Below are 112,503 nucleotides of genomic sequence, written 5' to 3'. Positions count from 1 at the left end.
TAGCCATCGATCAGCGCAGCTTCCTCGTATTCGACCGGGATCTCGTCGATGAATCCCTTCAGCAGCCAGACAGACAACGACAGGTTCACCGCCGTGTAGAGCAGGATCATGCCCAGATGCGTGTCCGAAAGGCCGAGTTGGCGGAACATCAGGAAGATGGGAATTGCCACCGCGATCGGCGGCATCATGCGCGTCGACAGGATGAAGAACATCAGATCGTCCTTCAGCGGTACCTTGAAGCGCGAGAAGGCATAGGCCGCCAGGGTACCGAGGAACACCGACAGGAAGGTCGAACCGAACCCGATGATGACGGAATTCAGGAACCGTTCGCCGTAGCGGCTCGGGCCGGAGATCACCATGTCGTACTGGCGCACGATCTTGTCGTACCATGTTTCCGGCTGGCCGATTTCCTCCAGTGCGTCGGGAGACATGCGTGTCCGCGTGGTGAACAGGTTCACATAACCTTCGAGCGTTGGCTCGAAGACCACCTTGGGCGGATAGGCGATGGCGTCGTTGGGCGACTTGAAGCCCGTGGCGATGATCCATGCCAGCGGCATGATCGTCACCAGCGCGTAGATGACGACCAGCGCGCCTGCCACCGACTTCTGAAGCCGGGAGGGTTCGGTGACCGAAAAGCTCATCGTTCCTTCACCTTGTTCAGGGCCTTCACATAGATCGACGCCAGTCCGAAGACGGTGACGAAAAGGATCACCGCGTAGGCGCTGGCATAGCCGGTACGCCATTTCTCGAAGGCTTCGCGTTTCAGGTTGATCGAGGTCAGCTCGGTGATGCTGCCCGGGCCGCCACCGGTGAGCTGCACCACGAGATCGAACATCTTGAAATTCTCGATGCCGCGGAAGAGCACGGCCAGCATGAGAAAGGGGAGCGTCATGGGGACGGTGATCGTCCAGAATTGCCGCCATCTGCTGGCGCGGTCGCACTCGGCTGCCTCGTAGATCGAATCGGGGATCGAGCGCAGTCCGGCGAGACAGATAAGCATCACGAAAGGCGTCCACATCCAGGTGTCGACGATCACGATCGCCCAAGGGGCGAGATTGACGTCGCCGATCATCGAGAAGGACGACGGATCGACGCCCGACAGAAAGGCGACCACGTAATTGAACAGGCCGATTTGGGGCTGGTAGAGAAATGTCCAGAAGTTACCCACGACGGCGGGGCTCAGCATCATCGGCAGCACGATGATCGTCGTCCAGAGATCGTTACCCTTGAACTTTTTGTTGATCAGGTAGGCGAGGCCGAAGCCGATCAGGACCTGCAGGACAAGCGTCCAGATCAGGAAATGCGCTGTCGCCTGCATCGAGTTCCAGATATCCGGATCGGTGAGGATGCGCTCGTAATTGCGCAGCCCGACCCAGTCGACATCCGCGTTCGTGCGGTTGGCCCGGTAGTTCGTCAGGCTGAGACGGATCGTCCAGATCAGCGGAAAGATGTTGATCGCAAGCAGCAGGAAGATCGACGGGCCGATGAACAACCAGGCCACGGCCCGGTCAGAAAGCCCTCTGTATTTCCGCGCAAAGCCAGCCGGCGCCACCGCCGGAGAACGGCTGGTCGTTTCGTCTGTCATGTTGCCAATTCCGCTGAAGGGTGTTCGGTCGTAGCGGCGGGGCCGTGGCGGCCCCGCCGGGAGAGTGCGGCCAGGCTGCTAAAGCTTGCCGTCATCCTCGAATGTTTCGGTCCAGTCGCGAACAAGGCCGTCCAGCGCCTCTTGTGCGGTGCCGTTGCCGGCAACGACATAGTCGTGGAAGCGCTTCTGGGTATCCTGCAGCAGCGTCGCATAGCTCGGCTCGGCCCAGAAGTCCTTCACGATCGCCATGGAGTCGAGGAAGGTCTGCGCATAGGGCTGGCTCTGCGGGAAATCGGGCGCGAGCGTCACTGCCTTGAGGCAGGAGAACCCGCCCATTTCCCACCACTTGGCCTGTACGTCCGGTTGCGCGAACCACTTGATGTACTCCAGCGCCGCGTCCTGCTTGTCGGAATATGATACGACCGAAATGCCCTGGCCGCCAAGCTGCGCGAACTGTTCGCCGTCCGGTCCCGCCGGGTTGACGAAGTAGCCGGTCTTGCCGTTGCCGACATTGGCGTCGCTTTCAAAGCCCGGCCATGTGAAGGCGAAGTTCATCTGCAGCGCGACCTGACCCGACTTGAAGGCGTCGATGCCCTCCGACATGTAGCCGTTCGAGGAGCCGGGCGGCGTGCAGCACTCATACAGTTCCTTGTAGTATTCCAACCCGGCGACCGCGCCGGGGCCGTTGACAAAGCCTTCCATGTCATAGGCTTTCTCGGGGTTCTCATACTTGAAGCCGAAGGAGTAGAGCACGTCCATCGCACCCATCGTGATGCCCTCGGAACCGCGTTCCGTGTAGATCGAGGCGCCGTAGACCGTATTGCCGTCGATCTCGCGCTCCTGGAAGAACTCCGTGATGTCCTTCAGTTCGGCGAAGGTCGCCGGAACGCCGAGATCGCGACCGTATTTTTCCTTGAACTCGGCCTGCAGCTCGGGGCGTTCGAACCAGTCCTTGCGGTAGGTCCAGCCTACCACGTCACCGAAAGCGGGCAGGGCCCAGTAATTCGGCGTGTTCTTCGGCCACTCGGAATAGCCGGTCACGGTCGCATCGATGAAGTCGTCCATCTTGATGCCCTCGGCATCGAAGAAATCGTTGAGCTTCACGTAATGGCCGTTCTCCGCCGATCCGCCGATCCACTGGCTGTCGCCGATCATCAGGTCGCAGAGCTTGCCGCCCGAGTTCAGCTCGTTGAGCATGCGGTCGGCGAAATTCGGCCACGGCACGAACTCGAAGCTCATCGAGTGGCCGGATTCGGCTTCGAAATCCTTGGAGAGTTCGACAAGCGCGTTCGCCGGGTCCCAGGATGCCCAGCACAGGGTGAGGTCTTCTGCCTTGGCGGAGCCCGAAAAGGCGACGGCAAGGGATGCAGCGGCGACGGACGCCAATCCAATGGATTTCATCTTATTCCTCCCAAATCGATAGCGGGATCGTTCGATCCGGATGCGATCCTAAATGAGGTACGTACCTCATGTCAATCATGGCGGAGTTTGAAAACGGGATCCGTTGGAAATCCGGTCGTCAGTAGAGGTTTTCGCGAATGATGATTTCTATGCGGATGCGCTCCTGTGACGACAAGATGTCTATGCCGTCAGTCTTCGCGCGCAACACCCGCAACGCACTGCGCGCAATGTGGCCGGTATCCTGGTTGATCACCGCATCGAGTACGCCGTCCTCAAGCGCGCGCCGTGTGTTCCGGGTCAGTTCGTGTCCGATAACGACGAGATCCTGGTCGCGGCCCATTTCCTTGAGCAGATCGACCAGCACGCCATTTCCCGTTCCCACCGAGTAGATGCCGGCGATGTCTTTCCTGCTATCCAGAACGGCGGAAATGATCCTCCTGATTGTTTCCGGATCGTTATGCCCTTCAAGCGATGGCAGCACCTCGATCGCACCAAACTGCGTCGCCATCACCTGATCGAAACCGAGTCGCCGCTCCGCGTTGGCCCGCGCCTGCATGGAGCTTGCCAGCACAAGGACGGATCCCCTGATTTCTCGCATGAATCGGCCCATAAGGACCCCGGCCGTGCGGCCGGCAGCGATGTTGTCGATGCCAACAAAATGATCGCGGCCCGTGTTCGGCAGATCGGACACCAGCGCGACGACCGCGACGCCGCTCTCCTTCAAATGTGCGATCTCGTCGCGCACATGCGGGGTCTCCGGCGCGAAAATCGCGATACCGTCGATCTGCGAGGCGCCCAACCGCCGGAGGGTCTTCACGAGGAAATGGGGATCGTTGGGCGGCACCGTCGCAACGGTCAGATCCATCCTGTCGACGATCGGGCCCGCGGCAGCCTCGTTCACCGCAGAGCGCAGTAGCGTCACGAATTCGCCCGGCGCGTCCGGTAGCACGAATGCGAACTTGTAGCGACGTTGGCGGGCAAGATTGGCCGCCGTGACATCGCGCACGAATCCTATGCGTTCGATCGCCTCATTCACGCGCCTGATTGTCTGCTCGCGAACGCCCGGCCGAGAGTTGAGCACCCGATCGATTGTTGCAAGACTTACACCGGCCGCTTTCGCCAGGTCATTGACGGTCGGGCGTGACATACCTTCCTCCTGCCCTTAGATAGGGAAAGCTTCTGAGGTACGTCAATCAGTATTCGGAGAGTTCACCGTCAAACCGCATGAGGGCGTTTTGAGTTGAAACGCGCCATGCGTGCTCATCATGAATGCTCGCGGCACCGCCCATCGAGATGCGTGAAGGCTGATCGGCCATCGTTTCGCATCTCAGACCTGTTCATCGGAAAAATGTCCGCTTGGGTTTAAAAAGCGAACGTTTCGCGGCGCAGTGATTTGCCGCGTCACCTCTTTTTTAGTCACGTCCGGAATCGAAATCGAACACGGCGCTAAACCTTGAAAGATCTTCTTTGGAGGTACGCATGGGGTCATAGTCCGGCTCTGGCAGCGGCGCGACGACGTCCCAGTGCTCCGCCATTTGGCCGGCCGCGTTGAAGCGGACGAAATCGGCGATCGCGTGGCTGGAGATCAGTTTGTGCAGGATCACCATGTCACCGGAGGCAAAGATCTGAACCGCGCGCCATTGCGTGCGGTTCGGCCTCTTGCGCGCCACCTCCATGATGTAGCGCCGCAGGCCTTCGCGGCCCTGTGCGATACCGGGTGTGTGCTGGATGTAATCCTCGGCCACAAGCGTGTCGATCAGCGAAAGATCTTCGCCGTGCATGCAGTCGCGCATGAAGGTCAGCAAGGTCCGTTCATTTGCCGTCAGGTCGGTCCTTTGCCACGGATCATAGGGGTTCGGTTCGGTCAATCGATGTCTCCGCTCGTATCGACTGCGCCGGAATGTGTGACCGCGCCCCTGTTGGCGCCGCCGACGACAGCCGCATATTTCTCCAGGACGCCGCCCAGGCGCCGAAAATCTGGTTCAGGCAGTTCTGCACGTCGCCTTTCCAGCGTCTCTTCGTCCACTTCCAGCGTTATGGATGCGGCATCGGGAGACGCATCGATGGTGATCATGTCTCCGTCACGTACAAGCGCGATAGGCCCGCCGATGGCCGCCTCCGGACATGCATAACCGATGCACAGCCCGCGCGACGCACCTGAAAAGCGTCCGTCCGTCAGAAGCGCGACCTCTTCGCCCATGCCCTGGCCGTAGAGAAGCGCGGTGATGCCGAGCATCTCTTTCATGCCCGGAGACCCCTTCGGCCCCTCATTGCGTACGACGATAACGTCTCTGCGCTCGTAGTTCCGGTTCTCGATCGCGCTCTGGCAGGCATCCTCGCCGTCGAAAACGCGGGCCGGGCCGCGGTGGCGGAGTTTCTTCAGGCCCGCGACCTTGATCAGCGAACCCTCGGGGCAGAGATTGCCTTTCAGCACAATGACCCCGCCATTGGGTGCGATCGCATTGTCGGTGCCGCGCACGACCTCGCCATCCGGCGCAGCTGAGCCGGAAACTTCCTCCTCGAGCGTCCGGCCGGTCAGCGTCAAGGCGGACCCGTCGATATGGCCGCTTCGGATAAGCTCGGCGATGATCACACCGGTACCGCCGATCTCGTAGACGTCGCGCGCGAGATACCGGCCGCCTGGCGACAGGTTTCCGATCAGCGGGGTTCTCGCAAAGACCCTTGCCGCATCATCCAGTCCGAAATCTATTCCCGCTTCATGCGCGATGGCCGGAATGTGCAGCGCCGCATTTGTCGACCCGCCCGTCGCGGCAACCAGCGCGCAGGCGTTTTCGAGTGCGGTGCGGGTGACAATCTCCCGCGGGAGTGGCGTATCCCCCGCAATCGCCGACATCACCAGTTTGCCGATCTGGCGCAGCCGCCCCTGCCGGTCCGTATAGACGGCCGGCATCATGGACAGGCCAACAGGGGAAAGTCCCAATGCCTCGGCCACCATCGCCATGGTGTTTGCCGTGAATTGCCCTGCGCAGGAGCCGGCCGTCGGGATGCTGCGGCACTGAAAGTCTTCCAGTTCGTCCCTGGTCGCGTCCCCGGCAATCATCCGGCCCACGGTTTCGAATGCGTCGAGAACCGTAACGTCCTTGCCGCCGACGCGGCCGGGCATGGCGGCCCCGCCAAAAACGAATGCGCCCGGCGCATTGACGCGCAGCATTCCCATCATCAGGCCGGGCAGGTTCTTGTCGCAACCGCCAATGGCGATCACGCCGTCAAAGCAGTGCGCGCGCATCGTCGTCTCGAGACTGTCGGCGATGAGTTCGCGCGACACCAGCGAGAACCGCATGCCCGGATGCGCCATTGTCAAACCGTCGGAGACGGAGACGACGGGGGTCTCGTGCGGAAAACCGCCGGCGCCATAGATCCCCGTCTTGATGTGCTGAGCCTGGTCGCGCAGGTTCATGTTGCATGGGCTCATGTCCCCGCCCGTATGCACGACGGCGATATGCGGGCGCTCTATCTCCTCGTCCGTCAGCCCCATGCCTTTCAGGAAGGCCTTGGAGTTCTCCCGCATCAGGGTCGAATAGATCGTCGGAAATCGGCGGCGTTGGCGGCTCATGTCCTCCCTCATCGCATTGTTGTCGGCAGGTACAGAACGATCCAGGGAAACATGATCAACAGCACGAGCCGGATAAGGTCCGCACCGACGAATGGCAGCACACCGCGGAAAATCGTCGGCAGGCTGATATCGCGCGCGATCGAGTTGATGACGAAGACATTCATGCCCACCGGCGGCGTGATCAGTCCCAGTTCGACGGTCATGACGATGATGACGCCGAACCAGATCGGGTCGAAGCCAAGCTGCACGATCACCGGATATACGATCGGCACGAGCAGGATGATCATCGCCATGGCGTCCAGGATACATCCCATCAGCACGAAGAAGACGAGGATCAGCGCAAGCGTACCGTGCGCACCGAGATCGAGGCTGGTCAGAAGTTTGGTGATCTTCTGCGGTGTCTGCGTCACCGCAAGAAAATAGCCGAACAGGATCGCGCCGATCAGGATCGTGTAGATCGAGACGGATGTCCGCAGCGCCTCGACGAGGCTGTCCATGAGTTTCCGCGCGTTCAGCCGTCCGCGCAGGATGCCGATCAAGGCGGTCAGGAAAGACCCGACCGCCGCAGCCTCGGTCGCGGTGGCGACGCCAAAATAGATGCTGCCGATGATCGCGATAAACAGCAGCATGACGGCCCAGACGCCGCCCAGCGAACGAAGCGCTTCGCCAAGGTCGAACCGAGTGCCTTCCGGAAGGCTGCGCGCATAGGCGATGCGAAGGGCCAGCATGTACATGATGATGGCCAGCATGCCGGGCAATATGCCGGCAATGAAGAGCTTGCCGACATCCTGCTCTGTGATGAAGCCATAGACGGCGAGCACGACCGACGGCGGAATCAGGATGCCGAGCGTGCCTCCGGCAGCGATCACGCCGGTCGAGATGTCGTCGCGATAGCCGACCCGTTTCATTTCCGGCAACGCGATCTTGGTCATGGTGGCCGCGGTCGCGACCGAAGAGCCGCAGATCGCCGCGAAACCTGCGCAGGCACCGATGGTCGACAGGGCCATGCCGCCGCGGAACACCCCGAACCAGGACTGTCCCGTCCGGAACAGCTCTGCGGACATGCCGGAATTTGTTGCCAGCACGCCCATCAGAACGAAGAACGGGATCAGCGTCAGGTTGAAGTCTGTGACCGTGCGGATCGGCGACTGCGCCAGCAGGTTCAACGCCGGGCCCCAACCGGCAACGGCCGCGAAGCCGCCGATACCGACCAGGCCCATTGCAATGCCGATCGGCACGCGCAGAATCATCATGGCGAAGAGTGCGAGGAAACCCGCTACCGCGATAAGGTCGCCATCAATCATGACTGACTTTCCCTGTTTCGGCGGCGACGTTCTCTTCGGTATCGACGGCGTCGAAATGGTCAAGCGTGCCGCGCCCGGTGGCAACCAGGATCAGGCGTGCGAGAATCGTCAGGATGCTGACGGCGACGCCCGCCCAGATCAGCGCCATCAGCCACCAGGCCGGAATGCGCAAATCCATCGTCGCCTCGCCGCTACGGCTGGCGCTGAGCACGCGGTCGAGCAGCTTCCACGTCAGCAGGCATGTGAAGATAAGCAGGACCGTCCAGGCGAAGGTGTCGATCCATCGGCGCACACTCTTCGGCAGGAACTCCGCAATGATATCGACCTTGATGTGCGAGCCGCGGTAGCCGACGCTGGCAAAGCCCCACATGATGGCCGCGCCAAGCAGCAGCCGCGACAGGTCGAAAGCGTCGGGTATCGGAAATGAGAACATATAGCGGCTGACCGCCGAGACCACGACGACGACCGTGATCAGGGCCATCAGCACCCCCGCGACCTTCTCGATGGCCAGAGAAAACCACTCGAGGAAATTCTGTAAACTGGACAAGATGACGGAGCCGGGGCGGCTTGGCGCCGCCCCGGCCTTTCCTGTGTTAGTCGAAACGGGCGTTGTGACGGTCGAGCGCGTCCAGATAGCTCTGGTAGATCGCGTCTGGATCACCGCCGGCAGCCTTCACGTCTTCCTTCCACTGGTCGATCAGCGGTGCTGCGGCGTCGCGCCACATCTGCACCTGCTCCGCGGTCGGGACATTCACAGTGTGGTCGTCCGAGTCGAGCATCTTCTGCCGGCCGGACGCCTCGTTCTCGGCCCATCCGGCTGAAAACTTCTTCGACCATTCAGGCGTACAGTGGTCGTCGATCACCTGTTTCAGGTCGTCCGGCAAGCCCTCGTATTTCGCCTTGTTGATCAGCAGGAGCTGCGCCGACACGTAGAACGGCATGTCGAGATGCTGCTTCGTTTCCGAGTCGATGCCGAAGATGTAGATCGAGTTCCACGGGAAGGTGATGGCATCGGCTGTACCGTTGGCGATCGCCTCGCGTGCTTCCGGCGCCGGCACCTGGACGGGGCCGCCGCCGAGCATGCTGATGAAGCGCGACATCGTCGCGTGCGCCGGCCGCACATTCTTGCCCTTGACGTCGCTCGGGACCATGATCGGGTCCCTGGAGTGGATGGTGCCGGGGTCATGCGGATTGGCGATACAGAACTTGACGTCCGACATCTCCGTTTCGGCAATCGGCGCGTACCATTCATGCATGGCCTGCGCACCGGCGATTGAGTCGTTCATGTGGAACGGGATTTCGATCAGGCTGTACATCGGGAAACGGCCGGCCTGGTACCCGGGGTTCACGTAGCTGATATCCGCGATACCGTCGCGGGCCATGTCGTAATGGTCCGGTGCTGCGCCGAGCTGCTGAGCCGGAAATATCGTGATGTCGATGCGGCCGTTCGAGGCTTCCTTGATCGACTCGACCCACGGCTCGATACCGAGTGTCTGGATCGGATGCGTAGGCGGCACCCAGTGGGCGAGACGAAACGTGACCTCCTGGGCCTGCGCCATGCCCGCCGAAAGCGCAAATGCTGCCACACCGGTAATGAATTGACTGATTTTCATGTTTTCCTCCCTGTCAATCGAGAGAGGCAATCCTCCAGCCGGGGTGCCGTGCCTTGGCACGATCACTCCGTTGACTCTCTCTGTATGCAATTAGCCATGGTATGGGCATGTTTGTCTATGCCTTAGGCCTTCCATGCATACTTACGAACCCGGTTTGCACGAGATAGCGCGCCCTTTGGATGGACAAGATGCAGTGCAGCGGGCAAAATTCCGACGGCGAACGTTCCGGAGGTGCTCCAGGTCCCGCGCCCGGACAACTGGCGGTGAGGAAATCGCGCTGAACACGACTCAAACATTGACGCTCGTCTCGGCTATGTCCTGGCCGGCTTTCCTGCAGAGCGAGATACTTGCAGTTGTTACGCCTGATGTTGGATTGATAGACGCAAATAGAGCCAACCATCGACATGGAGCCGCTGTTTCATGAACAAACCCCCGGAACCGAAACTCGAGCACATATGCGATCTCACCGTTGAGCTCGATCCAATCTGCGAAATGGGCATGGGGCGCGCTGGCAGGCGCCGTATTATCCCGATCGTCGGCGGAACGGTCCAGGGGCCGCGTCTGAATGGTCGCATTCTTAACCTCGGCGCGGACTGGCAAACGATATTCGCCGACGGTCTCGCTGAGCTCGATACCCGCTACGCGATCGAAACCAACGACGGTGCGACGATAGAGATCGTCAATTACGGCTATCGCCATGGTCCGCCAGAAGTGATTTCTGCGCTCGCAAGAGGTGAGGCTGTCGCGACCGACGACTACTACATGCGAACGCATGCGCGGCTTGAAACCGGCGATTCCCGCTATGACTGGGTAAACCGCACACTGTTCGTGGGTTCAGGGGCCCGGTTTGCGGAGAAGGTCGTCGTCACCCTCTATGCAATTGGATAGCTGTCGCGAGCCGTTATGGTCGCTGGAGCACTGTGACGAAACGATCACCGGCGGCCGACAAACGCCTTAACCTGCCTTGGCTTGGTGACTGTTTCTTACGGCTTGTGCCGCTTTTTGGGCATCCTCGATCCTCCGTCTTTCTAAACATAATGCTGGCCCCATTTCGTCGTGTGGGTTCAGCGTCGCGTCGGCTTCCTGACGACCGGCCCGCTCAGCCTAACAATCCCCTCGATCTCTGACACCTCGTCGCGGACGTGCCGGCTCAACACCGTCAGCGCATTCGTCCAAGAATTTTCCTTCATGTCCTGCGTCGATCCGCGAACCGACACACGAGTCAATGCACCGTCTTGCATGTCGCTTCAATTCTGTTATGTGTTACATATAACAGAGATTGGGAGAAAAAGATGGAGGTCCAGGCGCGCGGCAAGCTTGTCGAGGGTCTCGCATCGAAGCTCGGTCCCGGCGCCGTTCTCGCCGGAGCAGACATTCCGGATCGCGCCCGGACCGACTGGAGCTTCCTTCCCGCAACCGCGCCCTTCGCGGTGTTCCGGCCGTCCTCAACCGAAGAAGTCGCTTTGATCCTGCGGTCCTGCAATGAGGCCGGCATTGCCGTGACCCCGCAGGGTGGCATGACCGGTCTGTGCGGCGGGGCGCGGCCGCTTGACGGCGGTGTCGGTCTTTCGATGGAAAGGATGGTCGGCATCGACAGTATCGATAGCGACGGCATGACGATGATCGTGCGCGCCGGCACGCCGCTCGAAACCATTCAGAAGGCCGCGGATGACGCCGGCCTCTTCTTCGCGCTAGATCTGGGCGCGCGCGGCTCCTGCGCGATCGGCGGCAATCTCTCCACCAACGCGGGTGGAAATCGCGTCATTCGCTACGGAATGGCCCGTGATCTCGTGCTCGGGCTGGAAGTTGTACTTCCCGACGGAACCGTCCTGCCAATGCTCAACCGGATGCTGAAGAACAACGCCGGTTACGACCTCAAGCAGCTATTCGTCGGAGCCGAAGGCACGCTCGGCGTCATTACGCGCGCGGTGCTGCGCTTGCATCCCAAACCTGGATGCGTATGCGCCGCGATGTGTGTGGTGACTGGCTATGACAAAGTGCTCGAATTGCTCGGCACCGCTCGCCGTAATCTCGGCCCCTTCCTTTCGGCCTTCGAGGTCATGTGGGCCGATTACTGGACCCAGGCGACCGAGCGGGTGCCCAACGCAAAGGCGCCTGTAAAGATTGGCGAGGGGACGCATGTCGTTCTCGTCGAGATGCAGGGTCTGGACGACGGGATCGACGGCGCGCGTTTCAGCGCATGGCTGGAGCAGATGTTCGAGAGTGGCGTGATCGGTGACGGCGCCATCGCGCAAAACCTCTCCGACATGGCCGATTTCTGGGGCACGCGCGACGCCGCGGCCGAGTTCGCCAATCCGGATGTGATCGGCCCGCACATATCCTTCGATATCGGGCTGCCGATCCGCAGGATCGAGGAATTCGTGAACCGGTCCAAGCTGGCGCTGATGGACGAGCTTGGATGCCATTCGGTGCATTACGGTCATGTCGGCGACGGCAACATCCACATCGTGGCGTGGGTTCCCGGCGCAAAGATCCAGCCTTTGGCGAACGCCAGCCGTATCGTTTACGAAATCGTCGGCGATCTCGGCGGCACGGTTTCAGCCGAACACGGAATAGGGCTCCTCAAGAAGCCCTATCTCGAACACACGCGCGATCAGGCCCAAATCGAGTTGATGCGGCGCATCAAGCGCTGCATCGACCCGTCCCTGACCCTCAACCCGACTAAGATTTTCGACTGACCCTGTCGTGACATGTGTCGCGAAGGGCTAACCCTGGGAGGAAAGCATGAGCTTCAACAGACGAAATATTCTGGCACTCGCGGCAACCGTGGTGCTTGGCGTGGCCGCTCCGGCCGTTGCGCAGGACTGGCCGAACGGTCCGGTCACACTGATCGTGCCGTGGAGCGCGGGCGGCGGCACCGATGCCACGGCGCGCATGATCGGCACGCTGCTCGAAAAAGAACTCGGAGTTCCTGTTCCGGTGGTCAATCGCACGGGCGGGTCCGGCGTTATCGGTCATTCGGCCATTGCGGATGCCGCTCCCGATGGCCAGACGATCGGCGTGGCCACCCTTGAGATCGGGTCGATGCACACGCTCGGTCTGACCGACCTCACCTACAAGGCCTACACACCCATCGGTCTTTATAATTCCGATCCCGCCGCGATTTTCGTGCGCGCCGATGCCCCTTATGACGATATGGCGGGCCTGCTGACAGCTCTGGAAGCGGCGCCGGATCGTGAATTCAAGGCCTCCGGTTCGGCGCAGGGCGGTGTGAACCATCTGGCGCTGGCTGGTATGCTTCTTGCGGCGGGTCTGCCCGTCGAGCGCGTCGCATGGGTTCCCTCGGAAGGTGCCGCTCCCGGCTTGCAGGACCTTGCTGCCGGAGGCGTCCAGATCGCAACGGCGTCGCTGCCCGAAGCCGCTGCTCTGATGTCGGCCGGGCTGATCAAGCCGCTCGCCGTCTTTGCGGATGCGCGCCTCGACGATGCAAAGGACCTGCCGACATTCAAGGAGGCGACGGGCAACGATTTCTCTCTCGGATCCTGGCGCGGGGTTGTTGCGCCCGCCGGCGTTTCCGATGAGGTTGCGGCCAAGCTGGTGGAGGCTGTCGACAAGGTGGTCCACGATCCCGAATATCTGGCCTTCATGAAGGATCGGGGTTACGCGACACAATGGACGCCGTCCGGTGAGTTCGAGTCGTTCATGGAGACGTCGGACAAGGCGCTGGCGCAGAGCCTCGCGGCCGTCGGACTGGCCAAGCAGTAAAGAAGGCGCGGGGGAGGTCTCACGTCCTCCCCTGCCGTCGTTCGTTGCTAGGGAGGGTTTGATAGCCATGAAGGTTCATGACAGCGTGATCGGTGCGCTTTTGTTCGCCTTCGGCCTTTGGGTGCTGGCGACGGCGTGGAGTTATCCGGAAATGCCCGGTCAGAGCATCGGGCCGGGAACCTTTCCCAGCGTGCTGGGTGCCCTGTTCATGGCCGGCGGTGTCCTGCTGGCAATCACGGGATTGCGCGAGCGCGGCATGGGACTTGTCATGATCGATCCTGGCTGGCGATTTCCGGCCCGGTTTGCCGCTGCGATTCTCGCGACCGCCGGCGTGGTTGCTTTCGCGATGGTGTTCGAAACAGTCGGTTTTCCCATCGGAGGTTTCGTCCTTCTGACCGCGCTGTTCATCTTGTCGGGGTACAGAAGCCCGACCTGGATCGCGGCCTCTGCTGTCTTCGTTCTTGCGGTGCACCTGACGATGACGCGTCTCCTCTACGTGCCTCTGCCGGCCGGGCTGTTGAAAGGCATCTTGTAATGATCTTCCAGCATCTCGGCGCTGCATTCGAACTCGTTCTGACATGGAACATGTTCCTCATCATGTTTTCCTGCGCCCTGTTTGGCCTGTTCGTTGGCTCAGTCCCGGGCCTTTCGGCAACCATGGCGACGGCGATGCTCGTACCGCTGACCTTCTTCATGGATCCCGTGCCGGCAATCGCTGCAATTGTGACTACCGCGGCGATGGCGATCTTCGCGTCGGATATTCCGGCGGCTCTGATCCGCATTCCCGGAACCGCCGCCTCTGCTGCCTATGTGAGCGACCTCAACGCGTTGACGCGCGCAGGCAAAGTCGGCCGGGCGCTCGGCATTTCGGTCACAGCCTCGGCCATCGGCGGTATTTTCGGCTCGCTCGTCCTGATCTTCGCCGCACCTGAACTGGCTCTCGTATCGCTGAATTTCACCTCGTTCGAGTATTTCTGGCTGGCCCTTCTGGGTCTAACGGCCGCCGTGATGTTGGGCTCGGCGTCGATTCTCAAGAGCCTGATCGCGCTCTGCATCGGCCTCATGATCGCCAGCGTCGGCATGGACACGACCTCCGGCCTGCCGCGTTTCACTTTCGGGCTGACCTCGCTCCTTGATGGCGTTGCCTTCGTTCCGGCGCTTATCGGCATGTTCGCCATTCCCGAATTGATCCGTACTTTCGTGCATCGGGATCTTCCGCCCCCCGCCGCGCCGATCGGCAATCCGTTCTCGCTGTTTCGAGGCCTCGGCGGTGTGCTGTGGCGGCACAAGACCAACCTCGCGCGCAGTTCCACCATTGGGACGATCATCGGAATCCTGCCAGGCGCGGGATCCGATATTGCGTCATGGATTTCTTATGCAGTCTCCAAGAAGTTCTCGAAAAAACCTGAGGTCTATGGCGACGGCAGCGAGGAAGGGCTTGTCGATGCCTGCGCCGCGAACAATTCGGCGCTGTCGGGCGCCTATGTGCCGGCCATGGTGTTCGGCATCCCGGGTGACAGCATTACCGCGATCGTCATCGGTGTTCTGTATATCAAGGGCCTCAATCCGGGACCCATGGTCTTCCTGACCAGCGCCGATACGATCGCCGCCATCTTTCTGGTGTTCCTGCTGGCGAATATACTCATCGTTCCCCTCGGCCTGCTGGCGATTGGATTTGCGGCGCAGATTCTGCGAGTTCCCAAACTCGTCCTTGCGCCGATGATCCTCGGCTTCTGCATTGTCGGCTCCTATTCGATCGACGCTAGCGCTTCCGGTGTCGTCATCATGGTCGTTCTCGGCGTTCTGGCTTACTTGATGGAGGAGAATGGCTTTCCCGTCGCTCCGACCATTCTCGGTATCGTCATGGGGCTCCTCGTCGAACGGAATCTGGTCACGTCGCTGATCAAGTCCGACGGATCGCCGCTCGGTTTTTTCGAACGCCCCATCGCGGCCGGCCTCGCCCTCACGGTCGCGATAATCTGGATCGTGCCGGTCGTGCTATGGGTCAGACGGCGGAAGAAAAGGTCAGGGGAGACGTTTGTATGAATGTGCGCAGGATCGCTCCACAAAAAACACTGGCGGAGATCGCCGCGAAAGAGATCCGCGACGCGATCCTGACCGGCGCTTTCAAGCTCGGAGAGAACATTTCGGAAGACCGTCTGGTGGCGCAGATGGGGATCTCCCGGACGCCGATACGAGACGCAATGGCGATTCTCTCGCGTGAAGGCCTGGTGAATGTGCGTCCCAAACGCGGATCGTTCGTTTTCGAGACCTCACTGGAGGATCTTGCCGCGATCTGCGACTACCGCCAGATGCTTGAGGCGCAGGGCGCGCGCGCCGCGATGCGGACGGATCGAACCGGTTTTCTCGAAACGCTCAGCGCAGTGGTCGAAAAAATGGCGGCCGCGCTGGCGAATGGCGAAATCGTCGAATACGGCCAGCTCGACAGCGCCTTCCATCAGGCCGCCTTCGATCATTGCGGCAATTCCTATTTGCGCGACTCTTATGCTCTCGTCGCCGGACGTATCGCCACCTTGAGGGCCAACATCACCGCGCCTTACGAGGCGCGGCGAGAGGAATCGATGAACGAGCACAGGAGCATGCTCGACATGCTCGCGCGCGAGGACTTCGCTGCCTTTGACGCCGCGCTTGCGGCGCATGTGCAACGCACGGCCGACGTCTATCAGAAGGCGCTGGCCGACGGCCATCTGGGGCCCGACCGAAAAGCATCCGAGAAGGTGGCCCGATGACCGCGAATGCACCGACGCTTATGGGCGGCGCGCGCCGCCTGAAAGACCTGCTGGCGCGGGGCGAGCTGGTGGCGGCACCGGGCGCGCCCGATTGCATGACCGCGCGAATGGTTCAACAGGCCGGTTTCGGAGCGGTTTATATGACTGGCCTGGGCGCGACGGCCATGCGGTTGGGCCAGCCGGACCTCGGGCTGATGACGCAGACCGAGATGGCGGACCACGCCCGCGCCATGGTGCGCGCCGTGCAAATTCCGGTGATCGCGGATGCGGATACCGGCTACGGCGGGCCGCTCAATGTGCGCCGGACAGTCGAGGAATACGCGCAGGCCGGTGTGGCGGCGCTGCATCTGGAAGATCAGGAAAGCCCGAAACGGTGCGGTCAACTGGCGGGCGTGCGCATAGTCCCCCGGCGCGATGCCGAACTGCGTATCGCCGCGGCCGTTGCCGCCCGTGCCGAAATCGGCGCCGACATGATCATCATCGGCCGCACCGACGCGCTCCAGTCCGAAGGTATCGAATCGGCGATCGATCGCGCTCGGCGTTACCGGGATCTTGGCGCGGACCTCGCTTTTGTCGATGGCGTGAAGACGCGCGGCGAGGTCGAGGGGATAGCGGCGGGGCTCGATGGCCCCAAGGTCGTATCGCTGGTCGATGGAACCGACGCGGCGCAATTGACCCGCGCCGAATTGGCCGAAATGGGGTTCTCGATCGTCCTTTACGCCGTCACCACCCTGTTCGCCGCCGGAGCGGCGATCCGCGAAGCGCTGGCGCATTTGTCCGACGCGGGGACGCCCCACGGTCTCGTCGGGCAAATGAGCTACGCGGAATTCTGCGATGTTGTCGATCTCGGCCGATTTCAGGCTTTTGCAAAAACCCATGAAACCGAAGATCAGCCGTGAAAACCGCCATCGCGACCGTTTCGATCTCCGGTGACCTGCGAGAAAAACTCGCGGCCATCGCCGCCGCCGGTTTCGACGGCATCGAGATCTTCGAGAACGATTTCCTCGCCTTCGACGGCGGTCCGCGCGAGGTTGGCCAGATGGTGCGCGATCACGGGTTGGAAATCGCATTGTTCCAGCCGTTCCGCGACTTCGAAGGCATGCCGGAGCCGCAACGCGCCCGCGCCTTCGATCGTGCCGAGCGCAAGTTCGACCTGATGGGAGAGTTGGGCACCGACCTCGTGCTGGTCTGCTCCAACGTCTCGCCGATCTCGCTTGGCGGCATCGACCGCGCGGCCGATGACTTCCGTGAGCTGGGCGAGCGGGCTGCGAAACGCGGCATTCGCGTCGGTTACGAGGCGCTCGCCTGGGGGAAGCATGTGTCCGATCACCGCGATGCGTGGGAGATCGTGCGCCGCGCCGACCATCCGAATGTCGGGCTGATTCTCGATTCCTTCCACACCCTGGCAAAGAAGATCGACCCCGAGACAATCCGCTCCATCCCCGGCGACCGCATCTTCTTCATCCAACTCGCCGACGCACCGAAGATCGACATGGACCTGCTCTACTGGAGCCGGCATTTCCGCAACATGCCGGGCGAAGGCGATCTCGACGTCGCCGGCTTCATGCGCGCCGTCGCCGCCACCGGCTATGACGGTGTGCTGTCGCTGGAGATTTTCAACGATCAGTTCCGCGGCGGTTCGCCCAAGGCGATCTCCGTCGATGGCCACCGCTCGCTGGTCTACCTGATGGATCAGGTGCGCCGCGCCGAGCCGGACATTCGAATCCCGGTGCCCGACATGCCGGACCGTATTCCCGTGCACGGCGTCGAGTTCGCCGAGTTTGCCGCTGACGAGACGGAGGGAGCGGAACTGGGCGGGCTGCTCCACACGCTCGGTTTTCGGCGTGCCGGCCGTCATATCGCCAAGGATGTCGAACTGTGGCGCCAGGGCGCGATCAACATCGTCATCAACACCGAGCGGGAGGGCTTCGCCCATTCGTCCTATGTCGTGCACGGCGCCAATGTCTGCGATATTGGACTGAAGGTGGAGGATGCGTCGGCGACGGTGGAGCGGGCGCGGGCGCTTGGCGCGAATTTCTTCGACCAGCCGGCGGGACCGGGCGAACTGAAGATACCGGCGATCCGCGGCGTTGGTGGCGGCATCGTGCATTTCATCGACGAAAAGAGCGATCTGGCGCGGGTGTGGGAGATCGAGTTCGAGCCGGCCACAGATGATGACAAGCCCGCCGATGCCGGCCTGACCCGGATCGATCATGTCGCGCAGACGATGAACTACGAAGAGATGCTGACCTGGGTGCTTTTCTACACCTCGATCTTCACAACCGAGAAGTCGCCGATGGTTGATGTGGTCGACCCGGCGGGGCTGGTGCGCAGCCAGGTGATCGAGAGCGAGGACGGCTCGCTCCGCATCACCCTGAACGGCGTGGAGAACAGGCGCACGCTGGCCGGGCATTTCCTGGCCGAAAGCTTCGGTTCTTCGGTGCAGCATCTGGCCCTTGCGACCGACGACATTTTCGCGACCGCGACCGCCTTGCGCGCCAAAGGTTTCCAGCCGCTCGTCATCTCGCCCAATTACTATGACGATCTCGACGCCCGTTTCGGCCTGGAGGAGGATTTCCTGAGCCGGCTGCGCGATAACAACATCCTGTACGACCGCGACGGCAACGGCGAATATTTCCAGCTCTACAGCCCGAATTACGGCGAGGGCTTCTTCTTCGAGATTGTCGAGCGCCGAAACGGCTATCGCGGCTACGGCGCGGCCAACGCCCAATTCCGGACCGCCGCCCAGAAACGTCAAATGCGCCCGAAGGGCATGCCGAGAGTGTAGGGTCCTTCAAGGCGGGACTACGGTTGTCGAACCTTGGTTGAGATCGCGCACTTGGACCGATCATGTTCCCTTCGACGGGAAACAGGCGATGGCCCCTCATCCCGATTGAACGAATGATTGCTCTCGGTATGGCGCTTGGATGACGGTTTGCTCCACATTCATGACGTCGTGAAACGATGCAAAATCGATAACAGGGAAATCCTGCTCGTCTTGGCTATCCTCTCAGCCCTTCGAGTGTGCCGGCATTAAGAGAACCCGCATTTTTATCCAATCTTTGATTCTGTAAGCCACAGATAACCTTTTCCGGAATCCTCCTCCGTTCGTCAGGACGAAACTGTCTCACTGGCGCTGAAGCCGGACAGATTACCGAGTCTGGATCACTCGAAAATCGAGACTCCAAACCTTGCCGGGAATGCGGCCCCGACAATTGGTTGCCCATGAAGCCTCATGATTTCGCGCCCCGAGACGCCGAAGCCCGTTCTTGACAGCGCGAGCGATTCCATATTCTATAGAATATAGAAATCGCATTTCATCGCGACCAACGAGGAGGAAATCGTGAAAAAGACGCAGATCGGAAAATTGACGAGTCGCCGGAGCATGCTGGCCGGTTTGGCCGGCTCTCTGGTGCTGGCGGCAGGGCCGGCGGCCTCTGTGCATGCGCAGGAAGGGCTTGGTACCGCGGACAATCCCGTGGAAGTCAGGATCATGGCCAACGAGGCCTTTGCCAACACCTGGCAGACGCTGCTCGTCCCGGAGTTCAACAAGGCCTATCCGAACGTGCGCGTTGTCTTCGACGGCGTGCCCTATACGGAGCTTCTGGCCAAGATGATGCTGGATGCCACTAGCCCGAATCCGGAATACGATGTGCTTCTGGTTGACGATCCGTGGGTTCCGCAGCTTGCCGAAATCGGCGCGCTCGTGGACCTGAAGGGCGAGAAGGTGGCCGCGCTGACCGGCGACGATTACGACTGGGACGATTTCAACGCCGCGCCTTTGGCGGCGGGCGAGTGGCAGGGCGTCCAGTACGCCGTCCCCGTGCGCTCGAACATGCTTCTGCGCTTCTATAACAGGACGCTCTACGAGGAAGCCGGATTGCCCGAGCCGACACCGGAGCAGACCTGGGACGAGTTCTTCGCCGATGCCGAAAAACTGGTGCGCGACGCTGATGGCGACGGCAAGGACGACCGCTGGGCAATCGACACCTATTTCGTTCGCGAGCCGCTGACGCCGACGATCTGGCAATCGATCCTCAACGCGAATGGCGGCAGCCTGCTTGATGAGTCCGGTTCACCGGCATTCGCCAACGAGACCGGCGTGAAGTCTCTGGAAACCCACAAGCGCCTGCTGGATTATGCGCCGCCCGGCGCGCTCGGCCATGGCTTTTCGGAATCGCTTCAGGCTTTCCGCCAGGGCTTGGTCGCCAACATGTTCAACTGGGGCAGTGTGTACAAGTCCACCGCTGTCGACCCGAAGTCCACGACGCTTACGGTGGATGAGGTCGGTATCCAGGTGCTCCCCGTTGGAGACGTCCAGGCCGGCGCGCACCGCGGTATCTGGATTGCCGGCGTCAGCTCGAAGACCGAAGAGCTTGAAGCGTCCTGGGCGTTCCTGGAATGGCTGACCTCCAAAGAGGGCGAGAGCATCAACGCTTCGCTGGTGGGGTCTTTCCCGGCACGCAAGTCGACGCTCAATGGCGAGCCGGCCGAACCTTGGCTCGGACCCGTCTATGAGACGCTGCAGCAGGCTTACGATGTGGCCGCCAAGGGTAAAATGTGGCGCATCCGCAGCCCGAAATCCGATGCCGCTCAGCAGATCCTGGCGGACGAGATCGCACGCGGTCTTGCCGGACAGGCCAGTGCCGAAGAGGCATTGGATACGGCCGCCGGAAAAATCGAAAAAGCGTTGAAATAACCGGCTGCTGCATAACTGGCATGGGCGTCCCGCGCGCCCATGCCCCATCCGGGCGAGGCGCCGGATGGCTCTTCAACCGACAGATTTACGGCCGCATCACGCAATGCGGCGCCAACCTGGCGATGCACCGCGCATCGCGCTTGCGGGACGGATTGCCCGTGCCCGATTTTGACTGGGGAACCCGATGCCGACGAAAGCGATTGTCAGCGAAGTCAAGACATTCTCTTGCAGCAACTCCTGGCGAAACTACCACTTCCTGAAGATCGTCACCGAGGATGGCATCGTCGGCTGGAGCGAATATGACGAGAACTTCGGGTCGCCCGGCGTTTCCGCCGTCATCGGTGAACTTGCGCATCGCCTGATCGGGCAGAGCGCGATGCATCACGAGCATGTCAGGGAAGACCTGCGCAACGTGACGCGGCCGGGATCGGGCGGCGTGGTCGGTCAGGCGCTGGGTGCGATCGAGAACGCCCTCCTCGACGTCAAGGCCAAGGCGCTGGATGTGCCGTGTCACGTCCTGCTCGGCGGCAAGGTGCGCGACAGGATCAGGGTCTACTGGTCGCATTGCGTATCCTACCGCACGCGGACGGAACATTTCCCGCCCGGTATCACAGACGAAAGCGGCGTCCGCCAGATCGCCCGCGAGGTCGGCGAAAAGGGTTTCACGGCGCTCAAGACGAACATCTTCCATTATGACGACGAAGGCCGGATCGAAGGCTGGTCGCCGGGCTTCAGCCGTCCGCACGAGCCGGGGCGCAATGTCGAGCGCAAGACGCGCAAGGATCTGCGCAAGCACCTCCAGATCATGCGGGAGGAAGCCGGTCCGGATATCGATATCCTTCTCGATCTGAATTTCAACGGCAAGACCGAGGGCTTCCTTTCGATGATCCGCGAGATCGAGGATCTCGACCTCTTCTGGATTGAGATCGACACGCTCGATCCCAGGGCGCTGGCCTATATCCGGTCCAAGAGCAGGCACCCGATCTCGTCATGCGAAACGCTGATTGGCCTGCAGCAGTTTCTGCCGTTCTTCCGCGAACAGGCAATCGATGTTGCGATTATCGACACACCCTGGAACGGCGTCTGGCAGTCGCTCAAGATTGCTGCGGCCGCGGAGGCGCATGAAATCAACGTGGCGAGCCACAATTTCTACGGTCACTTGTGCACGATGATGAACGCGCATTTCAGCGCCGTCGTACCCAACATGCGGATCATGGAAACCGATATCGATCGGATCGCATGGGACAGTGAGCTTTTCACCCACGTGCCTGAAATTAAGGACGGCTACATGGTCGTGCCCGACCGGCCTGGTTGGGGGACGGAGCCGATCGAGGCGGCGCTTGCGAAATACCCGCCCTTGCCGGATGTCGGTATGCCGAAACGTGTTTCGGTGCCGCGTCTGTCTGTGTGACGATGTCTGACGTATCTGGTCACCCCAAGCTTGCATGAGTGTCATGAACGAGCCTGTCGACGTTCTCATCATCGGAGCCGGAGCATCCGGCGCGGCGGTGGCCTGGAGCCTCGCAGAGACGCGCATGCGCATCGTCTGCCTGGAGCAGGGCGACTGGCCGAAGAGTAACGATTTCCCGAGCACGGGAACGGACTGGGAAGCCAGGGCCCTGGAAGACTACGCGATCAGTCCGAACCGGCGAGCGCTGGAAGCGGACTATCCGGTCAATGACGACGATTCGCCGATCAAGATCGCCAACTACAACGGCGTCGGCGGCGGGACCGTGTTCTACGCGGCGCATTTCCCGCGGCTGCATCCGTCTGACTTCCGCGTGAAAAGCCTGGACGGCGTCGCGGAAGACTGGCCGCTGGATTACGGCACGCTTGAACCTTTCTATGCGCTCAATGACCGTATGATGGGCGTCTCCGGGCTGGCCGGCGATCCGGCCTATCCGCAAAAGGAAGCGGTGATGCCACCCATCGCGATGGGCCGGACAGGCGAAGTGCTCGGAACCGCCATGAACCGCCTCGGCTGGCATTGGTGGCCGTCGGACGCCGCCATCGCCACCGAGGAGTATGAAGGCCGCGCGCCATGCATCAATCTCGGCCAATGCGGATCGGGTTGCGCCCAGGGCGCCAAGGCGAGCACCGACGTGACCTACTGGCCGGAGGCGATCCGCTCGCGGATCGAGGTGCGCACGAAATGCCGTGTCAGCCGCATCGAGACCAATGACGCGGACATGGCGACCGGGGTCCATTATTTCGACGCTGATGGCAAAGAGGTCTTCCAGCCGGCCGAGATCGTCATCATGGCGTGCAACGGGATCGGTACGCCGCGCATCCTGCTCAATTCCGCTTCCAGCCGCTTCCCGGACGGGCTCGCCAATTCCAGCGGGTTGGTGGGCAAGAACCTCATGCTGCACCCCTATGCCCAGATACGCGGCCATTTCGATGAACGGTTGGACGGTTATCGCGGCCCGCCGATTTGCGTCTGGAGCATGGAGTTCTACGAGACCGATCCGGCACGGGATTTCCTGCGCGGCTATTCATACCAGTTTTCCCGGGGTATCGGACCGGCGCGCACGGCGATCAACGGCTTTGCCGACGGAATGGTGCCGTGGGGTGAAGGCCATCATGCCGCGTTCCGGCGCCTCTTCGAGCGCAGCGCAGGAATGGTGTCGGTATGCGAGGACCTTCCCGAAGAGACGAACCGCGTCACGCTCGATCCCGACCTGAAGGATGGCAATGGAATCCCGGCACCGCGGATTACCTACCGGTTGTCCGACAACACGAGGAAAATGCTTGAGCATTCCGTCGCGCGGGGTGTGGAAATCCTCCAGGCAGCCGGCGCGCACGACATCACAACGAAAGCGCCGGTGCCATATGCGGGCTGGCATCTTCTGGGAACGGCGCGCATGGGACGGGATCCGGAACGGTCCGTCGTGAATGAATGGGGTCGGAGCCATGACGTGAAGAACCTCTTCATCGTCGACGGGAGTGTTTTCGTCACGTCCGGCGGCGTGAATCCCACATCCACGATCCAGGCGGTTGCGCTCTACGTCGCCGACCAGATCAAGTCGCGCATATACGAACTCTTCGATTGAGGCATCAATGACGACGATGAGCGACAAACAGCCTCCGGCGCCGCTGACCGACATCGAAAGGGTGACGCTGCTGTGCGTCGCGGGACACATGATCCCGGCGAGCGTGGAGTACGGCGTACCCGGGGCAGACGATCTGCGTATTTTTGCGGACATCACCCGCTCCATCGATCGTGACAGGGAGGCGTTGGGAAAGGCGCTGCAGGTCGTGAACGACCTTTCGGACGGGATGATCTTGGCGCTGTCGAGAGCCGAGCAGGCCAAACGGCTTGCCGAATTTCGCACCCGGCATGCGGATCTTGCGGGCGTGATCGAGTCAGTGGTCGCTCGTTGTTACTATCGCGACGATCGGGTCATGGCTTCCATCGGAATGGAAGCGCGCCCCGCATTTCCGAAGGGCTACAAGGTGGAGCAGGGCGACTTGTCGCTGCTCGACCCCGTTCGGGCGCGCGGCAGGATCTATCGCGATGCCGGATAGGCAGGGAGAAAGAGAGATGACATCCGAAAAAGCACAGGCCGGACCGAATGCCGCCCCGCGCCGTCGGAGACGGATCGGCGACCTTTTCGTGCGCTGGTCCTTCATGGCGCCGTCGATCGTACTCCTTATCGCCCTTCTGGCCTATCCGATCTTCTACACGATCGACATCAGCTTCTCGCGCTTTGACATCGCAACCTTCGGCGCTGGTGAATGGGTCGGCTGGGAAAATTACCGCGAGGTGATGAGCGATTATCGTTTCTGGGATTCCCTCGAGGTGACGCTGATCTATCTGGTGATCGCCCTTCCTCTACAGGTTGTCCTTGGCTTCGGCATCGCCTTTCTCATCAACGCCGAGTGGAAGGGAAGAGGCCTGGTCCGGGCGCTTTTCATCATCCCCATGGTCGTCGCGCCGGTGGTGGCGGGCGGCATGTGGCGGATGATCCTCGATCCGCTCTGGGGCATCATGAACTATTGGCTGGGCTTTATCGGGATCGGTCCGCTGGACTGGTTCGGCGATCCGACGCTGGCGATGGCGTCGATCATCATCATCGACACATGGCGGTGGACGCCCTTCATTGTCCTCATCGCCACCGCCGCCTTGCTGGCGCTTCCCAAGGATGTGTTCGAGGCGGCAAGGATCGATGGCGCGAACTGGTGGTCGACACTCTGGTCGGTCGCGGTGCCGCTGCTGGTGCCGGTCATCGCCGCGACATTCGTGATCCGCTGGCTCGGCGCGGTGAAGATGTTCGATATCGTTCTGGCGGCCACCTATGGCGGGCCGGGCAAGGCGACCAACGTGGTCAATTTGTTCATTTACGAGGAAGCTTTTCGCTCTCTGCGTTTCGCCGAATCGGCGGCAATGGCCGTGATTGTCCTGATTTTGACCATGGTGCTGACTGGCCTGTTCCTGCGCGGCAGCCGCAAGCTGGAGGAACTGTTTTGAGCGCGATCGTCACTCCGGCACCGAAGCGTCTGCGCCGCTCGCTTGGACACAATCTTCGCATTGCGGGCGGCGTGATCGTCAGCATCGTCTTCCTGTTTCCGATCTACTGGATGGTCCTGACCTCCTTCAAGGATCAGGTCGATATCTTCACCAGCCCGCCGACATTCTTCTTCAAGCCGACGCTCGACGCCTATATCGAGTACATGACGCGCGCCGACATCGTGCCGCGCCTGATCAACACGATCATCGTGGCGACAGGCTCCGGTCTGCTATCCATCGTCGTGGGAACGATGGCCGGCTACGCGCTTGCCCGCATCAGGCTGCGCGGCGCGGCCACCATCGGCGTTCTCATTCTCCTGTCGCGCGGCGTTCCGCCGATCGCGCTTGCCGTGCCGATGTTCCTCGTCGCCCGCAATCTCGGTCTGACCGACAAGCACATCACCCTCATCCTCGCCTACAGCACGTTTCTGGTTCCCTATGTGATGTGGCTGATGCGCAGCTTCTTCCTCTCGTTGCCGCGCGAATTGGAGGAATCGGCGATGATCGATGGCTGTTCGCGTTACGGAGCCTTTTTCAAGATCATCGTACCGATATCCATTCCCGGCCTGTTGTCGACACTGATCTTCTCGATGATTCTCGCATGGGAGGAACTGCTTTTCGCGCTGGTTCTCACCAACCGGCACGCCTCCACCATTCCGGTGGCCATCGCCGGGATCGCTGGCGATACGGTCAACGGCGCCAATTGGGCGGCGCTCACCGCGGTCGGCACGATCACCGTGGTGCCGGTCGTCATCTTTGCGCTTTTGGTCCAGAAGTGGCTGATTAAGGGTCTGGCCGATGGAGCGACCAAGGGATAGTCGCCGCATCGGCCTTTCTTACCGGAACTGGATCGAACCATGGAAAACCCGAAAACCTACATGACCAAGGCGGAAATGGCCCGGCGCCACATCCAGTCCATGATCCTGAGCGGAGCCGTCGGCCCGGGGGACAGGATCACCACGCGCGAGGTTTCGACGGCACTGGGAATAAGCGAAACCCCGATCCGCGAAGCGATCCGCGGGCTCGCTTCAGAGGGGTGGCTCGATATCCAGAGCCACATTGGCGCCGTCGTCCAGGGGTTGAGGGCCGATCAGATCCGGGAAATCAGCGCGTTGCGCGGTCGGGTCTGCGGCCTCGCGATCGAACTCGGAGCGCCGAATTTCGACGCCGAGCGCCTCGCGACGATCGACGAGAACATCGAGGCCTATGCGGAGGCTCTCGACCGGAAGGACTACGACCTCGTTGCACAGAAGAACTATGAGTTTCACGAGCTTCTTTGCGACAACCCGCAGTCGCCATGGTGCCACAAGCTGATCGAGAACATGCACGGCCAGATGTCGGCGCAACGGCACGGCATTCCGCCCCAGCATCACCGGCTCTGCGACGCGCTGACGGAGCATAAGAGCATTCGCGACATGCTGCGCGCCGGCGATTTCAAGGGCGCCGCCGAAATGGTCAAGCAACACGAAAAGAACACCGGCGATTTCCTGATCCGCATGATCAGCGAGATACCGGCAATCGACAAACGCAGGCAGGCCTGAACCTGCCGGCCGCCGCCTTGTATCGGCGGCCTTCGAAGGAGGAGATCCCAATGGGTACCGTAAACATTCGCGACGCACGCAAATCCTATGGTTCGGTGGAGGTGCTTCACGGCGTTTCCATCGATATCGAGGACGGGGAGTTCGTCGCGTTGGTCGGCCCGTCCGGATGCGGCAAGTCGACCCTTCTTCGTATGATCGCTGGCCTGGAAGACATCACCGGCGGCGAGATCCATATCGGGGACCGCGTGGTCAACGATGTCGCGCCGAAGGATCGCGATATCGCCATGGTGTTTCAGAACTACGCGCTTTATCCGCACAAGAATGTCCGCGAAAACATGGGCTTTGCGCTGCGGCAGCGCAGGGTGCCGCGCGCCGATATCGAACAACGCGTGACCGAAGCGGCGCGCATTCTCGGACTGGAACACCTGCTCGACCGCAAGCCGCGGCAACTTTCCGGCGGTCAGCGCCAGCGCGTCGCCATGGGTCGGGCGATCGTTCGCGACCCGAACGTCTTTCTGTTCGACGAGCCCTTGTCCAATCTCGACGCGAAGTTGCGCGTCCAGATGCGATCCGAAATCAAGGAACTTCACCAGCGCCTGAAGACGACGACGATTTACGTGACCCACGATCAGATCGAGGCGATGACGCTCGCCGATCGGGTCGTTGTCCTGAATGGCGGGGTAATCGAGCAGGAGGGCCCGCCGCTCGAACTGTACGACAATCCCGCGAGCCTCTTTGTCGCGGCTTTCATCGGCTCACCGCCCATGAATTTCCTGGAGGGTGATCTCGTCGACAACACCTGTCTCGTCCTCTCGGATGGAACACGGCTCGAGCTTCCTGCGGGCGATCCCAAGGGCAGGTCGCGCATCACCGTCGGCGTGCGCCCCGAGCATTTCGAATTGAGCGAAAACGGCTGGCCCGCAACCGTGTCTGTTGTCGAGCCAACCGGGTCAGAAACCCAGATAACCGCTCGCCTTGCCGGCAATGTCGTGCGCGTTCTGGTCCGTGGACGAACGGCGGTCAGGCCCGGAGAGACAATCCATCTGAGTGCCGCGCCGGACCTCATTCATATCTTCGACGCGGCACCTGTGCCGGAGGTGGCCGAAATGGAAGACGTCGCCTGAATTCGGGCAACTAAGCCGAGCGAACATCAAGGAGATCAGTAACGTGCGCGATCTGCGTGAATTCTATATCGGCGGCCGCTGGGTTGCCGCGAGTTCGAATGCCGAACATGTCATGGTCGATCCCTCGACCGAACAGACAACGGGATCGATTTCCCTTGCGAATGCGTCGGATGTCGATGCCGCTGTGGCTGCGGCGAACGCGGCCTTTCCTGCCTGGTCAGCGACTGCACCCGCAGAGCGCATCGCCGTCGTTGAGCGCATTCAAGAGGTTTACGCGCGGCGAAGCGAGGAGATGGCGCTGGCGATCAGCGAGGAAATGGGTGCGCCGATCGATCTGGCGCGGACGCGCCAGGCGCCTGCGGCTTTGCGGCACATGAAAAACTTCCTCGCCGCGATGACGGATTTCGAGTTCGTCCGCCAGCTTGGTCCGCATGCTCCCGACGACAGGATCCTGATGGAGCCGATTGGCGTGGTCGGCATGATCACGCCATGGAATTGGCCGATGAGCCAGGTCGCGCTCAAGGTCATTCCGGCCCTGCTTGCCGGCTGCACAATGGTGCTCAAGCCGTCGGAGTTCGCTCCGCTGTCTTCGGCGCTGCTCGCGGAGATCATCGACGAGGCAGGAGTACCTGCAGGCGTCTTCAATCTCATTCAGGGCGACGGCGCGACAGCGGGCGCCCGGCTCGTCGAGCATCCTGACGTCACGATGATATCCTTCACCGGTTCCACGGGTGCCGGCGCCAGCGTCCTGAAGGGAGCTGCCGACACGTTCAAGCGCGTCGCGCTGGAACTCGGCGGCAAGGGCGCCAACCTGATCTTCGCCGACGCGGACGACGAAGCGGTGGAGCGCGGTGTTCGGGCCTGCATGATGAACAGCGGCCAGAGCTGCAATGCGCCGACGCGGATGCTGGTGGAGCGCCCGTTCTATGAAGAGGCGGTCGAGAAGGCTCGCCGGGTCGCAGAAACCGTGACCGTCGGTCCGTCGCGGGAGGAGGGCGCGCATATCGGGCCGGTGGTCAACGGCCGGCAGTATGAACGCGTCCAGGCACTCATCGAAAAGGGCATGGACGAAGGCGCGAGGCTGGTGGCCGGCGGCCCCGGCCGGCCTGCTGGGTTCAACCGCGGTTTCTTCGTCCAGCCGACAGTATTCGCCGACGTCACCAACGACATGACGATCGCCCGCGAGGAGATTTTCGGCCCCGTGCTTTCCATCATCCCCTTCGAGGACGAGGAACACGCGCTGCAAATCGCCAACGATACGCCATACGGCCTGACGAATTACGTGCAGAGCGCGGATGGCGAACGGAGAAACCGGATGGCGATGGGCTTGCGATCCGGCATGGTGGAGATGAATGGCCAGCCGCGCGGCGCCGGCTCTCCCTTCGGAGGCGTTCGCCATTCGGGCGGAGGCCGAGAAGGCGGTACATGGGGGCTCGAGGAATACCTGGCCGTCAAATCGGTTTCGGGCTGGGGATGAGTGATTCTCATCCAAAGCGTGCTTTCAGAAGCGACGAGAAAAATATCGTGCTTCGCTCTGATGCGTAAGCTCGCTGCTTTGCAGGCTCTGGTCTCACGCAGGTTTTCCTCGCCCGTCGATAACAGTCGAACCGCGCAGCCGATGTATCTACACATTGCTTTCGTTGAGACCGGTATTGTCAGTCCCGGTGAGAAGCGAGAGCGTTACGCAGGTTTTCACTGAGTATCGTTACTTCGCCGGAGAAATCGGTAAGCGCGTAGTCGATCAAGGCGAGGTCAATCTCAGCGCTGTGCTGGCTGGTATATCCCTCGGCCTCGTCCGGTGCGCCCGGGTACTTGCCCTGTGGGTGGCGGTAGAGATCAATGCCGGCGATGACGATTCGTTTCGGTCGGAGGGCTACGGAAAGCGCGATCATGAGAGCGCCGTTGGTAGGGATCTGCGGTCCTGAAAGGTCTGCCAGGATCGGGCAGAAGCGGCTGAGGAATACATAGCCGGAATTCGGCAGATGGCCTCGTTCCGCGTGGTCTCGAAGAATTGGCTGGCCGATTTCGAGTGTCGGAAAGACGACGACCGGCTGTTTCGCGAGTGCAACAAGATCCGGATCGCCCGTCAGCACCAGATCGGGTTTGTTCAGCCAGTCGCGTTCGGACCAAATCCAGTTCACGCGGAACAGGATCGGGTCCTCGAAATTGGCAAGGCGCGGATCTTCCGATGATGGGCCGTTGCCGAGGCAAAGAATTGTGTCACGTTGAGGCAGTCTCTGTGCCAGGCCGTCGAGCGTCTCGATCCTCATGCCTTCAAAGAGCATGGCAGACCCGTCAAGGCATTGGCGCATGTTGCTTTTCCTGTTCCATATCGCCCTTTCGTCGCGCGCGAAAACAAAATCATCTGGGCGCCATGCATCCGCAGCCCCGGCTCATAAAGTAGCCCGTGAAAAGCTCAGCGACAATCTTTGAATGATTGCTGACAATCATTGTTAACATTAGGTATGTGTGCTTAGATACGGCTGATGCCCACTATGCATGCGGCGGGCAGACGTCGTCGTTTCCTCACCTTTTTCACTCAGCCGGAGACCGCCTTGAAAAGACTCCTACACATGCAGCATGACGACCAGGTCGCCATCGCCATAGACGCTCTCGATATTGGAGACCCGCTGGACGGATTCGGGCTCGTCGCCATCGAAGCGGCGCCGGCAGGGCACAAGATCGCCATCGCTCCGATCAAGGCGGGTGAGGAGGTTCGCCGGATGGGGCTGGTCATCGGGCGCGCGCGTATGGACATACTGCCGGGCAGCTGGGTGCACGAACACAATCTTGGTTACGAACCGTCCCATGCCGCGCTGGAAATCGGTGCACGCCTGCGCAACACCCGGTTTGTCGATGCCGACCGCGTGCCGGTCTTCCAGGGATATCGCCGCTCCAACGGGAAGGTCGGGACCCGCAATTACATCGGGGTCATCGCCTCGGTGAACTGCTCCAGCCTGGTCTCGAAGAAGATAGCGGAGCACTTCAGCATGCCGGGAGCGCTGGAACCTTATCCCGGCGTCGATGGCGTCGTGCCGCTCACCCACAAATCCGGCTGCAGTGTCTCCAACGGCTCGACCAGCATGGACATGCTGCGTCGTACGATTGGTGGCTATATGCGCCACCCGAACTTCGCCGGTATCCTGCTGGTGGGGCTTGGATGCGAAGACAATCAGATCAGCGCGTTGCTCAAGGATCAGCACTTCGTGCCGGGGCCCATGCTGCGCACGATTTCCATCCAGGATGCCGGCGGAACCCGCGCGGCGATCTCGGCGGGTGTCGCAGATGTCGAGGAAATGCTGGTCGAGGCGGCGAAGGCCGAACGCGAACCGATCCCGGCATCCGAGCTGGTCGTCGGCCTGCAATGTGGCGGGTCGGACGGCATGTCGGGCCTGACGGCCAATCCGGCTCTTGGCGCGGCCGTCGATCGCCTTGTCGCATGCGGGGGCACCGCGATCCTTGCCGAGACGCCCGAGATACACGGCGCCGAAAATCTGTTGCTCGAACGCGCCGTCAGCCATGAGGTTGGGGAGCGGCTGATCGCGCTGATCGACTGGTGGCAGGACTATACCAGGCGCGAGCCGCAGGGCTTCGACGGCAACGCATCGCCCGGCAACAGGGAAGGCGGATTGACGACGATCCTGGAAAAGTCGCTGGGAGCCGTGGCCAAGGGTGGAACAACCAATCTTGTGGATGTGATCCACTATGCGGAGCCGGCAGAAAAGAAGGGGCTCATCTTCATGGACTCGCCCGGTTTCGATCCCATTTCCGCGACCGGGCAGGTTGCGTCTGGCGCGAACCTCATCATGTTCACGACAGGCAGGGGATCATGCTTCGGCTGCCGCCCGACGCCGTCCGTCAAGCTCGCATCCAATACGCCGATGTTCGATCGGATGCGCGAGGACATGGATTTCAATTGCGGTACGCTTCTCGATGGCGAGGAAAGCCTCGAGGAGATGGGAGAGCGGATCTTCCAACTGATGCTCGAAAGCGCCTCCGGCAAAGCCACGCGCAGCGAAGACCTCGGATACGGCGACGACGAGTTCGCTCCCTGGCATATCAATGCATGGCTATAGGGCGGACCGCGAGGAATGCCTGTTTCGAATGCCGTCAAATCGATCGACAAAATACTGAATACGGAGACTGAAACATGCCGATGATACGTGTGGAACTTCTGTCCGGGCGCACCGTCGAGCAAAAGCGCGACTTCGCTCAAGCGATCACAAGGGCGGCTTCGGAGATTCTGGGCTGCGGCGCCGCTGCGGTCGCCGTGGTCTTCGACGACATTGCGCCCGAAAACTGGGCGAATGGCGGCCGGCTGGAATCGGACAAAGTGTCCGACGAGGCCTGATGCCGCCGCGCGTATTAGGGAATGCCGGCGGGGCGAGTTGCCCGCGCCGGTGGGTATACCCGTCGGAACCGCTTCGGAGTTACCGGTAGTTTGCCAGGTCCGCTACGGTCTTTTCGATGACGGCCGTGACGCGGGCGAGTTCCTCGCCCTCGATTTCCAGGCGCGGTGGGCGTACGCCGGCCGGAGCTCCGTAAACGATGTTCTCGGCCAGCTTGATGTATTGCACCAGCTTGACGTCGGTATCGAGGTGGAAGGCGGGAGTCATCAGTCTGTAGAGGGGACGTACGGCGTCGAACTTTCCGTCGCGGCCGCCGTTGAAGATTTCGACGCACTCCTTGGGCCAGGCATTCGTCATGCCCGATACCCAGCCGGTCACGCCAAGCGCCAGGCTTTCGAGAATGAGATCGTCGACCCCGCAAAAGACCGAAAAACGGTCCCCGAAGGCATTGTAGAGGTCCGTCACGCGACGGATATCGCCGGTTTCTTCCTTGATGCAGGTAATCGTATCGACCGCGCGCAGGCCTTCCAGCGTCGGAACGTCGACATCGACCTTGTAGGCGATCGGGTTGTTGTAAATCATGATCGGAAGGCTGCTTGCCGCTGCGATGGCCTCGTACCATGCGATGGTTTCGCGCCTGTCTGTCTTGTAAGCCAGGCTCGGGAAGACCATCAGCCCCTTGAGGCCGCGCCGTTCCGCGTTCTTCGCCATGGAGGTCGCATCGGCGGTGGAAATCGCGGCCAGTCCGGAGAGCAGCGGCACGCGCCCGGCGACGACGGAGACCGACAGGTCGAGCACTTCATCGCGCTCCTTCTGGCTCAGCGAAGCGTTCTCGCCGAGCATCGGCAACACGATCATGCCGGAGACGCCGTTCTCGATCAGCCGTTCTATGCTGTGCGCCATTGCGTCGGGATCGAAACTGCCATCGGCTTTCAGTTTCGTGGTCACTGCGGGGAATACGCCGGTCCAGGCCATGGTTGCTTCCTTTATGTGGGTGTGCTCTCGGCCTGCGGCCGCGCTACTAATTGCGGTAATCGGGCTCCAGTCGATCGAGCTGGCGCTGGATGCTGGCGAGGTGAAGGTCGGCGCCCGCCGCCGCTTCGCTCATGATCTGCTCGCCTGTCTTGCGGACCAGATCGTGGTCGATCGGAATCAGCTTCTTGCCGGTGGACATGGCCAGAACCTGCACTTCGCAGGCGCGCTCGAGATAGTAGAGATCGTCCCAGGCTTCCGCGATGCTGTTCGCCAGAACCATGACGCCGTGGTGGCGCATGAAGACGATATCGGCGTCGCCAACGGCGTTGGCGATCCGCGCGCCTTCGGTGTTGTCGAGTGCAAGGCCGTTGTAATCGTCGTCCACGACAACGCGGTTGTAGAAGCGCGCGGCGGTCTGGCCGGCATAGTTCAGCGGTTCCGCGTCGATCATGGCGAGCGCGGTCGCATATGGCATATGCGTATGGAACGCGACGCGCGCGCTTGGCTTCAGTTTGTGAAGTTGCGCGTGGATGTGGAAAGCCGTCGGTTCCGGAACGCCGTCGCCGGACACCACATTGCCCTCGAAATCGCAGATCAGAAGGTTCGACGCGGTGACTTCCGAAAAGGCGTAGCCATACGGGTTGACCAGAAAGAGCTCGTTATATCCGGGCACCACTGCCGAAAAATGGTTGCAGATGCCTTCATGCATTCCAAGGCGCGCAGCCATCCTGAAGCAGGCGGCCAGTTCACGGCGTGCGTTTTGGATCTCGGCCGTGTCGAGTTTCGGCGCATTGTCCGGCATTGCGTTATCCTCGCGTTCTGTGTGGGTCTCGAACGTGCCCGCTCAGGCGATCCTGATCGGCGTCACGTTGCTTGTTGAAGCCTCGTCGTCTGACGTTCGCACCAGCCCGGAGGCGGATTGCTGCCAGGCCCGGTAGGCGCTCAGCATTTGCGACCGCTGTACGGCGGGGGGTTGCGACATCGGCGGCATGACCCGCAGCCAGTTCGGGTCGTTCATCGTGTCGGCGATGATCGCTTTGGCCGAGGGTATGAAAGCGAAACGCGACAAGATCGCATCGGCGTTGCGAAGCGATTCGATCATCGGCCGCCCGTCATAGCTGTTTCGGGTATCGACGAGGGCGCGCATGAAGCCGGGCATGATATTGGCGAGGCCGCATATGGTGCCTGCGATGCCTATCGGGTTCAGTCCCGGCAGGTCGACTTCGTTGCCTGTATAGATCTCCATCTCGGCAAAGGAGAGGATGTACTGCCGGGTCAGGTCAGCGTCGCCGCCGCTATCCTTCAGGCCGGCCACGATACCGGGGTATTTTTCGGTCAGGCGGCGCACGACCCGCAGAGAAATGGTGACGCCGGAAATATCCGGGAAATTATAAAGCAGAAGGCGCAGGTCGTCGCGTCCCGTCCGCTCTATGAATTGGCGATAGAACTCGAACACACCGTCGTCGGAAATCCCGCCGCGAAACATGCAAGGCGTCATGAGCAGGCAGCCATGTACGCCGTGCCCGGTTGCGTGGCGGGCGAGCGTCAACGCATCCTCGAAGGCAAGCGCGCTGACCGAGACGGTGATGCGTTCGGGCGCTATGCCTGCCGAGACCAGGGCATCCAGCGTCGCCATCCGGTCACGAACCGAAAACTCCGGACCTTCTCCCGTCGTTCCGAATACGGTGATGCCGTCAACGCCCTCGCCCAGCAGGTGGCGCGCGAAGGCGATCAGGCGTTCCGAATCCGGACGCAGGGCCGGTGTGACCGGCGTCGCGATCGCAGTCGAGAGGTATCTGGATGACGGCAGAAATGACATCGCGCGGGTGTGTGCTCCAACAATGTTCGTGGTGCGGGCAAGTGACAGGATTAATCGATAATTGTCAACATTCTTCTTGACGGCAATCTGCGGTCGGGCGATTGTGTTGGCGAAGACAGGCGCGGACGGCCAGCGGCTATCGCCGGAGGGGACATGTCGCGCCATATCGGCGCCGGAGCTTTCCTGGAATGCCGCACTTCATCCGACGGTGGTATCTCGCCGGATCGGGCCGACCGGAATACAGGAGTTTACGTTTTGCAGGCTATGAAGGAACTGGTCAAAGGTTCTGACCGCTATCGTCATTTCATCGACGGCGAGTGGGTCGATTCCACCGTCAAGGAATGGATCGAGGTAGAGAACCCGGCCACCGAGGAGATCATCGCTTCCGTACCGCGGGGCAGCGCGGCCGATGCCGATCGCGCGCTGACGGCCGCGTGGAACGCGCAACCCGACTGGGAAGCCTTGCCGCCGATCGAGCGCGCGGAGCTGCTCAAGCGCCTTGCCCGCCTCATTCTCCAGAGCCGCGAAAGACTGGCGCAGATCGTCATCGCGGAGCAGGGAAAGCCGCTCGCGGAAGCACGCGGCGAGATCGAGGGTGCGGCTCTCTATTTGACATATGCCGCCGAGGAAGCGCGCCGCGTTACCGGCGACATCATCCCGTCGGACAATCCCAACGAGCAGATCTGGATCCAGAAGGTCGCCCACGGCGTGGTGGTCGCGCTGACCGCATGGAACTATCCGGCGGCGCTGATGTGTCGCAAGATCGGCCCGGCGCTTCTGGCCGGCAACACGGTTGTGGTCAAGTCGCATGAGGGCACGCCGATTTCGAGTTTCGAGATCGCGCAACTGGCGCTGGAGGCCGGCTTTCCCGCGGGCGTGATCAATGTTGTGTCCGGCTTCGGCGAAGAGATCGGCCAGTCGCTCGTGGCGCATCCCTATACGCGTCTCGTAACGCTGACGGGAAGCGTACGCGCGGGCAAGGCGATCTTCCGGGCCGCCGCTGACGATCTCAAGATCCTGCGGCTCGAGCTCGGCGGAAAGGCTCCATTCGTCGTCGCGGAGGATGCGGATATCGCGTCGGCGGTGAACGCCGCGGTGCTCTCGCGCTTCGAGAATTGCGGCCAGATCTGCATCTGCAACGAGCGTATGTATGTCCACGATAAGATAGCCGACGAATTCACCGAGCGGTTCATCAAGGCGGTGGAGGCGCTCAAGGTCGGCGATCCGCGCCAACTGGTCGATGTCGGCCCGAAGTTCAGCCGCGGCGAACTGGAAAAGGTCGAGGCGATGGTGGCCGCCGCCGCCGATGCGGGCGCGGAACTCCTGACCGGCGGCAAGCGGATGGACGGAAGCGAGTTCTCGAAGGGCCACTGGTTCCAGCCCACCGTCATGAGTGTCGACAACAACGCCATGGAAATCATGCAGAACGAAGTGTTCGGACCGGTGGTGCCGATCATGCGGGTCGCGGATTTCGACGAAGCGATGCGTTTGGCCAATGAAAGCCGTTACGGCCTTTCGGCCTATGTCTTCACGAAGGACATGCGCCGCATCATGCGGCTCACGCGCGAGCTGAGATTCGGGGAGATCTACGTCAACAAGCCCGGGGGCGATGTCGTGCAGGCGCACCATGCCGGCATGCGGGACAGCGGCCTGGGTGGCGAAGACGGCAAATACGGTCTCGAAGGGTATTTCCAGAAGAAGACGATGTATCTCAACTTCAACTAGTACAAATAAACCGGCCGGGAGCTTCCGGCCGGTTGTTCTTGCATCGGTTTTCGGGTTTCAGCCCGGCTGCGACGCGTAAGACGTATACGCCGAATAGGCGAGCCAGCCGCAATCGACAGGCAGTACCACGCCTGTGATGGCCGACGCGGCGTCCGAGCACAGAAAGAACACGGCCTCGGCGACATCCGAGGGTTCGACGAGCCGCTTGATGGCCGATTTGTCGAGGATGGCCTGCGGATCGCGCGCGCCTTCGTCGATGCGTGCCTTCATCGCCGGCGTCAGCGTATAGCCTGGCGCGACCGCGTTGACGCGGACGCCGGAAGGCCCGAAGTCCGCGGCCATTGTCTCCGTCATGGATTTCAAGGCGACTTTTGCCGGCGCATAGGCGGGCTGCGGCGACGGTCGATAGGTCGTCAGCGAGCACATGTTGATGATGCTGCCGGAACCGGCCACAGTCATCCGTCTGCCGAAAGCCTGGTTGATCAGAAGCGTGCCGCGGACATTGATCCGCCAGACGGCGTCGAATTCGTCCACCGGCATATCGTTGAAACGGATGCCGTTCTGGAGAATGCCGCCTGAATTGACCACCGCATCCACGGATCCGCATTCGTCATCTGTGCGTTCGGCGAATGCCGCCACGCTCGTTTCGTCGGCCAGGTCGAGCGGAATGACGTGGACAGCAGCCGCGCCGGCTTCACGGGCGGCCTCCGCGACAATCCCGGCGCGCTCGACGTTGATGTCTCCGATCACCACGGTCCATCCGGCGGCAGCGAACCGCATGACGGTCGCTTCGCCGATCCCGCTCGCACCACCGGTGACGACGGCGGTCTTGTTTCCGCTCATTGAACGCTCTCCTTTTTCATGTCGCGTGCATCGCGTATTTTCGCCCGGTTCTCGTGCGTTTCCGGCTCGTCTATCGAACCGTCGGCGGCAAAACAGACGCCATGAAAGCGCGCGGCGTAGTCGCGGGTGATCTTTTCTTCCCTTATGTCGAAGGCGATCGCGTCCGGCGAGCGGTCAAACGGGTCGCCATTGCCGCCGCCGCCGGCCTGTTCATGCCGGATGACGGTGTCCCTGTCGACGATGCGCGTCAGCTTGCCGGGCAAGTCGGCGTTCTCGCGGTCCGGATTCAATATGTTGCGCGACAGGCTGCCGGGCAGCCCGCCGGCGATACCATAGGGCGGGGTGGCGATGCGGTCGGCGCGAACCTGCAGCATCGTGTCATCGACGAGGATACGGTAGGTCCGGGTCAGGCCGAGCCCGCCGCGGAAGCGCCCCGCGCCGCATGAATCCGGACGCAGGGAATATTCCTCCATGCGCAACGGATAACGCTTCTCAAGGGTCTCGATGGGCAGGTTGGACATGTTCTGCGCCGGATTGGTGATCGCTTCTACCCCGTCCTTGTCGGCCCGGCCGCCCCATGCGCCGTTGATCATGTCCACGAGAACGAAGGGTTCGCCTGTCTCCTTGTCGTAGCCGCCCATGGAAAGAACCGTGTTGCCGCCTTCCCCCGCGGCCATCAGGCGGGCAGGGGAGATCTTCGACAATGCGCCGAGAACCGTGTCCACGACCCTGTATCCGGTCAATGCGCGGGCGGCGACCGGCGCAGGCATGTCGGGCTTGAGGATGGAATGATCCGGCGCCTTGACGGTAATGGCGCGATAGACACCGGCATTGTTCGGAACGTCGCGCTCCAATGCGCAGCGCACCGCGAGATAGGATGCCGACTTCGTGAAGGAGAAGGTGGCGTTGATCGCGCCGCGGACCTGGGACGACGAGCCCGCGAAATCGATCTCGAGAGAATCGCCTGCCACAGTGATTGCGCAGCGAATGGGAATGGGCTCGGTGGTGAAGCCGTCGCCGTCTATGGCGTCCTCGAAGGTGTAGGTCCCGTCCGGCCAGGCCGCGATGGATTTGCGCGTCAACACCTCGCCATAGTCGAGAAGCGCCTCGAAATACGACCTGAGCCCGGTTTCGCCGTAGCGCTCGATGAGGCGAATGAGTTCGCGTTCGCCGGTGCGGCATGTGGCATATTGGGCGTCGAGGTCGCCGAGCACCAGGGCCGGCAGGCGAACATTGGTACGCAGCAGTTCCAGCAACGTCTCGTTGGGCTTTCCCGCATCGTAGAGTCGCATCGGCGGTATGCGGACGCCTTCCTGATAGATCTCGGTAGAGTCGGCGGCATTGGACCCGGGTACGCGTCCGCCCACGTCGCAGTGATGGGCGACGACGACGGAAAAGCCCTGCAGCCGGCCTTCGAAGAAGATCGGCTTGACCATGAAGATATCTGGCAGGTGCATGCCGCCGGCATAGGGATCGTTAAGAACGTAGACATCGCCCTCTTTTGCAGTCTCGCCGAACTTCCCGACGATGACTTCCATCGCGTCCGGCACCGCGCCGAGATGCAGGGCAACGGTCTTGGCCTGGCTGAGGATCTGGCCCTTGCTGTCGCAAAGCGTCGCGGAATAGTCGAGCACGTCGCGCACGATAGGCGAGCGTGCGGTACGCATGACCGTGCCGGCCATCTCGTCCACGATCGCATCGAGCGCCGACTTGATGACGGCGAATGTGACCGGATCGGGCGTGAAGCCGTCGGCCTGGGGCGTTTGGGAAGTGTCAGTCACGGAAGGTCACCACGAGATTGCCGTAAGGGTCGGGTTCCGCCGTGGCATCGGGCGGAATCGTAAAGGTCGTATCCGCGCTTTCGAAGATCGCCGGCCCCTCGACGAGAGCCGTCACCGTGTGGCGGTCGTAGACCGGCGTGAGGACCGGCGCGGCGTCGGCCTCGAAATGGACGGCGCGCCGCGACACCGGTTCCGGCGCGGTTCCGCCGGGCTTTTCCGGCATGCGCTCGCCCGTGCCGGGCAGTGGCCAGAAAGCGCGCATGCGCAGGTTGACGCTTTCGACGCCGTCCGACGACACGTAGCCGAAGGTGTCTTCGTACATGGCAAGGAAGCGGGCCGTCAGATCCTCGACCGACAGGTCGTCGGAGAACGGATCGACCGGCACCTGAAGTTCGGAATCCTGACCGGCGAAACGCATGTCGAGTTCGAAGTCGAAATGGATCGCGTCGGCATCGAACCCTTCCTGCCGCAATTCCTCTTCGGCCTGCGCTGAGAGCGACCGGGCCGTTTCGCGAAGCCCGGCCAGGTCTATCGCGCCGGGTTCGCATGCGAAGGAGCGAATGAAGAAATATTCGACAGCCGCCTCGAGCATGCCGGACGCCGTGAACACGCCGGGTTCCGGCGGGAGCACGACCTTTCGGATGCCGACGCTTCTGGCCAGATCGCAGGAATGGTTGGGGCCGGCGCCGCCAAAGGCGAAAAGAACGAAGTCGCGCGGATCCTGCCCACGCTCCACGGTCACGGCCCTGATCGCGCGCGACATGTTCGAATTGGCGATTGCCCGCATGCCAAGCGCCGCCTGGATCACGGTCAGACCGGCGGGTTTCGCGACATGTTCCTCGATCGCGGCGGCCGCGAGTTCGGGTGACAGCGCCATGCTTCCGCCGGCCAGCCTGTCAGGCAGGTAGCCCAGCACGAGGTTGGCGTCGGTGAGTGTGGGGCGGTCGCCGCCCGCGCCGTAGCAGGCCGGTCCGGGGCTGGCGCCGGCCGACACCGGCCCGACGTGAATCAGGCCGCCATCATCCACATGCGCGATGGATCCCGCGCCGTTGCCGATTTCGGCGACATCGACCGTGGGAACGCGCATGAGATAGCCGCCCGCCTTGATGAATCGGCTTGGCGTGGAGATACCGTCTCGAAACTCGTACTCGGTCGTGCGTGTCAGTTCGCCGTCCTTGATGAGCGATGCCGAGGCGGTGGTGCCGCCCATGTCGAAGGCGACGAGATTCGCGATGTCCGAGAGCCGTCCGACATGGCCGGCGCCGGCCACACCCGCGGCCCGGCCGGACGAAATGAACATGACGGGCTTTTTCTGGGCGACATGTACCGGGGCCAGCCCGCCGTTCGAATTGCTGATGAACAAGGGGGCGGTCACGCCGCCTTTCCGCAGGCCTTCCTGAAGCGCGATCAGATAGTCTCGCATGACCGGCAGCACATAGGCATTCACGGCGGTCGTGGAGGTGCGTTCATACTCGCGCTGTTCGGGAAGGATGGAGACCGAGGTGGTCACCGGCAGATCCGGCACCGCCGCGCGGATGATTTCCTCGGCCCGCAACTCATGCTCCGGATTGCAGTATGAGTTGAGAAAGCACAGCGCCAGCGTATCAAGCCGCGCCTGCGCGAACTCGTGGCACAGCGCCTCCAGTTCCTGTTCGGCGAGGGCTGTCACGACCTGCCCGTCCGCCGCGATCCGTTCGGTCACTTCGAAGCGCAAATGGCGCGGGACCAGGGGCACGGGTTTGTCCCAGGTCAGGTCGAACATGTCCGGCGTGCGCAGCCTGCCGATCTCCAGCACATCGCGGAATCCCCGCGTTGTCAGCAGGCCGATGCGACCCCCACGCTTCTGGAGAATGGCGTTGGAGCCGACCGTGGTGCCATGCAGAACGGCCGTAATGTCGCCCGGCTTCAATTCGGCGGCGTCCAGAAGCGCGGAAACGCCCGACAAGACTGCCGCCTCCGGGTGATCCGGTGTCGATGCGACCTTCTTGGCAAGACGTCGCCCGTCATCGGCGACAAGGACAAGGTCGGTGAACGTGCCGCCGATATCGACACCTATTCGCGCAGTGGCTGCCATGTCTCTCACTTCATTGAAACGTGATAGTTTATTGTCAGCAATCTTCTATCTTGTCAATCGACGTGCGATTTCAGCCGACCTATGTCAATCTATAATCAATTGTTGACAATTGACTGAATGTGTCTTCTCATTGTCACGTCGGCTCCGATCAGCGGATGCCGGACGGTGCAATAAAGGGGATGCAGCCATGCCGAACCGCGGTCGACCGGAGAAGCCGGTAGGACAGTTCGGAAATGCATGCCGATTGCGCGGACCGGGGCTGAGGTCTCTCTTTGGTATCGCGAGCATGTGTCGTATGAACGATGCGCTTGCTTGCAATCACCAGAAAGGAGAGGCGCAAGAATGGTAGCTCTCGAAAGTCTAAAAACCCAGGACAGGCTTCTGGACCGCCAGGCGGCCAGCAGTATCCGCCGACAGATCGTCAGCGGCATGATGCCCCCTGGTCATCGTCTTCTGGAGACGGAATTGGCGCGGAACCTCGAAGTCAGCCGCGGCACGATCCGTTCCGCGCTGATGCAGCTGACCTCGGAGGGCCTTGTCTGTCAGGTAGCCTTCACGAAATGGGAAGTTGCGCCCGCATCGGTCCATGAAGCGTGGGAGCTCTACACGCTGCGCGCCGTACTGGAAGGTCTTGGCGCGCGTCTTGCTGCTGAACGCGCCACACCGGCGAGTCGTACCCAACTCGCGAAAGCATTCAGCGAACTCGAGAAGGCCGCAAAAGCGGGAAACCGCGAGGCGATCGTCGATGCGGATTTCAATCTGCACCGGACCGTCATCGGTATGTCCGGCCATGGAAGGCTGATCCAGCAGCATGAGCGGCTGATCCAGCAGGTCCGTTTCCAGATGACCCATATCGGGCTGACGGCGCGCGACTACCATCATCTTCTGGAGGACCATCGCGCTTTGAAGGATGCCGTCGCGAGCGGCGATGCCGACAAGGCCGAGCAACTCGCGCGAACCCATAACAGCGCCGAAGTGGAGCGCCTGCTTGCCGAGTCGGTCAAGGAGAAATCCGCAGCAGCAGGCCGGGATAGTCCCGGTTAGTTTCAACCAAGGGAGAATACGGTGAAACATAGCAAGCACAGCAAGACCAACATTTCACGCAGAACGCTTCTCGCCGCATCGGGCGCGGCCCTCGCGGCGCCGGCCTTCCTGTCCGGATCGGCCTTCGCTCAGGACAAGAAGGTGATCAGGATCTCGACGCCCAGCCCTGAGGCGGAGTGGCAGGCCAAAGGTCTGATGAAATTCAAGGAAACGGTCGAGGCGAATGCACCGACACTGGGCGTGGAAATCCATCTCAACGCCACTCTTTTCGATCAGGGCACCGAAATTCCCGCCATGCAACGCGGCAATCTCGAAGTCGGCATGATCTCGCCGCAGGATATCGCCGGTTACATCCCCGAATACTCCATCTTCACGGCCGGCTATCTGCTTCGCGATGCCGAGCACATGCACAAGGTCTTCGACGACAGCGATGTCGCCACGGAATATCGCGGCCGCGTGTCCAGTGAAATGGATGTCACGATCCTCAGCTCTCAGTATCTCGGCACGCGCCATGTCATCCTGCGCAAGGAGAAGGACGTGCAGACGCCCGCGGATCTCGCCGGCCTCAAGCTGCGCGTTCCGGGCTCCGACACCTGGCAGTTCCTCGGCAAGGCGCTTGGCGCAAACCCGACGCCGATCGCTTTCGACGAGGTCTATCTTGCCCTCTCCACCGGCACGGTCGACGGCCTGGAAAACCCGATCAGCGACATGATCGCCGCCAAATTCTATGAAGTCAGCGAACAGCTCGTGCTGACCGGCCACATGGTCGCGCCGCTCTTCTTCGCCATGTCCAATTCGTTCTGGAACGAACTGAGCGATGACGAAAAGGCCGTGGTCAGCGATGCGGCCAAGTCCCAGGCGGTCTTCGTCGACGAGGGCACGCTCGCCACGGAAGCGGACGGGACGAGCCTGCTCGAATCGAACGGGCTGAAAGTGACGACGCCGGACCTCGATGCATTCCGGAGCCATGTTCAGGGCGTTTATCTCGAAAGCGATTACGCCAAGGAGTGGCCGGAAGGCCTGCTCGAGCGGATCAACGCTCTCTAAGTCACCGACACTCGGGGAAACTCGGACAAGCCGCGGCCAAGGATGGCTGCGGCTTCACCTTCGCAATGGAGCAGGCTGAGTGGTAAAGACGGTCTGGGCACTGATATCCAAGCTGTGCGAGATATTCTGCGTTCTGGGGTTTGCCGCCCTTTTCATCGTTTTCGTGTTGCAGGTTTTCTTCCGCTACGTGCTGAACGATCCGCTGTCGTGGACACAGGAAGTTGCGGGCATCCTGTATGTCTGGATCGTCTGCGTCGGCGCGGCGTCAATCGTCAAGGAACGCGAGCACGTCTCCTTTGATCTCTTGTACCACGCGGCGCGTCCGCCCGTGCGACGGGTTCTCGCACTGGTGGGGACGGGATTGATCCTCGTCGTTCTGCTCCTCTCGCTCTACGGAAACTACGACTACATCGTTTTCACCGGACGTCAGTCATCGCCGACGCTGCGATTGCCCATGACGGTCGTGTTCAGCGCGTTTGGTGTTTTTCTGGTGTTGCTGATCCTCAATTCCGCTTTCCGGATGATCCGCCTCGCACGTGACACCTGGGACAAGGAGCCCTGAGATGAGCGTCGCCGCCGCATTCATGCTGCTCCTCTTCGTGATCGCCGGCGCGATCGGCATGCCGATCGGCTTTGCCATGATCGTCAGCGGATTCGCCTATCTTCTGGTCACAGGCAAGGATATCGGGCTGGTGGCCGCCCAGGGGATAAACGGCCTGTTTTCCTCGTTCATTCTTCTTGCCGTTCCGCTGTTCATATTCGCGGCCGAAGTCATGACCGTATCGAGCATCTCCACGCGATTGCTCAATTTCGTCGTGCTGATCGTCGGCCGGGTGCGCGGCGGGCTGGCCTATGTGAACATCATCGTCAGCATCATCTTTGCCGGCATGAGCGGCAGCGCGCTCGCCGACGCCGCGGGTCCCGGCAAGCTGATGATCGACATGATGACCCGCGACAACCGCTATCCGCGGGCCTTCGCCGGTGCGCTGACGGCGGCGTCGGCCACGATCGGTCCGATCATTCCGCCGTCCATTCCAATGGTGATCTACGGCGCCATTTCGGGGACATCGATCGGAGCGCTCTTTCTGGCCGGCATCGTACCGGGCCTGCTTATGGGGTTGGTGCTTGCCGTGCAGTCCTTCTTCGTTGCGCGGCGCAAGAACTTCCCTGTCGAGGAGAGTTTCACGTTTTCCGAGGCGCGGGTGACCTCGATCCGGGCCGTGCCTCCTCTGATGCTGCCGGTTATCCTGTTGGGTGGCATCTATTCGGGCGCAGTGACGCCGACCGAGGCGGCCGCGGTGGCGGCGCTTTATGCCATCATTCTCGCGTTCGTGTTCCGGGACATGACGTTTTCCACCATGTGGCAAACACTGCTGGCTTCGGCGCGAGGCACCGCCATTGTCGCGATCACCGTCGTGGGCGCGCTTTTCTTCAATTATGTCGTCGCCGGTGAGCGCATTCCGGGAATGGTGGCCGAATGGATCGCCTCCATGTCGCTGTCTCCGATGGCGTTCCTGCTGGTCACAGCACTGCTATTCCTGCTGCTCGGCGCGGTGTTCGATACACTGCTGATGCTGTTGGTCATGGTGCCGATCCTGTTGCCTTCGGTCCATGCTTTGGGAATCGACCCGGTGCATTTCGGGGTCGTCGTGATCGTCAACATGATGATTGGCCTGATCACGCCGCCCTATGGGGAACTGCTGTTCCTGATCAGCGGCGTGTCCAAGATCCCGCTTGCCGAAATAATCAGAGAAATATGGGGCTTTATCGTCACCCTTCTGGTGGCGCTGTTGCTGATCATCCTTTTCCCGGATCTGGTGCTGTTCATTCCGAGGGCTGCTGGCTACTAGCGTGTAGGCAAACGAATACGCGACCAGAGCGTATTCGCGCCAAACCAATTGTCTCGAATCCTCGAGCGGTGGATGCGAATGATAGTCGCCGTTCGCGCGACGCTTCGAGGCCCCAAAGGCGACGCGCCGAAGCCGCCTATCCGGAGCGCGCCTGCAACGCGGCGATTTCGCGTACGCGCTTGGCATTGTCGGTCGCGACCGTGCCGTCGGCGTTCCACAGGCTGTTTTCGAATCCCACCCGCGCTTTCCCGCCGGCGGCAAAGGCGGCGGCAAGCGATGCCGTCTCGTTGCGGCCAAAGGCGCAGGCCGCCCAGTCGGCGGAAAGGTCCGCCACGCGAAGCGCGTCGATGAACGGTTGGAGATCGCGAGGATCGCTTTCCTGGTCCTTCGCATAGCGACCGAGGACGAAGAGCAACTGCAGGTTTTCGGCTGGCACGACGCCTTGCCCGATCAGGCCGGCGAGCCGGTCCAGTTCGTCGGGTCCGTAGATAATGTGCTGGACGGCGATCTGCGCTTCATGCGCCCAGGCGTAGAAACGGGCTGCCTCGCCGGTATCCGCATCGGGGATCATTTCGCGCAGGGCGACGGAGACCATGTCCGGCATCACGGCGCGCACGACCGCGCGCTGTTCCTCCGGTGTGTAGCGGCCGACCGCTTCGGTGGTGATCTGGACCGCCATCTCTGGAACCTCTCGCGCCAGTTCCGTGACGAGTTCCCTGTAGAGACCGGCGTCGAGAACATGGTGCTGGCCGGCATTGCGAACATGGGCGTGGATGCCGCCTGCTCCTGCCGCGAAACAGGCCTTCGCCGTCTCGATGATCTGGGGAATCTTGACCGGCAGGGCCGGGTGGTCGGCGGTGGTGCGCCGCGCGCCGTTGGGCGCGACCATGATCCTCGGCAGCGGTTGGACGCCCATCGTCAGAACACCGCGCGGATGGCGGTATCGAGCTTGCCCACGACCTCGTCGATTTGCGCATCCTCGATGATGAATGGCGGTGCGAGAAGAACGTGATCGCCCTTGGCGCCGTCGATCGTGCCGCTCATCGGGTAGCAGATCAGTCCGGCCTCGAAAGCGTGTTTCTTGAGGGCCTTCGCGATGCCGCGTTTCGGATCGAAAGGCGCCTTGGTCTCACGGTCCTCGACGAACTCGAGCCCGAGGAAAAGACCGCGTCCCCTTATGTCGCCGACATTGGGATGTTGACCGAAGGCGTTGTGCAGCTCCGACGTCAGGCGGGTGCCCTGGTCGCGTACTTTCGAAAGGAGATCACGGCCGAGGATCGCCTTGATCACCGCGCGCGACGCCGAGGTCGCGACGGGATGGCCCATATAGGTGTGGCCGTGCTGGAAGAAACCGGAGCCGGCGGCGATCGCATCATATATTTTCGCCGTGCACAGCATGGCACCGATCGGCTGGTAGCCTGCGCCGAGTCCCTTGGCTATCGTGACGATATCCGGTGCAATCCCCTCCTGCTCGCAGGCGAACAGCGTCCCCGTGCGGCCCATGCCGCACATGACTTCGTCGAGGATCAGGAGGATGCCGTATCGGTCGCAGATTTCGCGGATACGCTTGAAATAGCCCTCGACCGGCGGAACCGCGCCGGCCGTCGCGCCGACAACCGGTTCCGCGATGAAGGCGAGCACGGATTCCGGCCCGAGCCGTTCGATCTCGGCTTCCAGTTCATTGGCGACGCGCTGGCCGTAATCGAACGCGCTCTCGCCGTCCTCGCGGCCGCGATATTCGTAGCAGGGTGAGATATGCGAGGTCTCGACGAGCATCGGCGCGAACTGACGCCGGCGCCATTCATTGCCGCCGGCGGCGAGCGCGCCGAGCGTGTTGCCGTGATAGGATTGCCTGCGTGCGATGACGCGGTAGCGGTTCTGCCCGATCTCGAGGAAATACTGCCGCGCCAGCTTGATTGCCGCCTCGACGGCCTCGGAGCCGCCGGAGACGAGGTAGACGCGGTCGATCCCTTCCGGCGCGTGTTGCACAAGAAGGTCGGCGAGATCTTCGGCCGGTTCGGAGGTGAAGAAACCGGTATGGGCGAAGGCGATGCGATCGACCTGCTGCTTGATGGCGGCGGTGACGTCCGGGTCGGAGTGGCCGAGGCAGGAAACCGCCGCGCCGCCGGATCCGTCGAAATAGCGTTTGCCGTTCGTGTCGACGATGTAGCAGCCGTCACCCCGCGCGGCCACGGGTAGCGAACCCGCGGTCGAGCGGCCGAAAATATGCGATGTCATGTTGGCCATCCCCTGAGGCCGATCCGGCAGGCCGTTCCGCCGATCAGATGCATGGCGGCGGATGCGCCGAAATTACGGCCGAAATGCGTGCGCGAAGAAGCCATTGCCGCTTACTCGCGGACGATCATCACCGATGCGGCCGTGTGGCGCGCGACATGATCGGCATTCGGCCCGATCAGAAGGTCGGCGAGCTCCGGCCGGTGCGATGCCATGACGATCAGATCGCATCCATTCTCTTCCGCAGCGCGGACAATCTCGCGATAGACCTGACCGGCGGCGACATGCTCGGTTACCTCGACGCCCGCCAGTTCGCGCCCGACCAGATTGGAGAGCTTTTCGGCGGCCTGGCGCGCCATCGTCGTTTCGTAGTCGTCGGGGAAATACTGCGCCACCATCGCATCGCGAATGTCCTGCACGACGGTGATGACGTGCAGTTTGGCGCCGAATGTTTCGGCCATCTTCACTGCGACCGGAATGGCCTTTTTCCATGAGCTTTCATGGGAAAGGTCGATCGGCAACATGATTGCTTTGTACATCTCGGTGTTCCTTCTCTAGGCCGTCGCTTCCTGTTCCCGCTTCGGCGGCGCGGGCGCCCGCCGTCGTTGCGCCCACACGACAAGCGCCAGCAGCAGCAGGGCCGGAATGTAGATCAGGTATTTCGTCGGCGGGTTCGCCGGCTTGAGCACGCGCATGATTTCCTGATCCCAGTCGAGTCCGACTTTCTGGGCGGCGGAATCGAACGCGACATCGTCGATGATCGTCTTGCCGTCGCGATCGACCAGCGTCAGGCCGGCGGCCTCCAGACGTTCCTCGCCTGTTGCGCCGTCCGGAAGCTCGAGGAGCACCACCCATTCGCGCACGTCGCCCACCGCATCCATGCCGGATATGCGCAGCCGCAGGCTCTCGCCGGACGGCACCTCTCCGGCCGCAGCCGCGATCTCGGCAGGCGGCACCTCCTCATAGGGCGGGAAGGCCATGTCCATCCAGAAGCCGGGCCGGAAGAAGGTGAAGGCGAGCAACAGCAGCGCGGCGGTCTCCCAGATCCTGTTGCGCGCCAGGAACCAGCCCTGGGTTCCAGCCGCGAACAGCAGCATGGCCACCGTCGCGATGATGAAGACGAATATCCCGTGGATCCAGTCGACGTCGATCAGCAGCAGGTCGGTGTTGAAGATGAACAGGAAGGGCAATGCCGCCGTTCTCAGCGAATAGAAGAAGGCGACGAAACCTGTCTTGATCGGGTCGCCGCCCGAAACGGCCGCCGCCGCGAAGGAGGCGAGTCCCACGGGCGGTGTCACGTCGGCCATGATGCCGAAATAGAAGACGAACAGGTGCACGGCGATCAGCGGCACCAGCAGGCCGTTCTCCTGGCCGAGCGTCACGATAACCGGCGCCAGCAGCGCGGAAACGACGATGTAGTTCGCCGTGGTCGGCAGGCCCATTCCGAGGATCAGCGACAGGATGGCCGTCAGGAACAGGATCGCCAGCAGGTTGCCGCCGGAAAGCACCTCGACGACATCGGCGAGCGCCGAGCCGACGCCGGTCTGCGACACCGCGCCGACGATGATGCCGGCCGTCGCGGTCGCGATGCCGATGCCGATCATGTTGCGGGCGCCCGAGATCAGGCCGTCAATCAGTTCGTCCCAGCCGCGCTTGAGAGCCGCGCCCATGTCGCTTTCACCGCGGAAAATCGCGAAGAGCGGCCGCTGGGTCAAAAGGATGAAGATCATGAATGCCGACGCCCAGAAGGCGGACAGGCCGGGCGAAAGGCGCTCGACCATGAGCGCCCAGACGAGAACGATAACCGGCAGGATGAAATGCAGGCCCGACTTGATCGTCGGCCCGGGCAGCGGCAGCGAGGTCACCGGTGCATTCGGGTCGTCCATCTTGGGTTCGGGATACCGCGAACCGAAGGCGACCAGCGCGACATAAGCGGCGGTCAGGACGGCGAAGATGACATAGGGCGCGCCGGCACCGAAGGTCGGCCGAATCCAGCCCATGCCGTAATAGACGGCAAAGGAGATTGCGCACAGCACGAGCACACCGAAGACGAAGCCGACGAGCCGGCGCATGATCGGACCGGGCTGATAGGCGCGGGGGAGGCCTTCCATGCCTGCCTTCGCGGCTTCCAGATGAACAATATAGACCAGCGCGATGTAGGAGATCAGCGCCGGCAGGAAGGCGTGCTTGACCACATCGAAATAGGGAATGCCGACATATTCGACCATCAGGAACGCCGCGGCGCCCATGACCGGCGGCATGATCTGTCCGTTGACGGACGATGCAACCTCGACCGCGCCGGCCTTTTCCGAGGAGAAACCAACCTTCTTCATCAGCGGAATTGTGAAGGTGCCGGTTGTCACGACGTTGGCGATGGAGGAACCGGAGATCAGCCCCGTCATGGCCGAGGACACGACGGCGGCCTTGGCCGGGCCGCCCTTCATGTGGCCCATCAGCGAGAAGGCGACCTGGATGAAGTAGTTGCCCGCGCCCGCCTTGTCGAGCAGCGCCCCGAACAGGACGAACAGGAAGACAAAGGAGGTCGACACGCCGAGCGCGATGCCGAACACACCTTCCGTTGTGATCCAGTGGTGATTGATGATCTCGCGCAGATTGTTGCCCTTGTGCGCGATGATCTCGGGCATCGACGGGCCGAGCACCGTGTAGAGCAGGAACACCGAGGCGACGATGACAAGCGCCGGGCCGAGGGAACGTCGCGCGGCCTCCAGCAACAGCAGCAGACCGGCGATCGAGACCACATAGTCGATGAAGATCGGCTGGCCGACGCGGTCGGCGAGGTCGCGATAGAACAGGAAGATATATGCGGCACAGAAGCCGCCGGCGATCGCCATGGCCCATTCATGGATGGCGACGCGGTCGTTTCGGGTCGGAAGCGCGCAGGCGCCGGCGACGACAATGGTCACCAGCAGCACCACCCAGACCGGAAAGATATCGCCCGCCGACAGGGCGAGAAGGCCGCCGAGTACGAGCGGAACGATGACCCCGAGCGCCGTCTGGACAGCGGTATGGGCGGGCGGGAACGCCAGGAACGCCAGGACGACGGCAAAGGCAAGGTGGATGGATCGGGCTTCGGTATCGTTGAAAACGCCAAAACCGAGCGCGAAGGGCAGCGGCGAAGCGAACCACAACTGGAACAGCGACCAGACGAGGGCGATACCGGCGATAAGGCGTCCTATCAACGGGCCGGCCGAGCGGCCTCCCGTATCGGCCTGCGAGACGAGTTCATCGATCTCCGCCTGTGTCAGTCCCTCATGTTCACGCGCTTGCGCCGTATCCGTCATGTCCGATCATCCCCGATCACGCCGCGCATCGCGGCCAAAGTCCGCCCCCGAAAAAAGAACCCCGCGGGCGAAAGCCCGCGGGGTCACCAAGGCTTACATCCAGCCCTGTTCCTTGTAGTATTTCGCAGCGCCGTCATGGAGCGGTGCGGAGAGACCGGCGGAAATCATGTCCTCCGGCTTCAGGTTCTCGAAGGCCGGGTGCAGCTTCTTGAAGCGGTCGAAATTGTCGAACACCGCCTTGACCACCTGGTAGATGACATCCTCGGGAACATCCGAGGAGGAGACGAAGGTCGCCTTCACGCCGAAGGTCGTCGTGTCCTCGTCGTTACCCTTGTACATGCCGCCCGGAATGGTCGCCCATGCATAATAGGGATTGTCTTCGACCAGCTTGGCGATCGCGTCGCCATCGACGTTGACGAGCGTGGCGTCGGTGGTGGTCGTCGCTTCCTGGATCGCACCGGCCGGGTGGCCGACGGTGTAGATCATGGCGTCGATCTTGTTGTCGCCGAGAGCGCCGGCCTGTTCGGCGGCCTTGAGTTCGGACGCGAGCGCGAAGTCGTCGAGCGACCAGCCCTTGGCGTCCATCACGACGTCCATGGTCGCGCGCTGGCCCGAACCCGGATTGCCGATATTGACGCGCTTGCCTTTCAGGTCGTCGAAGTTCTTCACGCCGGCATCGGCGCGGGCAACGACGGTGAAGGGCTCGCCATGCACGGAGAAGACCGCGCGCAGCTTGTCGAACTTGTCGCCCTCGAACTGCGAGGAGCCGTTATAGGCATGGAACTGCCAGTCCGACTGTGCGACGCCCATCTGGCGGTCGCCGTTCTTGATGGCGTTGATGTTGTCGATGGACCCGCCGGTCGAAGGCGCCGTGCACTTGATGTTGTGCTCCGCCGTTCCGCGGTTCACCAGCCGGCAGATCGACTGGCCGACGACGTAGTACACGCCAGTCTGTCCGCCAGTGCCGATTGTGATGAAGGTTTCCTCGGCAACCGCGGACTGGGCTCCGAGGGCCAGAGCGCCTGCGGCGATCGTACGAAGTAACAATTTCATGGCTTTCTCCCTTTGCATGAAACGATCAGGATTGCGCGAACGTCCCGAGAAAGCAACTTCCGCCGTTTCTTTTGGTTTCTCAGAGGCAAAAGAAAAGCAATTTCAATTGTTTGTGATTTGGGTTCGGGCGTGAAAAACGGCCGCTCAAAGCGCAACGGCGAGCCGCATGGCACGCACGACGTGAACGATACGCCCGTTGCCCCGATGGTGTTCAGCCTCCCGCGAATTTCTTCCGGCAGATTTCCAGGATCTGTTCTCTCAGCCACACATGGGCCGCCGAACGGTGGGTGCTGCGGTTCCACATCATCCGGATATCCAGCTTCGGCAGGTGGATCGGAGGATGGAAGGTCACCAGGTCGAAGCGCTGGGTGAACAGCGTCGCGAGTTTCTCCGGCATGGTGGCGATGAAGTCGCTTTGCTCGAGCAGGAACGGTACGCCCAGGAAGTCCGGCTTCGAGATCGTCACGCGCCGCGCGAAGCCCTCGCGCGCAAGCGCTTCGTCGAGGACGGCGCGGTACATCGACGCCTGCCCCGGCTCGATGGCCACGTGGTCCAGCTTGCAGAAGATATCGAGATCCATCGTCTTGGCGAGCGCCGGGTGGCCCTTGCGCGTGACGCACACCATCTGGTCGGTGAAGACGCTTCGCGTCACCAGGTCGCCGGGCGGGCTCGGAAAATAGGACACCGTCAGGTCGACATGGCCCTCGCCGAAGGCGCGGCCGAGGCGAAACGGGTCGGGCCCGACGATCTTGAGTTCGATACCCGGCGCGATTTCCCGGAACCGCCGATGCAGCGTGGGCACCAGGATGGCGTCGATATAATCGGTCAGGATGAGCGTGAACGATCGGTCCGAGCGGTCGGGCCGGAAATGGCTCCCGTGCTCCAACAGGTCTTCCATGTCCTTGATCATGTCGCGGATGCGCGGGCGCAAATCCTCGGCGGCATCGGTCAGGGAGTGGCTGTTTCCGTTGCGGATCAGCAGCGGGTCGTTGAACATCGCGCGCAGCCGTTTCAAGAGCATGCTCATGGCGGGCTGGCTGATGCCCAGCCGGTCGGCGGCCTGGCTGACATGGCGTTCGCTCAGCAGAACGTTCAGCGCTTTCAGGTCTTTCAGGCTGTAATTGCGGTCCATTCCCGGCCCATCATTATTCGATTTTGTAATAAACGATATCATTCCTAGTGCATTGTGGGGCGTGAAATCCAGGCGTTATCGTATCTCTTTATAGCGACCGGACGTAATGCGATCCGGCGCAACAGCGCACAAGGAGGAGACGATAATGGCGTTGAAGACGATCAGAGTGCCGCGCGAGGAAATGCGCAAACGGGTTGCACTTTTCTCCGAGATCAAGGGTTTCGACGGCGGCCTGCCGGACAGCAACCACCCGACGGCAAAGCGCACGCTCTATAATGTGGTCGGCTTCCAGCCGCCGGAGCGCGACTCGGGCGCTGTCACTTCGCCGGTCGGCGATGACGCGGCCAAGAACGCCGCCATCAAGATCTCCGAAGGCTTCAATCTCGGCTACTGCAAGGCGAAACCCGGCTGCGGCCCGATGATGCACAATCACGACACCAACGAAACCTTCATTCCCATGACCGGCAAATGGCGCTGCTCCTGGGAAGTTGACGGCAAGGTTGAGGCGTTCGAACTCGGGCCGCACGACGTCATCTCCTTTCCCGCGGGCGTTCAGCGCCGCTTCGAGAACATCACCTTCGACGAACCCGAAGACGAGCACCTGCTGATGTTCGTGATCGGTGGCAACGGCCCCAAGGCCGAGTTCTCACCGGAAGCGATGGAAGAACTGCGCGAAAAAGGTCTGGTCACCTGACCATGCATCAAGACCAGCACGCGGCGCTGAAGGACGCGGTCGCGAGTTTTCGGGACAGCTACCCGCTGGTGGACGGATTGGATGGCGCGCCTTTCAAGGTTCGCCGCCAAGACGGCCGGCATGGCCGGCCCATCGTGCTGATGCCGGGTGCGAGCGGCACTGCGGAATTCTTCAGCCTCGTGGTGGAGCCGCTTCGTGAACTCGGGCTCGACCCGATCACGATCGACTATGCGGGCACCGTCGCGCCCGGCCGTCTGGCGTCCGCACTGGCGGATTTCGTCAAGGCAGCCGAACTCGAGGCGCCGGTCATACTGGGTTGCTCCTACAGCGCCTGGTGGATGCAGCTTCTGCCGGCGGAGTTCGCGCAAGAGGCGACGCTGATCTTCAGCAACGGCTTCGTGGAAGTCGCTGACCTTTTGCCGAATCCCCTGTTTGACGCGGCGATCATCGACGCAACGCCTGCCGACGAATTGCAGGCACAGTGGCTGGAAAGGGCGCAGGGACAACAGGGGCCACTGGCCTATCTGCTTTGCCAGGCGATGAGCGCCTGGCTTCCGGCGGAAGACCTGAAGGGCCGGCTGTTGCATGTGGCCCGATCTGAGGCATTGCCGCGACAGGCACCTTCGGGCAAGGCCGCGATCATCGATTGCGAAGACGATGCGTTGGTCGGCGCAAAGGCAAGAACGCGTTTCCGGGCTACGTGGTCCGGAGCGCGACACATCGAAATCGGCGGCGGGCATTATCCCTACGTCAATAATCCGGATGGTTTTGTCCGGGCAGTCAGCGCGCTTTTGGAGTAAGGCGCGTTCAGGGTTCAGGGAGGAACACAATGAACTTCAAATCCACTCTATCCGCTATTCTCGGCGGTTGCGTCTGTGCGCTGGCGGTCGGCGCGGCCCATGCAGACACGTTCCTGTTGCGCATGGGCGGCGGTCACACGACGGCACTGACCTATGTCGCGACCTATGACGGCTTCTTCCAAGAGGAAGTCACGAAACGGGTTAAAGAGGAAACCGGTCACACGATCCGCTTCATCACGGCCTGGGGCGGCAGCGTCGCCAAGGTCGATGGCGCCATCGAGGCCGTCCAGAAGGGGACGCTCGACATCGGCCTCTCCCCGATCGGTTTCGAGCAATCGCGTGCTGCGCTTCTGAACTATTCCGCAATGGTGCCGTTCACCACCGCGGATCCGGTTCTTCAGGGTCGTGTCGCGACGCGGATGCTCAATGAAGTGCCCGCTTTGCAGGAAAGCATGGAGCCCTACGGCGCCCATATCCTGTCGATGATGGTCACCGAGGCCTACGGTCTTGCGACGAATTTCGACTGGACCACGATCGACGAGCTGAAAGGTCGCCGCATCGCGATGGCCGGCACCAATGCACCGCTCTTCCTGCCGATTGGCGCGGTACCGGTCAATCTGGGTATCGGCGAGCACTACCAGGCGATGCAGACGGGCCTCGCCGAGGGAAGCCTGTTCTTCATCTCCGGCATGGAGGCGTTCCGTCTCAAGGAAGTGTCCTCGACCTTCACACGGACCGGTTTCGGATCGCTCGCGACCTTCGTCGCTTTCATGAATGAGAAGACCCGCGCCAAGCTGCCCGAAGACGTCGTCGCCATCATCGATGAGGTTGCCGGGGAAGCGGCCCTCATCATCTCCGAGAAGAGCGCGGAACGTGACAAGGCAGTCGCCGAAAAGCTTGAGAGCGAAGGCATCATCGTTCGCGACCTCGCTCCCGAGGAGCGCGAGAAATGGGCGCGGTCGGTCGCGGGTCTTCCGGCGAACTCGGTCGATGGCCTGAAGGATCGTGACTACCCCACCGTGGATGTGCTCAAGACCTACATTCGCATTCTCGGCGAGGAAGGATATACCTTCCCGACGAACTACCAATTCTGATCATCGCGTGACGGCGGGAAGGCCCGTCCTTCCCGCCTCCAGCCAGAGTGCGAAATCATGAACAGACCTGTCGAGTGGATCTGCAGCCTCTTCGCGGATCTCGGAGCGATCCTCGTATTCGTCGCCGGCGCGCTCATCGTCGTCGACGTCGTCCTGAGAATGGTGTTCGGCTCTCCGTTCGCGGGCACCGCCGACCTCGTTGCGATTGCCCTCGTGCTCGTGACATTCCTTCAGGCGGGAAAAGCCCTCCTGCAGGGCCGGTTGCTGCAAATCACCTTGCTCCTCGACAAGCTGCCCTTGAAACTGCAGCAGGCCGCCATGGTGGCCGCGAATATCGTCGGAGCCGGTCTCTTCATCGGCCTCGCCTATATCTCGATCGAGCCGATCAGGCAGTCGATCGAGAACCATGAATTCTTCGGCACCGATGCGTTTCGGGTCACGGCGTGGCCGATCCGCATCAGCGTGGCCGTGTTGTGGGTCGTGCTCGGCATCGCCTTTCTCGTCAAGGCGTTCGACCGTCGCCGGGAGCTACCTCAATGATCGAACTTTCCGCAATCGTCGCGCTCGGCCTGATCTTCGGTCTCGCCCTGCTCGGCGTCCATATCGCGCTTGCCTTCGTTATCGGCTCGACGGCCGGCCTTTTCATGCTGTTCGGCGACTGGAGCATCACGCTCGGCATCCTCGAACAGACGGCTTTCGAGGGTCTTCGCGACTACAATCTCATGGTGATTCCGCTCTTTGCGGTCATGGGGCTGATCATCGCGCGATCCGGGGCGGCGCATGACCTGTTTGCCGCCGCCAATGGAACCTTACGCATGGTGCCGGCGCGCCTCGCCGTCGCGACTGTCGCCGGCAACGCGTTTTTTGCTGCCGTCACCGGCGTCGGCGTGGCGGCTGCGGCGACGTTCAGCCAGATTGCCTATCCGCCGATGAAAAAGCACGGCTACCGCCGGGATTTCGCGGCCGGGTGCATCGCCGGGTCGTCCGTATTGGGCCTTCTGATACCGCCCTCCGTCTTCATGATCGTCTGGGCGATCCTGACCGAACAGTCGATCGGACGGCTCTTCGCGGGCGGTCTCCTGCCTGGCATATTGCTGGCGTCGCTTTTCGGCTTCTACTGCGTGATCCGTGCGCTCGTCACGCCCGACGTCATCACGGGCGACGCGGAGGCAGGCGGTAACCCCGATCTCGAGCGGCCGGATCCCGTCGGCATCCTTGGCGTGACCGCGATCGTGGTCCTGACGCTTGGCGGCATCTGGGGCGGTTTCTTCACGCCGACGGAGGGCAGCGCGGTCGGCCTGATGGGCGCCGTGGTGCTCGGATTCGTCAAGAAGATGAGCGTCCGGGAAATCTGGGACGCGGCCCGCGAGGCAGGAATGGTGGTGACGCCGATCCTGCTGCTGCTTCTCGGCGCGGCCATGTATTCGAAACTGCTGGCCCTTGCCGGAATCCCGCAGCTTGTCGGCACCTTCTTCGACGCGATGCAACTCGGACCGGCGGGCATCATCCTGGTGATGTGCGCCATCTGGCTGCTGCTTGGCTGTTTCGTCGACAGCATCTCGATCATGCTGCTGACGGTGCCGCTCTTCTGGCCCGTCGCGCAGGCGACCGGCATCGACCCGATCGTCTTCGCGCTGGTCGGCATCCTCGTGATCGAGGCCGGCGTGCTTACGCCTCCCTTCGGGATCGGCGCATTCGTGGTCCTGTCCGCGATACCGGACAGGGATCTCAGGCTGACGGAAGTTTTCGTCGGGCTCGCACCCTACTGGATCATGATCCTGATCGTCGCGCTCGCGGTCTACTGCATCCCGTCGCTGGCGACATTCGTTCCGTCCCTCATGTAGCGGGGATATTCCCCCGCTACTGCCTGTCCCAGGCACGGCTGCCGAGCGACAGGGCAAGCCGGAAACCGACGACGTTGCTGCGGATGTCGAGCGCCTCGTCCGGGCCCTGCACCATGTCGACCTGCGGATCGTAGCCGAAGGTCAGCCGTTGTGACGCACGCATGGAGACATGCAGGTGTTCGTAGTCGCCGCCGCGCGCAATGAAGAGCTGGCAGCGGTTCCGGCGCACTGGCGAGCCGTCAGTCGGAGCGTCCTCGTAGCCTGGGCTCCAGCAATCCTCCAGCATCTCCTGAGCGTTGCCGGCCATATCGTAGAGCCCCCATGGATTGGGCCGGTAACTGCCGACCTCAGCCGTCCATTCCGGCTGCACGGCCTCCGCGCACGGCGCGGCCGCCCCGGCCTGGTAGCCCGATGCCTTGTCGGCGAAATTGGCGTAGCCGCAGGCATGGTCGAGGTCATCGCCCCAGAAGGCCACGGTGTTGGTACCTGCGCGCATCGCATATTCCCATTCCGCCTCGGTCGGCAGCCGGTATGCGCGCCCGGTCTTCTCGCGTAGCCACTCGATATAGGCCGTGACCTCCTTGCGCGAAACGCACACTGCCGGCTGGCGCTGCGTCACGGGCAAGCCCGGCTCGGCGTATGAGCCATCGGTGATGTAGACGAAATAAGGCCCGTAGATTTCCTTGCTGGACTCAGGATGTCGGGTGCCTTCGAACTTGCCTTCCTGCGGTCCGCTTTCGATCAGGCGCACGCCGCATGTGCCGCCGACGGATGCGCCCGTTTCGCGGACATAGGCGTCGAACTCGGCGACCGTGACTTCGTAGCGCCCGATCGCGAAGGGATATTCGATCGTCACCGAATGGCGTGGCTGCTCCTCCGGGACGAAGCCGATAAAGGGATGTTCCTGCTCCGCATCGGTCGCGCCCATGGCGAAGGTGCCTGGCGGGATTTCGACCATTTCCGGACATTGCTCGCAATCGCGGAAGACAGTGCCCGCGGTAACCTCTGGCTGCGGTTCCGACGCCTTCGGTTCTGCCTTCGCTGCCGCGCGTCCGAGCAACACGTCGATTTGCCCGTCAGTCAGCGTACCGGTTGCCGGCTGGCCGATCGACTCCTGGTAGGCCCGGATCGCGGCTTCCGTCTTCGGCCCGAAAATCCCGTCCGGCGTTCCGACCGGGAAGCCTTTGTCGTTGAGGTTTTGCTGGATCGCCTGGCGCAATTCAGGCGTATCCGCGCCGGCGGCGCCTGCCGGGGTGATGCACGCGGAAAGCGCGCAGAAAATCATGGTGAAAAGGATTGCTGAAAAGCGGTCTGGACGCATCGAATATTCCCGTCATTGAGAGGGTACGAGACCACTTCGCGTTTCGGCAATTCCGAAACGCCCTGTCCTCGCGAACATGGCCTGAGTGTCCCTTTTTGCGGAAGTTTCTGATTGAACAGCGCCCCCGTCAAGTCGCGATGGCGGGCATGACGGCCCCGGATTTTGGCGCGATTGTTCAATACTTTTGACGCTGACCGTCCTATCTCCGGCCGGAACGAAGAAGCCGATCGCCTACAGGAGACGAGACATGCCGGAATTCAAGGGAAAAACGGTCCTGGTCACCGGGGCTAGCCGGGGCATAGGCCGCGCCCTCGTGGAGGCCTTCATCGCCGAGGGCGCGCGTGTCGTGGCCGTCGCCCGCAGCGTGCCGGCCGATGGAGATCGCGAAGAATCGAACAGGAATGTGACCTGCATCGCCTGCGATATCGCATCCGGCGTGCAACGTGCGGCTCTGGCTGATTCGATTCGCGCGCTCGGAAGGCCGATCGATATCCTCGTCAACAATGCAGGCATCCAGCGGTCGCTGGACTTGACCGGTGACGATCCCGGTGCACTGTGCGATGCGATGGAAACCGAAATCGCGGTCAACCTCGTCGCGCCGATATGTCTGACGGCGCAGCTGATGCCCGTCATGGCGCGGCCGGGCGGCACGATCGTCAACGTCACCTCGCTCGTCGCTCTTCAGGCCAAGACATCGGCACCGGTTTACTCGGCATCGAAAGCGGGATTTCAGCGTTTCACCGAAGCCCTCCGACGGCAGGTGCAGCCGCATGGCCTGCGTGTCGTCGAGGTGATGCCGCCGCTGGTCGATACCGCGATGACGACGGGGCGCGGCAGCAGGAAACTGTCGCCCGAGGACATGGCCGCAGCGATGCTTCAAGGCCTTGTCGATCGCCGGGAAAGGATAGCGCCGGGCATTGGACGCATGGGGCTCGCCCTGAACCGGATCGCGCCCGCCCTGCTGGCGCGCATCATCGGACGGCAATAGGCCGATGGCTGCGCGGCGAATGCCCGGTAATTTCGCCAGCGCGAAGCTGGTCGCCCTCGTCGTCACGGCGCTGTCCCGCGAGGACGGAAGCCTGCTGCCGCCGGACGCTCTGTCGGTCGACCCGATGCGCGATGCGCTGGTCGATCCCGCCGCCAAGCGCTCCATCATCGATCATGCCTATCGCAAGGGCGGCGCGGCGCCGTTGCTGCGGGTCGGGCGATCTCTTGCCGATCATGCACGAGATCCCACCATTGCCGCGCTCGTCGCATCGCCTGATCCGGCGGTTCTCGCGCAGAAATGGATGCGCTTCGAGAGCTATCACCACTCCGCCAACCGGACCGTGATCGAGGTCGGGGAGAAAGGCTTCGATTGCCGGCGCAGCGCGCAAAGCGGCATGCCGACTGCAAGTGAAAACGTCCTGATCTGCGGCGTGATCGCCGGTCTCCTGTCCCTGATCGGGGCCCGCGCCATCATGGTGGAGATCGGCGGAAGAAAGGCCGAATCGGCCCTCAACTTCGAAACTGGATCGCTCGATGACGCGAAAACATCGCTGTTTCACATCCGTTGGGAAGGCTTCGAAGCGATCGAAACCGACGCATCCGAAGCGCCGATTGGTGATGCGGACGGTTCTCCCCATAAGCGTCTTTGGGGCCTTCTGGCTCGCGATCCAGGCCGCAATTGGCATGTCGGCGAGGCAGCGAGGGCACTGGGTTTGTCCAGCCGTTCGCTGCAAAGGGCGCTTGCCGCCGAAAATCGCAGCTTTTCCAGCGTAGTACGCGAAATCCGCTACGGACAGGCCGGCCGGATGCTGCGTCGGACCGAGACGCCGCTTGCCGAGATCGGCTATTGCTGCGGCTATGCTGATCAGGCACATTTTCAGCGTGATTTCCTGCGTGCCTGTAACATGACGCCGGCCTCATTCCGGGAGATTTCACACGGCTGATCCTGCGCATTGCCATGGCCCTCGTGGCTTACAAAAGGCGCCATTTGCGGCAATAGACTGGAAAAACCGCCGGTTCCCCGCTATTTAAAGCGGCTACCGCTTGTCGGGAGGACAGGATCGTATGATCTCGATCAAGTAGCGTTTGTATCGGGCGGTGTACGATCCAGACTGAAACGATGGAACAATGCGGCTGGACGCGACGAAGTCATGCGCCTAACCATTAGAACAAATCTCGCGATGCGCGTGCTGATGACCTGTGCCGTCAATCCCGGCTACAGTATCACGAAGGCCGAAATCGCGGAGAAGTGCAACGCCTCCAAGAACCATCTTGGCCAGGTGATCCGTCAACTCGCTCATCTGGGCTATATCCGGGCCATGCGCGGCCGCAATGGCGGCATGTATCTGGCCCGGCCTGCCGAGGAGATACGTGTCGGGTCCGTGTTTCGCGTCTTCGAGTCCGATCTGCCTTTCGCCGAATGTTTCGACAAGAAGGAAAATAATTGTCCGCTGATCGGCAGTTGCTGGCTGCGGCCGGCGCTGAAGAAGGCGGTGGAGGCCTTTTACAACTCGCTCGACGATATTTGCCTCGCGGACCTCGTGGACGGCAATCGCGAGTTGGAAACCCTGCTCAACATGCCGGAGCGCAAATTCGCGCCGGTGATGTGCGACGGTCGCGGTCAGGCCGTCATGAATTGAGCCGTCCGGGCCTCATTCGACCTATTTCTCGAAGACCAGTCCTTCGGGGTCGGCGCCGAGGTCATTCAGTACGGCTTTGAGGTCCTTCACCATCGGGTCCGGCCCGCACAGATAGAAAGTCTGGTCGAAATCGTCGATCACGCTTTCCAGATAGGCCCGGTCGATCATCCCGTGATCGAGACCGCTCTTGTCCTCCTCGCTGAGAATATACCGTACCGTCAGGCCCGGTATGGTTTCCAGCTCGTCGCGCAGGATGATGTCGCGCTCCCGGCGATTGGCAAACAGCAGTGTGTGGTCGGCGAGGTGCCCCTCGGAATTGTTGCGTTCGCGCAGGATCGCGAGGAACGGCGTCAGGCCGGCACCGCCCGCGATGAACACGCCGGGCCCCTTGTATGAGATCGTGCCCCAAGGCTCGTCGATGATCAGCCGGTCGCCGACCAGCAGTTTCTGCAATTGGTCCGTCACGCCGTCATGGTCCGGGTAGGACTTGATGGTGAATTGAAGGCGCTCGTCACCGGGAAGCGAGGTGAAGGTGAAGGGACGTTTTTCGTCGCGCCAGCCATCCTTGTCGATGGCCACCTCGGTCGCCTGTCCGGGCTCGAAGGAATAGCCCTCGGGCCTGTCGAGGTCGTATGAAAATACATTGTGGGCGACGGGCGTGATCGCCCGGATCGTTACCGTGCTGGTCATAGGGCTTTCCTTGCTTGACTTCCCGTTCGTACGTCGTGGCCGGTTTCAGCCTTCCTGCGAGCTCCGATTGCCTTTTCCAAGGTCTTCACGGGCACGCCTTTCCTTGTCGAGCTTCTTGAAGCTTTCCATGATCCAGTCCGGTTCGGTCTTTACGTCGGGAACCGCATGGCGCTGATTGCGCACGTTTTCCTGGTCGTTCCCCTGCAGGCTGTTGCGGCCCATTTCTTCATTGGCGATGTCCGCCCGGTTGAGCCGGTCATTGTCTGATTTTCGATTGTTGCTGGTCATGGCGCACTCCGTGCTGTCCTGAATTTCATTCGGACACAACGGAGCAGAAATCGCATGGTTCCAGCCTGCGCGGGAAATCTGCCGCTAGCGGGCATTCGCCTAAAATGCGCGGTATTCAGGTTAACAAAGGATAAAGATTGCAGGACATTCCCGTTTCGGGATTAGTGCGCGGCAATAGTATTCCGACTTCCGGTCGCGCCCGCCTGCATGATGTGCCGGCGCCCAGCAAAAAACCGATGCAGCGGATTTCAAGTACAGGACTGACCGATGACACACATGTTATTCGGCGGTGCGATCGTTCCAATGAACACGGGCGACACGAACACTGCCATCGATACCGAGACCGAACTGAAGCGACTTTCGCCGCATGTGCGGGTGGACTGGTTTTCGTTCGACCTGGACAGCGCGATGATTTCGGTCGGACCGGTCGCACGCGAATTCCACGGCTTCGCTCCGCAGGAAGAGCATGTCGGGATACGCCGCTTTATCCAGGCCTATGATCCCGCTTGCCGCCGGGAGTTGCTCGAACTGCTCGAAATGCTGTCCGGTAAGGGACATCCGTTTCACTTCACGGCCCGGCTGGCGTTTCCGAAGGGCGCGTTCGTTCACGGTTTCATCGTCCCGTCCAACGAGGCCGGGAAATCGCGCGGCGACTGGAGCGGAACGCTTTTGATGTCGCGTCACGAACTGCGCGCACATGACCGCATGCCCGTCCGCTCCGAAAATTCGTGAACGTTCAGGCGGTCGGATAACCCGAAAAGCCATTATACTGCCAAGGTCGCGACAGCCTGCCCCTTGGCCCCGTCCTGTTGACGGCGATGTCGTTCAGCAGCATCCAGGCCCTGTCATGGCGGGCCTCGAATTCCGAGGCGAAGCTGACATAACCCATTTTGACCTCGGCGTGGTTCTCGCACAATTTCAGCGCGACATGCGCCTTGGCGCGGGCGCTGTTGATCACCAGCATGAGGGTGACTTCCGGCGCGACGCCCCATTCGGCCGAGGTCTCGCCATCCATCGCGAATTCGACGTAGCCTGGCGTGAAATAAAGGTCTGCGGCATCGCGCACGATGTCGGCGACGCAGCCATATTGTTCCATGCGCAGATAGGCGATGTAATCGCTGATATCGACGAGCCGCAATTCGGCCGCGAGGTTCGCGAACGCCTCGGCGACATGGGGTTCAAGTTCAAGACAGATATCTTGTGCCAGCATCGTAATCAGCTTTTCCGTGCTCGCCGGCGAAGAACCGAAATCAGCTCCGCGACGGCCTTGAAGAACTCGGGTGGAATGATCTGGTCGAGCGAGATGTGCTTGTACATGGCGCGTGCAAGCTCGACATTCTGGAAGACGGGAACGCCGTTTTCCTCGGCGATGGCCCTGATCTTGAGCGCGATCAGGTCCTGTCCCTTGGCGACGACGACCGGGGCGGCGTCCTTGCCGGGTTCGTAGCGCAGCGCGATCGCCAGATGGGTCGGGTTGGCGATGACCAATGAGGCGGTGGGCACCGCGTTCATCATGCGCTTTCTCGCCCGGTCATAGGCGACCGACCGGAGCCGCGCCTTGATGATCGGGTCGCCCTGCGACTGTTTCAGCTCGTCCTTGACCTCTTGCCGGGTCATCTTGAGGTCGGCGCGCCACTGGAAGCGGGTCCAGAACCAGTCGGCCGTCGCGATCAGAACCATCGCGAAAATGATCGCGCCGAACATCTTCAGCATCAGCCCGTTGACGGTCGACAGGAAGGCGCCGACCTCGCTGCCCATGCCTTCCAGCATGCGCGGCACGAGGTCATGCAAGATCAGCGCGACGAGGACGCTGGCGAACAGCAGCTTGGCCACGGATTTGAGGAACTCGGCGAAACCCTTCGCACTGAAGATCCGTTCCCAACCCTTGATCAGCGAGATCCGCGAGAGCTGCGGCTTGATCCGGTCGCCGACGAAACGCGGCGTGTTCTGCGCCGCCGAACCGGCGACCCCGGCAAGTATGAGTGCCGCGAACAGGGGCAGGGTTACGGCCGATGCGATCAGGACCACGCGCTGGATCAGCCAGTAGACGTCTCCGCTTCCGTACAGATGGTATTCGAAGGACTGGTCCATCATGGCGGCAAGTTGCTGCGCCGTCGCCGAAATCCGTCCCGGCATGAAGAAGGTGGCGACAAACAGGATGGCGAGCAGCGAGAACAGGATCGGCGTTTCCCGGGAAAAGGGTGTCTGACCCTTGTCCAGAGCGTCGCGGATCTTCTTCTCCGTTGCCTCCTCGGTTTTGCTTTCCTTGTCCTGATCGTCGGCCATGATGCTCTCTTATGTGACCGTCAGGCGGCGGCTTGCAGTTCGATACGGCCTTCGGCGGCCATACGCAGCGCCAGTGCCGCGATCGACTTGCGTGCCTGTTCGATGTCCGAAACCTTCGCCTTGCCGGCGCTGAGTTCGGATTCGATCATTCGGCGGGTGCGTTGGCTGATCGAGGAGAGGATGACCTCCTTCAGGTCGCCGTCTGCCTCGCGCAGCGCCAGCGTCAGCACGTCGGTCGACAGGCCGTCGCAGAGAAGCGTACGCGCTTCCTTGGAAATGCTGGAGATATCCTCGAAACGGAAAATCTTCGATTTGACGCCCTCGACCTTCCGGTCGCCGATCACCGGCGCAAGCTGTGCAAGCAGGTCGTCGGAAACGTCTTTCTTCATCTCGTTGAGAATATCTGCGAGCCGCGATGCGCCTTCGCCACCGCTCGACGCGGACTGGTCGCTGAGATTGAATGCCTCGTCGAGACGCTTCTCGACCACCTCGATCACCGACTGCGGCACTGGCTTGGAGGAAAGGAGGCGCGCCACCGTCGCCTTGCGCAGTTCCGGATCGAGCTTTTCGATGATCGATGCCGATGTCCGCGAATTCAGCCGCGACAGGACGACGGCGCAGAGTTGCGGCGATTCGCCGGCGAAGAAAGCGTTCAGTTCGTCGATGTCGACCTTCGGCAGCAATTCCCAGACCGTCTGTTCCGGTTCCTGGTCAACCGTCTCCGTCGACATGCCGGTCAGGGCATAGCGCTCTTCGTCGCTTAGCCCCTCATTGAGGATCATCTCCATGGATTCCGCCGAATCCATCAATCCGACACCGACGGTAAACTCGGTTTCGAACTCCTTGACCAGTTCTTCCAGGTCGGGCTGCGGGATGTTCTTGAGCGTATGGGCCGCGTCGATCATGACGCGCAGCTCCTCGCTCTTGAAGAACTTGAGAAGCTGCGAGGCACGCGTTTTCCCCATGGCCACGAGCACGGCTGCAGCTCTTTGCGGTTTTGTCAGGGTGTATCGTTTCGCCATCTCATGCACCTGGCGGTCGCAACCGCCCACAGGCCCTCAGTGTCAGGACTTCTCGAGTGCGACGATTCGCACGCCGAGGCGCGACGGATCGTCTTCCATCGACTGTATCTCGCCGGTGGCGACTTTCGTTCCGTTCACGCAGATATCCACCGCTTCTCCGATCTTCCGGTTGAGCATCACGACGGAACCGGCCTCCATGCCGATCAGGTCCGACACCGGCATCTCGGCGGAGCCGATCACCACGTCCAGCTGCACCGGGATAGACATGACCAGCTTCTGCAGGTTGCTGTCATGGTTGGCAGGCGGTTCCTCCGCCGGTGCGGCCGGCGTTTCGAACGGATCGTCCAGTCCGATATCCTCGAGCGGTCCCAATGCGTGATCCTTGTCCATCACGCCTTGCAATTCGGCGATCGCCTCGTTCAGCGGATCGCCTTCCGCCGTGAGGTCGTCTGTCAGCCCGAGCTCTTCGAGCGGGGAAAGTTCAGGCTCACTCATCGTAAGTCTCCTCTGAATCGTCGTCGGGCAGCGGAATTCCGATGCCATTGAGCGCCTCGGACATCGCCCGATGCGGGCGTTGCAGGCACAGTGCGTAATTGGCGCCCTTGCGCCCGAGGCTGCACTCGTAAAGCGGTTGACCCTTCACCCTCAGGCGAACGGTCGCGTCGCCGGATTCCGAGAGCGGCAGCACGTCGCCGGGTCGCAGCATTGCCAGCTCGCCAAGCGTCATCGGCGGCATCGTCACGGAGCCGGAAGCCGGAACCTTGATCGTCAGGGCGCTGCGATTGGTCGAAGCATGGCCGCGCGCCGCGGGCTTGCGGATGGTCTCCGGTTCTTCGCGCGCCATCTGCAGCATGTAGGCATGGGTGATGGCGACGGAGATGACGGGTCTTGCGTCCCCGAATTGAAGCGTCAGGTCGAAGGCAACAACCGAACCGCCATTGCCGCCGTCGCGCAAATCGTCGGCATCGAAGGCGACGCGCACGCCGGCGGGCAGGTCCTTCGTCGACAAGCTGGTCTGGAGTGCCTGCCCGACGAGATCGGCGAACTGGCGCATGAGATCGCATTCCGTCGCCGTCGGCTTGCGGTTGGACGACAGCGCCGCGAACTCCGGGTCGCCGCCGAGCATGATTTCCGACAGGATGCCCGAAGCGGGATAGTCGCAGATCACATAGGCGGCCGCCGATGGCGGCTTGGCGGACAGAACGACACAGGCCGCGCCGCTCTTGTAGCGTGCGAAAAGCGCCGTCGCGCTGGAATTGTGGGATTCCGAGAACTCTGCCGCGACGTCGAGCCCGTTTTTCTGAAGAATGGCTTGCAGGCGTTGCGCCAGGAACTTCTTGATCGCCTTGCAGGCGGGTTCGAGACGCGCGGCATCCCCCTTCCGGCCGAGTATTCGGTCGAAGACCTCGCGGTCGTAGTCCTTCGGGGAAGAGGAGACGCTCATTGTCACGCGGCTTTTTCGCCGGCGCCCATCGCCTCGTTCTCGACGTCATCGAGCGACGGGCGATCGTGGTTGGAAATCGTCTTGCGGCCGAATTCCAGCGCGACCTGCGGCAGCGAGCCGTTCATGTAGGCGATCAGCGTCTGCTTGGCGACGAAATAGAGCCGGATGTTCTTTTCGCGGATGATGCCGATCTTGGTCGCGATCGGCTGGACCACGGCATAGGCGAGAAAGATGCCGACGAAGGTGCCGACCAGCGCCGCGCCGATCAGCCCACCGAGAACTTCCGGGCTCTGGTCGATCGCGCCCATCGCCTTCACCACGCCGAGAACGGCGGCGACGATGCCGAGGGCCGGCAGCCCGTCAGCCATGCCCTGCAGGCCATGCGCCGATTTCAGCTTGTCGTGGCGGATCGTGCCGATTTCCTCTTCCATCAGCGCCTCGACCTCGTGCGGGCGCGCGTTGCCGACGATGATCAGCCGGCAGTAGTCGCAGATGAAGCTGGTCAGGTCCTTGTTGGCGAGGACCAGCGGATACTCCTGGAAGATGGGTGATTCTTCGGAATTGTCGATATGGCTTTCGACCTCGTTGCGCGGCTTGGTCTTAAGCTCACGCAGCAGCTGGTGGAGCAGGCCGAGCAGTTCGAGATACTCCTCGCGCGACGGCACCTTGTTCTTGACCGCTTCCATCACGGCCTTGCCGCTGTCCTTCACCGTGGACATGGGGTTGGCGATGATGAAGATTCCGATTGCGGCGCCGCCGATGATGACGAACTCGAACGGCTGCATGAGGACTTCGATATGGCCGCCCATGGCCATGAACCCGCCGAGTACGCATCCCAGCGTAACGACCATTCCGATAATAACGCCCACAGGCCATCTCCGCTCTTGTCCTGCCGGCAAGCTAGTGGCCAAACCTTGCACGGGGCTGGCAGGCGTCGCGACAGGCTCGCGCAAGATGCCCGGGCTATTCAAAGGCAAAGGCCACCGGGACCAATTCGATGATCAGCACGCTGGTTTCCTACAAGCTCGCTTCCGAAGATATCGCCACGACGATCAAGCGCGTCTCGGAACAGCCGGTAGTGTCGCGCGACGTCGAGTATTACCTTGAGAACATCGGCAATGTGGACACGATCGAGGACCTGACCTCGGACTATCGGCTGTTCAGCTTTGCCATGAAGGCGCACGGCCTGAGCGACATGACCTACGCCAAGGCGTTCATGGAAAAGGTCCTGGAGGAGGGTATCGACGATGACCGCGCCTTCGCCAATACGTTGTCCGACAAACGCTACGCCGAGTTCGCCAAGACCTTCAATTTCAAATCCTTCGGAGAGGCGACGACATCCTTCACCAAGACCCAGCAGGGCGTGGTGGACAAATATCTGCGCCAGACGCTGGAGGAGCAGGCGGGCGACGAGAACCAGGGCGTGCGACTGGCGCTTTACTTCGAGCGCAAGGCCGACACGATCGAGAATTTCTACCAGATCCTGGCGGACCCCGCGCTGTCGCAGGTTGTGCGCACAACGCTTGGATTGCCGGAGTCCTTCGCCACCGTCGATATCGACAAGCAGGTGGAGCTCATCTCGGACCGGATCGATCTCGAAACGCTGGCCGATCCGGACAAGCTGGACAAATTGCTGGAGCGTTTCACCGCGCTTTGGGACGTGGACCACAGCACCGAGTCGCAGGCGGTCTCGCAGATCGCGCAGCTCTTCAATACCGGCCCGCAACTCGGCATCAGCCAGGATCTGATGCTGCAAATCGCACAGATGAAACGATAGGCACGGATCATGGAAACGGGGCTTTATGTCAGTCTTTCCGCGCAGATGACGCGCGAGGCGCGGCTGACGACCATCGCCGAGAACATCGCCAACGCCCAGACAGTCGGCTTCAAGGCTGGCTTCGTGCGTTTCGAGGAGGTCGTTCAGGAAGTGTCCGGCGAGGACGTGTCCTTCGCATCCGACGGTGTCGAATATCTCGATCCGGCATCCGGCGGCCTCGAGCAGACCGGCAATCCGCTGGACTTCGCCGTGCGCGGCAATGCCTGGTTCGGCATCCAGACCCCGGCGGGAACCGTGGTCACGCGCGACGGCCGCTTCACCATGATCGACAATGGCGATCTGGTCACCCTGTCGGGCTATCCGGTGCTCGATCCGGGCGGCGCGCCGATCACGCTCGATCCGGCCGGTGGCGTTCCGGAACTTGGCGATGACGGCTTCATCCGGCAGAACGGCCGCCAGGTCGCGGCGCTCGGCCTGTTCGCCTTCGAGCCCGGTCCCGACTTCCAGCGCTTCGGCAATTCCGGCATCGTCGTCGGCGGCGAACCCGAGCCGATCGTCGACAATCCCGACGTCGGCATCGTCCAGGCGCATGTCGAATTGTCCAACGTCGATTCGCTGCAGGAGATGACCCAGCTCATCATGGTGCAGCGCTCCTTCGAGGAGGCGGCCTCGCTGATGGAGACCTCCGAGGATTCCATGAAGCAGCTCATTAGAGCCCTCAACAGCGGCTGATCGGCATGAATGCTCTTGTCCGGCTGCGCCACGCCATTGAATCGTCCGGCGTTGAAACCCGGCCGCTGGAACGCGGCGGGATCGTGTCGGCGATCAATCCCAATGTCGTCGTCGCCGAGGGTATGGCCGGCTATTCGGCACTGGGCGATTTCGTATCGATCGGGCGCGGCGCCCGCGCGACGCGCGGCGAAGTGGTGCAGATCGAGCCGGGCCGCGTCGTGATCGCACCCTGCGGCAACGCCAACGCGCTTTCGATCAACGATGCGGTGATGCACAAGGGCCCAGTTCAGGTCCATCCCGACGCGGGATGGCTCGGGCGGGTCGTCAATGCGCTCGGCGAGCCGGTCGATGGCATGGGGCCGCTGGTTCCATCCGATACCGGACGGGTCGAGAGCAAACGTCACTCGCCGATGATGCGTGGCCGGGTCGGCGAGCATTTCCGTACCGGCGTGCGCGTGATCGACATTTTCACGCCGCTTTGCATTGGCCAGCGCTTCGGAGTTTTCGCGGGGTCGGGCGTCGGCAAATCGAGGCTTCTCGCCATGCTTGCGCGGGCAAACGCCTTCGATGTCGTCGTCGTGTCGCTTGTCGGCGAGCGCAGCCGCGAAGTGCGCGAATTCCTCGAGGACACGCTCGGTCCGGACGGCATGAAGAAAGCCGTGGCGGTCGTGGCGACCAGTGACGAAAGCGCGATCATGCGCCGACGGGCGCCATCGAGCGCAATGGACGTCGCCGAATGGTTCCGCGACCGCGGCAAGCGGGTCCTGCTGCTGCTCGATTCGGTGACCCGGTTTGCCCATGCGCTGCGTGAGGTCGCGATCTCTGTGGGCGAGCCGCCGGTGTCGCGCGGCTATCCGGCCTCGGTCTTCACCGACCTTCCGCGCCTTTTGGAACGGGCCGGACCCGGCGGGCCCGAAGGCGGCTCGATCACCGCCGTCGCGACGGTTCTCGTCGATGGCGACGATCACAATGATCCGGTCTCCGACACCTTGCGCGGCATCCTCGACGGGCACCTTGTCCTGCAGCGCGCGATCGCCAATCGCGGCCGCTTTCCGGCCGTCGATCCGCTCGGATCAGTATCGCGGCTCGCCGACAAGGCGTGGAGCGAACAGCAGCGCTCGCTGGTCGGCCAGTTGCGCGCGATGATTTCGCTGTTCGAGGAAACCCGTGACCTGCGCATGATGAGCGGTTGGCAGCAGGGCACCAATCCCGACCTCGATCAGGCGGTGATGGCGGTGCCGCGTATCTATGACGCGCTGACCCAGTCCGTCGCCGACCCGCCCGACAGCGACCCCTTCGCCGCACTGGCAGACCGAATGAGAGACGATGGCAAGACCTAAGAAGCAACGCCGCCGCTGGTTTACCGACATGGAGCCGGCAGACTACATATTGAGCGCGATCGGCCTGTGTCTCGGCACGGCCGCCGCTCTGTTTCCGTGGCATGTCTATCTCCATCCGGATTCATACGGGCCGCCCCGCATGACATTCTCGCGTGGCGGCGTGATTCCGGAGGAGGAGATTGTCGCGCAGTCACCGCGCGGGCCGGTTCGCGAGACGGATACATCTGACCGCGTCGCGTCACGGCTGCCGCGGCAGGTCCTCGACCCGGTCACGACCGGCAAGGTGGACCGCACCCAGGTTCGCACGGTCGAACCGGAGCAGCCCTTTCCGGAGGCGATCAAGACCTTCAAGGTGCTGGCGGTCGACGGCGCGCGTGCGCTGGTTGGCGACGCCGGCGGGGTCTACCTGGTGCGCGCCATGTCGCGCCTGCCCGACGGCTCGATCGCCGAAGCCTTTCGGCAGGATGAAAAGGGCTGGTACATCGTGACCTCGCGCGAGACGATTTTGCGGCCGGACTGACCGACAAACGGACTGCGACAAGGCACACGCAAGAAACGGCCACTAGTGTCCCTCCGAGAGAAGGATACGACATGGACGCCGTCAATCTTTTCAAGCTGGCCTCGACCCAGGCGAAATGGCTTTCGCTGCGTCAGACAACGGTCGCCAACAACATCGCCAACGCCAACTCGCAAGGCTATCGCGCGGTCGATGTCGAGCCGTTCGAGGCTGCGGTCTCCAATCAGTCCGTGCGGCTGGCGGCAACCGACTCCGTGCATTTCGGTAACCAGCAGGACAATGGCGGCTTCCGGGTTCTCGATGAAGAACCGACCGGCCTGACCACATCGGGCAAGTCCGTCTCGATGGAGGACGAACTGGTCAAGTCCAGCGAGATCCGCCACGCCTATGAGATGAACACAGCGATCGTATCGGCATTTCACCGCATGATCCTGATGACGGCGAAGGGGTCGTAATGGATTATCTCAGTTCCGCCATCAAGGTAGCCGCATCGGGGCTGGACGCCGAAAACGTTCGGCTGCGTGTCGTCTCCGAGAACATCGCCAACGCCCAGTCGACATCCAATATCCCGGGCGGCGATCCCTACCAGCGCAAGGTTGTCGCCTTTGCCTCCGAAGTGGATCGCGCTTCCAATACCGCCGAGGTCAGCGTCAGCAATGTGCAGCGCGACCTGAGCGATTTCCAGCTGGAATACGATCCGGCCCACCCTGCCGCCAATGCCGAAGGCTTCGTCAAGTTTCCGAACGTCAATCTGCTCGTCGAGATGGCGGACATGCGCGATGCCAACAGATCCTACGAGGCCAATCTGCAGGTTCTGAAACAGGCGCGTGACCTGATCTCGATGACGATCGACCTGATGAGGGCGCGCTGATGGCAGTCGATTTTACCATTGGGGCTCTGAGCTCCCTCGCTTCCACCGGCAAAACCGGAACGACCGCGTCGGCAACATCGGTTGTGCGGCAGACCGGGCCAAGTTTCGCCGAGACGCTGCAGAACGTGGCGCAGGGCACGATCGGCGAGTTGCAGGGCGCCGAGCGCATTTCGCTGCAGGCCCTGTCCGGCGAGGCCGACATTCGCGATGTCACCGACGCCGTCATGAGTGCCGAGCAGAAACTGCAGACGGCCATATCCATCCGCGACAAGATCGTGACTGCCTTTCTTGAAGTCAGCCGGATGCAAATCTGAGGAGTAAGCCATGAAGGCCCTGTCCATCGCCGCCACCGGCATGACCGCGCAGCAGACCAATCTTGAGGTCATCGCGAACAACATCGCCAATGTGAACACCACCGGCTTCAAGCGCGCCCGCGCCGAGTTTTCCGATCTGCTGTACCAGACGGAGCGGCTGGCCGGCACGCCGAACAGCGGCAACCAGGCCGTGATTCCCGAAGGCGCCAATATCGGCCTCGGCGTCCGCACCGCCGCCATCCGCAACGTTCACATTCAGGGCGCGCTCACCAGCACCGGCAACCGCTTCGACATGGCTCTGACCGGCGAGGGCTGGTTCCAGGTCGAGGGCGCGGCCGGCGAAACCGTCTACACTCGCGCCGGTGCCTTCAATACGAATGCGCTCGGCCAGCTGGTCACGGTCGACGGGTTCCTCGTGACGCCGGCGATCACGATCCCCGAGGGGTCCGTGGAAGTCATCGTCAACAAGACGGGCCAGGTCTTCGCACGCCTCGAGGACCAGGTCGCCCTGCAGAATATCGGGCAGTTGACGCTTTCGACATTCGCCAACAACGCCGGCCTGAAGCCGCTCGGCGGCAATCTGTTCTCCGAGACCGAAGCGTCGGGCGCACCGGTGGTCGGCATTCCCGGCGATCCCGGCTTCGCCACGGTTGAACAGGGCTATCTCGAGGCATCCAATGTGGATCCGGTCAAGGAAATCACCGAACTGATCGCCGCCCAGCGCGGTTACGAGATGAACTCCAAGGTGATCCAGGCGGCCGACCAGATGGCCAGCGTCGTCTCGACCGGGTTGCGCTAGAATGATCGATCGGTGGAAAGGCACTGTTGTCGCCGTCCTGGCGGCGCTGCTGGTCTGGAGCGGTCCCGCGACCGCTTCGGAAAACGCCGACATTGTCATCACCGTCAATCGCGTCATCTATCCGGGCCAGACCGTTCCCGCCGATGCTGTCGTCGAGACGCGGCTGCGCAAGCCGTTGCGCCGTGGCACGGTCGCCATTCACGACGCCGGAGAGGTGATCGGCATGGTTGCCGCGAAAACCATCCTCCCGCGCCGGCTGATCGCGCCGAGCGCGCTGCGCGAGGCCTATGCGGTCGAGGCCGGCGAGACGGCAACGATTTACTATCGAAAGGGATCGCTGACTATCGCGATGGATGCGGTCGCCCTTCAGTCCGCCGGCTTCGGCAAGCCGGTGCGCATGCGCAACATTTCGAGCGGCCGCACCGTCACTGGCATTGTGATGCCGGATGGCGACGTGCTCGTGGAGGCGCGATGAAACGCCTCGTTCTCATGCTCGCCATGCTCGCCGTCACTGCGCCCGCCGCCTGGGCGCAGTCGCGCGTCAAGGATATAGCCACGCTGCAAAGCGCGCGCGACAACCAGCTTGTCGGATATGGTCTCGTCGTCGGCCTTCAGGGCAGCGGTGACAGCCTGCGCAACGCGCCGTTTACCGAACAATCGATGCGCTCGATGCTCGACAATCTCGGCATCGCGACAGCAGAGGGCCGGGCGCGCCTGAAGAACATCGCCGCGGTGATCGTGACCGCGAACCTGCCGGCCTTCGTCCGCCAGGGCTCGCGTATCGACGTTTCTGTCTCCTCGCTCGGCGACGCGACGTCGCTTGGCGGCGGCCAGTTGGTGATGACGCCGCTGCGCGCCGCCAATGGCGAGATCTATGCCGTCGCTCAGGGCCCCGTCTCGATCTCCGGTTTCCAGGCCCAGGGCCAGGCCGAGACCGTTTCGCGCGGAACGCCGACCGCCGGACGCATTTCCGGCGGCGCGATCGTGGAAAGGGAGGTCGAGGCAGACTTCTCCGCCGAACACGCGCTGACCCTGCAACTGCGCAATCCCGATTTCACCACGGCGATCGCCATCACCGACGCGATCAACAGCTTCGGTACCGTGCAATACGGCATGAACCCGGCCCGCGAGATCGATTCGCGCACCATCGCGATCACCAAGCCGAAGAACATCTCCGCCGCGCGTTTCATCGCCGGGATCGAGAATCTGACGGTGCAGACGGCTTCGCCGGCCCGCGTTGTGCTCGACGAGCGCACCGGAACCGTGGTTATCGGTCAGGATGTTCGCATCTCGAAGGTGGCGATCAGCCATGGCACGCTGACGGTCCGGGTCACCGAGACACCGACAGTCGTCCAGCCGGGTCCGTTCTCGGATGGCGAAACCGCCGTCGAACCAAACACCTTCATCGACGTCTCCGAGGTGGGTACGCAGCTCGGAACCGTCGACGGCACCGACCTCCAGAATCTGGTCGAAGGGCTCAACCGGCTCGGCGTCGGTCCGACCGACATCATCGCCATCTTGCAGGCGATCAAGAGCGCCGGCGCAATGCAGGCCGAAGTGGTGGTTCAATGACCCGGCTATGCCCGAATTCCATGAAACCCGGCGCGTTCCACATCGGACCGGCCTTCGCGGCAGCCGCGATCCTGGCGTTTGCCGCGCCCGCATCGGCGCAATCTTCGTTGCCGACCTTGCTGGATGCGCCGCCGCCGCGCGCCAGTTCGGATGAAATCCAGCGTTTCTGCTCCAACATTGCAGATGCTGCCCGCGAGCGCCGCTATGCAATCCAGCGCGAGGAACTTGAGGCGTTGCAGACGGAAATCGAGGATCGCATCGTCGTCCTCGAAAAGAAGCGGGCCGAACTTCAGCAATGGGTCGAGAAGCGGGAGCGCTTTTCCGACGCGGCCAATGAAAGCCTCGTCGAGGTCTTTGCGAAGATGCGCCCGGATGCCGCCGCGCAGCGCATGGAGAAACTGCCCGGCGAACTGACGGCCGCGTTGCTGACCAAGCTGAGTGCGCGAACGGCCGGAACGATCCTCAACGAAATGTCGCCCGACCGCGCCGCATTGGTGGCCGTGATCATGGCGGCCGTCGCCGACAAGGGAGAAACGCGGAAATGAGGCCGGTGCTTCTTCTTTTGTTGGCCGGGGCGGTTGCGCTCGGCGGCTGTGCGACCCATCCGCGCGAAATCGGCAAGACGCCTGCGCTGTCGCCGGTCGGCGGCGATCTGGCGGCCGATCAGATGGTCGTCAAGCCGACTGAGTATCCCGCCAAGCCATCCGGGCATCGCTACTCGGTCTGGAACGATCGCGCCGCGAGCCTGTTCACCGCGCACCGCGCCGTCGCCAAGGGCGATATCGTCTCCATCAAGATCGCGATCAACGACCGCGCGAAGCTGGACAATCAGAGCGCGCGCAACCGCACCGCGAACAAGAAGATAGGGCTGGGCGCCGGATACGGCACCGACGCGATAACCGGCGCCCTCTCCGCCGACGCCTCGATGAACTCCTCGACCGACTTCGCCGGGTCCGGCGGCACGACACGGGCGGAAACCATCGATCTGTCGGTGGCCGCCGTCGTCGTCGATGAACTGGCCAATGGCAACCTTCTGATCCAGGGCTCCCAGGAAGTGCGGGTCAATGCCGAGATGCGTGTTCTGACGATCTCGGGCATCGTGCGGCCTTCCGACATCGGGCCGGCGAACACCATCAACTACGATCGCATCGCCGAAGCGCGCATCTCCTATGGCGGCAAGGGCCGGATCACCGAGGTGCAGCAGCCGCCCTACGGCCAGCAGGCGCTCGATCTCTATCTTCCCTTCTGACGGCGCGCGGCGATGGCATCAACCATTGAACACCAGACGGACAGCGAGAGCGGACCTTCCATGGTCGCGTTCCTGATCGCGTGCGCGGTCATCACGCTTGTCGCGGCCGGCGCGGGATTTGGCGTCAGCGCGACGATGATCGGACCGGCGACGTTCCCGTCCTCTGACGTGGCGGGCGACGGTGGAGCCGGAGCCGCCTCCGGTGGCGGCGAAAGCGGGCATGGCGCCCCGGCGTCCGGTCACGGCGCGGAAAGTGCCGATTCCGGAAAACCGGCACATGAATATGTCGTCGTCGACATCCCCTCGATCACCACCAACCTTGTCGATCCGTCGGATGCCTGGATTCGCATGGAATTGTCACTGGTCTTTACCGAGAAGGCCGACCAGGAACTCGCGATGGAGGTTCATCAGGATATCCTCGCCTATGTCCACACGATGAAACTCTATAATCTGCGAGGAGGAAGCGGCTATCAGCACCTGATCGAGGATCTGCAGGAACGTGCCGCTATCCGCACCGAAGGGCGCGTCAAGCGGGTGCTGGTCCGCTCGCTGATCCTCGAATGAGACGCTGCGCCGTCCTTCTTGCTGTCGTGATGGCGCTGGTTGCGTTTCCGGCCCTTGCGCAGAACCAGCCGGGCTTTGCCCTCCCCGAGGGGCTGACCGGCCAGACCAGCGGCTACATCGTGCAGCTGTTCGGTCTGCTGACCGTACTCGCGGTCGCGCCGGGCCTGTTGATCATGGTGACGAGCTTTACCCGGTTCGTCATTGTCTTCTCGATCCTGCGGTCCGGCATCGGCCTGCAAACGACGCCGGCCAACATCGTCCTGGTCAGCCTTGCGCTCTTCATGACCTTCTACGTCATGGCGCCGGTTTTCGACCGTGCCTGGAGCGATGGCGTTCAGCCGCTGGTCAACGAAGAGATATCCGAGCAGGAGGCGTTCCCCCGCATTGCGCAGCCATTTCGCGAGTTCATGCTCAACAATGTGCGCGATCAGGACCTTAAGCTCTTCGCCGATCTTGCCCGCGAGCGCGGCCAGACGGTGACCGTCGATGAGAACATCGATATCCGCGTCGTCGTGCCCGCCTTCATGATCTCGGAAATCCGGCGCGGCTTCGAGATCGGCTTTCTCGTCGTTCTTCCGTTCCTCGTCATCGACCTCGTCGTCGCCACCATCGTCATGGCGATGGGCATGATGATGTTGCCGCCGTCCGTCGTGTCCCTGCCGTTCAAGATCCTTTTCTTCGTGATGATCGACGGCTGGAACGTTCTCGTCGGCAGCATGGTTCGGTCTGTCGTTTAAAGACAGTATTTACTTTTCATTTACCATAAATATTAGTAATTAGGTCCGGATTTCCCAGAAAAAGCGGACTCAATGCTTTTTTAATGTTTCCCCGGCATCTTGCGGCCAGTCACATCGGCTATCCGTGATGATAGGGGCATGATGCCCGGCCGCTGTACCGGAAGATCCGGAATGTCCCTCCTTTGTTAGTTTTTGGGAAGGGGACACTATGTCCAGTATTATGACCAACACCTCGGCGATGACGGCTCTGAAGACCCTCGCCGCCACCAATAAAGCAATCGAAACCACCCAGACCCGGATCTCGACCGGCTACGCGGTTTCTTCCGCCAGCGACAACGCTGCCTACTGGTCCATCGCGACCACCATGCGTTCCGACAACAATGCTCTCGGTACCGTTCAGGACGCTCTCGGTCTTGGCGCTGCCACGCTCGACGTCGCCTACACCGGTATGGAATCGGCCATCGAGGTCGTGGACGAGATCAAGACGAAGCTCGTCGCCGCGAAAGAGCCGGGCGTCGACAAGGCGAAGATCCAGTCCGAAATCACCGAGCTGCAGGCCCAGCTCGAAGGCATCGCGACTTCGGCATCGTTCAACGGTGAAAACTACCTGCACACGGCGACAGGCCTGACCGCAGGCACGGAATCGGTCGTCGCGTCCTTCACGCGTGATGCGTCGGGCAATGTTTCCATCGAGACCATCGACGTCGACACGACGACCACCGTCCTCACCGATGTCGACACCGCCGCGAACGGCATCCTGTCCCAGGATCGGACCGGCACGAACACCAACGTTGCTTCGATTGCCGGCGGCGCCAACGACATCACGATCGACGGAACCACCACGGATGCCGAACTCGACGACATGATCGAAGTTGTCGATGCGGCCCTGACCGAAATGACGGAGGCTGCCACAACGCTCGGTGCTTCCAAGAAGCGCATCGACATGCAAAACGACTTCGTCGGCAACCTGATGGATGCCATCGATCGCGGTGTCGGCCAGCTCGTCGACGCCGACATGAGCGAGGAATCGACTCGCCTGCAGGCCCTTCAGGTCCAGCAGCAGCTCGGCATCCAGTCTCTGTCGATCGCCAACCAGAACGCTCAGACGATCCTCTCGCTCTTCCGCTAAGAGCCTGAAAACGCGAGTTTTTCGCTGGATTTTCGATCAGGCCGCCTTCGGGCGGCCTTTTCTTTGCGATTTGTTAAGCATTTTCCTTAAATCCTAGTGTTGTTTTCCGCCGCATAGGCCTTCGGGTGTCGGCGACAGTGTTCTGAGTTTCCTTGCGGCGATTAGTCTCGCGCAAGTTTCGGTGCGTAACCTGCCGGTTGGATTAGTACGCGTTTCGCCGAGTGGCCCTGTTTCGGCCTGGTAATCTGTTTGAGTTCCAGCGATTTCACCGTTCCCGCTCTTCGGGGGCGCGTCCGCATATCCGCATGGAGCGCAGGGGTTGCCAACCGGTCCGGGAAAGTTCGGCGTCGAGTGACATTCGAATTAGTTGCGAATGGAACCGCATATTGGCCACGCTGCAGGCCAAGCACAGTGGATATCGAACGATAGGGCATGATGCCCGGCCACTGTACCGGCTGACCCGGAATGTCCCTTGTTTCGAGATTTTGAGAGGGACACGCAATGTCCAGTATTATGACCAACACGGCAGCGATGACCGCACTCAAGTCGCTGCAAGCCACGACCCGGAATATCGAGATGGTGCAGTCTCGTATTTCGACGGGTTATTCGGTCGCCGAGGCATCCGACAACGCCGCCTATTGGTCGATCGCAACCACGATGCGCTCCGACAACAACGCGCTTTCAACCGTCCAGGACGCCCTGGGTCTCGGTTCCGCGAAGGTTGACGTCGCCTACACGGCCATGAACAGCGCCATCGAGGTTACCGGCGAGATCAAGGAAAAACTGGTCGCCGCGCGAGAGCCCGGCGTGGACCGCACGAAGATCCAGTCGGAAATCAAAGAGCTTCAGAATCAGCTGACCGCGATCGCGGAATCGGCATCGTTCTCCGGCGAGAACTGGCTTTCCGTCGACACTGGCGCGGCCGACTACTCCGCGACCAAGAACATCGTCTCATCCTTCACCCGCGCCAATGACGGCACGGTGTCTGTTTCGACGATCGCCATCGACATCACCGCCACGGAACTCGTCAACGCTTCCGGTGACACCGGTATCCTCGACACGACGACGACCACCACCGGCGCCGGTACGGCCACGATTTCCGTTCTCACCCTCGATATCACCGCCGCCAATGTGGACGATGACGATATCGACGACATGATCTCCTGGGTCGACTCGGCATTCCAGGACATGACGACCTCGGCTTCCAGCCTTGGCGCGGCCAAGTCCCGCATCGACATGCAGCAGCAATTCGTGTCCAGCCTGATGGATGCGGTCGAGCGGGGTGTCGGCCAGCTGGTTGATGCGGACATGAGCGAAGAATCGACGAGGTTGCAGGCCCTGCAGGTTCAGCAGCAGCTCGGCGTGCAGGCGCTTTCCATCGCCAACTCCAACGCGCAAACTATCCTGTCGCTCTTCCAGTAAGAGCGAAAGTCAGCCGCAGCGGATCCATTCAAGGCGGGTGACCCTCGGGTCGCCCGCTTTGCTTTGTTCCAGGGCCGGCAGTCGGGCCAGGCGGCACGCCTGACAACGGTCAAGACACTCTCACACAAGTTTCGCGGTCTATCTCCGTAAGGGGATATGGAGTTGCCGCAGTGCTTGAGCAGTTTCAGCAGGTCGCGAACAATCTGATGGCGCTGGGCGCCCGCAAGCTGGCCATTCTGGTCGCGGTCGGGCTGTCGGTGATGATCGGTGTCGGCGCCGCCGCCTATTTTCTCAATCGTCCGGCTTTCGAACCGATCTATGTCGGCCTCGAGCGCGATGACATCACGCGCATGGGCATGGCGTTGGCCGATGCCGGCATCTCCTACGACGTTAATCAGGACGGCACGTCGATCCTCGTGCCGGCCGGCAAGACCAGCCGGGCGCGCATGATCCTTGCCGAAAAGGGCCTGCCGAACAGTTCCGGCACCGGTTACGAGTTGTTCGACAATCTTGGCTCGCTCGGCCTGACCGCCTTCATGCAGGAAGTGACCCGGGTTCGCGCGCTCGAAGGCGAGATCGCGCGTTCGATCCAGACGATTCGCGGCGTCAAGGGCGCGCGCGTTCATATCGTTCTTGCCGACCGTGGCAATTTCCGCTTCGCCGAACAGACCCCGACCGCGTCGGTCGTTGTGCGCTACGAGGGCGCCAATGCCGAATCGAGCGCACTTTCGATCCGCCATCTTGTCGCGGCCGCCGTCCCGGGCCTGCAAGCCGAGAACGTTACCGTTCTGGACGCCGCGGGCCGCTTGCTCGCCGCCGGCGAGGATCCCCTCAACAGCACGGCGACCAGCACGCTGGGCATCAAGTCGACCGTCGAGAACGAGGTCTCGGACAGCGTCTACAAGGCGCTCGCCCCCTATCTCGGCGACATGAATTTCCGCGTTTCAGTCCAGGCCGATATCAACACCGATCAGCGCCAGGTCGAGGAGACAATCTTCGATCCCGAATCGCGCGTCGAGCGGTCCGTGCAGGTGGTGCGCAGCGAGGATGCTTCGTCCCAGAAGGCGGGCGGCGATCCGGTATCCGTCGAGGAGAATCTTCCAGACGAGACTCAGGGCGACGGTGCTTCACCGCAATCGTCCGAGCGCAGCGAGCGGCGCGAGGAAACGACGAACTACGAATTGAACTCCAGGCGGATCGCCACGGTCAGCAGTGGCTATTCCGTCGATCGGCTCTCGATCGCCGTGGTGGTCAATCGTGCCCGCATCGCCGAAACGCTCGGCGAAAACGCGGACGCCGCACAGATCGACGCCAAGCTCGCCGAGATCCGTCAGCTGGCTGTCGCAGCCGCGGGCGTGTCCGACAGCCGGGGCGACATGGTGCAGGTGACGGCCGTTGACTTCATGGAAGGAATAGACGGCATCCCGCTCCAGGAGGCCGGCGCGATGGATGTTCTGGGCGAACATCTCGGCACCTTCATCAACGCGCTCGCCTTTGTCGGCGCGACATTGCTCGTCATCTTCCTCGGGCTGCGTCCGCTGATCAACGTGCTGAGGGGCGAGTCGCCCGTCGCCGCGCTGCCTTCCGGTTCCTCGTCGTCCGGTCTCGACGACCTGCCGGCGCTGGAGGATTCCACGCTCGGCCCGTCCTATGGCAGCGACGATATCGGCGGCCTCGACGGCCTGCCGGAACTGCCGCCATTGCCGTCCTCGCAATCCTCCGATCAGAGCGATCTCCTGGCGCGCATGCGTCCCTCGCCGGAAGAACGCCTCACCATGATCGTCGATCTCGACGAGGAGCGCGCCGCCTCGATCCTGCGGCGCTGGGTGAGACAGGAGGCGGCGTAACGTGGCCCGCTCCAGCCTGATGAGCCTGCTGCCGGATTTCGCCGAGGAGAAACCGGCGCCGCCGGTCTACAGCGCGCCGGGTTTCGAGCCGCTCGTACACGCGGCGGCGTCGAAGGAAGAGTTTTCCTCGCTCGACATGCCGATCGGTTTCATGGGCCTCGAACCCGCGACGGATACCGAAACGGAGATCGATCCGTTCGCCGCCGCGCCGCTCGCAGACGATGAAGAAATCGGCGACCTCGAAGATCTCGGCATCGGTTCGCTCGAAGACCTCGATCTTCCGGGCCTCGACGACATTCCGGCGGCAGGCGCGGCCGGAGCTTTCGTTCCGCATCTGCCGCAAGACCCCGCCGGTGACTTGCCTGCGGATACCGGCCTTGACGATATCGACCAGGCCGCCGCCGATGGCGTAGCCGCGCAGGCCGCGCTGGAGGAGGCGCATCGCGAGGAGATCGAACGCCTCCAGATGGCACATCGCGAGGCGCTCGATCTGCTGCTCAAGGAATCGCTGCCAAAGGCAAAGCAGGAGATCGTGGAAACCCTGGCGTCGGAACTTGCGCCGCTTCTGGCCGGCCGCTTGCGTGAAGGTCTCGTGGAACAATCGGTCGCGGCCCTGTCCGACATGGTCGCCCGGCTTCTGGACGACACTGCCGCGGTAACATTCGATCTGCACGGTCCCGAGCATCTGGTGCTGGCATTCCAGAATGCCTGGGAGGGCGATGCCGCCCAGATCAATCCGATGCCGGATGAAAGCGTCGATCTGGTCGCACGGATCGACAAGACCGTGATCGCGACACGTCTCGCCGAAGCGGATCGCCTCATAGCGGAGGCGCTGACGTGAACGGCCAGGAGAAAAACCAGGAAAAAGCTCAGGAAATCATCATCATCAAGCGTGGTGGTGAGGGCGAACACGCCCATCACGGCGGCGCCTGGAAGATCGCTTTCGCCGACTTCATGACCGCGATGATGGCGTTGTTCCTCGTTCTGTGGCTGATCAACGCCGCCAACGAGGAAACCAAGAAAGCCGTCGCCAGCTACTTCAATCCGGTCAAGCTGGTTGACCGTAATCGAAGCGTGAAGGGCCTGCATGACGCCGAGGGCGTCCAGGAAATCGAGGTCCAGGCCCCCAACGAGCAGTTTCCGGAAGAAGAGACTGTGAAATCCGAAAAGGTCGAGGAGCAGTCGGCGACGGATTCGCAACTGTTTGCCGATCCTTTCTCCGTGCTCGATGAGATCGCCACCCATCAGGCCCCCGGCCAGATCCGCAACATCGAGGAAGAAGGCGGCCGCAACGGCAATGACGCCGTCAACGACGCCCAGGGCGGCGAAGCCTTCATGGACCCGTTCTCGCCGAATTTCTGGAACGAGGAAGTCCGGCCCTCAAACGATATGGGACAACTCGCCGGCCAATTCGAAACGGAAGGCGTCGATGATACCGAAGGCGTCGACGAGGCCGGGACCGCCGAAGCCGCCGAAGAGGTCGCCGCAACCGGCGAAAACGCCCAGGACCTACTCGATGCTCGGATGGGCATCACGGACGAAACCACCGAAGTCGCCGAGGTCGATGCGGCGGGCGAAGATGCGATGGAGACGGCAGCCATCGAAGGCAAGTCCGACGAGGAATTGGCCAAGGCCATCGCCACGCAGGAAAAGGTCGATGCCATCGAGGCCGCTGCGGAGAAGCTGCGCGTCAACATAACCGAAAAGCTCGCGGAAGCGCTCGGCGAGGATGCGGCTGTTCTTGATGAGCTGTCCGTGAAGGCCGTCGATGGCGAAGTCCTGATCTCCCTGACAGATGCCTTCGAAATCTCCATGTTCGAGATCGGCTCCGCCGTTCCGTCGCGCGATCTGGTCATCGCGCTCGAGAAGATCGGCGACGTCCTGTCCGAAGAAGCAGGCGGCATCCGCATTCACGGCCACACCGATGCGCGCCCCTTCCGCTCCAAGGATTACGACAATTGGCGGCTGTCGGCCTCGCGCGCGCAGTCGGCCTATTACATGCTGCTGCGTGGCGGCCTCGAGGATACGCGTGTTCGTGAAATCTCGGGCTTCGCGGACCGCAAGCTGCTCGATGCCGATGACCCCTATTCGCCGAAAAATCGCCGCATCGAGGTGATGGTCGAGGTCGAAACGGGATGACCGGGCCGCAACGTCTCCTGCTTTCGGCTGCCTGCGCCGGCATGCTGACGGGCATCGTCCCGGCGGCCGCCGAAGGGCTCGCGCTCGAACCCTACAAGATGGTGCGCTCGCTGCAGCGGATGCACGACGAGATCGCCGACGGCGACAAGTCGGCCCTCGGCATGCAGCGCGAGATGGTGAAGCTGATCGACGAGGGATTCCGCACGATGGAGGCCGCCGCCTTCAGGGACCCTAAAAACGCCAGGGCGTTGATTTCCTATGCGATGGCGGGCGGAAACCCCAAGACGCTGGAGTCGCGCATCGCCGATCTCGGCCAGAAAGACGACGAGATCGTTCGTCTCGCGGTCGCGGTTCTGGTCTATCAGAAAGGCGCGGGTCGCACTGCCGCGTCGCGGCTGCAGGATGTGGATCCGGTCGGCATCGGCGGCCTCTTCGGCGCGTCGCTCGCGCTTGTCCGGGGCCTCGTGACCAAGGACGACGAGCAGGCGCGTATCGACTTCGACACCGCCCGGCTTCTGGCGCCCGGCACGCTGGTCGAGGAGGCCGCGCTGCGCCGCCTCATGACGATCCACAAGCGCCGGCAAGACCCGGTCTCCTTCCTGCGCGTGGCGAGCCGTTACGCGCGCCGCTACATCGCCTCGCCCTACGCGATCCAGTTCGCCCAGGAGTTCGTCAACGCCGTCGTCGAGATGGACGATGTCATGGACATGACGGAAACCATCGAAATTATCGAGTTCATGCCGGAACCCTACCGCGGCGCGGTGACCGTCCGGCTGATGCGCAAGGCCACGGTTGAGGGCAACACCGAACTCGTTCGCAGGATTTCCGAACTGTCCGAAACGGAAACGGAAATGGCCGACGCGCCGGAAATCGATCCGGAGATCGGCGCGCGGCAGGTGCTCTATGCGCGTATCTCGGAAGTCACGTCGGAGAATGTCGACAAGGTCGCCGACGAACTGCAGCGCATCGACCGGTCCGAACTGGCGGATAGCGACCGCAACCTTCTCGACGCAGTGATCGCGATCGCCCGGGCAGTCACCGATCCGGAGCCGACCGTGACGGCGGCAATCCCCTCGAAGCCGGTCCCCGGGGGCGAAAAGATCTTCCGTGAATCCGTTCACGAGGAACAGGACAAGGGTTTGACCGGTTTCGACGAATTCGTTGGCGGCGCGCGTGAAAAGCTCGAAAATATCGACCAGATGCTGGAGGAAATGCAATGATTGGCAACGGCGTTGCGGCGCTCGCCTCGACCACCGCCCTCCAGCAAAAGGGAACGGCGTCGGCAGCGCCGGCCTCTGGTGGGAAGGCCGCCGACTTCGCGGATACGCTCGGCCGAATCGGGTCGAACGGTCAGCGATCGGGCGATCAGGCAGCGGATTCGGAAACGCCCCCGAAAGACGAGCCGCAACAGGTCATGACAGGACATGCCCGTCGCGACCGGCTGTTCGCCGATGTCGGTTGGCGCACGCCCACGCAAAGCGCGGCTGCTGAGGCCAAGGATGCCGAAAGCGCGGATGCGGATGACGAGACAAGTGCGGATAACGGCCTGAGCAAAGCGGGCGAGAAAACCACCGCGTTGCCGGAGGCGAACCGGCAAACGAAAGTGCCGGTGGACGTGGTTACCGACGTCAAGGCCGGATCGGATGGAAAAGCCGCCGAAGGCAGGGACGGCGCCGACACCGAAGAGAGCGTGGCACGCACTGACAGGCAGGCGGAGGCCGACAAGAAGAGCGGCGACGTGCCACCCGTATTCGGCAAGGGCAAGATCGACGCGTCGGATGTCGCCAATGCTGCGCAGTCCGCGCCGCCGCAATCCGTCGGCGACGGGAAGACCTCTTCCCGGGCGGATCAGCCGACGAACGACCGGACGCCGACCGCTCAGGTGCTGGCCGCACAAGCCTCAGTTTCCAATGAGAAGGTCGCTGCCGCCGGACGCGCCGCACCCGTTTTCCGCAACGATGGACAGCCTGCCGCTGATGGCAAGGTTCCTCCTTCGGCCCCGAAAACTGAGGGTTCCGGAAGGTCTTCCCCGGTATCATCTGTGCTACAAAACGACGCGTCGGCCTCCAAGCTAGTGGCGCCTCAAACCCCGAAAGCGCGCAGTGGCGAGGCGGTGCCGTCCGTTGGCGCGGAAGGGACAGCGCGCGGAAAAACGGCAGCTGCGGAAGCCGGTGAAACACGTGTGCGAAGCGGCGAACCGTCCGCGCCGCGCGTTTCGACTGCGGTGAACGGCAACGCCCAGCCATCCGCGCCCGACAAGCCGGCGACCGTTCCGATTGTCCAGTCGGCACAGCCGTTAGCGACCGGCGGCGAGCGCTCGGCCGCAGGCCAGGTTGCCGACGCCGTGGCCCGTGATCTCCAGGAACTCGGGCCGTCGCGCCTCGTCGTCGCGACATCTTCCGGTCAGGGCCGCCCGGTGCGGGCGATCAGCCTGCAGCTCAATCCCGTTGAACTCGGCACGGTGAATGTCCGGCTGCATTACGTGGACGGCGAAATGCGGGTGTCGATCCGTGCGGAATCCGACCAGACGGCCCAGATGCTCGCGCGCGATTCCGACGCCATCCGGTCGGCATTGCGGGCCGCCGGCATCCAGACGTCCGAAATCAGTGTCACAACCAACCGTCCCGAAACGGCAGCCCAGCAGCAACAGATCGCGGGCCAGAACCGGGATACTTCCGGCCAGCAATGGAGCGGTCATGACAATCGCGGAAATACGTCGAATGAATCCGGTCAATCCAATCGCCAGCGCTCCCAGGGCGACCTGCCGAACGGCCGTTCGGGCCGCGATTCTGGCGATGCTGGCACTGCCGGCGACGATGGCAGGCTTCTCATCTGAGGCCCGCGCCGCCTCCCCGGTGCAGCATCAGGGCATCTGCGAACGCTACGTCACAGAGGCCGCGCGGGCATATGACGTTCCGGTCGGTGTTCTTTATGCCGTCGGATTGACCGAATCGGGCCTCAAGGGCGGCCTGCATCCCTTCGCGATGAACATTGAAGGCAAGACGAAATTTCCCGTTTCGGTTGACGATGCGATGCGTGAATTCGAGGATGCACGCCGCCATGGCGCCCGCCTGATCGATGTCGGATGCATGCAGATCAACCATTATTATCACCGCGAGAACTTTCCGTCGGACAAGGCGATGTTCGATCCGGGGCGCAATGTCATGTACGCCGCGTCATTCCTCAAATCTTTGAAACAAAAGCATAAAACCTGGTCGATGGCCGTCGCGCGCTATCACGCGGGCCCGGATAACAATGCGGCGCAAAAACGGTATGTCTGCCGCGTGATCACCAACATGGTAGCGACGGGCGTTGGAAACTGGACGCCCGCGGCGAAGAGTTTCTGCGGCAGGTAGTCAGACCGCCATATCAACCGATTCGTTTTGACTCAGAAAAAATCGAACTACACAATACGCGAAAAATCGCGATTGTGGATAGATTCTTGGCTCCGTTATGCCGGAATGGCCGAACAATGAACTGATTCGGGCGGGGGATGATAAATGATAGTCGTCATCGACGACCGAAACCTTGTGCTAGAAGGTTTCGGCGGAATGTTTCAACGTATCGGTTACCCTGTATTTGGAGTATTGGGAAAAGAACTTCCGGCTTGGCTGGAATCGATTTGCTCAAGTGAATTAAACAGCATTGAAGCTTTCCTGGTTGGAAGTACAGACGGGGATTTTTGTGCTGTCAGCCAGATCAGGTCTGCCACCAAGGCGCCGATTATTTCGCTGCTGGAACAGAATTCGCTGCCCGATATTCTGCATCAGTTCGAAATCGGTGCGGACGATGTCGTGCGCAAACCGGTTCACGTCCGTGAAATACTGGCCAGGGTCACGGCGATACGTCGGCGCAAGGACACCAGCAGTTCCGCCTATGAATTCGGCCGCCTCCGGGTCCATACGGACGGCCGCGATCCCGAGATCGATGGCGAGAGCTTTCCGCTGCCGCGCCGGGAACGCCGCATTCTCGAATATTTGGCATCCAACGGCGACCGCCGCGCGACCCGCAGCCAGATCTACAACGCCGTCTACGGCCTGTTCGAGCAGGACGTCGAGGAGTGCGTGATCGAGAGCCACATCTCGAAACTGCGCAAGAAGCTGCGCAAGACGCTCGGCTACGAGATCATCGATTCCAAGCGCTTCCTCGGATACCGACTTGAGGCGCCGTCGATCGAGCAGCAGCAGGCTGCCGAAGAGGCGCGCCAGCAGGTCTCGGCAGCCGCGGGCAGGTTCGGACAAGATTTGGAGGCTACGATCGCTCGATAATGCAAACGGAGGGATGTCCTCATGAGCCTCTACGGAATGATGCGGACCGGCGTGTCCGGAATGCAAGGCCAGGCCAGCAAGCTATCGACGATCGCCGATAATATCGCGAACGCAAACACGAACGGCTACAAGCGGTTCGGCGTCGATTTCTCGACGCTGGTGGTGAACGGCTCGACCGGGACATACAATTCGGGCGGCGTCGTCACCACGGTCCGCCAGGCCGTGACCCAGGACGGCGTCCTCCAGCCGTCGAATTCCTCCTCCGATCTGGCGATCGACGGCAACGGGTTCTTCGTTGTCCAGGACAACGATGGAAACTCCTTCCTGACGCGTGCCGGCTCCTTCGTGCCCAATGCGCAAGGCGAACTCGTCAACGCCGCGGGTTACTATCTCTCGGGCTACAGCTACGCCAATGGCGATCCGTCCGTCGTGGTCAACGGTTTCGCCGGTCTCGAGCGGGTGCAGATCAACAGCGGCGATCTTGAGGCATCCCCTTCGACGGAGGCGCTCTTTGAAGCGAACCTGCCGTCCTCGTCGGAAATCGTGACTGGCAGCCTGCCGTCATCGAACGCGAGCGGCGCCGAATTTTCGCACAAGGCCTCGATGGTCGCCTACGACAATCTCGGCGGACAGGTCATCCTCGACGTCTATTACACCAAGACGGCGAACAACACCTGGGAAGTCGCGATCTACGACCAGGCCGATGCGGCGGCGGATACTTCGTTCCCCTATGCCTCCGCGGCCTTGCAAACGGAAACGATCAGCTTCGATCCGGTGACGGGCGATCTTGCCACCGGCAGCCCGACATCGATCACGGTCAACGTCCCGGACGGCGCGGCGCTCGAAATCGATCTCTCGGAACTGACCCAGCTTTCGACCGGCTTCGTGGACGTGGATATTACGATCAACGGCAACGCGCCCGCGACGATCGAGCGTGTCAATTTCAGCGACGACGGAATCGTCTACGCGCAATATACCGACGGCTCCTCGCAGCCTCTTTTCCGCATACCCGTGGCGAGCGTGAACAGCCCCGACCAGCTCGATTCGCTTTCGGGCAATGTGTTCCAGGCCAGCGAGGACTCGGGAGAAATCCGGCTCGGTTTCGCGGCGCAGGGCGAGTACGGCTCGATCGTGTCCGGTGCCGTCGAGTCGTCCAATGTGGATATCGCCGAGGAACTCACGGAGATGATCCAGTCTCAGCGCAACTACACGGCAAACTCCAAGGTGTTCCAGACAGGTTCCGACCTGATGGACGTCCTGTTGAACCTCAAGCGCTGATGGATGATGGTCGCCTTTCGCTTACCCATATTTGGTCGATCCGCGCGCCGGCGCATTGACCGGACCGTTCGGGTGGCCTGACCATGTCTCTCACCGCGGCGATCAGGACAGCGCAGAATTCCTTGATGAATACCGCGCGTCAGACGATCGTGACGACTCGCAACATCACCGAGGCGTCCAACGAGAACTATGTGCGACGCGACGCCGTTGTGGTCAGCAGCCTGAACGGCGCGCGGGTCGTCGATGTCCGCCGCAACAGCGACCAGGACCTGCTTCGCGACAGCCTGCGCGCCTTGTCCAACAGCACCGCGCAATCCTTCATCAGTTCGGGCGCGGATCGCCTGCAACGGCTGGTCAACGGGACCGATAATTCGACAGCGCCTTCAACGCTCCTCGCCGCATTCGAGGACGCGCTCCAGCTCTATTCGTCGGATCCGTCCAATACTCTGCTCGCATCCTCGGCGGTCTATTCGGCCAAGGAGGTCGCAGACGGGCTGAACAGCGCGTCGCTCGCCATCCAAGAATATCGCGGCGACATCGATCAGGACATCTCGAACTCCGTGTCCGCGCTGAACGATCTCCTGGTGTCCTTCAAGCAGGTCAATGACGAGGTCATCCAGGGGACGCGAGTCGGCGCCGACATCAATGACGCCCTCGACGAGCGCGACACGATACTCAAGCGGATCTCCGAATTTGTCCCGGTCTCCGTCGTGCAGCGGGACGGCAATGACTTCGCGCTTTACACCGGGCAGGGGGTAACCCTGTTCGAGACCGTGCCTCGCTCGGTCACCTTCGAACCGCTGAATTCCTATTCGCCGGGCATGACCGGCAACGCGATCCGCATCGACGGCGTGCCGATCATCGGCGGCGACGGTGCCAACACCGATTCCGTTGGCTCGCTCGCCGCCATGGTGCAGATGCGCGACGACATTGCGGTGCAATTGCAAAGCCAGCTCGACGAGGTCGCGCGCGGTCTGGTCACGAACTTCGCCGAAACCGATACAAGTGGCGGCACCGCGCCGGCTATGGCCGGCCTCTTCACCTATGCGGGCGGTCCAGCCATCCCTGCGACGGGAACGGTGAGCAGTGGTATCGCCGTGACGCTCTCTGTCAACGCGGCCTTCGACCCCTCCATTGGCGGCGATCCCGAACTTCTGCGTGACGGCGGCGCGAACGGCGCGGCCTATGTCGCCAACACCACCGGCGGCGCGGGCTATGCAGACCGGTTGATCGACTATGCCGAGCGCATGAACGATCCCTTGCCGACGGATATCGGCGCGGGCATCGCCGGCATCTATTCGGTCTCCGGCTATGCCGAGTCGTCGCTCGGATGGCTGGAGTCGCTGCGCAAGACCGCGACGGAAGCCGCTGATTCCAAGACCGCCCTCTATGAGAGGCTGGACGGTGCGCTGCAATCCGCCACCGGCGTCAATATCGACGAGGAAATGGCGATTCTGATCAATCTCGAGCAGTCATACGAGGCCTCGGCACGCATCATTCGCGCGGTCGACGAGATGCTCGATGTCCTCATGGCGGCGGTGAACTAGCCATGAAGACCTCCGCCATTTCCTCGCTCGCCGTATCCCTCGCCCTGCGCAACAGCACGGCGAGGCTGCAGGGCTCTCTGCCGGGCCTGCAGCAGGAGGTTGTCAATGGCAAGCACAATGACGTCGGTCTGGCGCTTGGCGCCGAGACCCGCAAACTCGCCTCCTTCGTTGCCGATATCGACCACACCCAGCGCCTGATCGATACCAACGAGCAGGTCGGTACCAGGTTGACCGCGACGCAGGAAAGCATGACGCGGATGAACAACCTCGCCGACGAATTGACCAATGCGGTCGGTATCGTGATGGGCCATTCAGGACAGAATTATGCGGCCCGTCAGACGGCGGAGAACGTCATCGCGGAGATGACCTCGATCCTCAATACGCAGGTCAACGGCGTGTTCGTGTTTTCCGGCCTCAACGCCGACGAAAAGCCGATGAGCGACTACGAAACCGGTGGCGCGAAGGCGGCGTTCGACACCGCGTTCCAGACCTATTTCGGCTTTGGCAAGAACGACGCAGCGGCCGCCTCGATCACCCGTGCGCAGATCGACGATTTCATGACCACGCAGGTCGAGCCGATGTTCCTCGGCGCCGGCTGGAACACAAACATGTCGTCGGCGACCGACGAGGTCATGGTGTCGCGGATTTCGGCGGAGGTCACCGCGAATACGTCCGTCAGCGCCAATGAAAGTTCGTTTCGGCATCTGATGCTGGCGTCCGTCGTCGCGACCGAACTCTATGACAGCGCAATGGGTGCCGAAGCAATTTCCGGCGTATCGGAATACGTGATCTCCAATGCCGGAACCGCCGCTGGCAGCCTGACTGAGCTTCAGGGCCAGGTCGGTCTTGTCCAGGAGCGCGTCGAGCGCGCCAACGAAGCGCTGATCTCGCAGAAATCGCTGCTTGAGACATTCGCCAGCGAGCTCGAATCGGTCGATCCCTACGAGAAGTCGATCGAGCTCAACACGCTTCTGACGCAGATCGAGGTGTCCTATTCGGTCACCGCGCGCATCCAGCAGCTCTCTCTCATGAATTACCTCTAACGTAGCGTCAGCAAACAACCATGGTCGGTACAAAATGATAATGTTGCGATACGCCGAGATCGAAGAAGATTCTCCCGCCGACGCCCGCGAGCGCGAACGGCAACTTCTGGATCAGTCGATCGAGCTTCTCGAAAAGGCCGACCGGGAGGGACCGAAATCCTTCGCACGCGTGGACGCCATCCATTTCACGATCCGGCTCTGGTCGGCATTGCTCGAGGATCTTGCAAGTCCGGACAATGCGCTCCCCAAGGAATTGCGGGCAAACCTGATCTCCATCGGCATCTGGATCCTTCGGGAATCAGACAAGATCCGCAAGGACGAGTCCGACAACATCAAGGGGATCGTGGACATCACGAAAATCATCAGGGGCGGAATGTCATGAAGAGTTCTTTCAAGATATTTCTGAAGGCGAATGAGCGCATCTTCATCAATGGTGCGGTGATCCGCGTGGACCGCAAGGTCTCGCTGGAGTTGCTGAACGACGTCCAGTTCCTGTTGGAAAACCATGTCCTGCAGGCCGAGGACGCGACCACGCCGCTGCGCCAGCTCTATTTCATCGTCCAGGTGATGGTGATGTCGCCCAACGACAAGGAAGCGGCGATGCCGCTGTTCCGCGAAAGCCTGCCCGCCCTCATCGCGGCCTTCAGCAACCAGAAGATCCTCACCGAGCTCAAACACGTGGATCGGCTGGTAACGGAGGAAAAATACTACGAGGCGCTGAAAACCATTCGCGGCCTCTATGCCGTTGAAGAAGAGATCCTGCAAAACAATCCGGCCGCAGTCAGGGTCCTGAAGGAAACCGCGCCGGTGAAAGAAGCGATAGCGGGGTAACCAGCATGACCGAGGTAACCAGCGCCACCAGCGCGACATCGACGGCCGCCGTATCGACCGCCAAATCCCAGGTCGATTACGAGTCGTTCCTCAAGCTCCTGGTCGCGGAACTGAAGCACCAGGATCCGACGGAGCCGATGGATTCCACGGAATATGTCGCCCAGCTCGCGACATTCTCGAATGTCGAGCAGGGAATCCAGACCAACAACAAACTCGATGACCTGATCCAGATGAGCTACCTCCAGCAGGCCGGCTCGATCATCGGGCGCACGCTGACGACGCCCGACGGCGAAGTTACGGGCGAAATCAAGGAAGTGCGCGTCTTCGACGACGGCATCGCCGCCGTGCTCGAAAATGGCGAGCAGGTGGTCATCGGCGGCGGCGTCACGATCAGCTGATGAGTGAGGCCGACGCCCTCGACATCGTGCAATTCGCGATCTGGACGGTCCTCGTCACATCGGCGCCGGCCGTCCTCATCGCGATGATCGTCGGCGTCGGCATCGCGCTGGTCCAGGCGTTGACGCAGGTCCAGGAAATCACCCTCACATTCGTGCCCAAGATCATCGCGATCTTCCTGACCGTCTCTGTGTCGGCGCCCTTCATCGGCTCGCAGATCGGGCGGCTTACAGACGTTGTCTTCAGCCGCATCGCCACGGGTTTCTGACCCGTCTCGCCACGCGACCAAAGCCTGGCGCAAGGCTGGCGTGATATCGCGGATGGATGAACCGCCACTCCAGCCCCGGCAGAGACAGTTTCCTTGGCCAGCATTGATGTCGCCAGCAAGCCCGAGATAGCCAACGGGCGCGATGTTGCTTTCGCCATCGGCATCGTCGTGATGCTGGCGATCCTGTTCCTTCCCGTACCCGTCTTCCTGATCGATTTCGGCCTCGCGCTGTCGCTCGCCTTCTCGGTGCTGATCCTGATGGTGGCGCTGTGGATCTCGAAACCGCTCGATTTCTCGTCCTTCCCGACGATCCTGCTGATCGCCACCATGCTACGCCTGTCGCTCAACATCGCGACCACGCGCACCATCCTCTCGGAAGGCCAGCACGGCACCGAGGCTGCGGGGCATGTGATCGGGGGCTTCTCCAGCTTCGTGATGAGCGGCGACTTCGTCATCGGGCTGGTGGTTTTCTTCATCCTGGTGGTCGTCAACTTCCTGGTCATCACCAAGGGCTCCACGCGTATCGCGGAAGTCGGCGCGCGCTTCACGCTCGATGCCATTCCCGGCAAGCAGATGTCGATCGACGCCGATTTGTCGGCCGGCATGATCAATGACGAGGAGGCCCGCGCCCGGCGCAAGGAACTGGAGGAGGAGAGTTCCTTCTACGGCTCGATGGACGGCGCATCGAAATTCGTGCGTGGCGACGCGATCGCCGGACTGATCATCACTGTCATCAACATCGTTGGCGGCATCGTGATCGGTTACACCCGCCACGGCATGTCGATCTCGGAGGCGGTGGACGTCTTCACCAAGCTTTCGGTCGGCGACGGTCTCGTGTCGCAGATACCTGCGCTGATCGTTTCGCTTGCCGCGGGTCTTCTGGTCTCCAAAGGCGGCACGATCGGCTCCGCCGACAAGGCGGTGCTGGACCAGCTCGGCAAATATCCCCGCGCGCTCTTCGTGGCGGCGGCCATGCTCGCGGCCCTGAGCCTGATGCCGGGGCTGCCCTTCATTCCTTTCATGGCGCTCGCGGGTATTCTCGCCGGGATCGGTTACATGCGCCCGCTGGCCGCCCAGCGCCGCGCGGCCGAGGAACAGCAGAAAGTCGACGACGCCCGCACCCAGCGCGAGGAAGAGGAGCGCGATTCGATCAAGGAATCGCTTCGCGCCACCGAACTCGAACTCGTTCTCGGAAAGCAACTGGCGGCCAAGCTCGTTCCGAGCCGGCAGGAAATGGCGTTCCGGATGAAGAAGATGCGCAAGCGCTTCGCCACCGATTACGGCTTCATCGTTCCCGATATCCAGATCACCGACGATTACGGGATCTCGCCGAAGGTCTATCAGATCAAGGTTCACGGCACCGTCGTCGCCGAATACGATCTCAGGATCGGTGAACTGATGGTGTTCGCGGAACCCGCCCAGCTCAAGGGCATCCCCTTCGAAAAGGTCAGGGAACCGGCCTACGGAATCGATGCGCTGTCGGTGCCCGAGACCTTCGCCGACGATCTGAAGACTGCGCGCATCGCGACCGCCGACAATGTCGCGGTGGTGCTGACCCATCTCAGCGAGGTCATCCGCAACAACCTGCCGCAGCTCTTCTCCTACAAGACCATGAAGGCTGTCGTGGAGCGGCTCGACCCGGAATATCGCAAGCTTACCGAGGAAATCTGCACGACCCATTCCTCCTATCCGGGACTACAGGCGGTTCTCAAGCTGCTGCTCGCCGAGCGCGTGTCGATCCGCAATCTGCCTCTGATCATCGAGGCCGTTGCCGAGATCGCGCCGTCGACGCGTCGCACGGAAACGATCGTCGAGCATGTGCGCGGGCGCATCGCGCAACAATTGTGTGGCGACATCACCGAGCATGGCGTGCTTCATGTTTTGAGGCTCGGCAACCGCTGGGACATGGTGTTCCGCGAAAGCCTCAAGCGCGACGCCAAGGGCGACATTCACCAGTTCGACATCGATCCCCGCCTGCTGGAGGAGTTCGGCAACGACATCAACAAGGTGATCGAGGGCTACAAGAAGCAGAACCGGCGCTTCGCCATCGTCACCTCGCCCGAGGCGCGCCCTTATGTGCGCATGATCGTCGAGCGCATGCACCCCGACACCCCGGTCCTGTCGCACCTCGAAATCGGCAAGGGCATGGAGATCAGAATCCTCGGGACCGTCTCGTGATCGCCGCGCTGTCGGCGGATATCCTCGCTGCGTTTCTCGTCTTTTGCCGCGTCGGCGCGTGTTTCATGGTTCTGCCGGGCATGTCGAGCGCCCGTGTTTCGCCGCAGATTCGCATCCTGGCGGCGCTCGCGGTGGCCGTCGCCGTTTCGTCCATCATCGGCGTGCTGATGCGCGATTTCCTGGCCGATCCAAGCCCGGCGACCTTGCTGCGCCTGATCGTCAGCGAGACCATCATCGGCACGTTTTTTGGCCTGATCGCGCGCTACTATCTGCTCGCCCTGGAGTTCATCATAACCGGCGTCGGCATGTCGATCGGCTATGGCGGCATGCTCGGCGTCAATATCGACGGCTTCGAGATGCAGTCGGCGCTCACCGCCTTCCTGTCTCTTTCCGCCCTGATGATCCTTTTCACGCTGGACTTTCATCACGTCGTCATCGGCGCGCTTCTCGGCTCCTACGACATCATGCCGCTGGACCGGTTCCCCGATACACGCATCCTGCTCGTCGATCTCGTCGACGTTCTGCGCGAGAGCTTCCTTGTCGCGTTGCGCCTCGGCAGTCCCTTCATTGGATTCGCCATCATCATCAATCTGGGCGTCGGTCTTCTCAACAAGCTGTCGGTCCAGATTCCGATCTACTTCATCTCGCTGCCTTTCGTGCTCGCGATCGGGCTCACCATCATGTATTTCTCGGTGCCCTACATGCTGAGTCTGTTCGGCGACGGGTTCTCCGGGATGTACGGGCTGCGCTGAGATGGACGGGCAGAGGACGGATTTCGGCCGGCTCCTGCGCTTGCAGCGCGCGGTCAAGGCCGTCTGCGAACGCGACCTCGCCGATGCGCGGAACCGCGTCGCGTCCGCGGAACAATCGATCCGCGAGCTCCAGCGCGCGCTTTCCGGCGGCAATCCCGTCCTCGACCTGTTTCCGGATCTTGTCGCGCGTCGCCTCGAGAACACGATGATCGAGAAGGCCGACGCCGAACGGCATGCCGGGGAGGCGGGGCGAAAGCTTCTGCGCGAGAAGAAGAAGCTGGAGGCGATCGAGGAGCGTCACGCTGAACAGCGCGCCACCGATGCGCGCGCCGGCGAAAACGCGGCCCAGTCCGAAACGATCGACCAGCGGCTCGCGCGCTATCTGTCAGCTTCAAGCAAGATTGGCGGGTTAGGCTGATCGTCAGGCAGTTCAATGTCCGGCGGCAGGAGACGCATGGCGGTCGATTTTCCATCGGATCTCATTCTCGACGTGGCGCGCGCGGCCGATCCGCAGCGCGCGCGAAATGTGGAGACGCGCCTTGCAGGGGCCGCCGGAGGTACCGACGCGTCGAGCATCCTTTCCGAAGCCTCGAAAATCGGCAGGCACCTTTCGCGTGTGCATCAGGGAAAGGATGCGCATGAAGCGGCGAAGGAATTCGAAGCCCTGCTCGTGGCCAACATGATCACCGACATGATGGGCGAGGAAGGTGAGAGCTTCTTCGGCGGCGGATTTGCCGGCGGCGTCTGGAAATCCATGATGGCCGAGCAGATCGCCAGCCAGGTGGTCAAGACGGCCGATTTCGGCGTCGCCGAGAAGATCTCGAATTATTTCGTGCGCTCCGGCGAGGATGTCGCCGCGATTTCCGGCATCAACGACGCCGAGGCCACGCCGAAAGAAAACCGCGCCATCGATGCGGCGCGCACCGGCACCAACGAGATCAGCCGTGACTTCATCCGCAAGATGATGGAGTTCGCCACGCCGGGCGAGAAGGGCTGACCGCCAGGATGGCGATGAAAGGAAGACCGGCATGACGACAGCTACGCGGCCCGCTCAGCGCAAGGGCGTTCTCGGCGCAAAGCAGCTCAAGCTCCTGTTTGCGCGCATCGGCGAAACCATCGAGGCCGAAACGAGGATGTTGCGGTCCAACCCGGTGATCGACCTGACTGCCGCCAACACGCGCAAGAACCGTTGCCTCTACGAACTGAACATCGTCTCACGCGAACTGGCGCGCTTCGAGATCGATGACGAGATCCGCGCCGAACTGAGTGCTTTGCGCAAGAAGGTCGAGGACAACGCCGCGGCGTTGCGCGCCCAAATGACGGCGACGCGTGATGTCATCGGGATTCTCGGCGACGCGATCGAGCGTGCCGAATCCGACGGAACCTATACCTCCGTCTCGCGACTGCCGGCCGGTTACGAATGATCGGTCAGGTTGTCTTCGGTCTGTGGGTCGCCGCGGTCACGCTCGGCGGCATTTATCTCGGCCAGCAGATGGCGCCGGAACCGGCCGCCGACGGGACGGTCGCGGTCGATCACACGCGCTACAACGATTTCAAGACCGACCTGTTCGCCATTCCCTATGTCAACGAAACCGGCATCGTCGGCTATGTGACCGGGCGGTTTACGGTCAAGACGGTCGCCAGGGAAGAGGCGGCCTTGGGCCTGCCGCTCAACACCGTCATGCTGGATGCCCTCAGCCGGCATTTCTACGCCGAGGCGGACAAGCTTGCTCATCCGGACGGCTGGTCGCGTCTGCGCGAATCCATGCAGCGGTTGCGCGAGATCGCCAACGAGACGGCGGGGCGCGAGGTCGTCGCTGACGTGCTCATCGAACAACTCGATTTCTTCGACAAGAACTCCGTGCGCGTGCCGGGCGATTCTCGTTTCGAATCCTCGGAAAACCGCTGAGCGCGATCACTCGAGTTTGTTGGGGTCGATCTGCTCGTAGAACTCCGCCTTGTAGATGACGAACTTGTCGGTCCGCATGCCGACACGTGTTGCGCACACTTCGGGTCCGTCGGCATTCTTTTCGAGAACGGCGGTAAACTGAAGATAGAGGTCGTTGGTCACTTGGGAGACGGCCATGCGCCATTCGTCGGCGTTGCCGCGCGCGTCGTCATATTCCACCCGCATCACACAATAGCCGACCTTGCCGGATTGCGAGTAGATCGGCACCGCCATGGGCGGAAACTTGACCCCGTCACCGCTCGCATGCGAGGCGCCATGCGGATCGGTCGCCGAGTTCGACGGCTGCGCGAGCATGATTTGCAGGTAAACCCCGGCAACCGCCGCGACACAGGCGGTCGCCCCGGTGACGGAGTACCGGACAAGACTGCTGGGTGCGGCCACGCTTTTTCCTCCGGTCGGCTGAACAGTTCGACCGTCATTGTGCCACTATTCGCTTGCGCGGAGCTATTCGGAGGGAGTTGAAACGGTATGTTTCGCCGATTGGCTGGAAAGACAGTTCGCTTCGGGTTACGGTCGTAACCGTTACGGCAACATATGGGAAGTTACCTGTTCGCCGCTCCCGGCGAAGCGTACTCCTGAGCGAATTGAAATCACGCGGAACGCTTCAATGTCGACAGCTCGAATTCCGGATTCCGTAATCGATGGCTTATCCAATGAGACTGTTGATTGCGGCCGAATTGTCGCGGACATAAACACGATCGTCAGTTCTAAGCGATATGCGATTTATCGCCTGATCAGAATCAACGGGCTTCGCGTCGAATTGACGGAATCGACCCTCGATCCGCAAGTCTCCGCCTTCATGTCCGACATCCTGTCCGACGAGAGCTCTGATTTCTCGCGCGCATTGCTGGACCGCGCCGTCCCTTACATATGGGATTTCTCGAGCGATCCGGTCGTCATCCGCCACACCGCGCGCAAGGCCGACCCTGCCTGGCTTGAACTGGCCCGGTCTCGCTTCCATGTCTTCTTCCGCAGAAGCACGCCGGCAGAGACGCTCCTGTACGTCGCCCAGTCCGCATCGGACGAGGACCTGCCGCGCGCCGAGGAAGTGCTGCATTGCCAGGGGCTTTTGCAAGTCGTTTTCGATCAGGTCACGATTGGCGCAAGAGCCCGCTCTGAAACGGAAATTCGCATCACGGTCCGCGAACGCGAATGCCTGCGCTGGTGCGCGGAGGGCAAGACAAGCGACGAGATCGCGATCATCCTTTCGCTGTCGACCCACACGGTCAATCACTACCTGATCAGCGCGACGAAAAAGCTCAATGCCGTCAATCGGATGCATGCGATCACGACGGCGGTGCGGCTGGGTATCCTGGACATCAACAGCGTCCTTTAGGAAATTTAATTTTCGTTAACGTAAATGGGATTACCTAGTCGTGCTTGGTGGCGTTATAGCCCGGCATGAAGCCCATCCAAGTCCCGGCAGATCCGGAATGTGCGATCTACTTCCATTTCTTGGGACCGCTTGGGCATGGGAAATCCCGCCAATTCTGCGACGCGTGGCCGCGCGCCAGCGAAAAGCCGTTGGAACCTGTCCAACGGGCTGAAGCTTTTCGCCGTCGTCATTGCGGTCAATTTTCTCGTCCTGCTCGCTGTTTCCGACTATCGGCAAAACCGGACCAGCATCGGCAGCGCCGCCTACGACAGCATCACGGTCGGTAAGGATTTGATCGCCGACATCCTGCCGCCCTCATCCTACATCGTCGAAGCCTTTCTGACGATCGTGCAGGCCTCGCAGGAACCCTGGAACCGGGACCGCTACTTCGCGGAATACCGGACGCACAAGGACGCCTATTTCGACCAGCTCCAGCGCTGGGAGAAGGCGGCGATTCCCGAACACATCCGCAAGCTCATCACCGTCGATTCGCCGACGGTCCTCGACCGTTTCTGGATCGAGGCGGAGAACAATTTCTTTCCCAAGCTGGAGAACTCCGGCGGCATCGGTCTCGGCGCGGCCGAGATCAAGCAGTCCCTCGATATCCTCAAGGAGCGCTTCCTCCAGCACAAGGCGATCATGGTGCGCGCCTCCGAGGATGCCGAAACCTATCTCGCTTCGGTCGAACGCGACAGCAAAGCGGATATGGCGGCCTTCGGATGGATTTTCCATGTCGCCTTCGGCATCGCATTGCTGATGATCGGGGGTTTCCTGATCGCGCTTCACCGCACCGTCGTTCGCCCGCTCGTCAATATCGCCGGCTACACCGCCGATCTTGCGCATGGCGAAAGCGACGAGGAGGTGCCCTATACCCATCGCGGCGACGAGGTCGGCAGCATCGCGAAGGCCTTGACGATTTTCCGTGAAACGGCGGCCGAAAAGCTTGAAACCGAGCGTCAGGCGGCGATGGACCGCCAGCGCGCCGATAACATCAAGGCGCAGAGCGACGCCGAGTTGGCGGATCGGGCCGAGCAGACGAACATAGCGGTTTCCGCCCTCGCAGAGGCGCTGAGCCGATTATCCGAAGGTGATCTCGACTGTGACATCGTCGAGCCCTTTGATGGCGAACTGGAACGGCTGCGCGTCGATTTCAACATGGCGCTCGGCAAGATCTCCGGCACCTTCGAGAAGATCGCCATGACCGCAACCGGCATCGAATCCGGGTCGCAAGAGATTTTCACCGCCTCCAACGATCTGTCGCGGCGCACCGAGCAGCAGGCCGCGTCCCTTCAGGAAGCGGCCACGACGCTCGAACAGATCACCGCAACGGTCCAGAAATCGTCGGAAGGCGCCGAGAGCTCCATGAAGCTCGTCAACACGGCGCGCGAAGATGCGGAAGCAAGCGGCGGCATCGTCACCAAGGCCCTTGAGGCGATGGCCGACATCGAGAAATCGGCGACCGAAATCAGCCAGATCATCTCGGTGATCGACGAGATCGCGTTCCAGACCAACCTGTTGGCGCTCAATGCGGGGGTCGAAGCGGCGCGCGCCGGTGATGCCGGCAGGGGCTTCGCGGTTGTCGCGCAGGAAGTGCGCGAGCTGGCCCAGCGTTCCGCCGCGGCGGCCAAGGAAATCAAGCAGCTGATCTCCAAATCATCCGGCCAGGTCGCGACCGGCTCGGAACTGGTCAACAAGACCGGCGACACGCTGCATCGCATTGCCGGGCAGGTCGTGGAGATTTCCGGCGCCGTGGAGGTGATCGCCAATGGCGCGATCGAGCAGTCCGTCGCGCTCAAGCAGCTGAATGTTTCCGTCGGCGAAATGGATGAAGTGACCCAGCAGAATGCGGCGATGGCCGAACAGGCCAGCGCGGCGAGCCATTCGCTGACCGAGGAAATCGAGCATCTTGCGCAATTGATCTCGGTATTTCGGGTTTCGGAACAAATCGCCCCGCGCCAGCCTTATCGCGCGCACCGGGAATCGAGGCACGTACGGTCCGCCGACCGTTCGCCGCAGCGGGCGCCGGCCGCCTATCGCGGACGCACCGTCGGCAACGCCGCTCTCAAGGACGAATGGGGAGAGTTCTAGATCATGGCACGCAAATCAGCTGCAAATCCGATGGCCAGTTGCATCGCAGAAGGCGAATCCGGCTACGTGATGACACTTCCGGCGAGCATGCAGGGCGAAACGGCCACGCAGATCGCGGACGCGATCCTGTCCGCCCGCACCAACGCGCTTATTGTCGATGCAACCGCCGTCGAACGCATCGACACGCCCTGCATCCAGGTCCTGATGTCCGCCGCCCGCCTTTGGCGCGAGGACGGCATGTCGCTGACCTGGACCGGGCGATCGACAATTTTCGAGGAAAATCTGGATACGCTCGGCCTTTCGGCCGCTGATTTGGAAGTAGGGGACGCCAATCATGCTTAAGAAGATTTTGACAGTAGATGACTCCCGGACGATGCGGGAAATGCTTCGCCACACGCTCTCGGGCGCCGGTTTCGATGTCGTGACGGCAGAGGATGGTGCCGACGGGATCGAGAAACTTCGCGAATCCCAGCCCGATGTCGTCATCACCGACATCAACATGCCGGTCATGGACGGTTTCGAGTTCATCGAAAACGTCCGCAGTTCCGAACAGTATAACCGTGTGCCGATCCTCGTCCTGACGACGGAGAGCGCGCCTGAGAAGAAACAGCGCGCCCAGAGTGCCGGCGCAACTGGCTGGATCGTCAAGCCCTTCGATCCCGAGAAGCTGACACGGGCCGTCAACCGCGTGATGCCGTAGGACGGAACCCATGAGCCTGGACGACATCAAGGAAACATTCTTCGCCGAATGCGCCGACCAGATGGCGGAGCTTGAGACGGGATTGCACGAGATCCAGTCGTCGGGCCCCGACATGGACACCGTCAACGCCGTCTTTCGCGCGGTTCATTCGATCAAGGGCGGTGCCGGCGCCTTCGGCTACAACGCGTTGGTCTCCTTCGCGCATGTGTTTGAGAATGCGCTGGACGTGATCCGCAACGATCTTTCCCAGGTCAACGAGACCCGGATGGACTTGCTGCTGCGCTCGGTCGACGTCCTGTCCGACGTCATCGAGGCGGAGCGTACCGGTGCTGAGCCGCAGGACAATGCGGCTCTGGCCGGCGAACTGGAGGCATCTTTCGGTCTCGGTGATGCCGAAGAGGCGGCTGAGGAAGACGATGCGCTGGCGGATTTCGCGCCGGTCATGATCGACCTCGGCGATCTGGGGGTCGGCGACGCGCCATCCGGCCACAGCTTCCGCATCTCGTTCATGCCGCATGCGAGCCTCTACCTGAAGGGGCATGATCCATTGCGTCTCTTCCGTGAACTTGCGGAAATGGGAACGCTGAGCGTGACCTGCGACAGCGCCGAACTGCCGAAGCTCAGCGAACTGACACCCGACGAGGCCTATCTCAAATGGCAGGTCGATATCGAGACCGACCGCTCGCGCGAGGATATCGAGGCGGTGTTCGACTGGGTGGACGGCGAATGCGCCCTTTCCATCGAGGAGACAGGCGCACCTGCCATGGATGACGGCGTGGATCTCGATGCGTTCCTTCAGACGCTCGATGAAACCGAGCCGGGTGCCGATATCGATGATTTCGGACAGGATCCCGAGCCGGAAGCCGAAGAGCCGAAAAACCCCGTCGCCGACCTGATCGGGTCGCTTGAGGCAGCCGATATCGGTGCTCCCGCCACTGTCGCCGCTGGTGCGGACGAACCGCAGGAGCAGGTTGTGGACCCCGCCATCGTGCAAGCCGTCGCAGCCGCAGGGCAGCGCGCCGAGAAGAAGGAAGTCAAGAAGGCGAGCCAGACGATCCGGGTCGAATCCGAGAAGGTCGATCGCCTGATCAACCTGATGGGCGAACTGGTGATCAACCAGGCCATGCTGGCCGAACGTATCGGCCAGGCCGGCTTCGGCAATGCGTCTCCCGCCGCGCTCGCTCTGGTCGAATTGCAGAATCTGACGCGCGAGATCCAGAGCGGCGTCATGGCTATCCGCGCGCAACCGGTCAAACCGGTCTTCATGCGCATGTCGCGCATCATCCGCGAGGTCTGCGCCGCCACCGGCAAGAAGGCCATGCTGGAACTCGAAGGCGAGCACACCGAGGTCGATACAACGGTCATCGAAGGCCTGATCGACCCGCTGACGCACATGATCCGCAATGCGGTCGATCACGGCATCGAGGACCCGGAAACCCGCGAGGCCAAAGGAAAACCGGTCCAGGGCACGGTCAGGCTGTCCGCCTATCACAGTTCCGGCCGCATCGTCATCGAAATCAGGGATGACGGCGCCGGCATCAATCGCGAACGCGTGCTCGACAAGGCGATGGAGAAGGGAATCGTCGCCCGCGACGCGAAGCTCTCCGACGACGATATCGACAACCTGATCTTCGCGCCGGGCTTTTCGACGGCCGAGGCGATCACGGACGTCTCGGGCCGCGGTGTCGGCATGGATGTCGTGCGCCAGTCGATCCAGTCGCTGGGCGGCCGGGTCAACATCTCGTCCGATCCCGGCAACGGATCGCTCTTCTCGATGAGCCTGCCTCTGACGCTCGCCGTCCTCGACGGCATGATCGTCAAGGAGGCGGACCAGACGCTGGTGCTCCCCGTTTCTGCGGTGCTTGAAACGGCGACGCTGAAGCCGGGCGACGTCTACACGGTTGGCAGGAACAGCCGTGTCGTGAAGATGCGCAATCAACTGATCCCGATCATCGACGTCGGGTCCCAGCTCGGCTTCGCTGAACCGCGCAGCGACTACACCAGGGGCACGATCATGGTGGTCGAGGGCGGCAAGAACGGCATGGGCGCTTTCGTCGTCGATTCGATCGAGGGCCAGCAACAGGTCGTCATCAAGAGCCTCGAATCCAACTACAAGCGCGTGCCCAGCATCGCCGCCGCCACCATTCTCGGCAACGGTCAGATCGCGCTTATCCTGGATTGCGATCATATCGTTTCGCACCAGGCCGAGGATCCTGGCGCACCCATCATTCAATCCATGGCAGGGTGAACACTATGCAAGACGAACATGAACAGACGACGGTCGGCGGCGAGGAGTTCATTGCATTCCGCGTGGGCGACCAGGAGTTCTGCGTCGAGATCACCTCGACCCGTGAAATCCGCGGCTGGAGCCAGGCGACACGGCTTCCACATTCGCCGGAATACATCGTCGGCGTGATCAATCTGCGCGGTACGATCCTGCCGATCATGGACCTGTCCGCCCGCCTCGGCATGGGATCCAGCACGCCCAGCGAGCGCCACGTCATCATCGTCGTCCAGGTCGGCGAAAAGACAGTCGGCCTGCTTGTCGATTCCGTATCCGACATCCTCGATGTCGGGCCGGATCACCTGCGCCCGGTGCCGGAGGTCAGCCCGTCCATGGCAAGCGAGATGTTCCGAAGGGTCATCGTGATGGACAAGCGCATCATCTGCGAAATCTGCCTCGACGCGATTACGCCCGACATGGAGTTGCAAGCTGCATGATGCCGGCGGTCAATGAGGCGGTAGCGAGTCCCGATCCGAGCCGCGAATATGTCCTGACGGACAAGCAGTTCGCGGCCATATCGAGGCTTGTGCGCGACGAATCCGGCATCAACCTGTCCGATGCCAAGCGCGACCTCGTCTATTCGCGCCTGGTCAAGCGCCTGCGCCGGCTGCATATGCCCGACTTCGGCTCCTATCTCGACCATGTCGGATCGCCGACCGGCGATGGCGAGCGGCGCGAGCTTATCTCCGCCATCACGACCAACGTGACGAATTTCTTCCGCGAGCCGCATCATTTCGAGCATCTGCAACGCGACGTCATGCCCGACCTCGCCAGTCGCCTGAGCCATGGTGAATCGGTGCGTCTGTGGTCCGCTGGTTGCTCTGACGGTCGCGAACCCTACACGATCGCAGCCACTGTCCTGCAGGCGTTTCCTGACGCTGCCAGGCACAATTTGAAGATCCTAGCGAGCGATATCGACCATAATTCTCTGGAGAAGGCGAAACAGGGTCGCTACAGCGCCGAGATGGTCTCGCGCATGCCGCCGGCCGTTCGAGATCGCTATTTCCGGCGTGCCGGCGACGAGGCCGAAGCAGGTCCGCAACTGCGCGAACTGATCGCATTCCGTTATCTCAACCTGCTTGCCGACTGGCCGTTCAAGCAGAAATTCGACGTGATCTTCTGCCGCAACGTGCTGATCTATTTCGAACAGGATTTGCAGGCCCGTATCTTCACCCGTTTCTGCTCCGTGCTGAAGCCGGGCGGCTATCTCTATATCGGCCATTCCGAACGGGTCAGCGGCCCGGTGTCGAAGGATCTCCGGCAGATCGGGATCACCAGCTACATCTATGAGCCGTCAGGGGGAGTTCGATGACCGTACGCACGATCGTCGTTGAAGATTCGCCGTCCATGCAGAAGCTGATCGCGGCGGTGCTCGAAACCGATCCCGATATCAGTGTTGTCGGAACGGCCGCCAATCCCGAAGAGGCGCGCCAGATGATCAAGGCGCTCAATCCCGACGTGATCACGCTGGATATCGAGATGCCGGGCATGAACGGCCTCGATTTCCTCGAGCGTCTGATGCGGTTGCGCCCGATGCCGGTCGTGATGATCTCGAGTTGGACGCGCAAGGGGGCCGACGCCACGGTCGCCGCGCTCGAATTCGGCGCCTTTTCCTGTCTCCCCAAGCCTCGCATGGATGACGAGGCGGCGCTCAAGGAGATGTGCGACAACGTGAAGGCGGCCGCCGCCGCGAAAGTGATCATCAAGGCGCGCAAGGCGGTTGGGGCGCCTGCCGCGCAGGTGCCGGTGTCGAATCCGGGTGTCGGCGCATCACGCTCCGGTCCCGATGTCGTTGCCATCGGCGCATCGACGGGCGGTGTGGAAGCACTGACCGAGGTCCTGACCGGCTTTCCGGCGGATTGCCCGCCGACCCTGGTGACCCAGCACATGCCCGAACATTTCACGCGCAGCTTCGCAGAGCGGTTGAACCGGTTGTGCAGCCCGAATGTCTTTGAGGCCGCGGACGGGATGCCGCTCCGCGCGGGCCACGTCTACATCGCACCCGGCGCGGTCGGCCACCTGACGGTCGCGGGCCGCATGGAGCGGGTATGCCGCATCGTCGCCGGCGAACTGCGGTCCGGCCATCGTCCCTCGGTTGACGTGATGTTCGAATCGGTCGCCGCCGCCTATGGCGGAAAATGCGCCGCCGCCCTGTTGACCGGCATGGGCAGCGACGGCGCGGAAGGTCTTCTGGCGCTCAGGAATGCCGGCGCTCACACCGTCGCCCAGGATCGGGCGACCAGTCTTGTTTACGGAATGCCGGCTGCCGCGGCCAAAATCGGCGCCGCCATTCAGATCCTGCCCTTGAAAGAAATCGCGAATGCCCTGTTCGGCGCTCGTATGGAGGTAAAACAAAATGTCTGTGCTTGACGTCTTGAGGATCATGGTCGTCGACGATCATATTTCCAGTCGCATGGTAACGGTCGAAGCTCTCCAGCAAATGGGCGTGAAACACATAAGTGTCGCCAAGGACGGGCGGGAGGCGTTCCAGAAGCTGAACGCCGAGCCGGTGCATCTGGCGATCTCCGATCTGTACATGCCGGATATCGACGGATTCCAGTTGCTGCGGGCGATCCGTGCCCACCCCAAGCTGGCCAAGACGGGGTTCATCATCCTGACCGGCCGCAAGGACGGCGCGGTCGTGCAGAACGCGGTCAAGCTGGGCGTCAACAACGTCATCGCGAAGCCGTTCACGCCCGATGTCCTCAAGAAGTCGATCGAATCGGTGGTGGGACGCCTCCATTGATTACCGGTACGACCCAGAAGATCCCGATCGTCCAGGGCGATTTCGCCGTTTCGGACGCTGAAGGTGCGGTGATCTCGACGGTGCTTGGCTCCTGTGTGGCCGCTTGCATCTTCGATCCGGTCGCGCGGGTCGGTGGGATGAACCATTTCCTCCTGCCTGGAAATCCCGATCGCGACGGGTCCGATCAGTCGCGCCGATACGGCGTGTTCCTGATGGAGAAACTGCTCAATGGCCTGTTCGAGCGCGGTGCCTTGCGCAGCCGCCTGCAGGTCAAGCTTTTCGGCGGAGCCCGCGTGCTCGATGCACGCAGCGATGCCGGCGCCAAGAATGCCGAATTCGCGACCAATTTCGTCACGAATGAGGGCCTGACGCTGGTTTCCACCAGCCTCGGCGGCTTGCAGGGACGGCGCGTCGAGTTTGCCCCTGTTTCCGGCAAGGCGCGCCAGAAATTCATAGGCATGGCGGTTCCCGAGCCGGAACCCAAGAAAATCAAACGGGAGCTGGAGAGCGTCGGCGATGTCGATTTCTTTTGATGAATTTGACCGGGACGAAAACCCGGTCCGAAAGCTCCGGGAGCAGGCCGAAATTCACCAGTCCGAACTGGTGGGTCTGCTCGTTCAGGAGCTTGCCCTGATCGCGGGTGAGATCGAGGACCTGCCGATTGGTGGCGAGGATTTGACCCCGCAACAGATTGTCGCGATGCAAAAGATCGATTTCTGCCGTCAGCGCCTGATGGAAGTCACGAAGATCATGCAAAACGCCTTCGGTGGGGCGTCGCCATCGACATTGCACGATCTCGAGGAAATTCTCGTGGATGTCGGGTTAGAGCACACGCTGGACGCGTTTCTGCGCACCGGTTGATCCGCACGATTTTGCAGTCGGTTGCATCGTAAAGTAAGTATAAACTTACGGAAACTACGACCCGAAAACCGTTACGCATCCCTTGCCGGCTCGCTTCGAGGTGTAGAGCGCTTTGTCGGCATTCGCGATGAATCGTCCCGTATCGTCGATTCCATGTTCGATCAGCGCCACGCCGGCGCTGGCGCCGATGCGCAATTCCAGCCCGGCCACGTCATAGGGTTGGCGCAGCGCGGTGACGATGTGTTCCGCCCGCGCAGCCGGGCTTTCCAGATCCGCTCGGGGGCACAGAATGGCGAACTCGTCGCCACCGAGCCTCGCGACCAGGCAATCCGCGCCTGCGGCGTCTCGCAGTCTTCCGGCAACCGCCTGCAGCAATTCGTCTCCCACCATGTGGCCATGGCTGTCATTCACCGCCTTGAACTCGTCGAGGTCGATCAGGATCAGCGCCGACGGGTGGCCGTTGTCCGCCTCCCCGCCGGCCGCATCGAGGCGGCTTTGCAGCAGGCGTCGGTTGGCGAGATCGGTAAGCTGGTCGTGAAACGCCATGTGCTCGACTTCGCGCTGCAGCGTCCACAATTCGGTGATGTCGTCATGCGTGCTCAGCCATCCCCCACCCTCCAGCGGATGGCAATTGACCGAGATGATGCGCCCGTCGCGAAGCCGGAAGATCTGCGGCGAGGGCGTGTCCCCACGCGTCATCGCGATATAGCGCGCGGCGCTGTCGGCCCGCTCCTCGGCGGGGTAGGCATCGTTATCGGTACGAAGTTGCACAATCGTATCGAGCGGGGTTCCGGCGACGGCCATTTCCTCGCGCAGCCCGTAGATGTTCATGTAGCGCCGGTTCGCGACAAGCAGGAGGCGGTGGCTGTCATAGAGCGCGATGCCTTGCGACATACAGGCGAGAATGACCTCGATATGCGCTTGCTGACGGCCCAGCCGGGACACCAGGCGCTTGAGTCGCGTCACTTCGTCTTCCTGCACTGTCGCCGGTTTCGTCTGCATGTTCGCCCCATGTATTTCGCGGATTATCCCGATGAACGGATAATTCACGGTTAATGGGCGAAAGCTCACTGCGAGAAATCCCGGTCAAGATTCACGCAACAATTTGCAGGTATACTTTTGGGGGCAAGGACCCGACATGCGCGGGCGGATGCGAACCGGCCCACGGATGGGTCGATTTCGGGAGGAACCGATGGCAAATCACTATCAGACCGGCGTCCGCGTGGTCCTGAACGACGATGACAGGCTCGCGGCTGACGGGCCGCAGCGGGGCGAAGACGCACAGTCTCCCGACGCTGCCGACACGGACAAGCTTGCGCGCGCCGTGTCGCTGGTCGGCGCGCGGCTCGGAAACCTGTCGGTCAATATCGCGGACACGTCCGGAACGGTCGGCGATGTCGCAGCTGATATCGCCAAGGAGGCACAGGCCTTTCACGACCTGACCGGGTCGCTGCACGAGATTGCCTCGACAAGCGGGCAGGCCGCGAGCGTCGCCCGTGAAGCCGCCAATTCCGCCAATTCGGTACGCGACGGACTGACCGACACGACGGGATCGATCGAAAAAGCGCTGGAAGGCGCCATACGCGACATCAAGGACATGGCGGAGTCCTCGAACGAGGTCTTCGGCGAATTCGATGCCGTCGTCGATCAGCTCAGGGAAGTCTACGGTTTCTCCGAATCCATCCAGGGGATTGCCACCGAAACACAGATGTTGGCGATCAATGCCGGGATCATGGCGGCCCATGCGGGCGATGCCGGGCGCGGCTTCTCTGTCGTCGCCGAGTCCGTGCGCCAACTGGCGAACCAGACCGAACAGGTCTCGCGCGACATCATTACCCGGCTGCGCGATCTGAGCGCATCCGTTCAGGTGCTGCAGAAACAGAACCGGTCGAACGCCGAAAAGGCTGCCGCCGCAGTCGACCGGTCGGCCACGATCGATGCCGATCTGCGCAAGTTCCATGTATTCGGCGAGAACGTCGCCGCGATGACTGCCGACATATCCGGCATTTGCGAACCGGTGGAACGCGCCAACATGATCTGCGGCTCCGTCCTCGAGAAGGTGACCGACCTCGACCGCATGGCGCAGGACAACGCCGCCAAGCTCGCCGACACCACGACGAAGTTCGAGCATCTCGTCTCGTTCTCCGAGGACATGATCCTGCTGGTGGAGGAAAGCGGGATCGAGACGGCGGACACGCCGATCATTCGCGCCTGTATCGCCGAAGCGGCGAAAACGGCCAGGATCTTCGAGGATGCCGTCAATGCGGGCCGGATCTCGATGTCCGCATTGTTCGACGAGCGCTATCGCCCGATCCCGGGATCGAACCCGCAGCAGGTCCTGACCGATTTCACGCAGTTCACCGATGCGGTCATGCCGCCGATCCAGGAAGCCTTTCTCGGCGTCGATCCGCGCGTCGTGTTCTGCGCAGCCATCGACCGGAACGGCTATCTGCCCACGCACAACAGGAAATATTCCAGCCCGCAATCGGACGATCCCGTGTGGAACGCGGCGAATTGCCGTAATCGCCGGATCTTCAGCGACAGGACCGGGCTGGCGGCGGGCCGCAACACCAAGACATTCCTGCTGCAGACCTACCGCCGCGACATGGGCGGCGGCAAGTTCCAGCTGATGAAAGACCTCTCCTCGCCGATCATGGTCAAGGGGCGGCACTGGGGCGGACTGCGCGTCGGTTTCTCCACCGACTGACCGCCCGTCGCACCCCGAGGCCTCCGCCCGCGGCCCATTCCTGGCGACGCGGGCTATTTCACGTAGGAGCGGAAATTCACCCAGCTTCCGCCGCGCTTCGAGGAATCGACGCAGGCGGTCACGAAAGCGACGCCCGCGACACCCTCGGCAATACCGGGGAAGGTAACCTCGCCGGGAACGGGCTTACCTTCGCGATGCGCCGCGATGGCGAGCGCCGCTTCCGTGTAGATGTTGGCGAAGCCTTCCAGGTAGCCTTCCGGATGACCACCCGGCACGCGGCTGACCCGCTGGCCGACTTCGGTCGCGCCCGCACCGTTGCGGGTGAGCAGGCGCTTCGGCTCGCCGAGCGGCGTGTACCAGAGATAGTTCGGGTCTTCCTGCGCCCATTCCAGTCCGGCTTTTTCGCCATAGATGCGCAGCTTCAATGCGTTTTCGTTGCCCGGCGCGACCTGGCTGCACCACAGCATGCCCTTGGCCCCGCCTGAAAAACGCATCAGCACATGACCGTTGTCATCGACCTGCCGGCCCTCGACGAAGCTGTCGAGATCGGCGCAAAGCTGCTCCAGTTCGAGGCCTGAAACGAAACTCGCCAGATTGAAGGCATGGGTGCCGATATCGCCGGTCGAGCCGCCGGCGCCGGTTTGCGCCGGGTCGGTGCGCCAGCCGGCCTGTTTCGAGCCGGTCTTTTCCAGCGGCTCCGACAGCCAGTCCTGCGCATACTCCACCTGGACGAGCCTGATCTTGCCCAGTTCGCCGCTGGCCACCATCTCGCGGGCCTGCCGGATCATCGGGTAGCCGGTATAGTTGTGCGTCAGCACGAACAGCGCGCCGGAATTTTCGGCGGCCTTGGCCAGCTTGCGCGCATCGGGCAGCGTCGAGGTAAGCGGCTTGTCGCAGATCACGTGGATGCCGCGCTTCAGGAATTCGCGCGCCACCGGATAGTGCATGTGGTTGGGCGTCACGATGGCGACCGCCTCGATGCCGTTCTTCAGCCGTGCCTCGCGCTTCGCCATCTCGACGAAATCGCCATAGGCGCG

General features: G+C 62.0%; 115 protein-coding genes (1 of these 115 only partly in view). 81 read left to right on the top strand and 34 right to left on the bottom strand.

The genetic code is table 11. The features are described from left to right. The 9 genes from LC343_RS20390 to LC343_RS20350 form a co-directional block, all read right to left on the bottom strand. On the bottom strand, window positions 1-641 hold the 5' portion of the coding sequence (locus LC343_RS20390; RefSeq protein ID WP_223479023.1) for a carbohydrate ABC transporter permease. It extends 295 nt beyond the left edge of the window; the window shows 641 of its 936 coding nt (coding positions 1-641); the start codon lies at window positions 639-641; its stop codon lies off the left edge, out of view. Next, window positions 638-1,585, bottom strand: a complete 948-nt coding sequence (locus LC343_RS20385; protein ID WP_223479022.1) for a carbohydrate ABC transporter permease — start codon at window positions 1,583-1,585, stop codon at window positions 638-640. Before LC343_RS20385 ends, LC343_RS20390 begins: the two co-directional genes overlap by 4 nt. Window positions 1,586-1,663: 78 nt before the next feature. Then, window positions 1,664-2,986 (bottom strand): ABC transporter substrate-binding protein, encoded by a 1,323-nt coding sequence (locus LC343_RS20380; RefSeq protein WP_223479021.1) that lies wholly within the window; start codon window positions 2,984-2,986, stop codon window positions 1,664-1,666. 118 nt (window positions 2,987-3,104) lie between these two features. Continuing rightward, window positions 3,105-4,133, bottom strand: a complete 1,029-nt coding sequence (locus LC343_RS20375; protein WP_223479020.1) for a LacI family DNA-binding transcriptional regulator — start codon at window positions 4,131-4,133, stop codon at window positions 3,105-3,107. A gap of 265 nt (window positions 4,134-4,398) precedes the next feature. Further along, entirely contained in the window at window positions 4,399-4,854 is a 456-nt protein-coding gene (locus LC343_RS20370) for a nuclear transport factor 2 family protein (protein ID WP_223479019.1), read from the bottom strand. Then, a complete protein-coding gene (locus tag LC343_RS20365; protein WP_223479018.1) occupies window positions 4,851-6,560 on the bottom strand; it encodes a dihydroxy-acid dehydratase in 1,710 nt (569 codons plus the stop codon). Before LC343_RS20365 ends, LC343_RS20370 begins: the two co-directional genes overlap by 4 nt. Before the next feature lie 8 nt (window positions 6,561-6,568). Beyond that, window positions 6,569-7,864 (bottom strand): TRAP transporter large permease, encoded by a 1,296-nt coding sequence (locus LC343_RS20360; protein WP_238484394.1) that lies wholly within the window; start codon window positions 7,862-7,864, stop codon window positions 6,569-6,571. Beyond that, the gene (locus LC343_RS20355) at window positions 7,857-8,411 is read right to left on the bottom strand and encodes a TRAP transporter small permease (RefSeq protein ID WP_223479017.1); all 555 of its coding nucleotides are present in this window, start codon (window positions 8,409-8,411) and stop codon (window positions 7,857-7,859) included. The genes LC343_RS20360 and LC343_RS20355 overlap by 8 nt, the downstream gene beginning before the upstream one ends. Before the next feature lie 46 nt (window positions 8,412-8,457). Beyond that, entirely contained in the window at window positions 8,458-9,477 is a 1,020-nt protein-coding gene (locus tag LC343_RS20350; RefSeq protein ID WP_223479016.1) for a TRAP transporter substrate-binding protein, read from the bottom strand. 420 nt (window positions 9,478-9,897) lie between these two features. Between LC343_RS20350 and LC343_RS20345 the strand changes: the two genes are divergently transcribed. The 17 genes from LC343_RS20345 to LC343_RS20265 all read left to right on the top strand — a co-directional run bounded on the left by LC343_RS20345 (window position 9,898) and on the right by LC343_RS20265 (window position 29,304). After that, window positions 9,898-10,365 (top strand): DUF3237 domain-containing protein, encoded by a 468-nt coding sequence (locus LC343_RS20345; protein WP_223479015.1) that lies wholly within the window; start codon window positions 9,898-9,900, stop codon window positions 10,363-10,365. Between the two features lie 404 nt (window positions 10,366-10,769). Continuing rightward, complete coding sequence (locus LC343_RS20340; RefSeq protein ID WP_223479014.1) at window positions 10,770-12,176, top strand: FAD-binding oxidoreductase; 1,407 nt, start codon at window positions 10,770-10,772, stop codon at window positions 12,174-12,176. 46 nt (window positions 12,177-12,222) lie between these two features. Continuing rightward, window positions 12,223-13,203, top strand: a complete 981-nt coding sequence (locus tag LC343_RS20335) for a Bug family tripartite tricarboxylate transporter substrate binding protein (protein WP_223479013.1) — start codon at window positions 12,223-12,225, stop codon at window positions 13,201-13,203. 67 nt (window positions 13,204-13,270) lie between these two features. After that, on the top strand, window positions 13,271-13,738 hold the full coding sequence (locus tag LC343_RS20330; RefSeq protein ID WP_223479012.1) for a tripartite tricarboxylate transporter TctB family protein: 468 nt from the start codon (window positions 13,271-13,273) through the stop codon (window positions 13,736-13,738). Continuing rightward, complete coding sequence (locus LC343_RS20325) at window positions 13,738-15,249, top strand: tripartite tricarboxylate transporter permease (protein ID WP_223479011.1); 1,512 nt, start codon at window positions 13,738-13,740, stop codon at window positions 15,247-15,249. The genes LC343_RS20330 and LC343_RS20325 overlap by 1 nt, the downstream gene beginning before the upstream one ends. Further along, window positions 15,246-15,953 (top strand): GntR family transcriptional regulator, encoded by a 708-nt coding sequence (locus LC343_RS20320; RefSeq protein ID WP_223479010.1) that lies wholly within the window; start codon window positions 15,246-15,248, stop codon window positions 15,951-15,953. The genes LC343_RS20325 and LC343_RS20320 overlap by 4 nt, the downstream gene beginning before the upstream one ends. Then, window positions 15,950-16,852 carry an isocitrate lyase/PEP mutase family protein gene (locus LC343_RS20315; protein ID WP_223479009.1) on the top strand — a complete coding sequence of 301 codons (903 nt, stop codon included), beginning with the start codon at window positions 15,950-15,952 and terminating at the stop codon, window positions 16,850-16,852. The genes LC343_RS20320 and LC343_RS20315 overlap by 4 nt, the downstream gene beginning before the upstream one ends. Then, entirely contained in the window at window positions 16,849-18,741 is a 1,893-nt protein-coding gene (locus LC343_RS20310) for a bifunctional sugar phosphate isomerase/epimerase/4-hydroxyphenylpyruvate dioxygenase family protein (RefSeq protein WP_223479008.1), read from the top strand. The genes LC343_RS20315 and LC343_RS20310 overlap by 4 nt, the downstream gene beginning before the upstream one ends. A gap of 555 nt (window positions 18,742-19,296) precedes the next feature. After that, on the top strand, window positions 19,297-20,652 hold the full coding sequence (locus tag LC343_RS20305; protein ID WP_223479007.1) for an ABC transporter substrate-binding protein: 1,356 nt from the start codon (window positions 19,297-19,299) through the stop codon (window positions 20,650-20,652). A 184-nt stretch (window positions 20,653-20,836) separates the two neighbouring features. Beyond that, window positions 20,837-22,063, top strand: coding sequence for a mandelate racemase/muconate lactonizing enzyme family protein (locus tag LC343_RS20300; protein ID WP_223479006.1), 1,227 nt, complete (start codon window positions 20,837-20,839; stop codon window positions 22,061-22,063). Between the two features lie 43 nt (window positions 22,064-22,106). Then, complete coding sequence (locus tag LC343_RS20295; RefSeq protein WP_223479005.1) at window positions 22,107-23,705, top strand: GMC family oxidoreductase; 1,599 nt, start codon at window positions 22,107-22,109, stop codon at window positions 23,703-23,705. Window positions 23,706-23,712: 7 nt separating this feature from the next. Further along, complete coding sequence (locus LC343_RS20290; RefSeq protein ID WP_223479004.1) at window positions 23,713-24,180, top strand: hypothetical protein; 468 nt, start codon at window positions 23,713-23,715, stop codon at window positions 24,178-24,180. A 16-nt stretch (window positions 24,181-24,196) separates the two neighbouring features. Next, on the top strand, window positions 24,197-25,123 hold the full coding sequence (locus tag LC343_RS20285) for a carbohydrate ABC transporter permease (RefSeq protein ID WP_223479003.1): 927 nt from the start codon (window positions 24,197-24,199) through the stop codon (window positions 25,121-25,123). Next, window positions 25,120-25,980, top strand: a complete 861-nt coding sequence (locus LC343_RS20280; RefSeq protein WP_223479002.1) for a carbohydrate ABC transporter permease — start codon at window positions 25,120-25,122, stop codon at window positions 25,978-25,980. Before LC343_RS20285 ends, LC343_RS20280 begins: the two co-directional genes overlap by 4 nt. A 39-nt stretch (window positions 25,981-26,019) precedes the next feature. Next, window positions 26,020-26,703 carry a GntR family transcriptional regulator gene (locus tag LC343_RS20275; RefSeq protein WP_223479001.1) on the top strand — a complete coding sequence of 228 codons (684 nt, stop codon included), beginning with the start codon at window positions 26,020-26,022 and terminating at the stop codon, window positions 26,701-26,703. A 50-nt stretch (window positions 26,704-26,753) separates the two neighbouring features. Further along, a complete protein-coding gene (locus LC343_RS20270; RefSeq protein WP_223479000.1) occupies window positions 26,754-27,827 on the top strand; it encodes an ABC transporter ATP-binding protein in 1,074 nt (357 codons plus the stop codon). 43 nt (window positions 27,828-27,870) lie between these two features. Then, window positions 27,871-29,304, top strand: coding sequence for an aldehyde dehydrogenase family protein (locus LC343_RS20265; protein WP_223478999.1), 1,434 nt, complete (start codon window positions 27,871-27,873; stop codon window positions 29,302-29,304). A gap of 178 nt (window positions 29,305-29,482) precedes the next feature. Here LC343_RS20265 and LC343_RS20260 read toward each other — a convergent pair whose 3' ends face one another. Further along, entirely contained in the window at window positions 29,483-30,139 is a 657-nt protein-coding gene (locus LC343_RS20260) for a hypothetical protein (protein WP_223478998.1), read from the bottom strand. Between the two features lie 261 nt (window positions 30,140-30,400). On the opposite strand from LC343_RS20260, the gene LC343_RS20255 reads away from it, so the two are divergent. Beyond that, the gene (locus LC343_RS20255) at window positions 30,401-31,903 is read left to right on the top strand and encodes a UxaA family hydrolase (RefSeq protein ID WP_223479048.1); all 1,503 of its coding nucleotides are present in this window, start codon (window positions 30,401-30,403) and stop codon (window positions 31,901-31,903) included. Window positions 31,904-31,977: 74 nt separating this feature from the next. Continuing rightward, window positions 31,978-32,178, top strand: coding sequence for a 4-oxalocrotonate tautomerase (locus tag LC343_RS20250; protein WP_223478997.1), 201 nt, complete (start codon window positions 31,978-31,980; stop codon window positions 32,176-32,178). Between the two features lie 79 nt (window positions 32,179-32,257). Here the strand turns inward: LC343_RS20250 and LC343_RS20245 are convergent, their stop codons facing one another. From LC343_RS20245 to LC343_RS20235, 3 genes are read right to left on the bottom strand one after another with little or no spacing between them, the layout of a single operon-like run. Next, window positions 32,258-33,151 carry a dihydrodipicolinate synthase family protein gene (locus tag LC343_RS20245; RefSeq protein WP_223478996.1) on the bottom strand — a complete coding sequence of 298 codons (894 nt, stop codon included), beginning with the start codon at window positions 33,149-33,151 and terminating at the stop codon, window positions 32,258-32,260. A 46-nt stretch (window positions 33,152-33,197) separates the two neighbouring features. Next, a complete protein-coding gene (locus LC343_RS20240; protein ID WP_223478995.1) occupies window positions 33,198-33,953 on the bottom strand; it encodes an aldolase in 756 nt (251 codons plus the stop codon). A gap of 42 nt (window positions 33,954-33,995) precedes the next feature. Continuing rightward, a complete protein-coding gene (locus LC343_RS20235) occupies window positions 33,996-34,970 on the bottom strand; it encodes a dihydrodipicolinate synthase family protein (protein WP_223478994.1) in 975 nt (324 codons plus the stop codon). A gap of 153 nt (window positions 34,971-35,123) precedes the next feature. Between LC343_RS20235 and aldA the strand changes: the two genes are divergently transcribed. Then, entirely contained in the window at window positions 35,124-36,695 is a 1,572-nt protein-coding gene (aldA, locus tag LC343_RS20230; protein ID WP_223478993.1) for an aldehyde dehydrogenase, read from the top strand. A gap of 57 nt (window positions 36,696-36,752) precedes the next feature. Here the strand turns inward: aldA and LC343_RS20225 are convergent, their stop codons facing one another. From LC343_RS20225 to LC343_RS20215, 3 genes are read right to left on the bottom strand one after another with little or no spacing between them, the layout of a single operon-like run. Further along, entirely contained in the window at window positions 36,753-37,538 is a 786-nt protein-coding gene (locus LC343_RS20225; protein WP_223478992.1) for an SDR family NAD(P)-dependent oxidoreductase, read from the bottom strand. Then, a complete protein-coding gene (locus LC343_RS20220) occupies window positions 37,535-39,319 on the bottom strand; it encodes a hydantoinase B/oxoprolinase family protein (RefSeq protein WP_223478991.1) in 1,785 nt (594 codons plus the stop codon). The genes LC343_RS20225 and LC343_RS20220 overlap by 4 nt, the downstream gene beginning before the upstream one ends. Continuing rightward, the gene (locus LC343_RS20215; RefSeq protein ID WP_223478990.1) at window positions 39,312-41,393 is read right to left on the bottom strand and encodes a hydantoinase/oxoprolinase family protein; all 2,082 of its coding nucleotides are present in this window, start codon (window positions 41,391-41,393) and stop codon (window positions 39,312-39,314) included. Before LC343_RS20215 ends, LC343_RS20220 begins: the two co-directional genes overlap by 8 nt. Before the next feature lie 342 nt (window positions 41,394-41,735). Here LC343_RS20215 and LC343_RS20210 point away from each other — a divergent pair, with 342 nt between their 5' ends. The 4 genes from LC343_RS20210 (at window position 41,736) to LC343_RS20195 (ending at window position 45,334) form a co-directional block, all read left to right on the top strand. Beyond that, a complete protein-coding gene (locus tag LC343_RS20210) occupies window positions 41,736-42,437 on the top strand; it encodes a GntR family transcriptional regulator (RefSeq protein WP_223478989.1) in 702 nt (233 codons plus the stop codon). Window positions 42,438-42,458: 21 nt separating this feature from the next. Continuing rightward, window positions 42,459-43,484: a TRAP transporter substrate-binding protein DctP gene (gene dctP, locus LC343_RS20205; RefSeq protein ID WP_223478988.1), complete on the top strand. Its 1,026-nt coding sequence runs from the start codon at window positions 42,459-42,461 to the stop codon at window positions 43,482-43,484. A 79-nt stretch (window positions 43,485-43,563) separates the two neighbouring features. Beyond that, window positions 43,564-44,046, top strand: coding sequence for a TRAP transporter small permease (locus tag LC343_RS20200; RefSeq protein WP_223478987.1), 483 nt, complete (start codon window positions 43,564-43,566; stop codon window positions 44,044-44,046). Between the two features lies 1 nt (window position 44,047). After that, complete coding sequence (locus LC343_RS20195) at window positions 44,048-45,334, top strand: TRAP transporter large permease (protein ID WP_223478986.1); 1,287 nt, start codon at window positions 44,048-44,050, stop codon at window positions 45,332-45,334. Window positions 45,335-45,470: 136 nt separating this feature from the next. Here the strand turns inward: LC343_RS20195 and LC343_RS20190 are convergent, their stop codons facing one another. The 6 genes from LC343_RS20190 to LC343_RS20165 form a co-directional block, all read right to left on the bottom strand. Continuing rightward, window positions 45,471-46,250, bottom strand: coding sequence for a beta-keto acid cleavage family enzyme (locus LC343_RS20190; protein WP_223478985.1), 780 nt, complete (start codon window positions 46,248-46,250; stop codon window positions 45,471-45,473). A 2-nt stretch (window positions 46,251-46,252) separates the two neighbouring features. After that, window positions 46,253-47,572, bottom strand: a complete 1,320-nt coding sequence (locus LC343_RS20185) for an aspartate aminotransferase family protein (protein ID WP_223478984.1) — start codon at window positions 47,570-47,572, stop codon at window positions 46,253-46,255. Window positions 47,573-47,682: 110 nt separating this feature from the next. Then, the gene (locus LC343_RS20180; RefSeq protein WP_223478983.1) at window positions 47,683-48,108 is read right to left on the bottom strand and encodes a universal stress protein; all 426 of its coding nucleotides are present in this window, start codon (window positions 48,106-48,108) and stop codon (window positions 47,683-47,685) included. Between the two features lie 15 nt (window positions 48,109-48,123). Further along, entirely contained in the window at window positions 48,124-50,871 is a 2,748-nt protein-coding gene (locus tag LC343_RS20175) for a TRAP transporter permease (protein ID WP_223478982.1), read from the bottom strand. A 93-nt stretch (window positions 50,872-50,964) separates the two neighbouring features. After that, window positions 50,965-51,924, bottom strand: a complete 960-nt coding sequence (locus LC343_RS20170; protein ID WP_223478981.1) for a TAXI family TRAP transporter solute-binding subunit — start codon at window positions 51,922-51,924, stop codon at window positions 50,965-50,967. Window positions 51,925-52,135: 211 nt separating this feature from the next. Next, window positions 52,136-53,056 carry a LysR family transcriptional regulator gene (locus LC343_RS20165; RefSeq protein ID WP_223478980.1) on the bottom strand — a complete coding sequence of 307 codons (921 nt, stop codon included), beginning with the start codon at window positions 53,054-53,056 and terminating at the stop codon, window positions 52,136-52,138. Between the two features lie 145 nt (window positions 53,057-53,201). Here LC343_RS20165 and LC343_RS20160 point away from each other — a divergent pair, with 145 nt between their 5' ends. Genes LC343_RS20160 through LC343_RS20140 form a run of 5 tightly spaced genes read left to right on the top strand, consistent with a single transcriptional unit; the run spans window position 53,202 to window position 57,488 of the window. Further along, window positions 53,202-53,750 carry a cupin domain-containing protein gene (locus LC343_RS20160; RefSeq protein ID WP_223478979.1) on the top strand — a complete coding sequence of 183 codons (549 nt, stop codon included), beginning with the start codon at window positions 53,202-53,204 and terminating at the stop codon, window positions 53,748-53,750. Between the two features lie 2 nt (window positions 53,751-53,752). Beyond that, window positions 53,753-54,550, top strand: coding sequence for an alpha/beta fold hydrolase (locus tag LC343_RS20155; protein ID WP_223478978.1), 798 nt, complete (start codon window positions 53,753-53,755; stop codon window positions 54,548-54,550). Window positions 54,551-54,579: 29 nt separating this feature from the next. Continuing rightward, on the top strand, window positions 54,580-55,644 hold the full coding sequence (gene dctP / locus LC343_RS20150; protein WP_223478977.1) for a TRAP transporter substrate-binding protein DctP: 1,065 nt from the start codon (window positions 54,580-54,582) through the stop codon (window positions 55,642-55,644). A gap of 57 nt (window positions 55,645-55,701) precedes the next feature. Further along, the gene (locus LC343_RS20145) at window positions 55,702-56,184 is read left to right on the top strand and encodes a TRAP transporter small permease (RefSeq protein ID WP_223478976.1); all 483 of its coding nucleotides are present in this window, start codon (window positions 55,702-55,704) and stop codon (window positions 56,182-56,184) included. After that, complete coding sequence (locus LC343_RS20140; RefSeq protein WP_223478975.1) at window positions 56,181-57,488, top strand: TRAP transporter large permease; 1,308 nt, start codon at window positions 56,181-56,183, stop codon at window positions 57,486-57,488. Before LC343_RS20145 ends, LC343_RS20140 begins: the two co-directional genes overlap by 4 nt. Before the next feature lie 16 nt (window positions 57,489-57,504). Here LC343_RS20140 and LC343_RS20135 read toward each other — a convergent pair whose 3' ends face one another. Beyond that, window positions 57,505-58,809 (bottom strand): SUMF1/EgtB/PvdO family nonheme iron enzyme, encoded by a 1,305-nt coding sequence (locus tag LC343_RS20135; RefSeq protein WP_223478974.1) that lies wholly within the window; start codon window positions 58,807-58,809, stop codon window positions 57,505-57,507. A 247-nt stretch (window positions 58,810-59,056) separates the two neighbouring features. Here LC343_RS20135 and LC343_RS20130 point away from each other — a divergent pair, with 247 nt between their 5' ends. The 3 genes from LC343_RS20130 (at window position 59,057) to LC343_RS20120 (ending at window position 61,436) form a co-directional block, all read left to right on the top strand. Further along, on the top strand, window positions 59,057-59,797 hold the full coding sequence (locus LC343_RS20130) for an SDR family NAD(P)-dependent oxidoreductase (protein ID WP_223478973.1): 741 nt from the start codon (window positions 59,057-59,059) through the stop codon (window positions 59,795-59,797). A 4-nt stretch (window positions 59,798-59,801) separates the two neighbouring features. Further along, window positions 59,802-60,740: a helix-turn-helix transcriptional regulator gene (locus tag LC343_RS20125; RefSeq protein ID WP_223478972.1), complete on the top strand. Its 939-nt coding sequence runs from the start codon at window positions 59,802-59,804 to the stop codon at window positions 60,738-60,740. 207 nt (window positions 60,741-60,947) lie between these two features. Then, entirely contained in the window at window positions 60,948-61,436 is a 489-nt protein-coding gene (locus LC343_RS20120; RefSeq protein WP_223478971.1) for an RrF2 family transcriptional regulator, read from the top strand. 21 nt (window positions 61,437-61,457) lie between these two features. Here the strand turns inward: LC343_RS20120 and LC343_RS20115 are convergent, their stop codons facing one another. Together LC343_RS20115 and LC343_RS20110 are read right to left on the bottom strand one after the other, a co-directional pair. Then, entirely contained in the window at window positions 61,458-62,126 is a 669-nt protein-coding gene (locus tag LC343_RS20115) for a ferredoxin reductase domain-containing protein (RefSeq protein ID WP_223478970.1), read from the bottom strand. A gap of 45 nt (window positions 62,127-62,171) precedes the next feature. Continuing rightward, window positions 62,172-62,414, bottom strand: a complete 243-nt coding sequence (locus LC343_RS20110) for a hypothetical protein (protein WP_223478969.1) — start codon at window positions 62,412-62,414, stop codon at window positions 62,172-62,174. 267 nt (window positions 62,415-62,681) lie between these two features. On the opposite strand from LC343_RS20110, the gene LC343_RS20105 reads away from it, so the two are divergent. Continuing rightward, window positions 62,682-63,146 carry a hypothetical protein gene (locus tag LC343_RS20105; RefSeq protein WP_223478968.1) on the top strand — a complete coding sequence of 155 codons (465 nt, stop codon included), beginning with the start codon at window positions 62,682-62,684 and terminating at the stop codon, window positions 63,144-63,146. A gap of 4 nt (window positions 63,147-63,150) precedes the next feature. Here the strand turns inward: LC343_RS20105 and LC343_RS20100 are convergent, their stop codons facing one another. From LC343_RS20100 to motA, 6 genes are read right to left on the bottom strand one after another with little or no spacing between them, the layout of a single operon-like run. Continuing rightward, window positions 63,151-63,624: a hypothetical protein gene (locus LC343_RS20100; protein WP_223478967.1), complete on the bottom strand. Its 474-nt coding sequence runs from the start codon at window positions 63,622-63,624 to the stop codon at window positions 63,151-63,153. 5 nt (window positions 63,625-63,629) lie between these two features. Next, window positions 63,630-64,700: a flagellar biosynthesis protein FlhB gene (gene flhB / locus LC343_RS20095; RefSeq protein ID WP_223478966.1), complete on the bottom strand. Its 1,071-nt coding sequence runs from the start codon at window positions 64,698-64,700 to the stop codon at window positions 63,630-63,632. 20 nt (window positions 64,701-64,720) lie between these two features. Further along, complete coding sequence (locus LC343_RS20090; RefSeq protein ID WP_223478965.1) at window positions 64,721-65,722, bottom strand: FliG C-terminal domain-containing protein; 1,002 nt, start codon at window positions 65,720-65,722, stop codon at window positions 64,721-64,723. A 42-nt stretch (window positions 65,723-65,764) separates the two neighbouring features. Next, window positions 65,765-66,217, bottom strand: a complete 453-nt coding sequence (locus LC343_RS20085) for a FliM/FliN family flagellar motor switch protein (protein WP_223478964.1) — start codon at window positions 66,215-66,217, stop codon at window positions 65,765-65,767. Further along, a complete protein-coding gene (locus tag LC343_RS20080) occupies window positions 66,210-67,166 on the bottom strand; it encodes a FliM/FliN family flagellar motor switch protein (protein ID WP_223478963.1) in 957 nt (318 codons plus the stop codon). The genes LC343_RS20085 and LC343_RS20080 overlap by 8 nt, the downstream gene beginning before the upstream one ends. A gap of 2 nt (window positions 67,167-67,168) precedes the next feature. After that, window positions 67,169-68,035 carry a flagellar motor stator protein MotA gene (motA, locus tag LC343_RS20075; protein WP_223478962.1) on the bottom strand — a complete coding sequence of 289 codons (867 nt, stop codon included), beginning with the start codon at window positions 68,033-68,035 and terminating at the stop codon, window positions 67,169-67,171. Window positions 68,036-68,163: 128 nt separating this feature from the next. Between motA and LC343_RS20070 the strand changes: the two genes are divergently transcribed. The 36 genes from LC343_RS20070 (at window position 68,164) to LC343_RS19895 (ending at window position 98,645) form a co-directional block, all read left to right on the top strand. Continuing rightward, the gene (locus LC343_RS20070) at window positions 68,164-68,943 is read left to right on the top strand and encodes a DUF1217 domain-containing protein (protein WP_223478961.1); all 780 of its coding nucleotides are present in this window, start codon (window positions 68,164-68,166) and stop codon (window positions 68,941-68,943) included. Window positions 68,944-68,952: 9 nt separating this feature from the next. Further along, the gene (gene flgF, locus LC343_RS20065) at window positions 68,953-69,675 is read left to right on the top strand and encodes a flagellar basal-body rod protein FlgF (protein ID WP_223478960.1); all 723 of its coding nucleotides are present in this window, start codon (window positions 68,953-68,955) and stop codon (window positions 69,673-69,675) included. A gap of 5 nt (window positions 69,676-69,680) precedes the next feature. Next, entirely contained in the window at window positions 69,681-71,015 is a 1,335-nt protein-coding gene (locus LC343_RS20060; protein ID WP_223478959.1) for a FliI/YscN family ATPase, read from the top strand. Further along, window positions 71,002-71,535: a hypothetical protein gene (locus LC343_RS20055; protein WP_223478958.1), complete on the top strand. Its 534-nt coding sequence runs from the start codon at window positions 71,002-71,004 to the stop codon at window positions 71,533-71,535. Before LC343_RS20060 ends, LC343_RS20055 begins: the two co-directional genes overlap by 14 nt. A gap of 71 nt (window positions 71,536-71,606) precedes the next feature. After that, window positions 71,607-71,987 carry a flagellar basal body protein gene (locus tag LC343_RS20050; RefSeq protein ID WP_223478957.1) on the top strand — a complete coding sequence of 127 codons (381 nt, stop codon included), beginning with the start codon at window positions 71,607-71,609 and terminating at the stop codon, window positions 71,985-71,987. Continuing rightward, entirely contained in the window at window positions 71,987-72,403 is a 417-nt protein-coding gene (flgC, locus tag LC343_RS20045; protein WP_223478956.1) for a flagellar basal body rod protein FlgC, read from the top strand. The genes LC343_RS20050 and flgC overlap by 1 nt, the downstream gene beginning before the upstream one ends. Then, the gene (gene fliE / locus LC343_RS20040) at window positions 72,403-72,717 is read left to right on the top strand and encodes a flagellar hook-basal body complex protein FliE (RefSeq protein ID WP_223478955.1); all 315 of its coding nucleotides are present in this window, start codon (window positions 72,403-72,405) and stop codon (window positions 72,715-72,717) included. The genes flgC and fliE overlap by 1 nt, the downstream gene beginning before the upstream one ends. A 10-nt stretch (window positions 72,718-72,727) precedes the next feature. Next, window positions 72,728-73,516 carry a flagellar basal-body rod protein FlgG gene (gene flgG / locus LC343_RS20035; protein WP_223478954.1) on the top strand — a complete coding sequence of 263 codons (789 nt, stop codon included), beginning with the start codon at window positions 72,728-72,730 and terminating at the stop codon, window positions 73,514-73,516. A 1-nt stretch (window position 73,517) separates the two neighbouring features. Continuing rightward, window positions 73,518-73,991, top strand: coding sequence for a flagellar basal body P-ring formation chaperone FlgA (gene flgA / locus LC343_RS20030; RefSeq protein ID WP_223478953.1), 474 nt, complete (start codon window positions 73,518-73,520; stop codon window positions 73,989-73,991). 14 nt (window positions 73,992-74,005) lie between these two features. Continuing rightward, window positions 74,006-75,088, top strand: a complete 1,083-nt coding sequence (locus LC343_RS20025; protein ID WP_223479047.1) for a flagellar basal body P-ring protein FlgI — start codon at window positions 74,006-74,008, stop codon at window positions 75,086-75,088. After that, the gene (locus LC343_RS20020; RefSeq protein WP_223478952.1) at window positions 75,085-75,633 is read left to right on the top strand and encodes a MotE family protein; all 549 of its coding nucleotides are present in this window, start codon (window positions 75,085-75,087) and stop codon (window positions 75,631-75,633) included. The genes LC343_RS20025 and LC343_RS20020 overlap by 4 nt, the downstream gene beginning before the upstream one ends. Further along, window positions 75,630-76,337 (top strand): flagellar basal body L-ring protein FlgH, encoded by a 708-nt coding sequence (gene flgH / locus LC343_RS20015; RefSeq protein ID WP_223478951.1) that lies wholly within the window; start codon window positions 75,630-75,632, stop codon window positions 76,335-76,337. Before LC343_RS20020 ends, flgH begins: the two co-directional genes overlap by 4 nt. A 12-nt stretch (window positions 76,338-76,349) precedes the next feature. Then, on the top strand, window positions 76,350-76,901 hold the full coding sequence (locus tag LC343_RS20010) for a flagellar basal body-associated FliL family protein (protein ID WP_223478950.1): 552 nt from the start codon (window positions 76,350-76,352) through the stop codon (window positions 76,899-76,901). Further along, entirely contained in the window at window positions 76,898-77,638 is a 741-nt protein-coding gene (gene fliP / locus LC343_RS20005) for a flagellar type III secretion system pore protein FliP (RefSeq protein ID WP_223478949.1), read from the top strand. The genes LC343_RS20010 and fliP overlap by 4 nt, the downstream gene beginning before the upstream one ends. A 208-nt stretch (window positions 77,639-77,846) precedes the next feature. Next, on the top strand, window positions 77,847-78,767 hold the full coding sequence (locus LC343_RS20000) for a flagellin N-terminal helical domain-containing protein (protein ID WP_223478948.1): 921 nt from the start codon (window positions 77,847-77,849) through the stop codon (window positions 78,765-78,767). Between the two features lie 501 nt (window positions 78,768-79,268). Continuing rightward, on the top strand, window positions 79,269-80,189 hold the full coding sequence (locus LC343_RS19995) for a flagellin N-terminal helical domain-containing protein (protein WP_223478947.1): 921 nt from the start codon (window positions 79,269-79,271) through the stop codon (window positions 80,187-80,189). Between the two features lie 170 nt (window positions 80,190-80,359). Further along, complete coding sequence (fliF, locus tag LC343_RS19990; protein WP_223478946.1) at window positions 80,360-82,036, top strand: flagellar basal-body MS-ring/collar protein FliF; 1,677 nt, start codon at window positions 80,360-80,362, stop codon at window positions 82,034-82,036. Between the two features lies 1 nt (window position 82,037). Beyond that, the gene (locus LC343_RS19985; protein ID WP_223478945.1) at window positions 82,038-82,877 is read left to right on the top strand and encodes a hypothetical protein; all 840 of its coding nucleotides are present in this window, start codon (window positions 82,038-82,040) and stop codon (window positions 82,875-82,877) included. Next, a complete protein-coding gene (locus LC343_RS19980) occupies window positions 82,874-84,175 on the top strand; it encodes a MotB family protein (RefSeq protein WP_223478944.1) in 1,302 nt (433 codons plus the stop codon). The genes LC343_RS19985 and LC343_RS19980 overlap by 4 nt, the downstream gene beginning before the upstream one ends. Next, window positions 84,172-85,395, top strand: a complete 1,224-nt coding sequence (locus tag LC343_RS19975; RefSeq protein WP_223478943.1) for a chemotaxis protein — start codon at window positions 84,172-84,174, stop codon at window positions 85,393-85,395. The genes LC343_RS19980 and LC343_RS19975 overlap by 4 nt, the downstream gene beginning before the upstream one ends. Next, complete coding sequence (locus LC343_RS19970) at window positions 85,392-87,011, top strand: flagellar hook-length control protein FliK (RefSeq protein WP_223478942.1); 1,620 nt, start codon at window positions 85,392-85,394, stop codon at window positions 87,009-87,011. The genes LC343_RS19975 and LC343_RS19970 overlap by 4 nt, the downstream gene beginning before the upstream one ends. Continuing rightward, entirely contained in the window at window positions 86,971-87,531 is a 561-nt protein-coding gene (locus LC343_RS19965; RefSeq protein WP_223478941.1) for a transglycosylase SLT domain-containing protein, read from the top strand. The genes LC343_RS19970 and LC343_RS19965 overlap by 41 nt, the downstream gene beginning before the upstream one ends. A gap of 144 nt (window positions 87,532-87,675) precedes the next feature. Next, window positions 87,676-88,443, top strand: coding sequence for a response regulator transcription factor (locus LC343_RS19960; protein ID WP_223478940.1), 768 nt, complete (start codon window positions 87,676-87,678; stop codon window positions 88,441-88,443). 21 nt (window positions 88,444-88,464) lie between these two features. Further along, on the top strand, window positions 88,465-89,721 hold the full coding sequence (locus LC343_RS19955; RefSeq protein ID WP_223478939.1) for a flagellar hook protein FlgE: 1,257 nt from the start codon (window positions 88,465-88,467) through the stop codon (window positions 89,719-89,721). An 83-nt stretch (window positions 89,722-89,804) separates the two neighbouring features. Continuing rightward, window positions 89,805-91,268, top strand: a complete 1,464-nt coding sequence (gene flgK / locus LC343_RS19950) for a flagellar hook-associated protein FlgK (RefSeq protein WP_223478938.1) — start codon at window positions 89,805-89,807, stop codon at window positions 91,266-91,268. Between the two features lie 2 nt (window positions 91,269-91,270). Further along, window positions 91,271-92,311: a flagellar hook-associated family protein gene (locus tag LC343_RS19945; protein ID WP_223478937.1), complete on the top strand. Its 1,041-nt coding sequence runs from the start codon at window positions 91,271-91,273 to the stop codon at window positions 92,309-92,311. Window positions 92,312-92,345: 34 nt separating this feature from the next. Beyond that, window positions 92,346-92,693 carry a flagellar biosynthesis regulator FlaF gene (gene flaF, locus LC343_RS19940; RefSeq protein ID WP_223478936.1) on the top strand — a complete coding sequence of 116 codons (348 nt, stop codon included), beginning with the start codon at window positions 92,346-92,348 and terminating at the stop codon, window positions 92,691-92,693. Beyond that, window positions 92,690-93,142, top strand: coding sequence for a flagellar biosynthesis repressor FlbT (flbT, locus tag LC343_RS19935; protein WP_223478935.1), 453 nt, complete (start codon window positions 92,690-92,692; stop codon window positions 93,140-93,142). Before flaF ends, flbT begins: the two co-directional genes overlap by 4 nt. Before the next feature lie 5 nt (window positions 93,143-93,147). Further along, window positions 93,148-93,540, top strand: a complete 393-nt coding sequence (flgD, locus tag LC343_RS19930) for a flagellar hook assembly protein FlgD (protein WP_223478934.1) — start codon at window positions 93,148-93,150, stop codon at window positions 93,538-93,540. Further along, a complete protein-coding gene (locus LC343_RS19925) occupies window positions 93,540-93,806 on the top strand; it encodes a flagellar biosynthetic protein FliQ (RefSeq protein ID WP_223478933.1) in 267 nt (88 codons plus the stop codon). The genes flgD and LC343_RS19925 overlap by 1 nt, the downstream gene beginning before the upstream one ends. A gap of 93 nt (window positions 93,807-93,899) precedes the next feature. Then, window positions 93,900-95,984, top strand: coding sequence for a flagellar biosynthesis protein FlhA (flhA, locus tag LC343_RS19920; RefSeq protein WP_223478932.1), 2,085 nt, complete (start codon window positions 93,900-93,902; stop codon window positions 95,982-95,984). Next, window positions 95,981-96,736 carry a flagellar biosynthetic protein FliR gene (locus LC343_RS19915; protein WP_223478931.1) on the top strand — a complete coding sequence of 252 codons (756 nt, stop codon included), beginning with the start codon at window positions 95,981-95,983 and terminating at the stop codon, window positions 96,734-96,736. Before flhA ends, LC343_RS19915 begins: the two co-directional genes overlap by 4 nt. Before the next feature lies 1 nt (window position 96,737). Further along, complete coding sequence (locus LC343_RS19910; protein WP_223478930.1) at window positions 96,738-97,154, top strand: hypothetical protein; 417 nt, start codon at window positions 96,738-96,740, stop codon at window positions 97,152-97,154. A gap of 36 nt (window positions 97,155-97,190) precedes the next feature. Then, window positions 97,191-97,733, top strand: a complete 543-nt coding sequence (locus LC343_RS19905) for a rod-binding protein (RefSeq protein ID WP_223478929.1) — start codon at window positions 97,191-97,193, stop codon at window positions 97,731-97,733. A 31-nt stretch (window positions 97,734-97,764) separates the two neighbouring features. Further along, a complete protein-coding gene (locus LC343_RS19900; protein ID WP_223478928.1) occupies window positions 97,765-98,160 on the top strand; it encodes a hypothetical protein in 396 nt (131 codons plus the stop codon). Continuing rightward, window positions 98,157-98,645 carry a hypothetical protein gene (locus tag LC343_RS19895; RefSeq protein ID WP_223478927.1) on the top strand — a complete coding sequence of 163 codons (489 nt, stop codon included), beginning with the start codon at window positions 98,157-98,159 and terminating at the stop codon, window positions 98,643-98,645. Before LC343_RS19900 ends, LC343_RS19895 begins: the two co-directional genes overlap by 4 nt. A gap of 6 nt (window positions 98,646-98,651) precedes the next feature. On the opposite strand, the gene LC343_RS19890 is transcribed toward LC343_RS19895, so the two are convergent. After that, the gene (locus tag LC343_RS19890; protein ID WP_223478926.1) at window positions 98,652-99,086 is read right to left on the bottom strand and encodes a hypothetical protein; all 435 of its coding nucleotides are present in this window, start codon (window positions 99,084-99,086) and stop codon (window positions 98,652-98,654) included. 379 nt (window positions 99,087-99,465) lie between these two features. Here LC343_RS19890 and LC343_RS19885 point away from each other — a divergent pair, with 379 nt between their 5' ends. The 11 genes from LC343_RS19885 (at window position 99,466) to LC343_RS19835 (ending at window position 108,759) form a co-directional block, all read left to right on the top strand. Further along, on the top strand, window positions 99,466-100,041 hold the full coding sequence (locus tag LC343_RS19885) for a helix-turn-helix transcriptional regulator (RefSeq protein WP_223478925.1): 576 nt from the start codon (window positions 99,466-99,468) through the stop codon (window positions 100,039-100,041). 135 nt (window positions 100,042-100,176) lie between these two features. Next, a complete protein-coding gene (locus LC343_RS19880) occupies window positions 100,177-102,168 on the top strand; it encodes a methyl-accepting chemotaxis protein (RefSeq protein WP_223478924.1) in 1,992 nt (663 codons plus the stop codon). A gap of 3 nt (window positions 102,169-102,171) precedes the next feature. Beyond that, window positions 102,172-102,510: an STAS domain-containing protein gene (locus tag LC343_RS19875; protein WP_223478923.1), complete on the top strand. Its 339-nt coding sequence runs from the start codon at window positions 102,172-102,174 to the stop codon at window positions 102,508-102,510. Further along, window positions 102,503-102,868 (top strand): response regulator, encoded by a 366-nt coding sequence (locus tag LC343_RS19870; RefSeq protein WP_223478922.1) that lies wholly within the window; start codon window positions 102,503-102,505, stop codon window positions 102,866-102,868. The genes LC343_RS19875 and LC343_RS19870 overlap by 8 nt, the downstream gene beginning before the upstream one ends. Before the next feature lie 10 nt (window positions 102,869-102,878). Next, window positions 102,879-105,116, top strand: coding sequence for a chemotaxis protein CheA (locus LC343_RS19865; protein WP_223478921.1), 2,238 nt, complete (start codon window positions 102,879-102,881; stop codon window positions 105,114-105,116). A gap of 5 nt (window positions 105,117-105,121) precedes the next feature. Continuing rightward, window positions 105,122-105,589 (top strand): chemotaxis protein CheW, encoded by a 468-nt coding sequence (locus LC343_RS19860; protein WP_223478920.1) that lies wholly within the window; start codon window positions 105,122-105,124, stop codon window positions 105,587-105,589. Beyond that, window positions 105,586-106,464 carry a CheR family methyltransferase gene (locus LC343_RS19855; RefSeq protein WP_223478919.1) on the top strand — a complete coding sequence of 293 codons (879 nt, stop codon included), beginning with the start codon at window positions 105,586-105,588 and terminating at the stop codon, window positions 106,462-106,464. Before LC343_RS19860 ends, LC343_RS19855 begins: the two co-directional genes overlap by 4 nt. Then, the gene (locus tag LC343_RS19850) at window positions 106,461-107,522 is read left to right on the top strand and encodes a protein-glutamate methylesterase/protein-glutamine glutaminase (protein ID WP_223478918.1); all 1,062 of its coding nucleotides are present in this window, start codon (window positions 106,461-106,463) and stop codon (window positions 107,520-107,522) included. The genes LC343_RS19855 and LC343_RS19850 overlap by 4 nt, the downstream gene beginning before the upstream one ends. Then, entirely contained in the window at window positions 107,509-107,898 is a 390-nt protein-coding gene (locus LC343_RS19845) for a response regulator (RefSeq protein WP_223478917.1), read from the top strand. The genes LC343_RS19850 and LC343_RS19845 overlap by 14 nt, the downstream gene beginning before the upstream one ends. Continuing rightward, window positions 107,895-108,431: a chemotaxis protein CheD gene (locus LC343_RS19840; RefSeq protein WP_223478916.1), complete on the top strand. Its 537-nt coding sequence runs from the start codon at window positions 107,895-107,897 to the stop codon at window positions 108,429-108,431. The genes LC343_RS19845 and LC343_RS19840 overlap by 4 nt, the downstream gene beginning before the upstream one ends. Continuing rightward, a complete protein-coding gene (locus tag LC343_RS19835; RefSeq protein ID WP_223478915.1) occupies window positions 108,415-108,759 on the top strand; it encodes a hypothetical protein in 345 nt (114 codons plus the stop codon). The genes LC343_RS19840 and LC343_RS19835 overlap by 17 nt, the downstream gene beginning before the upstream one ends. Before the next feature lie 54 nt (window positions 108,760-108,813). Here LC343_RS19835 and LC343_RS19830 read toward each other — a convergent pair whose 3' ends face one another. Next, a complete protein-coding gene (locus tag LC343_RS19830) occupies window positions 108,814-109,761 on the bottom strand; it encodes a diguanylate cyclase domain-containing protein (protein WP_223478914.1) in 948 nt (315 codons plus the stop codon). Between the two features lie 190 nt (window positions 109,762-109,951). Between LC343_RS19830 and LC343_RS19825 the strand changes: the two genes are divergently transcribed. Further along, window positions 109,952-111,466, top strand: coding sequence for a methyl-accepting chemotaxis protein (locus LC343_RS19825; RefSeq protein ID WP_223478913.1), 1,515 nt, complete (start codon window positions 109,952-109,954; stop codon window positions 111,464-111,466). A 53-nt stretch (window positions 111,467-111,519) separates the two neighbouring features. Here LC343_RS19825 and LC343_RS19820 read toward each other — a convergent pair. Then, the coding region (locus LC343_RS19820; RefSeq protein WP_223478912.1) for a Gfo/Idh/MocA family protein at window positions 111,520-112,503 on the bottom strand (984 nt) is incomplete at its 5' end.

It is taken from the genome of Oricola indica (genome assembly GCF_019966595.1).
GTDB lineage: Bacteria > Pseudomonadota > Alphaproteobacteria > Rhizobiales > Rhizobiaceae > Oricola > Oricola indica.
Note: the sequence above shows the minus strand (reverse complement) of the source record. Positions and strands in the feature narration are given on the sequence as shown.

What these genes read in the sequence shown, in the direction of transcription:
- flgC (WP_223478956.1), top strand. Translation starts at nt 71,987, where the DNA reads ATGGATTATCTCAGTTCCGCCATCAAGGTAGCCGCATCGGGGCTGGAC.
- LC343_RS19910 (WP_223478930.1), top strand. Translation starts at nt 96,738, where the DNA reads ATGGACGGGCAGAGGACGGATTTCGGCCGGCTCCTGCGCTTGCAGCGC.
- LC343_RS19925 (WP_223478933.1), top strand. Translation starts at nt 93,540, where the DNA reads ATGAGTGAGGCCGACGCCCTCGACATCGTGCAATTCGCGATCTGGACG.
- LC343_RS20325 (WP_223479011.1), top strand. Translation starts at nt 13,738, where the DNA reads ATGATCTTCCAGCATCTCGGCGCTGCATTCGAACTCGTTCTGACATGG.
- LC343_RS20320 (WP_223479010.1), top strand. Translation starts at nt 15,246, where the DNA reads ATGAATGTGCGCAGGATCGCTCCACAAAAAACACTGGCGGAGATCGCC.
- LC343_RS20350 (WP_223479016.1), bottom strand. Translation starts at nt 9,477, where the DNA reads ATGAAAATCAGTCAATTCATTACCGGTGTGGCAGCATTTGCGCTTTCG.
- LC343_RS20315 (WP_223479009.1), top strand. Translation starts at nt 15,950, where the DNA reads ATGACCGCGAATGCACCGACGCTTATGGGCGGCGCGCGCCGCCTGAAA.
- LC343_RS20235 (WP_223478994.1), bottom strand. Translation starts at nt 34,970, where the DNA reads ATGTCATTTCTGCCGTCATCCAGATACCTCTCGACTGCGATCGCGACG.
- LC343_RS20245 (WP_223478996.1), bottom strand. Translation starts at nt 33,151, where the DNA reads ATGGCCTGGACCGGCGTATTCCCCGCAGTGACCACGAAACTGAAAGCC.
- LC343_RS19865 (WP_223478921.1), top strand. Translation starts at nt 102,879, where the DNA reads ATGAGCCTGGACGACATCAAGGAAACATTCTTCGCCGAATGCGCCGAC.
- LC343_RS20330 (WP_223479012.1), top strand. Translation starts at nt 13,271, where the DNA reads ATGAAGGTTCATGACAGCGTGATCGGTGCGCTTTTGTTCGCCTTCGGC.
- flgD (WP_223478934.1), top strand. Translation starts at nt 93,148, where the DNA reads ATGACCGAGGTAACCAGCGCCACCAGCGCGACATCGACGGCCGCCGTA.
- flgF (WP_223478960.1), top strand. Translation starts at nt 68,953, where the DNA reads ATGGAAACGGGGCTTTATGTCAGTCTTTCCGCGCAGATGACGCGCGAG.
- LC343_RS19830 (WP_223478914.1), bottom strand. Translation starts at nt 109,761, where the DNA reads ATGCAGACGAAACCGGCGACAGTGCAGGAAGACGAAGTGACGCGACTC.
- LC343_RS20290 (WP_223479004.1), top strand. Translation starts at nt 23,713, where the DNA reads ATGACGACGATGAGCGACAAACAGCCTCCGGCGCCGCTGACCGACATC.
- LC343_RS20145 (WP_223478976.1), top strand. Translation starts at nt 55,702, where the DNA reads ATGAACAGACCTGTCGAGTGGATCTGCAGCCTCTTCGCGGATCTCGGA.
- aldA (WP_223478993.1), top strand. Translation starts at nt 35,124, where the DNA reads ATGTCGCGCCATATCGGCGCCGGAGCTTTCCTGGAATGCCGCACTTCA.
- LC343_RS20100 (WP_223478967.1), bottom strand. Translation starts at nt 63,624, where the DNA reads ATGCTGGCACAAGATATCTGTCTTGAACTTGAACCCCATGTCGCCGAG.
- LC343_RS20185 (WP_223478984.1), bottom strand. Translation starts at nt 47,572, where the DNA reads ATGACATCGCATATTTTCGGCCGCTCGACCGCGGGTTCGCTACCCGTG.
- LC343_RS20190 (WP_223478985.1), bottom strand. Translation starts at nt 46,250, where the DNA reads ATGGGCGTCCAACCGCTGCCGAGGATCATGGTCGCGCCCAACGGCGCG.
- LC343_RS20210 (WP_223478989.1), top strand. Translation starts at nt 41,736, where the DNA reads ATGGTAGCTCTCGAAAGTCTAAAAACCCAGGACAGGCTTCTGGACCGC.
- LC343_RS19870 (WP_223478922.1), top strand. Translation starts at nt 102,503, where the DNA reads ATGCTTAAGAAGATTTTGACAGTAGATGACTCCCGGACGATGCGGGAA.
- LC343_RS19855 (WP_223478919.1), top strand. Translation starts at nt 105,586, where the DNA reads ATGATGCCGGCGGTCAATGAGGCGGTAGCGAGTCCCGATCCGAGCCGC.
- LC343_RS19945 (WP_223478937.1), top strand. Translation starts at nt 91,271, where the DNA reads ATGAAGACCTCCGCCATTTCCTCGCTCGCCGTATCCCTCGCCCTGCGC.
- LC343_RS19965 (WP_223478941.1), top strand. Translation starts at nt 86,971, where the DNA reads ATGCTGGCACTGCCGGCGACGATGGCAGGCTTCTCATCTGAGGCCCGC.
- LC343_RS20000 (WP_223478948.1), top strand. Translation starts at nt 77,847, where the DNA reads ATGTCCAGTATTATGACCAACACCTCGGCGATGACGGCTCTGAAGACC.
- LC343_RS20195 (WP_223478986.1), top strand. Translation starts at nt 44,048, where the DNA reads ATGAGCGTCGCCGCCGCATTCATGCTGCTCCTCTTCGTGATCGCCGGC.
- fliP (WP_223478949.1), top strand. Translation starts at nt 76,898, where the DNA reads ATGAGACGCTGCGCCGTCCTTCTTGCTGTCGTGATGGCGCTGGTTGCG.
- LC343_RS20090 (WP_223478965.1), bottom strand. Translation starts at nt 65,722, where the DNA reads ATGGCGAAACGATACACCCTGACAAAACCGCAAAGAGCTGCAGCCGTG.
- LC343_RS20135 (WP_223478974.1), bottom strand. Translation starts at nt 58,809, where the DNA reads ATGCGTCCAGACCGCTTTTCAGCAATCCTTTTCACCATGATTTTCTGC.
- LC343_RS20340 (WP_223479014.1), top strand. Translation starts at nt 10,770, where the DNA reads ATGGAGGTCCAGGCGCGCGGCAAGCTTGTCGAGGGTCTCGCATCGAAG.
- LC343_RS20380 (WP_223479021.1), bottom strand. Translation starts at nt 2,986, where the DNA reads ATGAAATCCATTGGATTGGCGTCCGTCGCCGCTGCATCCCTTGCCGTC.
- LC343_RS19975 (WP_223478943.1), top strand. Translation starts at nt 84,172, where the DNA reads ATGACCGGGCCGCAACGTCTCCTGCTTTCGGCTGCCTGCGCCGGCATG.
- LC343_RS20070 (WP_223478961.1), top strand. Translation starts at nt 68,164, where the DNA reads ATGATCAGCACGCTGGTTTCCTACAAGCTCGCTTCCGAAGATATCGCC.
- flgH (WP_223478951.1), top strand. Translation starts at nt 75,630, where the DNA reads ATGAGGCCGGTGCTTCTTCTTTTGTTGGCCGGGGCGGTTGCGCTCGGC.
- LC343_RS19880 (WP_223478924.1), top strand. Translation starts at nt 100,177, where the DNA reads ATGGGAAATCCCGCCAATTCTGCGACGCGTGGCCGCGCGCCAGCGAAA.
- flgA (WP_223478953.1), top strand. Translation starts at nt 73,518, where the DNA reads ATGATCGATCGGTGGAAAGGCACTGTTGTCGCCGTCCTGGCGGCGCTG.
- LC343_RS20285 (WP_223479003.1), top strand. Translation starts at nt 24,197, where the DNA reads ATGACATCCGAAAAAGCACAGGCCGGACCGAATGCCGCCCCGCGCCGT.
- LC343_RS20105 (WP_223478968.1), top strand. Translation starts at nt 62,682, where the DNA reads ATGACACACATGTTATTCGGCGGTGCGATCGTTCCAATGAACACGGGC.
- LC343_RS19900 (WP_223478928.1), top strand. Translation starts at nt 97,765, where the DNA reads ATGACGACAGCTACGCGGCCCGCTCAGCGCAAGGGCGTTCTCGGCGCA.
- LC343_RS20085 (WP_223478964.1), bottom strand. Translation starts at nt 66,217, where the DNA reads ATGAGTGAGCCTGAACTTTCCCCGCTCGAAGAGCTCGGGCTGACAGAC.
- LC343_RS19895 (WP_223478927.1), top strand. Translation starts at nt 98,157, where the DNA reads ATGATCGGTCAGGTTGTCTTCGGTCTGTGGGTCGCCGCGGTCACGCTC.
- LC343_RS20060 (WP_223478959.1), top strand. Translation starts at nt 69,681, where the DNA reads ATGAATGCTCTTGTCCGGCTGCGCCACGCCATTGAATCGTCCGGCGTT.
- LC343_RS20180 (WP_223478983.1), bottom strand. Translation starts at nt 48,108, where the DNA reads ATGTACAAAGCAATCATGTTGCCGATCGACCTTTCCCATGAAAGCTCA.
- flaF (WP_223478936.1), top strand. Translation starts at nt 92,346, where the DNA reads ATGATAATGTTGCGATACGCCGAGATCGAAGAAGATTCTCCCGCCGAC.
- LC343_RS19905 (WP_223478929.1), top strand. Translation starts at nt 97,191, where the DNA reads ATGGCGGTCGATTTTCCATCGGATCTCATTCTCGACGTGGCGCGCGCG.
- LC343_RS20360 (WP_238484394.1), bottom strand. Translation starts at nt 7,864, where the DNA reads ATGATTGATGGCGACCTTATCGCGGTAGCGGGTTTCCTCGCACTCTTC.
- LC343_RS20160 (WP_223478979.1), top strand. Translation starts at nt 53,202, where the DNA reads ATGGCGTTGAAGACGATCAGAGTGCCGCGCGAGGAAATGCGCAAACGG.
- LC343_RS20130 (WP_223478973.1), top strand. Translation starts at nt 59,057, where the DNA reads ATGCCGGAATTCAAGGGAAAAACGGTCCTGGTCACCGGGGCTAGCCGG.
- LC343_RS20255 (WP_223479048.1), top strand. Translation starts at nt 30,401, where the DNA reads ATGCAGCATGACGACCAGGTCGCCATCGCCATAGACGCTCTCGATATT.
- LC343_RS20240 (WP_223478995.1), bottom strand. Translation starts at nt 33,953, where the DNA reads ATGCCGGACAATGCGCCGAAACTCGACACGGCCGAGATCCAAAACGCA.
- LC343_RS20020 (WP_223478952.1), top strand. Translation starts at nt 75,085, where the DNA reads ATGACCCGGCTATGCCCGAATTCCATGAAACCCGGCGCGTTCCACATC.
- LC343_RS20365 (WP_223479018.1), bottom strand. Translation starts at nt 6,560, where the DNA reads ATGAGCCGCCAACGCCGCCGATTTCCGACGATCTATTCGACCCTGATG.
- LC343_RS20115 (WP_223478970.1), bottom strand. Translation starts at nt 62,126, where the DNA reads ATGACCAGCACGGTAACGATCCGGGCGATCACGCCCGTCGCCCACAAT.
- LC343_RS19850 (WP_223478918.1), top strand. Translation starts at nt 106,461, where the DNA reads ATGACCGTACGCACGATCGTCGTTGAAGATTCGCCGTCCATGCAGAAG.
- LC343_RS20250 (WP_223478997.1), top strand. Translation starts at nt 31,978, where the DNA reads ATGCCGATGATACGTGTGGAACTTCTGTCCGGGCGCACCGTCGAGCAA.
- LC343_RS20175 (WP_223478982.1), bottom strand. Translation starts at nt 50,871, where the DNA reads ATGACGGATACGGCGCAAGCGCGTGAACATGAGGGACTGACACAGGCG.
- LC343_RS20225 (WP_223478992.1), bottom strand. Translation starts at nt 37,538, where the DNA reads ATGAGCGGAAACAAGACCGCCGTCGTCACCGGTGGTGCGAGCGGGATC.
- LC343_RS20385 (WP_223479022.1), bottom strand. Translation starts at nt 1,585, where the DNA reads ATGACAGACGAAACGACCAGCCGTTCTCCGGCGGTGGCGCCGGCTGGC.
- LC343_RS20010 (WP_223478950.1), top strand. Translation starts at nt 76,350, where the DNA reads ATGGCATCAACCATTGAACACCAGACGGACAGCGAGAGCGGACCTTCC.
- flbT (WP_223478935.1), top strand. Translation starts at nt 92,690, where the DNA reads ATGAAGAGTTCTTTCAAGATATTTCTGAAGGCGAATGAGCGCATCTTC.
- LC343_RS20295 (WP_223479005.1), top strand. Translation starts at nt 22,107, where the DNA reads ATGAACGAGCCTGTCGACGTTCTCATCATCGGAGCCGGAGCATCCGGC.
- LC343_RS19860 (WP_223478920.1), top strand. Translation starts at nt 105,122, where the DNA reads ATGCAAGACGAACATGAACAGACGACGGTCGGCGGCGAGGAGTTCATT.
- LC343_RS20345 (WP_223479015.1), top strand. Translation starts at nt 9,898, where the DNA reads ATGAACAAACCCCCGGAACCGAAACTCGAGCACATATGCGATCTCACC.
- LC343_RS19845 (WP_223478917.1), top strand. Translation starts at nt 107,509, where the DNA reads ATGTCTGTGCTTGACGTCTTGAGGATCATGGTCGTCGACGATCATATT.
- LC343_RS20080 (WP_223478963.1), bottom strand. Translation starts at nt 67,166, where the DNA reads ATGAGCGTCTCCTCTTCCCCGAAGGACTACGACCGCGAGGTCTTCGAC.
- LC343_RS19875 (WP_223478923.1), top strand. Translation starts at nt 102,172, where the DNA reads ATGGCACGCAAATCAGCTGCAAATCCGATGGCCAGTTGCATCGCAGAA.
- LC343_RS20275 (WP_223479001.1), top strand. Translation starts at nt 26,020, where the DNA reads ATGGAAAACCCGAAAACCTACATGACCAAGGCGGAAATGGCCCGGCGC.
- LC343_RS20120 (WP_223478971.1), top strand. Translation starts at nt 60,948, where the DNA reads ATGCGCCTAACCATTAGAACAAATCTCGCGATGCGCGTGCTGATGACC.
- LC343_RS20125 (WP_223478972.1), top strand. Translation starts at nt 59,802, where the DNA reads ATGGCTGCGCGGCGAATGCCCGGTAATTTCGCCAGCGCGAAGCTGGTC.
- LC343_RS20165 (WP_223478980.1), bottom strand. Translation starts at nt 53,056, where the DNA reads ATGGACCGCAATTACAGCCTGAAAGACCTGAAAGCGCTGAACGTTCTG.
- LC343_RS20215 (WP_223478990.1), bottom strand. Translation starts at nt 41,393, where the DNA reads ATGGCAGCCACTGCGCGAATAGGTGTCGATATCGGCGGCACGTTCACC.
- LC343_RS19825 (WP_223478913.1), top strand. Translation starts at nt 109,952, where the DNA reads ATGGCAAATCACTATCAGACCGGCGTCCGCGTGGTCCTGAACGACGAT.
- LC343_RS19835 (WP_223478915.1), top strand. Translation starts at nt 108,415, where the DNA reads ATGTCGATTTCTTTTGATGAATTTGACCGGGACGAAAACCCGGTCCGA.
- LC343_RS20270 (WP_223479000.1), top strand. Translation starts at nt 26,754, where the DNA reads ATGGGTACCGTAAACATTCGCGACGCACGCAAATCCTATGGTTCGGTG.
- flgG (WP_223478954.1), top strand. Translation starts at nt 72,728, where the DNA reads ATGAAGGCCCTGTCCATCGCCGCCACCGGCATGACCGCGCAGCAGACC.
- LC343_RS19995 (WP_223478947.1), top strand. Translation starts at nt 79,269, where the DNA reads ATGTCCAGTATTATGACCAACACGGCAGCGATGACCGCACTCAAGTCG.
- LC343_RS20300 (WP_223479006.1), top strand. Translation starts at nt 20,837, where the DNA reads ATGCCGACGAAAGCGATTGTCAGCGAAGTCAAGACATTCTCTTGCAGC.
- LC343_RS20025 (WP_223479047.1), top strand. Translation starts at nt 74,006, where the DNA reads ATGCTCGCCATGCTCGCCGTCACTGCGCCCGCCGCCTGGGCGCAGTCG.
- LC343_RS20110 (WP_223478969.1), bottom strand. Translation starts at nt 62,414, where the DNA reads ATGACCAGCAACAATCGAAAATCAGACAATGACCGGCTCAACCGGGCG.
- LC343_RS20375 (WP_223479020.1), bottom strand. Translation starts at nt 4,133, where the DNA reads ATGTCACGCCCGACCGTCAATGACCTGGCGAAAGCGGCCGGTGTAAGT.
- dctP (WP_223478977.1), top strand. Translation starts at nt 54,580, where the DNA reads ATGAACTTCAAATCCACTCTATCCGCTATTCTCGGCGGTTGCGTCTGT.
- flgK (WP_223478938.1), top strand. Translation starts at nt 89,805, where the DNA reads ATGTCTCTCACCGCGGCGATCAGGACAGCGCAGAATTCCTTGATGAAT.
- LC343_RS20335 (WP_223479013.1), top strand. Translation starts at nt 12,223, where the DNA reads ATGAGCTTCAACAGACGAAATATTCTGGCACTCGCGGCAACCGTGGTG.
- LC343_RS20055 (WP_223478958.1), top strand. Translation starts at nt 71,002, where the DNA reads ATGGCAAGACCTAAGAAGCAACGCCGCCGCTGGTTTACCGACATGGAG.
- LC343_RS19960 (WP_223478940.1), top strand. Translation starts at nt 87,676, where the DNA reads ATGATAGTCGTCATCGACGACCGAAACCTTGTGCTAGAAGGTTTCGGC.
- fliE (WP_223478955.1), top strand. Translation starts at nt 72,403, where the DNA reads ATGGCAGTCGATTTTACCATTGGGGCTCTGAGCTCCCTCGCTTCCACC.
- LC343_RS19955 (WP_223478939.1), top strand. Translation starts at nt 88,465, where the DNA reads ATGAGCCTCTACGGAATGATGCGGACCGGCGTGTCCGGAATGCAAGGC.
- LC343_RS20050 (WP_223478957.1), top strand. Translation starts at nt 71,607, where the DNA reads ATGGACGCCGTCAATCTTTTCAAGCTGGCCTCGACCCAGGCGAAATGG.
- LC343_RS20260 (WP_223478998.1), bottom strand. Translation starts at nt 30,139, where the DNA reads ATGCGCCAATGCCTTGACGGGTCTGCCATGCTCTTTGAAGGCATGAGG.
- LC343_RS20140 (WP_223478975.1), top strand. Translation starts at nt 56,181, where the DNA reads ATGATCGAACTTTCCGCAATCGTCGCGCTCGGCCTGATCTTCGGTCTC.
- LC343_RS20155 (WP_223478978.1), top strand. Translation starts at nt 53,753, where the DNA reads ATGCATCAAGACCAGCACGCGGCGCTGAAGGACGCGGTCGCGAGTTTT.
- LC343_RS19970 (WP_223478942.1), top strand. Translation starts at nt 85,392, where the DNA reads ATGATTGGCAACGGCGTTGCGGCGCTCGCCTCGACCACCGCCCTCCAG.
- LC343_RS20170 (WP_223478981.1), bottom strand. Translation starts at nt 51,924, where the DNA reads ATGAAATTGTTACTTCGTACGATCGCCGCAGGCGCTCTGGCCCTCGGA.
- flhB (WP_223478966.1), bottom strand. Translation starts at nt 64,700, where the DNA reads ATGGCCGACGATCAGGACAAGGAAAGCAAAACCGAGGAGGCAACGGAG.